Source organism: Methylopila henanensis, assembly GCF_042681025.1.
Lineage (GTDB): Bacteria > Pseudomonadota > Alphaproteobacteria > Rhizobiales > Methylopilaceae > Methylopila > Methylopila henanensis.
Map to the genome: position 1 here is coordinate 173,169 of NZ_JBHUER010000001.1, position 113,157 is coordinate 286,325.

98 protein-coding genes and 5 tRNA genes (1 of these 103 cut by a window edge) are annotated in these 113,157 nt (G+C 69.7%); 66 read left to right on the top strand and 37 right to left on the bottom strand.

Annotated features, from left to right (window positions below; genetic code table 11):
• The first annotated feature begins 195 nt into the window (after positions 1-195).
• Both ACFSCV_RS00880 and ACFSCV_RS00885 read left to right on the top strand, forming a co-directional pair.
• Positions 196-765 (top strand): hypothetical protein, encoded by a 570-nt coding sequence (locus ACFSCV_RS00880; RefSeq protein ID WP_378796087.1) that lies wholly within the window; start codon positions 196-198, stop codon positions 763-765.
• A gap of 277 nt (positions 766-1,042) precedes the next feature.
• Complete coding sequence (locus ACFSCV_RS00885; RefSeq protein ID WP_378796089.1) at positions 1,043-1,417, top strand: hypothetical protein; 375 nt, start codon at positions 1,043-1,045, stop codon at positions 1,415-1,417.
• A 52-nt stretch (positions 1,418-1,469) separates the two neighbouring features.
• Here the strand turns inward: ACFSCV_RS00885 and ruvX are convergent, their stop codons facing one another.
• Positions 1,470-1,964 carry a Holliday junction resolvase RuvX gene (gene ruvX / locus ACFSCV_RS00890; RefSeq protein ID WP_378796090.1) on the bottom strand — a complete coding sequence of 165 codons (495 nt, stop codon included), beginning with the start codon at positions 1,962-1,964 and terminating at the stop codon, positions 1,470-1,472.
• 112 nt (positions 1,965-2,076) lie between these two features.
• On the opposite strand from ruvX, the gene ACFSCV_RS00895 reads away from it, so the two are divergent.
• Entirely contained in the window at positions 2,077-2,790 is a 714-nt protein-coding gene (locus ACFSCV_RS00895; protein ID WP_378796092.1) for a metal-dependent hydrolase, read from the top strand.
• 3 nt (positions 2,791-2,793) lie between these two features.
• Here the strand turns inward: ACFSCV_RS00895 and recG are convergent, their stop codons facing one another.
• From recG to ACFSCV_RS00940, 9 genes are all read right to left on the bottom strand, one after another.
• Complete coding sequence (recG, locus tag ACFSCV_RS00900; protein WP_378796094.1) at positions 2,794-4,896, bottom strand: ATP-dependent DNA helicase RecG; 2,103 nt, start codon at positions 4,894-4,896, stop codon at positions 2,794-2,796.
• A 53-nt stretch (positions 4,897-4,949) separates the two neighbouring features.
• Complete coding sequence (locus tag ACFSCV_RS00905; protein ID WP_378796096.1) at positions 4,950-6,293, bottom strand: MFS transporter; 1,344 nt, start codon at positions 6,291-6,293, stop codon at positions 4,950-4,952.
• Positions 6,286-7,533: a class I SAM-dependent methyltransferase gene (locus ACFSCV_RS00910; protein ID WP_378796098.1), complete on the bottom strand. Its 1,248-nt coding sequence runs from the start codon at positions 7,531-7,533 to the stop codon at positions 6,286-6,288. Before ACFSCV_RS00910 ends, ACFSCV_RS00905 begins: the two co-directional genes overlap by 8 nt.
• The gene (locus ACFSCV_RS00915; protein WP_378796100.1) at positions 7,530-8,423 is read right to left on the bottom strand and encodes a DUF1365 domain-containing protein; all 894 of its coding nucleotides are present in this window, start codon (positions 8,421-8,423) and stop codon (positions 7,530-7,532) included. Before ACFSCV_RS00915 ends, ACFSCV_RS00910 begins: the two co-directional genes overlap by 4 nt.
• Entirely contained in the window at positions 8,420-9,712 is a 1,293-nt protein-coding gene (locus tag ACFSCV_RS00920; RefSeq protein WP_378796102.1) for an NAD(P)/FAD-dependent oxidoreductase, read from the bottom strand. Before ACFSCV_RS00920 ends, ACFSCV_RS00915 begins: the two co-directional genes overlap by 4 nt.
• A 47-nt stretch (positions 9,713-9,759) precedes the next feature.
• Positions 9,760-11,220 (bottom strand): cryptochrome/photolyase family protein, encoded by a 1,461-nt coding sequence (locus ACFSCV_RS00925; RefSeq protein WP_378796103.1) that lies wholly within the window; start codon positions 11,218-11,220, stop codon positions 9,760-9,762.
• A gap of 153 nt (positions 11,221-11,373) precedes the next feature.
• A tRNA-Asn gene (locus ACFSCV_RS00930) sits at positions 11,374-11,448 on the bottom strand.
• Between the two features lie 94 nt (positions 11,449-11,542).
• The gene (locus ACFSCV_RS00935; protein ID WP_378796105.1) at positions 11,543-11,731 is read right to left on the bottom strand and encodes a hypothetical protein; all 189 of its coding nucleotides are present in this window, start codon (positions 11,729-11,731) and stop codon (positions 11,543-11,545) included.
• A 113-nt stretch (positions 11,732-11,844) separates the two neighbouring features.
• Positions 11,845-11,918: transfer RNA gene (locus ACFSCV_RS00940), tRNA-Cys, on the bottom strand.
• Positions 11,919-12,098: 180 nt separating this feature from the next.
• On the opposite strand from ACFSCV_RS00940, the gene ACFSCV_RS00945 reads away from it, so the two are divergent.
• The 4 genes from ACFSCV_RS00945 to ACFSCV_RS00960 all read left to right on the top strand — a co-directional run bounded on the left by ACFSCV_RS00945 (position 12,099) and on the right by ACFSCV_RS00960 (position 17,105).
• Positions 12,099-12,746: a protein-L-isoaspartate O-methyltransferase family protein gene (locus ACFSCV_RS00945; protein WP_378796107.1), complete on the top strand. Its 648-nt coding sequence runs from the start codon at positions 12,099-12,101 to the stop codon at positions 12,744-12,746.
• 164 nt (positions 12,747-12,910) lie between these two features.
• On the top strand, positions 12,911-14,380 hold the full coding sequence (locus ACFSCV_RS00950; protein ID WP_378796109.1) for a TolC family outer membrane protein: 1,470 nt from the start codon (positions 12,911-12,913) through the stop codon (positions 14,378-14,380).
• A 157-nt stretch (positions 14,381-14,537) separates the two neighbouring features.
• On the top strand, positions 14,538-15,203 hold the full coding sequence (locus ACFSCV_RS19190; RefSeq protein WP_417568600.1) for a PopZ family protein: 666 nt from the start codon (positions 14,538-14,540) through the stop codon (positions 15,201-15,203).
• A gap of 273 nt (positions 15,204-15,476) precedes the next feature.
• A complete protein-coding gene (locus ACFSCV_RS00960; RefSeq protein WP_378796111.1) occupies positions 15,477-17,105 on the top strand; it encodes a CTP synthase in 1,629 nt (542 codons plus the stop codon).
• Between the two features lie 182 nt (positions 17,106-17,287).
• On the opposite strand, the gene sseA is transcribed toward ACFSCV_RS00960, so the two are convergent.
• A complete protein-coding gene (gene sseA / locus ACFSCV_RS00965) occupies positions 17,288-18,142 on the bottom strand; it encodes a 3-mercaptopyruvate sulfurtransferase (RefSeq protein ID WP_378796113.1) in 855 nt (284 codons plus the stop codon).
• Complete coding sequence (locus ACFSCV_RS00970) at positions 18,139-19,176, bottom strand: cysteine synthase A (RefSeq protein WP_378796115.1); 1,038 nt, start codon at positions 19,174-19,176, stop codon at positions 18,139-18,141. The genes sseA and ACFSCV_RS00970 overlap by 4 nt, the downstream gene beginning before the upstream one ends.
• A 210-nt stretch (positions 19,177-19,386) precedes the next feature.
• Here ACFSCV_RS00970 and ACFSCV_RS00975 point away from each other — a divergent pair, with 210 nt between their 5' ends.
• From ACFSCV_RS00975 to mfd, 4 genes are all read left to right on the top strand, one after another.
• A complete protein-coding gene (locus tag ACFSCV_RS00975; protein ID WP_378796116.1) occupies positions 19,387-20,052 on the top strand; it encodes a ChrR family anti-sigma-E factor in 666 nt (221 codons plus the stop codon).
• Positions 20,049-20,828 carry an SDR family NAD(P)-dependent oxidoreductase gene (locus ACFSCV_RS00980; RefSeq protein WP_378796118.1) on the top strand — a complete coding sequence of 260 codons (780 nt, stop codon included), beginning with the start codon at positions 20,049-20,051 and terminating at the stop codon, positions 20,826-20,828. The genes ACFSCV_RS00975 and ACFSCV_RS00980 overlap by 4 nt, the downstream gene beginning before the upstream one ends.
• 60 nt (positions 20,829-20,888) lie before the next feature.
• Complete coding sequence (locus tag ACFSCV_RS00985) at positions 20,889-21,191, top strand: FAD assembly factor SdhE (RefSeq protein WP_378796120.1); 303 nt, start codon at positions 20,889-20,891, stop codon at positions 21,189-21,191.
• A gap of 147 nt (positions 21,192-21,338) precedes the next feature.
• The gene (gene mfd, locus ACFSCV_RS00990; protein ID WP_378796122.1) at positions 21,339-24,851 is read left to right on the top strand and encodes a transcription-repair coupling factor; all 3,513 of its coding nucleotides are present in this window, start codon (positions 21,339-21,341) and stop codon (positions 24,849-24,851) included.
• Positions 24,852-24,900: 49 nt separating this feature from the next.
• Here mfd and ACFSCV_RS00995 read toward each other — a convergent pair whose 3' ends face one another.
• Positions 24,901-25,458, bottom strand: a complete 558-nt coding sequence (locus tag ACFSCV_RS00995) for a polysaccharide biosynthesis/export family protein (protein WP_378796124.1) — start codon at positions 25,456-25,458, stop codon at positions 24,901-24,903.
• Between the two features lie 169 nt (positions 25,459-25,627).
• Here ACFSCV_RS00995 and ACFSCV_RS01000 point away from each other — a divergent pair, with 169 nt between their 5' ends.
• The 3 genes from ACFSCV_RS01000 to ACFSCV_RS01010 all read left to right on the top strand — a co-directional run bounded on the left by ACFSCV_RS01000 (position 25,628) and on the right by ACFSCV_RS01010 (position 30,977).
• Positions 25,628-27,829, top strand: a complete 2,202-nt coding sequence (locus ACFSCV_RS01000) for a GumC family protein (RefSeq protein WP_378796126.1) — start codon at positions 25,628-25,630, stop codon at positions 27,827-27,829.
• Positions 27,830-27,947: 118 nt separating this feature from the next.
• Positions 27,948-28,811 carry an SMP-30/gluconolactonase/LRE family protein gene (locus ACFSCV_RS01005; protein ID WP_378796128.1) on the top strand — a complete coding sequence of 288 codons (864 nt, stop codon included), beginning with the start codon at positions 27,948-27,950 and terminating at the stop codon, positions 28,809-28,811.
• 480 nt (positions 28,812-29,291) lie between these two features.
• Positions 29,292-30,977 carry a methyl-accepting chemotaxis protein gene (locus ACFSCV_RS01010; protein WP_378796130.1) on the top strand — a complete coding sequence of 562 codons (1,686 nt, stop codon included), beginning with the start codon at positions 29,292-29,294 and terminating at the stop codon, positions 30,975-30,977.
• Positions 30,978-31,195: 218 nt separating this feature from the next.
• Here the strand turns inward: ACFSCV_RS01010 and ssb are convergent, their stop codons facing one another.
• Positions 31,196-31,693 (bottom strand): single-stranded DNA-binding protein, encoded by a 498-nt coding sequence (ssb, locus tag ACFSCV_RS01015; RefSeq protein ID WP_378796132.1) that lies wholly within the window; start codon positions 31,691-31,693, stop codon positions 31,196-31,198.
• 243 nt (positions 31,694-31,936) lie between these two features.
• Here ssb and uvrA point away from each other — a divergent pair, with 243 nt between their 5' ends.
• Positions 31,937-35,002, top strand: a complete 3,066-nt coding sequence (gene uvrA, locus ACFSCV_RS01020) for an excinuclease ABC subunit UvrA (RefSeq protein WP_378796134.1) — start codon at positions 31,937-31,939, stop codon at positions 35,000-35,002.
• Positions 35,003-35,327: 325 nt separating this feature from the next.
• A complete protein-coding gene (locus ACFSCV_RS01025) occupies positions 35,328-35,498 on the top strand; it encodes a DUF1127 domain-containing protein (RefSeq protein WP_271201329.1) in 171 nt (56 codons plus the stop codon).
• A 79-nt stretch (positions 35,499-35,577) separates the two neighbouring features.
• Here ACFSCV_RS01025 and phaC read toward each other — a convergent pair whose 3' ends face one another.
• The gene (gene phaC, locus ACFSCV_RS01030; RefSeq protein WP_378796137.1) at positions 35,578-37,650 is read right to left on the bottom strand and encodes a class I poly(R)-hydroxyalkanoic acid synthase; all 2,073 of its coding nucleotides are present in this window, start codon (positions 37,648-37,650) and stop codon (positions 35,578-35,580) included.
• A 267-nt stretch (positions 37,651-37,917) separates the two neighbouring features.
• On the opposite strand from phaC, the gene ACFSCV_RS01035 reads away from it, so the two are divergent.
• The 7 genes from ACFSCV_RS01035 (at position 37,918) to ACFSCV_RS01065 (ending at position 44,814) form a co-directional block, all read left to right on the top strand.
• Positions 37,918-38,148, top strand: a complete 231-nt coding sequence (locus tag ACFSCV_RS01035; protein WP_378796139.1) for a hypothetical protein — start codon at positions 37,918-37,920, stop codon at positions 38,146-38,148.
• A 149-nt stretch (positions 38,149-38,297) separates the two neighbouring features.
• Positions 38,298-39,515, top strand: a complete 1,218-nt coding sequence (locus ACFSCV_RS01040) for an LL-diaminopimelate aminotransferase (RefSeq protein WP_378796141.1) — start codon at positions 38,298-38,300, stop codon at positions 39,513-39,515.
• 67 nt (positions 39,516-39,582) lie between these two features.
• Positions 39,583-40,893, top strand: a complete 1,311-nt coding sequence (locus ACFSCV_RS01045) for a homoserine dehydrogenase (RefSeq protein ID WP_378796143.1) — start codon at positions 39,583-39,585, stop codon at positions 40,891-40,893.
• A 216-nt stretch (positions 40,894-41,109) separates the two neighbouring features.
• Complete coding sequence (gene glpX, locus ACFSCV_RS01050; RefSeq protein ID WP_378796732.1) at positions 41,110-42,111, top strand: class II fructose-bisphosphatase; 1,002 nt, start codon at positions 41,110-41,112, stop codon at positions 42,109-42,111.
• A 34-nt stretch (positions 42,112-42,145) separates the two neighbouring features.
• Positions 42,146-43,918: a single-stranded-DNA-specific exonuclease RecJ gene (gene recJ / locus ACFSCV_RS01055; protein ID WP_378796145.1), complete on the top strand. Its 1,773-nt coding sequence runs from the start codon at positions 42,146-42,148 to the stop codon at positions 43,916-43,918.
• Between the two features lie 102 nt (positions 43,919-44,020).
• Positions 44,021-44,689 carry an exopolysaccharide biosynthesis protein gene (locus tag ACFSCV_RS01060; protein WP_378796147.1) on the top strand — a complete coding sequence of 223 codons (669 nt, stop codon included), beginning with the start codon at positions 44,021-44,023 and terminating at the stop codon, positions 44,687-44,689.
• 50 nt (positions 44,690-44,739) lie between these two features.
• A tRNA-Glu gene (locus tag ACFSCV_RS01065) sits at positions 44,740-44,814 on the top strand.
• Here ACFSCV_RS01065 and ACFSCV_RS01070 read toward each other — a convergent pair.
• Positions 44,774-45,451, bottom strand: a complete 678-nt coding sequence (locus ACFSCV_RS01070) for a tyrosine-type recombinase/integrase (RefSeq protein WP_378796734.1) — start codon at positions 45,449-45,451, stop codon at positions 44,774-44,776. The genes ACFSCV_RS01065 and ACFSCV_RS01070 overlap by 41 nt on opposite strands.
• A 102-nt stretch (positions 45,452-45,553) precedes the next feature.
• Here ACFSCV_RS01070 and ACFSCV_RS01075 point away from each other — a divergent pair, with 102 nt between their 5' ends.
• The 6 genes from ACFSCV_RS01075 to ACFSCV_RS01100 all read left to right on the top strand — a co-directional run bounded on the left by ACFSCV_RS01075 (position 45,554) and on the right by ACFSCV_RS01100 (position 54,683).
• Positions 45,554-46,390 (top strand): ImuA family protein, encoded by an 837-nt coding sequence (locus ACFSCV_RS01075; protein ID WP_378796149.1) that lies wholly within the window; start codon positions 45,554-45,556, stop codon positions 46,388-46,390.
• A complete protein-coding gene (locus ACFSCV_RS01080) occupies positions 46,281-47,840 on the top strand; it encodes a Y-family DNA polymerase (protein ID WP_378796151.1) in 1,560 nt (519 codons plus the stop codon). Before ACFSCV_RS01075 ends, ACFSCV_RS01080 begins: the two co-directional genes overlap by 110 nt.
• Positions 47,837-51,205, top strand: a complete 3,369-nt coding sequence (locus ACFSCV_RS01085; protein ID WP_378796153.1) for an error-prone DNA polymerase — start codon at positions 47,837-47,839, stop codon at positions 51,203-51,205. The genes ACFSCV_RS01080 and ACFSCV_RS01085 overlap by 4 nt, the downstream gene beginning before the upstream one ends.
• 368 nt (positions 51,206-51,573) lie before the next feature.
• Entirely contained in the window at positions 51,574-52,842 is a 1,269-nt protein-coding gene (locus tag ACFSCV_RS01090; protein WP_378796155.1) for a L,D-transpeptidase family protein, read from the top strand.
• Between the two features lie 28 nt (positions 52,843-52,870).
• Positions 52,871-53,086: a DUF6898 family protein gene (locus ACFSCV_RS01095; RefSeq protein ID WP_378796157.1), complete on the top strand. Its 216-nt coding sequence runs from the start codon at positions 52,871-52,873 to the stop codon at positions 53,084-53,086.
• A 94-nt stretch (positions 53,087-53,180) separates the two neighbouring features.
• Positions 53,181-54,683 carry a Do family serine endopeptidase gene (locus ACFSCV_RS01100; protein WP_378796159.1) on the top strand — a complete coding sequence of 501 codons (1,503 nt, stop codon included), beginning with the start codon at positions 53,181-53,183 and terminating at the stop codon, positions 54,681-54,683.
• 26 nt (positions 54,684-54,709) lie between these two features.
• On the opposite strand, the gene ACFSCV_RS01105 is transcribed toward ACFSCV_RS01100, so the two are convergent.
• Together ACFSCV_RS01105 and serB are read right to left on the bottom strand one after the other, a co-directional pair.
• The gene (locus tag ACFSCV_RS01105) at positions 54,710-55,360 is read right to left on the bottom strand and encodes a PAS domain-containing protein (protein ID WP_378796161.1); all 651 of its coding nucleotides are present in this window, start codon (positions 55,358-55,360) and stop codon (positions 54,710-54,712) included.
• A gap of 178 nt (positions 55,361-55,538) precedes the next feature.
• Positions 55,539-56,438 (bottom strand): phosphoserine phosphatase SerB, encoded by a 900-nt coding sequence (gene serB / locus ACFSCV_RS01110; protein WP_378796163.1) that lies wholly within the window; start codon positions 56,436-56,438, stop codon positions 55,539-55,541.
• Positions 56,439-56,547: 109 nt separating this feature from the next.
• On the opposite strand from serB, the gene miaA reads away from it, so the two are divergent.
• Complete coding sequence (miaA, locus tag ACFSCV_RS01115) at positions 56,548-57,459, top strand: tRNA (adenosine(37)-N6)-dimethylallyltransferase MiaA (RefSeq protein ID WP_378796165.1); 912 nt, start codon at positions 56,548-56,550, stop codon at positions 57,457-57,459.
• Between the two features lie 3 nt (positions 57,460-57,462).
• On the opposite strand, the gene ACFSCV_RS01120 is transcribed toward miaA, so the two are convergent.
• A complete protein-coding gene (locus ACFSCV_RS01120) occupies positions 57,463-58,800 on the bottom strand; it encodes an aspartate aminotransferase type Ic (protein ID WP_378796167.1) in 1,338 nt (445 codons plus the stop codon).
• Positions 58,801-58,834: 34 nt separating this feature from the next.
• The gene (locus ACFSCV_RS01125; RefSeq protein WP_378796169.1) at positions 58,835-59,827 is read right to left on the bottom strand and encodes a protein-methionine-sulfoxide reductase heme-binding subunit MsrQ; all 993 of its coding nucleotides are present in this window, start codon (positions 59,825-59,827) and stop codon (positions 58,835-58,837) included.
• Positions 59,828-60,022: 195 nt separating this feature from the next.
• Here ACFSCV_RS01125 and ACFSCV_RS01130 point away from each other — a divergent pair, with 195 nt between their 5' ends.
• The 5 genes from ACFSCV_RS01130 to ilvC all read left to right on the top strand — a co-directional run bounded on the left by ACFSCV_RS01130 (position 60,023) and on the right by ilvC (position 66,089).
• The gene (locus ACFSCV_RS01130; protein WP_378796171.1) at positions 60,023-61,534 is read left to right on the top strand and encodes a diguanylate cyclase domain-containing protein; all 1,512 of its coding nucleotides are present in this window, start codon (positions 60,023-60,025) and stop codon (positions 61,532-61,534) included.
• A 279-nt stretch (positions 61,535-61,813) separates the two neighbouring features.
• Positions 61,814-63,577: an acetolactate synthase 3 large subunit gene (locus tag ACFSCV_RS01135; protein ID WP_378796173.1), complete on the top strand. Its 1,764-nt coding sequence runs from the start codon at positions 61,814-61,816 to the stop codon at positions 63,575-63,577.
• Positions 63,578-63,728: 151 nt separating this feature from the next.
• Entirely contained in the window at positions 63,729-64,283 is a 555-nt protein-coding gene (ilvN, locus tag ACFSCV_RS01140) for an acetolactate synthase small subunit (RefSeq protein WP_378796175.1), read from the top strand.
• A gap of 117 nt (positions 64,284-64,400) precedes the next feature.
• Complete coding sequence (locus tag ACFSCV_RS01145) at positions 64,401-65,036, top strand: TetR/AcrR family transcriptional regulator (RefSeq protein ID WP_378796177.1); 636 nt, start codon at positions 64,401-64,403, stop codon at positions 65,034-65,036.
• Between the two features lie 33 nt (positions 65,037-65,069).
• On the top strand, positions 65,070-66,089 hold the full coding sequence (gene ilvC / locus ACFSCV_RS01150; protein WP_378796179.1) for a ketol-acid reductoisomerase: 1,020 nt from the start codon (positions 65,070-65,072) through the stop codon (positions 66,087-66,089).
• Between the two features lie 59 nt (positions 66,090-66,148).
• Here the strand turns inward: ilvC and ACFSCV_RS01155 are convergent, their stop codons facing one another.
• Positions 66,149-67,051: an AraC family transcriptional regulator gene (locus ACFSCV_RS01155; protein WP_378796181.1), complete on the bottom strand. Its 903-nt coding sequence runs from the start codon at positions 67,049-67,051 to the stop codon at positions 66,149-66,151.
• Positions 67,052-67,289: 238 nt separating this feature from the next.
• Here ACFSCV_RS01155 and ACFSCV_RS01160 point away from each other — a divergent pair, with 238 nt between their 5' ends.
• From ACFSCV_RS01160 to ACFSCV_RS01185, 6 genes are all read left to right on the top strand, one after another.
• A complete protein-coding gene (locus ACFSCV_RS01160; protein ID WP_378796183.1) occupies positions 67,290-67,859 on the top strand; it encodes a hypothetical protein in 570 nt (189 codons plus the stop codon).
• 87 nt (positions 67,860-67,946) lie between these two features.
• A complete protein-coding gene (locus tag ACFSCV_RS01165; RefSeq protein ID WP_378796185.1) occupies positions 67,947-68,468 on the top strand; it encodes a DedA family protein in 522 nt (173 codons plus the stop codon).
• A gap of 103 nt (positions 68,469-68,571) precedes the next feature.
• The gene (gene pdxY, locus ACFSCV_RS01170; RefSeq protein WP_378796187.1) at positions 68,572-69,420 is read left to right on the top strand and encodes a pyridoxal kinase PdxY; all 849 of its coding nucleotides are present in this window, start codon (positions 68,572-68,574) and stop codon (positions 69,418-69,420) included.
• Between the two features lie 67 nt (positions 69,421-69,487).
• Complete coding sequence (locus ACFSCV_RS01175; RefSeq protein ID WP_378796189.1) at positions 69,488-70,672, top strand: glycosyltransferase family 87 protein; 1,185 nt, start codon at positions 69,488-69,490, stop codon at positions 70,670-70,672.
• Between the two features lie 68 nt (positions 70,673-70,740).
• Entirely contained in the window at positions 70,741-71,643 is a 903-nt protein-coding gene (locus tag ACFSCV_RS01180; RefSeq protein WP_378796191.1) for a PhzF family phenazine biosynthesis protein, read from the top strand.
• On the top strand, positions 71,640-72,338 hold the full coding sequence (locus ACFSCV_RS01185) for an NUDIX hydrolase (protein WP_378796193.1): 699 nt from the start codon (positions 71,640-71,642) through the stop codon (positions 72,336-72,338). The genes ACFSCV_RS01180 and ACFSCV_RS01185 overlap by 4 nt, the downstream gene beginning before the upstream one ends.
• Before the next feature lie 19 nt (positions 72,339-72,357).
• Here ACFSCV_RS01185 and ACFSCV_RS01190 read toward each other — a convergent pair whose 3' ends face one another.
• Positions 72,358-72,783, bottom strand: a complete 426-nt coding sequence (locus ACFSCV_RS01190) for a hypothetical protein (protein ID WP_378796195.1) — start codon at positions 72,781-72,783, stop codon at positions 72,358-72,360.
• A 375-nt stretch (positions 72,784-73,158) separates the two neighbouring features.
• Between ACFSCV_RS01190 and ACFSCV_RS01195 the strand changes: the two genes are divergently transcribed.
• The 6 genes from ACFSCV_RS01195 (at position 73,159) to cobF (ending at position 79,433) form a co-directional block, all read left to right on the top strand.
• Entirely contained in the window at positions 73,159-74,709 is a 1,551-nt protein-coding gene (locus ACFSCV_RS01195) for a 2-isopropylmalate synthase (protein ID WP_378796197.1), read from the top strand.
• Positions 74,710-75,136: 427 nt separating this feature from the next.
• Positions 75,137-76,108 (top strand): tripartite tricarboxylate transporter substrate binding protein BugD, encoded by a 972-nt coding sequence (locus ACFSCV_RS01200; RefSeq protein WP_378796199.1) that lies wholly within the window; start codon positions 75,137-75,139, stop codon positions 76,106-76,108.
• A 113-nt stretch (positions 76,109-76,221) separates the two neighbouring features.
• Positions 76,222-76,776: a tripartite tricarboxylate transporter TctB family protein gene (locus ACFSCV_RS01205; protein WP_378796201.1), complete on the top strand. Its 555-nt coding sequence runs from the start codon at positions 76,222-76,224 to the stop codon at positions 76,774-76,776.
• 18 nt (positions 76,777-76,794) lie between these two features.
• Positions 76,795-78,321 (top strand): tripartite tricarboxylate transporter permease, encoded by a 1,527-nt coding sequence (locus tag ACFSCV_RS01210; RefSeq protein ID WP_378796203.1) that lies wholly within the window; start codon positions 76,795-76,797, stop codon positions 78,319-78,321.
• Between the two features lie 82 nt (positions 78,322-78,403).
• A tRNA-Lys gene (locus tag ACFSCV_RS01215) sits at positions 78,404-78,479 on the top strand.
• Between the two features lie 183 nt (positions 78,480-78,662).
• The gene (cobF, locus tag ACFSCV_RS01220) at positions 78,663-79,433 is read left to right on the top strand and encodes a precorrin-6A synthase (deacetylating) (RefSeq protein WP_378796205.1); all 771 of its coding nucleotides are present in this window, start codon (positions 78,663-78,665) and stop codon (positions 79,431-79,433) included.
• On the opposite strand, the gene ACFSCV_RS01225 is transcribed toward cobF, so the two are convergent.
• The 3 genes from ACFSCV_RS01225 to ACFSCV_RS01235 form a co-directional block, all read right to left on the bottom strand.
• On the bottom strand, positions 79,400-80,095 hold the full coding sequence (locus ACFSCV_RS01225; RefSeq protein ID WP_378796207.1) for a DUF6064 family protein: 696 nt from the start codon (positions 80,093-80,095) through the stop codon (positions 79,400-79,402). The genes cobF and ACFSCV_RS01225 overlap by 34 nt on opposite strands.
• A complete protein-coding gene (locus tag ACFSCV_RS01230) occupies positions 80,095-81,021 on the bottom strand; it encodes an aldo/keto reductase (protein ID WP_378796209.1) in 927 nt (308 codons plus the stop codon). The genes ACFSCV_RS01225 and ACFSCV_RS01230 overlap by 1 nt, the downstream gene beginning before the upstream one ends.
• 115 nt (positions 81,022-81,136) lie before the next feature.
• Positions 81,137-81,940, bottom strand: a complete 804-nt coding sequence (locus ACFSCV_RS01235) for an ATP-binding cassette domain-containing protein (RefSeq protein WP_378796211.1) — start codon at positions 81,938-81,940, stop codon at positions 81,137-81,139.
• Positions 81,941-82,060: 120 nt separating this feature from the next.
• Here ACFSCV_RS01235 and ACFSCV_RS01240 point away from each other — a divergent pair, with 120 nt between their 5' ends.
• Positions 82,061-82,747: a DUF2161 domain-containing phosphodiesterase gene (locus ACFSCV_RS01240; protein WP_378796213.1), complete on the top strand. Its 687-nt coding sequence runs from the start codon at positions 82,061-82,063 to the stop codon at positions 82,745-82,747.
• On the opposite strand, the gene ACFSCV_RS01245 is transcribed toward ACFSCV_RS01240, so the two are convergent.
• Both ACFSCV_RS01245 and ACFSCV_RS01250 read right to left on the bottom strand, forming a co-directional pair.
• Positions 82,735-82,809, bottom strand: a tRNA-Thr gene (locus ACFSCV_RS01245). The two genes, ACFSCV_RS01240 and ACFSCV_RS01245, sit on opposite strands and share 13 nt — an antisense overlap.
• A gap of 242 nt (positions 82,810-83,051) precedes the next feature.
• Positions 83,052-85,577, bottom strand: a complete 2,526-nt coding sequence (locus ACFSCV_RS01250; protein ID WP_378796215.1) for a TonB-dependent receptor — start codon at positions 85,575-85,577, stop codon at positions 83,052-83,054.
• A 458-nt stretch (positions 85,578-86,035) separates the two neighbouring features.
• On the opposite strand from ACFSCV_RS01250, the gene fabG reads away from it, so the two are divergent.
• Complete coding sequence (gene fabG, locus ACFSCV_RS01255; protein WP_378796217.1) at positions 86,036-86,854, top strand: 3-oxoacyl-ACP reductase FabG; 819 nt, start codon at positions 86,036-86,038, stop codon at positions 86,852-86,854.
• A 91-nt stretch (positions 86,855-86,945) separates the two neighbouring features.
• On the opposite strand, the gene ACFSCV_RS01260 is transcribed toward fabG, so the two are convergent.
• The 6 genes from ACFSCV_RS01260 to ACFSCV_RS01285 form a co-directional block, all read right to left on the bottom strand.
• A complete protein-coding gene (locus ACFSCV_RS01260; protein ID WP_378796219.1) occupies positions 86,946-88,646 on the bottom strand; it encodes an alpha-2,3-sialyltransferase in 1,701 nt (566 codons plus the stop codon).
• A 223-nt stretch (positions 88,647-88,869) separates the two neighbouring features.
• The gene (locus tag ACFSCV_RS01265; protein ID WP_378796220.1) at positions 88,870-89,304 is read right to left on the bottom strand and encodes a phage holin family protein; all 435 of its coding nucleotides are present in this window, start codon (positions 89,302-89,304) and stop codon (positions 88,870-88,872) included.
• On the bottom strand, positions 89,304-89,579 hold the full coding sequence (locus ACFSCV_RS01270; protein WP_378796222.1) for a hypothetical protein: 276 nt from the start codon (positions 89,577-89,579) through the stop codon (positions 89,304-89,306). The genes ACFSCV_RS01265 and ACFSCV_RS01270 overlap by 1 nt, the downstream gene beginning before the upstream one ends.
• A gap of 152 nt (positions 89,580-89,731) precedes the next feature.
• Positions 89,732-90,445: a glutathione S-transferase N-terminal domain-containing protein gene (locus ACFSCV_RS01275; RefSeq protein ID WP_378796224.1), complete on the bottom strand. Its 714-nt coding sequence runs from the start codon at positions 90,443-90,445 to the stop codon at positions 89,732-89,734.
• A gap of 110 nt (positions 90,446-90,555) precedes the next feature.
• Positions 90,556-91,275, bottom strand: coding sequence for an anti-sigma factor (locus ACFSCV_RS01280; RefSeq protein ID WP_378796226.1), 720 nt, complete (start codon positions 91,273-91,275; stop codon positions 90,556-90,558).
• A complete protein-coding gene (locus tag ACFSCV_RS01285) occupies positions 91,272-91,826 on the bottom strand; it encodes a sigma-70 family RNA polymerase sigma factor (protein WP_378796228.1) in 555 nt (184 codons plus the stop codon). Before ACFSCV_RS01285 ends, ACFSCV_RS01280 begins: the two co-directional genes overlap by 4 nt.
• 225 nt (positions 91,827-92,051) lie before the next feature.
• Between ACFSCV_RS01285 and ACFSCV_RS01290 the strand changes: the two genes are divergently transcribed.
• Together ACFSCV_RS01290 and ACFSCV_RS01295 are read left to right on the top strand one after the other, a co-directional pair.
• On the top strand, positions 92,052-92,837 hold the full coding sequence (locus tag ACFSCV_RS01290) for a DUF4394 domain-containing protein (protein ID WP_378796230.1): 786 nt from the start codon (positions 92,052-92,054) through the stop codon (positions 92,835-92,837).
• 201 nt (positions 92,838-93,038) lie between these two features.
• A complete protein-coding gene (locus tag ACFSCV_RS01295) occupies positions 93,039-93,191 on the top strand; it encodes a hypothetical protein (protein ID WP_378796232.1) in 153 nt (50 codons plus the stop codon).
• Between the two features lie 134 nt (positions 93,192-93,325).
• Here ACFSCV_RS01295 and ACFSCV_RS01300 read toward each other — a convergent pair whose 3' ends face one another.
• Positions 93,326-95,029, bottom strand: a complete 1,704-nt coding sequence (locus tag ACFSCV_RS01300) for an MFS transporter (protein ID WP_378796234.1) — start codon at positions 95,027-95,029, stop codon at positions 93,326-93,328.
• Between the two features lie 333 nt (positions 95,030-95,362).
• On the opposite strand from ACFSCV_RS01300, the gene ACFSCV_RS01305 reads away from it, so the two are divergent.
• A complete protein-coding gene (locus ACFSCV_RS01305; protein WP_378796236.1) occupies positions 95,363-95,722 on the top strand; it encodes a hypothetical protein in 360 nt (119 codons plus the stop codon).
• On the opposite strand, the gene rlmB is transcribed toward ACFSCV_RS01305, so the two are convergent.
• Entirely contained in the window at positions 95,700-96,536 is an 837-nt protein-coding gene (gene rlmB / locus ACFSCV_RS01310; RefSeq protein WP_378796238.1) for a 23S rRNA (guanosine(2251)-2'-O)-methyltransferase RlmB, read from the bottom strand. The two genes, ACFSCV_RS01305 and rlmB, sit on opposite strands and share 23 nt — an antisense overlap.
• A 221-nt stretch (positions 96,537-96,757) precedes the next feature.
• On the opposite strand from rlmB, the gene ACFSCV_RS01315 reads away from it, so the two are divergent.
• From ACFSCV_RS01315 to lpxB, 14 genes are all read left to right on the top strand, one after another.
• On the top strand, positions 96,758-97,789 hold the full coding sequence (locus ACFSCV_RS01315) for a 30S ribosomal protein S2 (RefSeq protein WP_271201381.1): 1,032 nt from the start codon (positions 96,758-96,760) through the stop codon (positions 97,787-97,789).
• Positions 97,790-97,892: 103 nt separating this feature from the next.
• Positions 97,893-98,822, top strand: coding sequence for a translation elongation factor Ts (gene tsf, locus ACFSCV_RS01320; RefSeq protein ID WP_378796240.1), 930 nt, complete (start codon positions 97,893-97,895; stop codon positions 98,820-98,822).
• Positions 98,823-98,841: 19 nt separating this feature from the next.
• Entirely contained in the window at positions 98,842-99,567 is a 726-nt protein-coding gene (gene pyrH / locus ACFSCV_RS01325; RefSeq protein ID WP_378796242.1) for a UMP kinase, read from the top strand.
• Between the two features lie 41 nt (positions 99,568-99,608).
• Positions 99,609-100,169, top strand: coding sequence for a ribosome recycling factor (frr, locus tag ACFSCV_RS01330; protein ID WP_378796244.1), 561 nt, complete (start codon positions 99,609-99,611; stop codon positions 100,167-100,169).
• Between the two features lie 71 nt (positions 100,170-100,240).
• Entirely contained in the window at positions 100,241-101,005 is a 765-nt protein-coding gene (locus tag ACFSCV_RS01335; protein ID WP_378796246.1) for an isoprenyl transferase, read from the top strand.
• Positions 101,002-101,859, top strand: coding sequence for a phosphatidate cytidylyltransferase (locus tag ACFSCV_RS01340; RefSeq protein ID WP_378796248.1), 858 nt, complete (start codon positions 101,002-101,004; stop codon positions 101,857-101,859). Before ACFSCV_RS01335 ends, ACFSCV_RS01340 begins: the two co-directional genes overlap by 4 nt.
• Entirely contained in the window at positions 101,853-103,052 is a 1,200-nt protein-coding gene (gene dxr / locus ACFSCV_RS01345; RefSeq protein WP_378796250.1) for a 1-deoxy-D-xylulose-5-phosphate reductoisomerase, read from the top strand. The genes ACFSCV_RS01340 and dxr overlap by 7 nt, the downstream gene beginning before the upstream one ends.
• A gap of 48 nt (positions 103,053-103,100) precedes the next feature.
• A complete protein-coding gene (rseP, locus tag ACFSCV_RS01350; RefSeq protein ID WP_378796252.1) occupies positions 103,101-104,249 on the top strand; it encodes an RIP metalloprotease RseP in 1,149 nt (382 codons plus the stop codon).
• Between the two features lie 175 nt (positions 104,250-104,424).
• Positions 104,425-106,812: an outer membrane protein assembly factor BamA gene (gene bamA, locus ACFSCV_RS01355; protein ID WP_378796254.1), complete on the top strand. Its 2,388-nt coding sequence runs from the start codon at positions 104,425-104,427 to the stop codon at positions 106,810-106,812.
• 96 nt (positions 106,813-106,908) lie between these two features.
• Positions 106,909-107,982 carry a UDP-3-O-(3-hydroxymyristoyl)glucosamine N-acyltransferase gene (gene lpxD / locus ACFSCV_RS01360; RefSeq protein ID WP_378796256.1) on the top strand — a complete coding sequence of 358 codons (1,074 nt, stop codon included), beginning with the start codon at positions 106,909-106,911 and terminating at the stop codon, positions 107,980-107,982.
• Entirely contained in the window at positions 107,979-108,461 is a 483-nt protein-coding gene (gene fabZ, locus ACFSCV_RS01365; RefSeq protein ID WP_378796258.1) for a 3-hydroxyacyl-ACP dehydratase FabZ, read from the top strand. The genes lpxD and fabZ overlap by 4 nt, the downstream gene beginning before the upstream one ends.
• A gap of 23 nt (positions 108,462-108,484) precedes the next feature.
• Entirely contained in the window at positions 108,485-109,297 is an 813-nt protein-coding gene (gene lpxA, locus ACFSCV_RS01370) for an acyl-ACP--UDP-N-acetylglucosamine O-acyltransferase (RefSeq protein ID WP_271201392.1), read from the top strand.
• Entirely contained in the window at positions 109,294-110,148 is an 855-nt protein-coding gene (locus ACFSCV_RS01375) for an LpxI family protein (RefSeq protein ID WP_378796260.1), read from the top strand. The genes lpxA and ACFSCV_RS01375 overlap by 4 nt, the downstream gene beginning before the upstream one ends.
• Positions 110,145-111,323 (top strand): lipid-A-disaccharide synthase, encoded by a 1,179-nt coding sequence (gene lpxB / locus ACFSCV_RS01380; protein ID WP_378796262.1) that lies wholly within the window; start codon positions 110,145-110,147, stop codon positions 111,321-111,323. The genes ACFSCV_RS01375 and lpxB overlap by 4 nt, the downstream gene beginning before the upstream one ends.
• A gap of 69 nt (positions 111,324-111,392) precedes the next feature.
• Here the strand turns inward: lpxB and gltA are convergent, their stop codons facing one another.
• On the bottom strand, positions 111,393-112,685 hold the full coding sequence (gene gltA / locus ACFSCV_RS01385) for a citrate synthase (protein WP_378796264.1): 1,293 nt from the start codon (positions 112,683-112,685) through the stop codon (positions 111,393-111,395).
• Between the two features lie 183 nt (positions 112,686-112,868).
• Positions 112,869-113,157, bottom strand: partial view of a glutamate--tRNA ligase gene (gltX, locus tag ACFSCV_RS01390; protein WP_378796266.1) — the 3' end only. It continues 1,139 nt past the right edge of the window; only the last 289 of its 1,428 coding nucleotides appear in the window; the start codon falls outside the window, past its right edge; its stop codon occupies positions 112,869-112,871.

A 113,157-nucleotide genomic window follows, 5' to 3' on the forward strand; every position in this document is an offset into this window, starting at 1 on the left:
GCCACGCTCCGCCGGCCGTTTTGGTTCCAGCCTCACGAAGAAAAGATTCCGGAGCGGCGAACTCTCGCGCGTCTGTGAGCGTTAAAGGCGCGTCAAGGTCGAGACCGAAGCTTGGGGGCGGCGGTCATAATCCTCGGCCCGATCACGGCCTCCGCCGGACGTGTCTGACGGCGGAGCGCTTCAGGAGGCTACCCCATGACGTCCATTCGAAACGCATTTCTGGCCGGCGCCTGCGCGCTGGCCGTCGTCCTCGGCTCGATGCCCGCGGAGGCCGCGTCCTCTAACCGCGGCGATCGCGCCCCCGCCGCGAACACGATCGCAGGCGTGCCCTACGACCAGATCCAGACCGTCGGCCGACGCGACGGCGGCTGGCGAGGCGGCGGGTGGCGCGGCGGCGGCCATCGCGGCTGGCGCGGCGGAGGCTATCGCGGCGGTCGCTGGGGCGGAGGCCGTCACTGGGGCGGCGGACGCTATTACGGTCGCGGCTGGGGCGGACGCCGGTACTATTACGGCCACCGTCACCGCAACTACGGCGGCTACGCCGCCGCCGGCATCCTGGGCCTCGCGGCCGGAGCGGCGATCGCCGGCAACGGCTACGGCTATTACGACCGGCCCTATTACGACGGCGGGTACGGCTACTACGACCGCCCGTACCGTCGCGGCTACTACAGCCGGGCCTATTACGGCGGTCAGTGCAAGGTGCTGCAGACGCGCCGGGACTATTACGGCCGGCGCTACACCGTCGCGCGCTATCGCCCCTGCTGAAATCGCTTCGCAGGCCGAACGAAAGCCGCCATCGAGCGCGCCGCCTCCGGGCGGCGCGCTTTTTTCTGTCGGGCCGTCCGAGTTCGCCTGGCCGAACTGGACGTCCGGACAGCCGTATCCGGCGGCTTCTTCCGAAAACGCATGGCTGATCTGACGCCGTGAATCCGCCGGCGGGATCCGCGTTTATCGGGTGAGCCCACCGAAGAGGCTTCCCATATCGGGGCGGCGCAGTCCGTATGCTTTCGGCGGACTTTCCTTGGATGATGAGGACAGTTCGATGTCGTCTCTTCGCACCAAAATCGCAGCGGCGGTCTGCGCGCTCGGCGTCGCAGGTTTGGCCGCGGCTCCCGCCAGCGCGGAGCCGTTCCGCCATGGCCCCGGCGGCTACGGCCATTCGGGATGGGGCGGGTCGCACTGGGGCGGCGGCCCTCGCTGGGGCGGACCGCGCTATTACGGCTATCATCATCGCGGCCCCGGCTGGGGCGGCGCGGCGGCCTTCGGCGCTCTTGGCCTCGCCACCGGAGCCGTTCTCGCCAGCGAGGCGGGCCCCGCGCCGGGCTATTATGCCTATGGCGGCGAGTGCCGGGTGACCTCCTGGCGGCATGACGCCTACGGCTATCCGGTCAAGGTGATCAGCTACCGCCCGTGCTGACGGCGCGGCCCCGAATGCGAAGCGGCCCGGCTCGCCCCGGGCCGTTTTCGCGTCAGACGGCGTCTTCGGACGCGCGGCGCATCCCTGCGATCCGGTCGAGCGCGCCCTGCAGGATGTAGGCGGCGGCGAGCTTGTCCACGACCTCGTCGCGGCGCTTCCGGCTGGTGTCGAACGAGATCAGCATGCGCTCGACGGCGGCCGTCGACAGCCGCTCGTCCCAGAAGCCGATCGGCAGCGGCGTCCGGCCCGACAGGCTGCGGGCGAAGGCGCGCGTCGCCTGGCAGCGCGGCCCTTCGGTGCCGTCCATGTTGACCGGCAGGCCGAGCACGAAACCGACCGCCTTGCGGCTGTCCGCGATCGCGAGCAGCCTGTCGGCGTCGGGCGTGAACTTTTTCCGCGCGATGGTCTCGAGCGGCGAGGCGACCATCCGGTGGGGGTCGGAGGCCGCGACGCCGATCGTCTTGGTTCCGAGGTCGAGCCCGAGCAGCGTCCCCAGCGGCGGCAACGCCGCGACGAAGGCGCCGAGGTCTTGGAAGATCGTGGACATGTTCGTCGGCGTACCACGCCAGCGTGACCGGGGCGAACTTGTCCTGATGCGGAGCAGGGCTATTCTCCGCCTCCGACTCGACCAAGCAACAGCACAAGGACGTCGCCCGCCCATGCGCATCACCTGGTTCGGCCACTCCGCTTTCCGGCTCGATTTCGGATCGAAGGTGGTCCTGATCGACCCGTTCCTCGAGAACGGCGTGTTCAAGGGCGACAAGGCCGCCGCCGCGAAGGGAGCGACGCACATCCTGCTGACGCACGGCCATTTCGACCATGTGGGCTCCACCGTCGAGATCGCGCAGCAGACCGGCGCGACGGTGGTCGCCGACTACGACCTCGCCGTCTGGATCGGCTCGAAGGGCGTGAAGGCGCTGGAGCCGATGAACACCGGCGGGTCGATCGAGCTCGGCGGCTTCCGCGTGACCATGACCCAGGCGCTGCACTCCTCGGGCCATCTCGACGAGAACGGCGTCTCGCAATACCTCGGCGACCCGCACGGCCTGATCGTCGCGCCGGACGGCGAGGACGAGCCGGTGGTCTACGCCATGGGCGACACCGGCATCTTCGGCGACATGAAGCTGATCAACGAGCTCTACGCCCCGACCGTCGGCTTCGTGCCGATCGGCGACCGCTTCACCATGGGCGCGAAGACCGCGGCCTACGCCTGCCGGCACTTCTTCGACTTCGACCTCGTGGTGCCGTGCCACTACGCCACCATGCCGATCCTCGACCAGACGGCCGACCGCTTCGTCGAGCTGATGGAGAGCGTCCGCGGCACCACCGTGAAGGTTCCGAAGGTCGGGGAGCCTTTCGAGGTCGAAGGCTGAGCCTCAGCCGGCCCTCAGAAGTCTGACGGCGGCGTCGCGCTCGAACAGGTGCAGCAGCAGGCGCAGCGCCCCGCCGCGCTCGCCGGTCAGGCTCGGGTCCCTGGCGAGCACGAGCCCGACGTCGTCATGGGCGACGCGCACCAGCTCCGCGTGGCGCTCCATGCGGGCGAAGCGGAACACCGGCGCGCCGGACTGGCGCGCGCCCAGCACCTCGCCCTCGCCGCGGAGCTCCAGGTCCTTCTCGGCGATGACGAAGCCGTCGTCGGTCGCCTTCATGGTCTCCAGGCGCTGCTTCGCGGTCTCGCCCAGAGGCTCCTTCCACAGCAGCAGGCACATGGAGCGTTCCGCGCCGCGCCCGACGCGTCCGCGGAGCTGGTGGAGCTGCGCGAGGCCGAAGCGCTCGGCGTGCTCGATCACCATGACGGTCGCCTCCGGAACGTTGACGCCGACCTCGATCACGGTGGTCGCGACCAGGATCGACGTCCGGCCCTCCACGAAGGCGGCGACGGCGGCGTCCTTCTCCGCGCCCTTCATCTTGCCGTGCACGAGGCCGACGCGGCCTGGAAAGATCTCCGCGAGGCTCGCGAAACGGTCCTCGGCGGCGGCCACGTCCAGCGTCTCGGACTGCTCCACCAGCGGGCAGACCCAGTAGACCCGCGCGCCGGCGCCGATCGCCCGGCCGATCGCGGCGATGATCTCGTCGAGGCGGTCGAGGTTGAACAGCCGGGTCTCGATCGGCGTGCGGCCCGGCGGCTTCTCGTCAAGCGCCGAATGGTCCATGTCGCCGAAACTCGTCAGAACCAGCGTCCGCGGGATCGGCGTCGCCGTCATCACCAGCACGTCGACCGCCGCGCCCTTGGAGGCGAGCGCCAGCCGCTGGCGGACGCCGAACTTGTGCTGCTCGTCGACGATCGCGAGCGCGAGATCGCGGAACGCCACGTCGTCCTGGAACAGCGCGTGGGTGCCGACGAGAAGGTCGATCTCGCCGGCCGCGAGCCGCTCCAGCGTGCGCGTCCGTTCGCGGCCCTTTTCCCGGCCCGTCAGCAGCGCGACCGTGAGGCCGCCGGCGGCCGCGAGCGGCTCCAGCGTCGCGAGGTGCTGGCGGGCGAGGATTTCGGTCGGCGCCATGAGCGCGGCCTGCCGTCCGGCCTCGACGGCGGTCGCGGCCGCGAGCAGGGCGACGACCGTCTTGCCGGATCCGACGTCGCCTTGCAGCAGCCGGAGCATGCGGGTCGGCGCGGCGAGATCGGCGCGGATCGCCTCGAGCGCCCGGGCCTGCGCGCCGGTGAGGCGGAACGGCAGTGCGGCCGTGATCCGTTCCGCGATGCGCCCGTCGCCGGCGGTGGCGCGGCCGCTGCCCCGCTTCATGTGCGCGCGCACGAGCTGCAGCGCGAGCTGGTTCGCGAGCAGTTCGTCATAGGCGAGGCGCGTGAGCGCGGGACCGTCGGCGGAGACGTCGCCGGGCGTCGTCGGCCGGTGCAGCGCGTTGAGGCTCGCGGCGAAGCTCGCGAATCCGCGCCGGGCGAGAAATGCGCCGTCCTGCCATTCGGGCAGCCGCGGCAGCCGCTCGAATGCGGCGCGCGCGATGCGGGCGACGAGATTGTGGGTGAGGCCTTCGACCAGCGGATAGGTCGGCTCCACCGGAGGCAGCTTCGCGACCCCCTCCGCATCCAGCACATGCGCCGGATGCACCATCTGGAACATGCCGTCGAACAGCTCGGGCGCGCCCGAAACCCACCGCGTCTCGCCGAGCGGCAGCAGGCGCTCGATGTAGGGGCCTTGCGCCTTGAAGAACACCAGCGTCATCGCGCCGGTGCCGTCGGCGACCACGACGCGGTAGGGCGCGCGCGGACTGCGCGGCGGCTGATGCCGCTCCACCACGACCTCCACCGTCGCAATCTCGCCGGGAACGAGCTCCGCGATGGTCGGACGGGCGCGCCGGTCGATCGCTCCGGTCGGCGCATGGAACAGCGCGTCGATGACCCGCGGCGCTCCGCCCGCGGGCGACGCGCCGAGCAGGCGAGCCAGGGCCTTGGCGACCTTGGGCCCGACGCCGGGCAGGGCGGTCGCGTCGGCGAACAGGGGATCGAGCCGGGAATCGCGCATGGGCCGCTAAAGAAGTCCGTGGCCGCCGCGAAGGCAAGGCGTCGCGCGCCTGTTCAGGCCGCAGCCTCGATCCGGGCGCGGAGCGCGCGCTGAGACGCCTCGTCGAGCGGGAAGCGCCACACGAGCGCGACCGCGACGAGCTTCAGCGCCACCGGCAGCCCGCCATAGAGCCAGGCGAGCGCGGCGAGCCCGGCGTCCGTCTTCTCGCCCGCCGCCGGATCGAAGCCTGTGGCCGACAGCGCGGGAAAAGCCAGTCCGACCGCGAGCGCCAGCGCGAGCTTGGTCGCGAGGCCCCAGGCGGCGAGGTAGAACCCGCTGCGCTGCTCGCCGGAGGCCGCGGTGTCGACATCAATCACGTCCGCCTGGATCGAGGGCGGCAGCGCGAGATCGGCGCCGACGGTGAACCCTGTGACGGCGCAGATCACGCCGAAGGCCGTAAGGTCGCCGGGGCCGAGGAACGGCGCGAACACGAAGGTCCCGCAGGCGAGGAGCATGGCGTAGCTCCAGGCCGCGTGCTTCGACGTGCGCCGCGCGAGCCACAGCCAGAACGGCACGCCGATCAGGCCCGCCGCGAAGTAGCCCACCAGGAAGGGGCCGGCGTAATCCGGGGCCGCGAGCCGGTCTCCGACGTAAAACAGGAACAGCGTCGCCGGCAGACCGTTGGCGAAGCCGTTGAGCAGGAAGGCGGCGAGGAGGCGCAGGAAGGCGGTGTTGGCGCGCATTGCCCTGAGGGCTTCGCGCAGGCCAAGCCGCGTTCGCGAAGCGTCGATCGGCTCCGGGGTGAGCGACAGCGTCGCAAGCGCGAACAGCGGCAGGCCGATCCCGACCACCGCCGCGTAGGCGGCGAGCCCCGCCCGCGGGGCGTCGTTGGACAGCGCGGGCGCCGCCGCCTGAAGCGCGAGCGCCACGAGCGTGCCTACGAGCGCGGCGGTTTCCCGCCATGCCGCGATGCGGCTGCGCCCGGCATAGGAGGTGGATAGCTCGGCGCCCCAGGCGTTGTAGGGGACCAGCGCCGCGGTCCAAGCGATCGAGAGCAGCGAGCCCCACAGCAGCAGATAGCTGATCCCGGCGGACTCGTGCGGCCGGAACAGCATCCATGCGGACACCGCGGTCGGCAGCGTCGCGGCGGCGAACCAGACCCGGCGCCGCCCGAAGCGCGGTTGGAAGCGATCTGCCAGCAGGCCGACGGCCGGATCCGCGACGGCGTCGACCAGCCGCACAATTAGGAGCGCGCTGCCGACCGCCGCGATCGGCAGACCGAGCTCCGCCGCGTAGAAGTTCGGCAGCACCACGTAGAGCGGCAGGGTCAGAACCGCGAAGGGGATCGCGGGCAGCGCGTAGGCCGCGAGCGCGAGCAGGCTGGGCTCGCGCCTCCCGGCGGAGCGGCCGTCAGCCACGCGCGAACACGACCTGACGCACGTCGATGTTGCCGGAGCGGAAGCCGGCCTCGCAGTAGGACAGGTAGTACTCCCACAGCCGCCGGAAGCGCTCGTCGAAGCCGAGCGGCGCGATCGACGGCCACGCGGCGCGGAAGCGCGCGCGCCATTCGGCGAGCGTCTCGGCGTAGTCGAGCCCGAAGACGCGCTCGCCGGCGATCCGCAGGCCCGCCTTCACCGCGGCCCCGTTCAGGGCCGCAGGCGAGGGCAGCATCCCGCCGGGGAAGACGTAGCGCTGAATGAAGTCGACCTCGCGCCGGTAGGCGTCGAACAGCCGGTCCTGGATGGTGATGACCTGAACGCCCGCGGCGCCGCCCGGCTTCAGGCGGTCGCGCAGCTGCGCGAAATAGGTCGGCCACCAGCGCTCGCCGACCGCCTCGAACATTTCGATCGAGGCGATGCGGTCATAGCTTCCGCGCTCGTCGCGATAGTCCTGCAGCCTGAACTCGACCCGGTCGGCGAGCCCCGCCTCGAACAGGCGCCGACGGGCGTAGTCGAGCTGGGCGGGGCTGATGGTCAGGCCCGTGACCCGGCATCCGATCTCGCGCGCGGCGTATTCGGCGAAACCGCCCCAGCCGCTGCCGATCTCCAGCACATGCTCGCCGGGCTGGGCGCCGATCGCGCGGGCGAGGGTTTCGTATTTCCGCGTCTGGGCGGCCGCGAGGTCGCGGGACGAGCCTTCGAAGATCGCCGAGGAGTAGGTCATCGTCGGGTCGAGCCAGGCGGCGTAGAAGGCGTTGCCGAGGTCGTAATGCGCGAGGATGTTCCTGCGCGCGCCTCGCCTCGTGTTGCGGTTGAGGAAATGCCGGACGTTCTGGAACGCCCGGTAGAGCGGCTTCATCGCGAGATGGGCGTTGACGTGGTCGGCGTTGACGCAGAACAGCTCGAGGAACGCCGTGACGTCCGGGCTGTCCCATTCGCCGCGCATGAAGCCCTCGGCCACCCCCAGATCGCCGTTGCGCAGGATGCGTCCCGCGAAACGCAGGTCGTTGACGACGAGCGTCGCCGAGGGGCCGGGCTCTCCGCCCTGAAACACCAGCGTCCGCCCGTCGGGAAAACGGGCCGTGAGCCGACCGCGCGCAATCCGCGCCGCGATCTGGACGGCGAGCTGTACCTGAAGCGGCAGGCCGCGCACGGCCTCCCGCAGGGTCTCGGGGGTGACGGGAACGGCGACGTCATGACAGGGGGATGCGGTCGTCATGGCGCGATCGGGTCCGTGTGGGTGGCGGGGGGCGGAGAGGGAGGCGCGGCCGGCCGCGGCGCGTGGCGGCCATGGCGGAACGGGCCGGGCGCGTCGTAGCTCGCGGGCGAGGGTGGGCCGACATGGGCGACCAGCGGCAGCCCCTTAAGCCACAGCCGGAGCGCCTCCCAGTGGATGCCGGCGAACACCTTCAGCGTCATCAGCGGCATCGCCGCGCAGAGCCGCAGCAGCGCGCGGGAGGAGAGGGGGGAGCGCTCGCCGGCGAAGGCGGCGGACAGGATCGGCCCCTCCGCGTCGCGTTCGAGGATGCGCAGCCGCACCGAGCCGGTGGTCGGGGGGCGCAGCCGGAAGCCGTAGCGCATCGCCGTCTCGATGAAGGGCGAGACGTAGAACAGCTTGTCCCGCTCCTGACGGAGGCCTGCCGGCCCGAGCTCGCCCGGCGCGACCGGCGCGACATAGGCGTGGCGCTCGCCGAAGGTGTTGGTCACCTCGTAGATCACCGCGGCCAGCGCGCCGTCCGCCCGATAGCACCAGTAGACGCTGATCGGATTGAACACGTAGCCGAGGATGCGGGGGTAGCAGAGCAGCAGGATGCGCCCGTCCGTAAGGTCGACGCCGCCGCGCGCGAGCAGGGCGCGGGCGTGCTGAGAGAGCGAGCCGCCCGTCGCGCCATGGTCGCGTTCGTAAAAGCTCGCGAGGTTGAACCCGTTGACGGAAAACAGGCGGCACATGCGGTCCGCGTCCTCGAGCGCGTCGAGGTCGATCAGCAGCGAGAACACCTTGTAGGCGAAGCGGTGCGGCTTCGGCTTCAGCCGAGCGTGCATCACCTCGCCGACGTAAAGCGACGCCGCCGCCTCCGGTGGCGGAAAGTCCGCGTTCTGGGCCGTCATTCCGCTGCCGCCAGCACTCCCGGGTCGCGCCATGGCGCGCGGACGCCCAGAGCTTCGGCCACGGCGAGGCCGGAGGACAGGCCGTCCTCATGGAAGCCGTAGCCAGTCCAGGCGCCGCAGAACCATGTCCTGCGCACACCCTGAATATCGGGGAGTTCGCGCTGCGCGGCCAGCGCCGCGGCGTCATATTGGGGATGATCGTAAACATAGCGCCCGAAAACCTTGGCGGGATCGGGCTCGGACGGCGGGTTCAGCGTCACGAACAGCGGGCGCGCGGGATCGACGCCCTGCAGCGCGTTCATCCAGTATGTCACGGCCACGTCGCGGCTCGCGGCGTCCGGGTCCTTGCGGCTGCCGAGATAGTTCCAGGCCGACCAGACGCCCTCGCGTTTCGGCATCAGCGTGCGGTCGCGGTGCAGGACGACGTCGTTCGGCCGATAGCGGATCGCCGACAGCACACGCCGCTCCGCCGCGTCGGGCTCGGCCAGCATCGCCAGCGTCTCGTCGGTGTGCGCGGCCATGACGACGTGGTCGAACCGGTCCCGCCCGCCGCCCGAGTCGATCACGGTCACGCCGGTGTCGTCGCGCTCGACGGCGGCGACGGCGACGCCCGACCGGATGGCGCGCCTGAACGGCGCCGTCAGGCGCTCGACATAGCGCCGCGAGCCGCCCTCGACCGTGCGCCAGACCGGCCGGTCGTGGTTGATCAGGCGGTGGTTCGCGAAGAACGCCACGAAGCTCTCGGCGGGAAAATCGAGCACGTGCGCCGCCGGCGTCGACCAGATCGCCGCCGCCATCGGCAGCAGGTAGTCGTCCCGGAAGCGCCGCGCGAACCTGCGCCGCTCGAGCCAGGCCCCGAGACTGAGCCCCACCAGCACGCCGGCGGCGCGGTCCGCGAGGCAGAGCTTGTTGAAGCGCAGCACCTCGCGCAGCATCCAGAGGTAGGACGGCGCGAGGATGTTGCGGCGCTGGGCGAACAGCGCTCCGATCGTCTTGCCCGACCACTCGAAGGCGCCGCCGTCGAGCGACAGGCCGAAGCTCATCTCGCTCGGCTTCGTGGCCACGCCGAGGTGGGCGAACAGCGCGGTCAGGTTCGGGTAGTTCAGCTCGTTGTAGACGATGAAGCCGGTGTCGACCGCGACCGCCGCGCCGTCATAGTCGATCTCGACCGTGTGGCTGTGCCCGCCGAGGCGCGGCTCGCGCTCGTAGACGACGACGTCGTGCGCTCCGCACAGCGCCCAGGCGGCGGAAAGCCCGGAGACGCCCGAACCGACGACGGCGATGCGCATGGGGGCTCCTGTGACGCCGCGGCGTCGAAATGCGGTTCGCATCGGCCTCAGGCCTTGATGCGGTCGAAGGCCGCGAGCGCTTGATCGCGCGCGGCGCGGTGATCGACGATGGGCTTCGGGTAGTCCTGGCCGAGCGTGACGCCGGCGGCGCGCAGGGCGTCCTCCGGGGCCTCCCAAGGCTTGTGCAGCCACTTCAGTGGCACATCCTTCAGCTCGGGCACGAAGGTTTTGACGTAAGCGCCCTCAGGGTCGAATTTTTCGCCTTGCAGCGTCGGGTTGAAGACGCGGAAGTAGGGCGCCGCGTCCGCGCCGGATCCCGCGACCCACTGCCAGCTTGCGGCGTTGTTGGCGGGATCGGCGTCGACGAGCGTGTCCCAGAACCAGTCCTCGCCCACCCGCCAGTCGACCAGCAGGTCCTTGATCAGGAAAGAGGCGCAGATCATGCGCACGCGGTTGTGCATCCAACCGGTGGTCCAGAGCTGGCGCATGCCGGCGTCGACGATCGGATATCCGGTCCGCCCCTTCCGCCACGCGCGGAGATGGGCGGAATCGGGCTTCCTCCAGGGAAAGTCGTCGAACCGAGCGTTGAAGTTCCGGGACGCGAGGTCGGGATTGTTGTGGAGCAGATGGTAGGAGAACTCGCGCCACCCGAGCTCGGCGTGGAACTTCTCCACGTCCTTCGCCGAGGCCTCGCCGCCGTCCGCGGCCTGTTTCGCCGCATGCCAGAGCTGGCGCGGGCCGACCTCGCCGAAGCGGAGATAAGGCGACATCCGCGACGTCGCGGGCCGGTCCGGCCGGTCCCGGTCGGTCGCATAGCCCTTCAGGCCGCGCTTCAGGAACGCCGAGAGCGTCCTCCGCGCGCCGGCTTCCCCGACCGGCCAGGCCTCGCGCAGTCCGCCGGCCCAGTCGGGTTTCGTCGGCTCGAGCCCCAGTTCGTCGATCGCGATTCCCTCGAGCTTCGGACCGGCGGCGATTTTCGCCTTGGCAGGCTTCGGCAGCGGCTCCGGCGGTTCGCCTTTCGCGCGGCAGGCGCGCCAGAACGGCGAGTACACCTTGAGCGGGCCGCCCGACCTCGCCTCGATCTCCCAAGGCTCGTACAGCAGGCGGGCGTTGAAGCTTTCGACGTCGACTCCTTCGTCGCGCAGCCCGCTCTTGATGTCGGCGTCCGTGTCGCGCTCGGCCGCGACGTAGCGCCGGTTCCACCCGACCAGACCGGCCCCGGCCTCGGCGACGGCCTTTCGCACCGTCTCCTCCGTCGGCCCAACGCGGACGGCGAAGGGCAGGCCGATCGCGGCGCAGTCGTCGGCGAGCGCTCGCAGCGACTGCGCCAGCCACCAGCACGACGCGGCTCCAAGGCCGCGCGCGCCACGGAGGTCGGGGTCGAACACGTAGAGGGCGGTGACGGGCCTGCCCGACCGCGCCGCGGCCGTCAGCGCGGGATTGTCCGCAAGCCGCAGGTCCTCCCGGAACAAGAGCAGCGCGCAGGATCGGCCAGGATCGGACGTCATTCGGTTCCGCGGATCGACAGGAAGGCCACGGCGGAACTTACGGCTGCGAGCGGCCGCCGGATCATGGGGGCAAGGCGTCCATCATCGCCGGCGCCGGAGGCGGCCGAAACGGGCGAGGGGGCCGGTTCATCTGAACCGACCCCCTCGCGAAACTGGCTCCCCGGGCAGGATTCGAACCTGCGACCGATCGATTAACAGTCGATTGCTCTACCGCTGAGCTACCGAGGAACACGGGGCGCTGACGCGTCGTCCCGAGGGCCGGGCCTATAACAGATGCCCGGTCGGTCTGCCAAGCGGCATCGCGCCGAAAACCGCGTCTGTCTCATTTGTCGCTGGCGCCGTCTCCGAGCGCGTCGAGCCCCTGCGGCGTGACTTCCCAGCCTGTGACCTCGAACGCCACCAGTCCCTTCTCGTGCAACTCGCACAGTGTCGATCCGTCGAACACCTCGAACGGCGTCCGTTGCGCGAGCTGCATGAGGGTTTCCCGCTCGCAGTCGTCGACAGTCGTCATGGCGTTCCTCCCGAATCGACGGTTCGGGCTGGTAACGCGAACGTGGGCGAGGGGTTCCAGGCCGGAAGTCGCGCGCCGCAGGTGGAGCGTCGCCGCAGGGCGTTTCGGGAAAGTGGAGGCCACGCCCGGAATCGAACCGGGATACAAGGATTTGCAGTCCTCTGCGTAACCATTCCGCCACGTGGCCTCGGGAAGCGACGAGTTTGGCGTCGAAGCGACGCCGGCTCAGCTCCGCGGAACGGCGCACTCCCATAACGCGGCGCCTGCGAGGCCGCAACTCGCGAATGATGGAACTGTTGCAAGCGCGCCGCCGCTGGAGCAGAACGGGCTCAAGGCGGGTGTCCGCCGAAAGACGAAGGTGACGTCGATGACGGATTTCGCCCGCCTCCGGACCGGAATGGTCGACTGCCAGATCCGCGTCGCGGACGTGACCGACCACCGGGTGCTCGGCGCCTTTCTCACCGTCGAGCGCGAGCGTTTCGTGCCTGAGTCGCGCCGCGGGCTGGCCTATCTCGACACGCGCACGCCGCTCGCGCCCGGACGCGCGACGATGGAGCCGATGACGCTCGCGAAGCTCATTCAGCTCGCCGATCCGCAGCCGAACGAGCGTGCGCTCGTGGTCGGGGCGGGGCTCGGCTACACCGCGGCCCTGCTGGCGCACCTCGTCGCCGAGGTGGTCGCGCTCGAATCCGATCCGGAGCTCGCGGCGGGCGCCCGCGCGGCGCTGTCCTCGCTTCCGAACGTCGCGGTCGTCGAAGGGCCGCTGCCGGACGGCGCGCCGTCCGAGGGTCCGTTCGACCTGATCTTCTGCGACGGCGCGGTCTCGGACGGGCTCGACGGGCTCGCGCGGCAGCTCGCGCCGGGCGGCCGGATCGTGGCGCCCTGGGGCGGCGTCCGTCCCGGCAAGGCGGCCGTCTTCCGCCTCAATGGCGGCGAACTGTCCGCAGCTCCCGCCTTCGACGCGGCGGCGCCTGCGCTGCCCGGTTTCGAGCGGATTGAGGCCTTCGCACTCTGATCCCGCCGGAGTGGGGCGTTTGCGCCACACGCATACGGCTTTCTGACTATGGCGCCGCGGAGTCGTTTCGCCGCCGCGAAGGCGCCGGTAGGATGGCCGTGGGACGCGTCTTGCAGGCCGTACGGAAATATCCGGCGGTCCGAACTCGGAATCCGGTGAGTAACATGTCGACGAGCGAATCCCCTCGCCGCCGTAGCGGAACGCTGCGCGTTTCGCTTCTGGCTCTCGGCGCAGCGCTGGCGTTCCTGCCGGCGCCGGCCGTGGCGCAGACTCTGGAGAGCGCTCTGTCCCGGGCCTACGGCTCGAACCCGACGCTCAACGCCCAGCGCGCGCAGGTGCGCGCCACCGACGAGCAGGTGCCGCAGGCCCTGTCCGGTTACCGTCCCATCATCACGGCCACCGGCGACGTCGGCGCCCAGCGGACGCAGCAGAAGGGAACGTCGACGACCGTCGTGCCGACGGCGGTCGATCCTGTCACAGGCGCAGTCGTAGGGTTTGCGCCGCTGAGCCAGCGTTACAGACAGACCGCGACCGAGCACCCGCGCGGCGTCGGCGTGTCGGTTCAGCAGAACGTCTTCAACGGCTTTCAGACCCGCAACCAGGTCCGCTCCGCCGAATCGAACATCCTCGGCGCGCGCGAGACGCTGAGGAACAGCGAGCAGAACGTGCTGTTCGACGCGGCGCAGGCCTATATGGACGTGCTGCGGGACTACGCCATTCTCGACGTGCGCCGGAACAACGTGCAGGTGCTGGAGGAGGAGCTGCGCGCCGCGCGCGAGCGCTTCCAGGTCGGCGAGGTGACGCGCACCGACACGGCGCAGGCGGAGGCCGCGCTGCAGGGCGCACGCTCGCAGGTGAGCGCCGCCGAATCCCAGCTCAACACCAGCCGCGCCACCTACCGGCAGGTGGTCGGAGAGGACATTTCGCGCCCGCGCGCCGCGCGCTCGATCGACCGCCTGCTGCCGAAGTCGCTGCCGCAGGCGATCGGCCTCAGCCAGGCCCAGCACCCCGCGATTCTCGCCGCGTTCCACGGCGTCGACGCCGCGACGCTGCAGATCCGCGTGTTCGAGGGCCAGCTTCTGCCCTCGCTTAACCTCGAGGCGTCGTTCCAGCGCCGCTACGACGAGAGCTCGGTCGACCGGCTCACCTCCGGCGCGGTCGTCGGCCGGCTGACGATCCCGATCTACGAGGGCGGCTCGGTCTACAGCCAGGTGCGCCAGGCCAAGGAGACCGCCGGGCAGCGCAGGCTCGAAGCCGATATCGCCCGCGACCAGGTGCGGCAGGCCACCGTGTCCGCATGGGGGCAGGTCGAGGGCGCGACCGCGCAGATCGCCGCCGCGCAGGCCCAGATCGAGGCGTCGCAGACGGCGCTGAACGGCGTGCGCGAGGAGGCCAAGGTCGGCCAGCGCACCACGCTCGACGTGCTGAACGCGCAGCAGGACCTGCTGAACGCCCGCCAGTCCCTGATCACCGCCCAGCGCGACCGCGTCGTCGCGGCCTATGCGCTGCTGTCGGCGGTCGGCTGGCTGACCGCCGACAGGCTCGGCCTCAAGGTCGTCCGCTACGATCCCAACACGCATTACGATCAGGTGCGCGACAAGTGGATCGGCCTGCGCACGCCCGACGGCCGCTGAGCGGAGCCTGTGGGCGGCGCGGCCGGCGCGCTTGTTCCTCGTGTCGGCGGTGCAATACTGACCCGCGATCGGGATCGGCGTCCCGCGGTGATTCGGTCTGGTCGCGCGCGGTCGCGGCCGGCTCCCGCAGGCGGTCCCGGGCGCGAGCGGAGACATCATGAACACGACCGCGAAGGCTCACGAGCCGACGATGGAGGAGATTCTCGCCTCCATCCGTCGCATCATTTCCGATGACGAGCCCACCGCCGCCGCGAAGGAGCCCGTTTCCTTGAAGCCGCTGGAAAAACCCGCCGCCGAAGCGCCGGCCTCGCTCGGTCAGGACGACATCGACGCGATGCTCGCCTCGTTCGACGACGCCGAGCCCGCGCCCGTGTCCGCAAAGGAGCCGCTCGTCGCGCCGCCGCCCGCCGCCAAGGCGCGCGAGCCGGAAGCGCCGCTCGCGGCGCAGCGCGGCGCGAAGCTCGAGCTCGGGCATGACGTCGACGTGTTCGAACTGACGGACGAGATGGCCGCCGAACCCGCCGCGGCCGCCGAGCCCGAACCGGAGCCAGCGCCGCGGTTCGCCCCGCGCGCGCAGCCGCGGGAGCCGGAGCCGGCCGCGGCGTTCGCGGACCGGCTGGTCTCGCCTTCGACCGACGAGACCGTCGGCGCCGCCTTCGGCTCGCTCGCCAACACCATTCTCGCCACCAACGGCCGCACCATCGACGATCTGGTCAAGGAGATGCTGCGCCCGATGCTGCGCGCCTGGCTGGACGACAATCTGCCGCCGCTGGTCGAGCGTCTGGTGCGGCAGGAGATCGAGCGGGTCGCCCGGGGTCGCTGACGGGTTTTAGCCTGCGCGGCGCGCCCGTTCGGCGCACCGCGCAGCCATGTCCGTCGCGCGGCTTCCCCTCGCGGCGCGACCGATGTAGGAAGATCGCCCAGACACAACGTGCGACCGTTTTCGCTCCCGCCGGAGACCCGGCCGGGGGACGGACGCGCGTTTGATCTGTGTACAGGCACGACCGCCGCCTGCCCGAATCGGGCGCGGTCGGATAGGTCCGGACAGTCGTCGCCCGACGCGGTCCGGACGCGACGGATGAGCGGAAGAGAGCGGATGGCCCGATACGTCTTCATCACCGGCGGCGTGGTGTCCTCGCTCGGCAAGGGCCTCGCCTCGGCGGCGCTGGGCGCCCTGCTGCAGGCGCGCGGCTACACGGTGCGGCTGCGCAAGCTCGACCCCTACCTCAACGTCGATCCCGGGACCATGAGCCCGACCCAGCACGGCGAGGTGTTCGTCACCGACGACGGCGCCGAGACCGACCTCGACCTCGGCCATTACGAGCGCTTCACCGGCAAGGCGGCGTCCAAGCAGGACAACATCACCACCGGCCGCATCTACCAGGACATCATCGCGAAGGAGCGCCGCGGGGACTATCTCGGCGGCACCGTGCAGGTGATTCCGCACGTCACCGACGCGATCAAGACCTTCGTCCGCGAGGGCAACGAAGGCGTCGACTTCGTGCTGGTGGAGATCGGCGGCACGGTCGGCGACATCGAGGGCCTGCCGTTCTTCGAGGCCATCCGCCAGCTCGGCAACGACCTGCCGCGCGGCGACGCCATCTACATCCACCTCACCCTGCTGCCGTGGATCCCGAGCGCGGGCGAGCTCAAGACCAAGCCGACCCAGCATTCGGTGAAGGAGCTGCGCTCGATCGGCATCCAGCCGGACATCCTGCTCTGCCGCTGCGACCGGCCGATCCCGCCGGAGGAGCGCCGCAAGCTCGGCCTGTTCTGCAACGTGCGCGAAAGCGCCGTGATCGAGGCGCGCGACGTGGAGACCATCTACGACGTGCCGGAGGCGTATCACCGCGAGGGCCTCGACACAGAAGTGCTGCGCGCTTTCGGGATCGAGCCGGGCGACGCGCCGGACCTCGCGCGCTGGCGCAACGTCACCCATCGGGTCAAGAACCCCGAGGGCGAGGTGACGATCGCGATCGTCGGCAAGTACACGGGGCTGAAGGACGCCTACAAGTCGCTGTCCGAGGCGCTGGCGCACGGCGGCATCGCCAACACGGTGAAGGTCAACCTCGACTGGATCGAGAGCGAGATCTTCGAGAACGAGGATCCGGCGCCGTTCCTCGAGCATGTCCACGGCATTCTGGTGCCCGGCGGCTTCGGTCAGCGCGGCGCGGAAGGAAAGATCAGGGCCGCCACCTTCGCGCGTGAGCGCAAGGTGCCCTATCTCGGCATCTGCTTCGGCATGCAGATGGCGGTGATCGAGGCGGCGCGGAACCTCGCCGGCATCCCGGACGCCAACTCCACCGAGTTCGGCCCGACCGACGAGCCGCTCGTCGGCCTGATGACCGAATGGACGCGCGGCAACGCGCTGGAGGCCCGCCGCGCCGACGGCGATCTCGGCGGAACCATGCGCCTCGGCGCCTACGACGCGCGCCTGAAGCGCGGCTCAAAGGTGGCGGAGATCTACGGTTCGGAGGACATCTCCGAACGCCACCGCCACCGCTATGAGGTCAACACCGCCTACCGCGAGCGGCTGGAGGCGAACGGGCTGGTGTTCTCGGGTATGTCGCCGGACGGGCTGCTGCCGGAGATCGTGGAGTACGAGGACCACCCCTGGTTCGTGGGCGTCCAGTTCCACCCCGAGCTCAAGTCCCGCCCGTTCGAGCCGCACCCGCTGTTCGCGTCGTTCGTAACCGCCGCGCTGGCGCAGAGCCGGCTGGTGTGAGGCGGCGACTGAGGTATTGCGCGCGGGTTCGTATAGGGCTGCGTCGTCCTCCGGCTTAACCGGAAGGACCCAGGTTGGACGTCAGGGTCCACGCCGGACATGGATGGTCCGGTCAAGCCGGACCATGACGAGCTTCATTCTGCAGACGACCCCGATCGGCCCGTGGCCGTCCGGATGACGCCTCACGTGGCTGTCTTCGCCGGCCCCGTCTCGACCGGCCGTCCGCCGGCGCCCCATTCGGCCCAGGAGCCGTCGTAGAGCCCCTCCGCCTTAGACCCGGCGCCTTCGAGCGCGAGCGCGAGGATGGCGGCGGAGACGCCGGAGCCGCAGGTGGTGACGATGGGGGCGGAGACGTCCACGCCCGCCGCCTCGAACGCGGCGCGCAGCTCCGCTTCCTCGGCGAGCCGGCCGTCCTTCACCACCTGGTCGAACGGGACGTTGCGGGAGCCCGGGATGTGCCCGAGCGCGAGGCCGGGCCGCGGCTCCGGCGCTTCGCCGCGGAAGCGCGGGGCGGGGCGGGCGTCCACCACCTGGAACAGGCCGGCGTCGACGCCTTCGGCGATCTGGTCCGCGGTCCTGACGACAGTCGCGTCGAAGCGCGGCGTGAAGGTTTTCGCAGGACGGGCCGCGGCGCCGCTTTCGAGCGGGCGGCCTTCGGCCTTCCACTTCGGCAGGCCGCCGTCGAGCACATAGACCTGCTTCACGCCGAAAGCGCGGAAGGTCCACCACACGCGGGCGGCGGCGAACAGGCCGGCGCCGTCATAGGCGACCACGGTCGCGCCGTCGCCGATCCCGAGCTTGCCGACCGCGTCCGCGAAGGCCTCGGTCGAGGGCAGCATGTGCGGCAGGTCGGTCGAGAGGTCCGCCACCGCGTTGATGTCGAAATAGACCGCGCCGGGAATGTGGGCCTCGAGGAACTCCGCGGCGCCGTCGCGGTTCGCGGCCGGCAAGTACCAGGAGCCGTCGACAGGGATGACGTCGGGGTCGCCGAGGCGTTGGCTAAGCCATTCGGTGGAGACGAGGTTGGGGTTGCTCACTGCAGCACCTTCCTAAGATCGACCGTACCGGGCCGTTCGAGCCAGCCGGGAACCGGCAGCTCCTTCGAACGGAGGAAGTCGGGATTGAAGAGCTTCGACTGGTAACGCGTGCCGTAGTCGCAGAGAATCGTCACGATGGTTTGGCCGGGCCCGAGCTCCTTCGCGAGCCGGATCGCGCCGGCCACGTTCACGCCGGTGGAGCCGCCCAGGCACAGGCCCTCGTGCTCCAGCAGGTCGAACACGATCTGAACCGCCTCCGCGTCCGGGATCTGGTAGGCGAAATCGACCGGGGCGTCTTCGAGGTTGGCGGTGATGCGGCCCTGGCCGATGCCCTCGGTGATGGAGGAGCCTTCGGCCTTCAGCTCGCCGGTGGTGTAGTAGCTGTAGAGCGCCGCGCCGGGCGGGTCGGCGAGGGCGATCTTGACGTCCTTGGAGCGCTCCTTCAGCGCGATGCCCGTGCCGGCAAGCGTGCCGCCGGTGCCGACGGCCGAGACGAAGCCGTCCACCTTGCCGTCGAGGTCGTCCCAGATCTCCGGGCCGGTCGAGTCGATGTGCGCCTGGCGGTTCGCCACGTTGTCGAACTGGTTCGCCCAGATCGCGCCGTTCGGCTCGGTCTTCGCCAGCTCCTCGGCGAGCCGGCCGGACAGCTTCACGTAGTTGTTCGGGTCCTTGTAGGGGACGGCCGGCACCTCCACGAGCTCCGCGCCGGCGAGCCGCAGCATCTGCTTCTTCTCGTCGGACTGGGTGTCCGGAATGACGATCACGGTGCGGTAGCCGAGCGCGTTCGCCACCAGCGCGAGGCCGATGCCGGTGTTGCCGGCGGTGCCTTCCACGATCACGCCGCCGGGCTTGAGCGCGCCGCGCTTCTCGGCGTCGCGGATGATCCACAGCGCGGCGCGGTCCTTGACCGACTGGCCCGGATTCATGAACTCCGCCTTGCCCAGAATCTCGCAGCCCGTCGCCTCCGAAGCGCGGTTGAGCCGAATGAGAGGCGTGCGGCCGATGGCGTCGACGAGACCGCTGCGAATGGACATGGAATAACTCTCGATCGATGAACTGAAGTGTGGCCGAAGCGCCACGCGCACCCTAGTGGGCGAACCCCCGCTTGAAAAGACGACCTATGCCGATCGGCGCCGTCGAGCGCGGCCGATCCAGACTTCCCACCGCAACGTAAGGCCTTTATGCCCGGTACAGGGCGCGAAGGCCGGCGCGAGCGGCGGCTTTCCGGCGAGAGGACTTCGATCTTGAACCCCACAGTTCCGCCGGATGGTGGCGGCGGCAGGCCGATCGACGCCCTGCTGGCCGGTTTCGTGGCGGGAACGCTCGATCCCTACATGCACGCCCTGATCGGCTCGCACCTGACGCTCTCGGACGCCAACCGCGGCTTCGTGCGCGCGCTCGAGGCCGAGGCCGGCGCCGCGCTTGACGAGATCGACGCGCCCAAGCCTCTCCGCCCCGCCCGCGACCATGTGCTCGCCGCAATCTTCGCCGGCGGCTATTACGGCGCGCCGCGCCCGAAGCCGCGTGATCCGGAGATCCCCGAGCCCTTGTTCCGGCTGGTGGGGCGCGGCGTCGACGCGATGCCGTGGAAGATGAAGGCGCCGGGCATCAAGGCGCACGTGCTGCATGACGAAGACGGCGTCGAGGCGTCGTTCCTGTCCGTCCGGCCGGGCTGGGGCGCGCCCGCCCACACTCATGAGGGCGTCGAGGTCACGCTGGTGCTGCGGGGCGCGTTCTCCGACACGTCCGGCAGGTACGGTCGCGGCGACATCCTGATCGCCGACCAGACGGTGGATCACCACCCCATCGCGGATCCTAAGACCGGGTGCGTCTGTTTCGCGGTGACGGAAGGCTCCCTGAAGATGACCGGCCCGGTCCTCGGCCTGCTGCAGCGGATGTTCGGCAGGTGAAAGGCGTCCGCCTCGCCTGGGTCACCGGCGCGAGCTCGGGCATCGGCCGCGCGGTGGCGCTGGAGCTCGCCCGCGCCGGCGTGACGGTCGCCGCCACCGCGCGGCGAGGGGACGCGCTGGCGAGCCTCGCGGAGGAGGCCGCCGGGTTTGGCGGGCGCATCGCCGCCTATCCCGGCGACGTGACCGAGCGCGACGGAATCGCGGCCGTCGCCGGCCGCATCTCGGACGAACTCGGCCCCATCGATCTCGCCGTCCTGAACGTGGGAGCGTTCATCCCGGTCCGGGCGGCTCCGTTCGACGTCGACGCCTTCCACAGGACGTTCGACGTCAACCTGGGCGGAACGGTCAACTGCCTCGGCGCCGTCCTGCCGGCGATGACGTCCCGCCGCGCGGGCAAGGTGGTGCTCGTCGCGTCGGTGACGGGCTATGGCGGCCTGCCGACGTCGGCGGCCTATGGCGCCACCAAGGCGGCGCTGATCAATCTCGCCGAGAGCCTGAAGTTCGATCTCGACGCCCTCGGCGTCGAAATCCAGCTGGTCAATCCGGGCTTTGTCGATACGCCGGCGACGCGGAAGAACGCGTTCCGCATGCCGGCGCTTCTGCCAACCGCCGACGCCGCGCGCCGCATCGTCGAGGGGATCGGGCGCGGCGGGTTCGAGATCACCTTCCCGAAGCGCTTCACCTATGCGTTGAAGCTCCTTCGCCTGCTGCCCTATCCCGCCTATTTCAAGCTGGTGGCGAAGGCCACGGGCTGGGACGGCCGAACCGGCGGCTGACATGGCGCCGGGCGGCTGTTAGGCCACGGGCGCAGCCGCAGTCCGCCGTAGGAGTTCGCGATGACCGGAACCACACGCACGGGCGAGGGGCTCGATCCGCGCCGTCGCCGCGCGCTCTACCGCTCCTGGCGGCGGGGCACGCGCGAGATGGACCTGCTGATGGGCCGCTTCGCCGACGCCGAGATCGACCGGCTGGACGACGACGAGCTCGGCGTGTTCGAGGCGCTGATCGAGGTTCCCGACCGCGACCTGTTCGCGTGGATCGCGGAGAAGGAAGCTGTCCCCGACAATTACGACACGCCGGTCTATCGCCGTCTGCGCGCCTTTCACGAGGCCTATCCGACCACGGAGAACATCGGGTAGGGCGGCCTTCTTGTCCCGGCCTTGAGCCGGGACCCAGAAACGCAGGCTGTTCGAACAAATTACGCCTGCGTCGCTTTTTCTTCCCGACTGTCGCGGTTATGGGTCCCGGCTCAAGGCCGGGACAAGGCCGCTCATGTTTCCGGAACGATGACCCTCAAGCCCGACGCCCTTCTGACCCTCGCTCCCGTCACCGTCACCAACGTGCCGGACGGGTTCGACGCGCTGATCCTTGCCGACCTCGCGCGGGCGATGGCCGCGCGCGCGCATGACGCCGCCGGCGTCGTCTTCGTCGCGCGCGACAGTCAGCGGCTGGCGGCCATGGAGCGGGCGCTCGACTTCGTCGCGCCGGAGGTTGAGCGGCTGACGTTCCCGGCCTGGGACTGCCAGCCCTACGACCGGGTGTCGCCCAACGCCGCCGTGATCGCGCAGCGGACGACGACGCTGGCGCGCCTCGCCCGCACCCGCGGCGGCGACAAGCCGCGCATCGTGCTGACCAGCGTCAACGCCGCGCTCCAGCGCGTCGCCACGCCGGAAGCGGTCGCGCGGCAGAGCTTTTCCGCCGCGCCCGGCAACGTCGTCGACCTGAAGAAGCTCGCGGACTGGCTCGAGATCAACGGCTTCCTGCGCTCGTCGACGGTGCGCGACTATGGCGAGTACGCCATCCGCGGCGGCATCGTCGATCTGTTCCCCGCCGGGCACGCCGAACCGATCCGGCTCGATTTCTTCGGCGACGTGCTGGAGACGATCCGGCCGTTCGATCCCGAGACCCAGCGCTCCACCGGCCAGCTTCGCGCGCTCGATCTGGTGCCGATGTCGGAGGTGCAGCTCACCAGCGACACGATCCGCCGTTTCCGCCAGGCCTACGCCGCGACCTTCGGCGCGCCGACGCGCGACGACCAGCTCTACGCCGCGATCAGCGAGGGCCGCCGCTATCCGGGTCTCGAGCACTGGCTGCCGCTGTTCGCCGACCGGCTCTCCACGCTGTTCGACCATGTGGCGGACGCGCGCGTGGTGCTCGACCCGCTGGCGGACGACGCGGCCGGCGAGCGGCTCGCGCTGATCGCGGACTATTACGACGCCCGGGTCACGCAGCTTCGCCAGGACAGGGACGGCGGCGCCTACAAGCCGCTGCCGCCGGACGCGCTCTACCTCAAGCCCGAGGAATGGCGCGAGCGGCTGGAGCAGGTGGCGCCGGTTCGGCTGACGCCGTTCGCGCTGCCGCCCGGGCAGGGCGGCAGCGTGCTCGACGCCGGCGCCCGCGCCGGCCGCAGCTTCGCTGCGGAGCGGGCGGACGAGAACGCCAACGTCTTCGACGCGGTCGTCGCGCATATCCGCGAGCTGAAGCAGGACGGCAGACGGGTCGTCGTGGCGGCGTGGAGCGACGGCGCGCGCGACCGGCTGAAGACGGTGCTCGCCGACCATGGGCTCGCAAGCGGTCGGGAGGTCCGGAACTGGCGCGAGGCCGTCGGCCTGCCGAAGGACGCGGTGGCCTTCGGCGTGCTTGGAATCGAGCACGGCTTCGAGACCGGCGACGTGGCCGTCGTCGCCGAGCAGGACATTCTTGGCGACCGGCTGGTCCGCGCCAAGGCGAAGAGGCGGCGTCCGCAGGATTACCTCACCGAGGCGGCCGGCCTGGCGGCGGGCGATCTCGTGGTGCACGTGGATCACGGCATCGGCCGCTTCGTGGGCCTCAAGACCATCGAGGCAGCCGGCGCGCCGCACGACTGCGTCGAGCTGCATTACGCCGACAAGGCCAAGCTGTTCCTGCCGGTCGAGAACATCGAGCTGCTGACGCGCTACGGCTCGGAGGAGACCGAGGCGGTTCTCGACCGGCTCGGCGGCGCCGGCTGGCAGTCGCGCAAGGCGCGGATGAAGAACCGCATCCGCGAGATGGCGGGCGAGCTGATCAAGATCGCCGCCGCGCGCATGACCAAGGAGGCGCCGCGCGCCGTCCCGCCGGAAGGGCTCTACGACGAGTTCTGCGCGCGCTTCCCCTACGACGAAACCGAGGACCAACAGGCCGCGATCGACGCTGTGCTGGACGATCTCGCCGCCGGCCGCCCGATGGACCGGCTGATCTGCGGCGACGTCGGCTTCGGCAAGACCGAGGTCGCGCTGCGCGCCGCTTTCGTGGTCGCGATGAGCGGGCGGCAGGTGGCGGTCATCGTCCCCACCACGCTGCTCGCGCGCCAGCACTTCAAGACCTTCGCCGAACGCTTCCGGGGCCTGCCGCTGAAGGTGCGTCAGGCCTCGCGCTTCGTCTCGCAGAAGGAGCTCAACGAGACCAAGAGGGGTCTCGCGTCCGGCGACATCGACATCGTGGTCGGCACCCATGCGCTCTTGGGCAAGACCATCGGCTTCAAGGACCTCGGCCTCGTGATCGTCGACGAGGAGCAGCACTTCGGCGTCGGCCACAAGGAGAAGATGAAGCAGCTCCGCGCCGAGGTGCATGTGCTGACCCTCTCCGCGACGCCGATTCCGCGTACGCTTCAGCTCGCGCTCACCGGCGTGCGGGAGTTGTCGATGATCGCGACCCCGCCGGTCGATCGCCTCGCCGTGCGCAGCTTCGTCGCGCCGTTTGATCCGCTGATCGTGCGCGAGGCGCTGCTGCGCGAGCGCTATCGCGGCGGCCAGTCGTTCTTCGTCTGCCCGCACATCGAGGATCTCGCCACGGCCCGCGCCTTCCTTGAAAGCCAGGTGCCTGAGGTGAAGTTCGTGGTCGCGAACGGCCAAATGGCGGCCGGCGACCTCGAGCAGGCGATGACCGACTTCTACGAGGGGCGCTACGACGTGCTGCTCTCGACCGCGATCGTCGAATCGGGTCTCGACATCCCGAACGCCAACACGCTGGTGGTCTACCGCGCCGACATGTTCGGCCTCGCCGCGCTCTACCAGCTTCGCGGCCGCGTGGGTCGCGCCAAGACGCGCGCCTACGCGCTGTTCACGGTGCCGGCCAACAAGGCTCCGACCGTCAACGCCGAACGCCGGCTCAAGGTGCTGCAGTCCCTCGAGGGGCTCGGCGCCGGCTTCCAGCTCGCGAGCCACGACCTCGACATCCGGGGCGCCGGCAACCTGCTGGGCGAAGAGCAGTCCGGCCACATCCGGGAGGTCGGCTACGAGCTCTATCAGCAGATGCTAGAGGACGCCGTCGAAAGCCTGAAGGAGGGCGGGGCGGCCGTCGTCGCAGACCAGTGGTCGCCGCAGATCACCCTCGGCGCGCCGGTGATGATCCCCGAAGAGTTTGTCGGCGATCTCGCGGTTCGCCTGTCGCTCTACCGGCGCCTCGCCGAGATCGACACCGACGAGGGCCTCGATTCGTTCGCGGCCGAACTGGCGGATCGCTTCGGGCCGCTGCCGAGCGAGGTGAAGCAGCTGCTGGAGATCGCCGCGATCAAGGCGCTCTGCCGCCGCGCCAATGTGGAGAAGATCGACGCCGGCCCGAAGGGCGTGGTGCTGTCGTTCCGCGACAACTCCTTCGCCAATCCGGACGGCCTCGTCATGCACATCGCGCGCGAGGAAGGCCCGAACGCCAAGGTGCGGCCTGACATGAAGATCGTGTTCAAGCGCGAATGGCCGACGGTCGAGAAGCGGCTTAAAGGCGCCGCGAAGCTGCTCCGCGATCTCGTGAAGATCGCCGAGGTCGGCAAGAAGGCGGCGTGAACGTCCTAGCCGTTCCTCCTGCGCGCAGCAGGCGAGGGGCGAGGGTCGTTCAGAACCAGCGCTCGTTGACGGTGATGGTGTCGCCCGGCCGGACCGGATAGGTCAGCGGCACCTCGGCCTTGTACACCCTGTCGCCGTGGCGACGGGTGAGCTCGACCCGGTCCTTGACGGCGCGGGGGGAGAAGCCGCTCGCGATCGCGACCGCGTTCTGCGCGGTCATGCCCACGACGTAAGGGTATTGCCCGGCGTTGTTGACCTCGCCGAGAATGTAGAACGGGCGGTAGCCCTCGATCTCGACCGACACGTTCGGATCGCGCAGGAAGCCGGTCTTGAGCTTGGCCTCGAGGCCGGTGCGCACCTGGTCCGGCGTCTTGTTCACGACCTCATAGCGGCCCACCAGCGGCATGGCGATGCGGCCGTCGGCCTCGACGGTGTAGCTGTTCGAGAGGTTCGGCTGGCCGAACACGTTGATGCGCAGCCGGTCGCCTGTGGCGAGAACGTAGGGCTCGTCGAAGGCCGCCGCGAGAGGCGGGGGGACCGCCCGCGGTCCGGCGCAGCCCGCCAAAGCGAGGGCGAGCGCCAGAGAAGCCAAGCAAACACGCGGCATGTCGAACCCCATCGCCGGCCACCAAGGTTTACGGTTAGTTACCGGAACAGGGTTAACAATCGGTTGTCTCGCCTTAAGGGCCGATGTCGAATGATTAACGCGTCGGCAACCATGTTCGTGATGTTTTGGACTCACGAACGGTCAGCGGCATTAGGAATCGGGTCCAGCCATGTCGGAGCGCGGCAGCCATCGCGGAGAGGAGCTTCCCGAAGCCGGGGAGATCGATCTGCGCGTCCTCGGCGCCGGCATCTGGCGACGCCGGCTCTGGATCATCGGCCCGACCATCGTCGCGACGCTGCTCGCGATCGCCTTCGTGCAGCTGACGTCGCCTTACTTCCGTTCGTCCGCCCTGGTGCTGATCGAGAACAAGGCCTCGCTCGCGCCGGGCGGAGCGGGGGCTGAGCGCGAGACCTCGCTGCCGGACGAACAGGCGGTCGCGACGCAGGTGCAGTTCATCGAGTCCCGCGACCTCGTTCGCAAGGTCGCGCGCGACCTCGATCTCGGACGCGATCCCGAGTTCGCCGCCAAGGGCGACCGCTCGCTGGCCCGGCGCCTGCTGGGCTTCCTCGGCTTCGCTTCGCCCGACGACAACCAGCCGATCAGCGAGCAGGTGGTCGACAAGGTCGCCGAGAACCTGTCCGCCTATCCGGTCTCCGGCGCGCGCGTGATCGGCGTCGAGTTCGTCTCGACCAGTCCGGACACGGCCGCGCGGGTCGCGAACGGCTTCGTCGACGCCTTCTTCGACGTCCAGCGCGAAGCGAAGCGCGACGTGAACCGGCAGGCGACGACCTACTTCTCCGGCGAGATCGAGCAGCTTCGCCAGCGCGTCGCCGACGCCGAGGGCAAGGTCGAGGCGTTCCGCTCGCAGGCAGGCCTTCTCGTGGGGCAGAACAACACCACGCTCGCAGCCCAGCAGCTCGGCGAAAGCAGCACGCAGCTCGGCACCGCGCGGACCCAGCAGGCCGAGGCGCGCGCCAAGGCCGACGCGATCCGCGACTCTCTGCGCGCCGGCCGCGCGGCGGAAGCGCTCGACATCGCGAATTCCGACGTGGTCCGCGCGCTCGTGCAGCAGCGGTCGCAGCTTGCGGCGCAGATCGCGAGCGAGGGCCGCACCCTGCTCGGCCAGCATCCGCGCATGCGCGAGCTGGCCGCCCAGCTCGCGGGCCTCGACGGCCAGATCCGCAACGAAGCCGAGAAGCTCGCCCGCGCCTACGAGAACGAAGCCAAGACGGCCGGCGCCCGCGTCGCCGCGCTGTCCGCCGCGCTCGACGCCCAGAAGCAGAACGCGGCGACCGCGAACGAGCGCGACGTCGAGCTTCGCGCGCTCGAACGCGAGGCCCGCGCGGCCCGCGACCTGCTCGAGCAGATGCTGGCCCGCTACCGCGAAGCGGCCGCCCGCGACAACCCCGACGCGCTGATGGCGGACGCCCGCATCATCTCGCGCGCCGCCGCGCCGACGGAGGCCTACTTCCCCAAGAAGGCGCCGACGGTGGCGCTCGCGGCCATCGCCGCCTTCGTGCTGGCGCTGTTCGCCGCGGCCACCGCCGAAGTCTTCGGCGGCGGGGCGCGCCGGCGCGACGGCGTGGCCGCCGCTCCCCCGCCGCCGCCCGCGATCGGCGAGGTTCCCGTGTTCGGCCGGCTGCACGGACCGCAGCCGTCCGCGCAGGCCGAGACAAAGCCGTCGGCAGAGCCGACGCCGACCGAAGCGTCCGCGAAGCGCGCGGCGCCGGCGCTGTCGCCGCAGCGGATCGACGCGATCGAGGTCGCCGACGCCACGCTGGTGGCCGCGCTGGCGCGCCAGCTCGCCTCGATGCCGACCACGGACGGCGCGCTGCGCATCCTGGCGGCCGGGGCCCATCCCGGCGTGCGCGTCGACGAGGTGGTGACGGAGCTCGCCCGAACCATGTCGGAATCCGGCCGCCGCGTCGTGGCGGTGGACGCCGGCGGTGGCGCGCCGCGCCCCGCCGACGCCGACCGCGGGCCAGGCCTTGCGGAACTGCTGGCGGGCTCCGCCACCTTCGCGCAGGCGATCCACCGTGATCCCGGCTCCCGCGTCCATGTGGTGCCGCGCGGCGAGGCCTCGTTCGACGAGCTCGACCGGGCGTCGCAGGCCCGCGTCGGCGTGGTGCTCGACGCTCTGGCGCTGACCTATGACTTCGTGCTGCTCACGGCTGCGCCGGGCGCCGCGGTCTCCGACATCTTTTCGCAGCAGGCCTCCGCCGCGATCCTCGTCTCGAACGCCGGCGCCGGCGATCTCGCCACCGTCGAGGCCCACGACAAGCTGAAGTCCCACGGCATCGAGGACGTCGTCGTGCTGCTGGTGCGCGACGGCGACGGCGCGCCCGAAGGCGGCTCGCGGCTCGCGGCCTGACGCCGCCAGCCTCACGATCCCGAAGACCAACAGGACGAGCGCCGGCGCGGCGCTATATCCCGCTCGCCCGTTCGCCGCATCCGCGGCGGGCGGGAGGAAAGTGGGAGGAAGTCCGATCATGCGTCTGTCCGCGTCGCTCGCCGTCGCCGCAACCGTTGCGCTCGTCTGCCCGGCATGGGCCGCGGAGCCTGAGAAGCTCTGGGAGGTCGGCGGTCTGCAGGAGCCGGAATCCGTGCTCCCGGACGGCGACGTGCTCTACGTCAGCAACGTGGTCGGCGGCTTCCGGGACAAGGACGGCGTCGGCTTCATCTCGAAGGTCTCGCCCGACGGGCGGATGCTCGAGCTGGAGTGGGTGTCGGGCCTGAACGCGCCGAAAGGGTTGGGCAAGGTCGGCGGCACGCTCTACGTGGCCGACATCGACGAACTGGTGGCGATCGACGTCGCCGCGGGCAAGGTCGCGAAACGTTATCCGGCCAAGGGCGCCGTGTTTCTCAACGACGTCGCCGCCGCGCCGGACGGGCGCGTGTTCGTGTCGGACACCGGGACCAACACGATCTGGAAGCTTGAGGGCGGCGTCTTCGCCCCCTGGGTCGAGGGCGAGGCGCTCAAGGGTCCGAACGGCCTGCTGGTGGAGGTCGACCGGCTGCTGGTCGCCGGGATCGGCAGGACGCCGAAGGAGGGCGACGCCGGAACGCCGGCCAACCTGATCGCGGTTCCGTTCGCGACGAAGACGCCGAAAGACCTCGGGGACGGTTCGCCGGTCGGGTTCCTCGACGGCCTCGCCCGGACGGCCGACGGCGTCTATCTCGCGACCGACTACGTCCGCGGGCCGCTCTATGAGATCAAGTCCGACGGCTCGTTCCGGACCCTGATCGACGGTTTCGGCCCTGGCACGGCCGATCTCGCCTATGACGCGGGATCAAAGATCGCCTTCATCCCGTTGTCGCGCGACAAAAAACTGGTGGCGTACCGGCTCCCCTGAGCGTCCAAGCCGCGGCCGGATTAAGAACGGGGATGCCGTCGTTTCTCATGCGGCCGCCGCAGAGGTGGGGGCGAAAGCGCCACGCTGCGCTCGGCCTCGATGGCGGCTCCCGTCAGCCTGTCGCACGCCAAGCCGACCTGGTGCGCGGCCACTGCCTGCGGCGTCACGAGATCAGCGATGTGCCAGAAAGATTCCCGACCGGCTGGCGGATGAGACGGACGATCCGGAGCGGGCCGCCGCACGGATCGGCTTGGCGATCATCGAGGGCGGGCGGCTGACAGGCTGGGAACGCGAGGGACGAAGCTCGCCAGAGGTCGAAATGCGCGGGCAAGGTTATCGATCGATCTCGATGACCGGTTGCAATGAACGATCGCCCCTCTCGGATCAGAGTTTTGACTTAAACTTTAGTTTAATAATAAATTAGTTCGTCTGAGCGAGTGTCCGAAGGTGTCCGTTAACCGCCTCCGCGACGAGTTCTCCATGCTGAAGACCGCCACCATCCGACGTAAGCTGAACCTCGCGTTCGGCGGCCTCGTCGTTCTCGTCGCAGGTCTCGGCGGGTTCGCGCTCTATGAGCTTGGCCAAGTCAACAGCGCCGCCGAGGATCTTCGCGCAAGCCGGCTGCCGACCACGCAGATTCTGGGCAAGATGCAGGTCGCGACGCTGCGCCTGCGCATCAACGGCGGCCGCTTGATCTCCGCGGATACGCCCGCGCTCCGGGACGAGATCGCGGCGACGCTGGCGAAGCGGGAGAGCGAACTCGTCGAGCTTCAGTCGCAGTACGTGGGGCAGACCATCACGCCGGCCGAGAAGGAGGCCTACGTCGCCTTCGAGCAGGGCCGCGCGGCCTACGGCCGGCTCCAGAGCGAGATGAACGCGCTGGCCGCGGCCGGCGACGTCGTCGGCGCGCAGCGGATGTACAACACCACCATGTCGACCGCGAGCAACGCCGCGCTGTCCGAACTGCAGAAGCTGATCGACCTCAACGACGCCGCCGCCCAGCAGAGCGGCGCCGCGGCCCAGAAGGCCTACGCGGAGGCCACGATCGCGACTGTGATCTTCGTCGCGCTCGCCATCGTCTTCGCGATTGGCGCCGCGGCGCTGCTCACGCTCAACGTCGCGCGTCCGCTGCGGCGCATGACCGACGACATGAAGCGCCTCGCCGGCGGAGATCTCTCCGTGGACGTGGTGGGCCGCGACCGCGGCGACGAGGTCGGCGGGATGGCGCAGGCGGTCGACGTGTTCAAAGACGGCATGATCCGCGCCCGAGCGCTGGAGGAGGAGACGGCGCTCGCCCGCGCCGGCGCCGAGGCGCAGCGCAAGGCGACGATGCGCGAGATGGCCGACCGCTTCGAAGCGGCGGTGAGCGGCGTGGTCGGCACCGTGGCGGCCGCCTCCACACAGCTCCAAGGCACGGCGTCGGGCATGGACGAGGCCGCGAGCGACACCGCCCGCCGCTCCACCACAGTGGCTGCGGCCGCCGACCAGGCGGCCTCCAACGTGCAGATGGTCGCCGCCGCGGCGGAGGAGCTCGGCGCCTCCGTTCAGGAGATCGCGCGTCAGGTCCAGGGGTCGGCGGAGCTCGCCCGCGCCGCCGTCGCCGACGCCGGCGCGACCGCCGTGCTGGTGCGCGACCTCAGCGTCGCGGCGGACACGATCGGCGACGTCGTCGCGATGATCCAGGCGATCGCGAGCCAGACCAACCTGCTCGCGCTCAACGCCACCATCGAGGCCGCGCGGGCGGGCGAGGCCGGCCGCGGCTTCGCGGTGGTCGCTTCCGAAGTCAAGAACCTCGCCAGCCAGACGGCCCAGGCGACCGAGCAGATCTCGTCGCAGATCGCCCAGATCCAGCTCTCCACCACCGACGCGGTGGCCGCCATCAGCGGCATCACCAGCCGGATCGAGGAGATCTCGTCGGCGTCGAGCGCGATCGCGGCGGCCGTCGAGGAGCAGGGCGCGGCGACGCAGGAGATCGCCCGCAACGTCTCGCAGGCCGCCGTCGGCACCAACGAGGTGACCGAGAACATGGGCGCCGTGGCGAGCGCCGCGCAGGGCGCCGGGATCGCGGCGGGCGAGGTCCTCTCCTCGGCCTCGAACCTGTCCGAGCGCTCCGCCGAACTCCGGGTCGAGGTCGAGCGCTTTCTCGCCACAGTCCGGGCCGCCTGAAGCGGCCAGAGAGCGCCGACGCCGGACTTCTCCGGCGGCAGCGTCGCGGCGAGAAAGGCGCCGACGAACAGGCCGCCATAGGTCGCGGCGCCGCTCATCCGCATCCGCGATTCCGGAAGCGTCCGGAGGACGCGACGGGCGACGGCGAAGCATCCGGGCGGCCGCGCCGCGTGTCATCGACCGCGTGGGGAGTGAGAGCGCGCCCGATCGGTTCGGCGTCAGAACGGGATGTCGTCGTCCATCACGTCGCTCATGCGGCCGCCGCCTGAGGCGGGAGCCGGAGCGCGGCGCTGCTCCATCGGGCTCGACCGGCCGAAGCTGTCGTTGGAGGAGGCCTCGTAGCTGTCGTCCGATCCGCCGCCGCCGCGGCCGTCGAGCAGGGCGAGCTCGCCGCGGAAGCGCTGGATCACGATCTCGGTCGTGTACTTCTCGACTCCGGACTGGTCGGTCCACTTGCGGGTCTGGAGCTGGCCCTCGACATAGACCTTGGAGCCCTTGCGGAGGTAGTTCTCAGCGACCTTCGCGAGGTTCTCGTTGAAGATCACGACCGAGTGCCACTCGGTCTTCTCGCGCCGCTCGCCGGACTGCTTGTCGCGCCAGTTCTCGGAAGTCGCGATGCGCAGGTTCACCACCGGCTCGCCCGAGTTCAGGCGGCGCACTTCCGGATCGCGGCCGAGATTTCCGACCAGAATGACCTTGTTGACGCTGCCCGCCATGACGATCTCCTGAAAGCTTGATCGCGCACCCTAGTCGCCATGCCGCCTTGCGTCGCCCTTGGGCTCGGGCTTGTCCACAAGCCGCGGGAGAGGCACTGTCGGACTGGACAGCGATCTTTGTTCTATTTATGTTCCTTAACATGCCGATGGGAACGCGACAAGCGCCCGGCTTGACCCGAACGGCGTGCGGGACGACGTGACGAGCGGATGGCGGCGCGGGCCGCCGCGGGACGACGAGTGCCTATGACGAAGACCCCCTCGCAGGCCGGAAAGGCCCGCGCGCCGAAGCAGGCTGCGGCCTCCTCCAGGCCGGACGACGCGCCCGCGACGCCCAAGGCGGCGAACGCCAAAGCCTCTGCGCCCAAGGCGCCGAAGGCTGCGGCGCTGGAGGCCGCCTTCGACGCGGCCGCCGAGCGGCGGCTGGAGCGGCGCGACCAGCGGATGATCTCGATCCGCGGCGCGCGCGAGCACAACCTCAAGAACGTCGACCTCGACATTCCGCGCGACAGGCTCGTGGTGTTCACGGGGCTGTCGGGCAGCGGAAAATCGTCGCTCGCCTTCGACACCATCTACGCCGAAGGCCAGAGGCGCTATGTCGAGAGCCTCTCGGCCTACGCCCGCCAGTTCCTCGAGATGATGCAGAAGCCGGACGTCGACCAGATCGACGGCCTGTCGCCGGCGATCTCGATCGAGCAGAAGACGACCTCGAAGAACCCGCGCTCGACGGTGGGCACGGTCACCGAGATCTACGACTACATGCGCCTGCTGTGGGCGCGCGTCGGCATCCCGTATTCGCCGGCGACCGGCCTGCCGATCGAGAGCCAGACGGTCAGCCAGATGGTGGACCGGCTGATGGCGCTGCCCGAGGGGTCGCGGCTCTATCTGCTCGCGCCGGCGATCCGCGGCCGCAAGGGCGAGTACCGCAAGGAGATCGCCGAGTTCCAGAAGAAGGGGTTCCAGCGCCTCAAGATCGACGGGACCTTCTACGAGATCGCCGACGCGCCCGCGCTCGACAAGAAGCTGAAGCACGACATCGACGTTGTGGTGGACCGCGTCGTCATCCGCGGCGACATCGCGAGCCGGCTGGCGGACAGCCTGGAGCAGGCGCTCGGCCTCGCCGACGGCATCGCGATCGCCGAGTTCGCCGGCGAGACCGACGAGAACGGCGACCCGAAACGGCTGACCTTCTCGGAGAAGTTCGCCTGTCCGGTGTCGGGCTTCACCATCGCCGAGATCGAGCCCAGGCTGTTTTCCTTCAACAATCCCTTCGGCGCCTGCCCGGCCTGCGATGGCCTCGGCACCGAGATGAGCGTCGACCCCAACCTCGTCGTTCCCGACGGCGGGCTGACGCTGCGCAAGGGCGCGATCGCGCCCTGGGCGCGCTCGACCTCGCCCTATTACATCCAGACGCTCGACGCGCTCGCGAAGCATTACGGCTTCTCGCTGACCAAGCCCTGGGCGGACTTGGCCGAGAAGGCGCGCAACGTCATCCTCTATGGTTCGGGCGACGAGAAGGTGCGCTTCGTCTACGACGACGGGCTGCGCTCCTACGAGACCAACAAGACCTTCGAAGGCGTCGTCCGCAATCTGGAGCGGCGCTGGAAGGAGACCGAGAGCGACTGGTCCCGCGAGGAGATCGGCCGCTACATGTCGGACGTGCCGTGCCTCATCTGCGAGGGCTACCGGCTGAAGCCGGAGGCGCTCGCGGTGCGGGTCGCCGATCGCCACATCGGCCGCGCCTCCGCCCTGTCGGTGAAGGCGGCGCACGCCTGGTTCGAGGACCTGCCGAACCACCTCACGGACAAGCAGAACGAGATCGCCTACCGCATTCTCAAGGAGATCCGCGACCGGCTGCGCTTCCTCGTCGACGTCGGGCTCGACTACCTGACGCTTGCGCGCAACTCCGGCTCGCTCTCCGGCGGCGAGAGCCAGCGCATCCGGCTCGCGAGCCAGATCGGCTCGGGCCTCACGGGCGTGCTCTACGTGCTCGACGAGCCGTCGATCGGCCTGCACCAGCGTGACAACGAGCGCCTGCTCGGCACGCTGGAGCGCCTGCGCGACCTCGGCAACACCGTGATCGTGGTGGAGCACGACGAGGACGCCATCCGGCTCGCGGACTACGTGGTCGACGTCGGCCCGGGCGCCGGCGTCCACGGTGGACAGATCGTGGCCCAGGGCACGCCGGCCGAGGTGATGGCGAACCCGGCGAGCCTCACGGGCCAGTACCTCACGGGCGAGAAGATGGTGCGCACGCCGGCGCGTCGCCGGCCGTTCGACAAGAAGCGGGTGCTGAAGGTCGTCGGCGCCAAGGCCAACAACCTCAAGGACGTGACGGCCGAGATCCCGCTCGGCACCTTCACCTGCGTCACCGGCGTCTCCGGGGGCGGCAAGTCCACGCTGCTGATCGACACGGTGTTCAAGGCGGCGGCGCGCAAGCTGAACGGCGCCAACGAGAATCCCGGCGCGCATGAGCGCATCGAGGGCTTCGAGGCGCTCGACAAGGTCATCGACATCGACCAGTCGCCGATCGGCCGGACGCCGCGCTCCAATCCGGCGACCTATATCGGCGCCTTCACGCCGATCCGCGACTGGTTCGCGGGCCTGCCGGAGGCGAAGGCGCGCGGCTACATGCCGGGCCGCTTCTCGTTCAACGTGAAGGGCGGCCGCTGCGAGGCCTGCCAAGGCGACGGCGTCATCAAGATCGAGATGCACTTCCTGCCGGACGTCTACGTCACCTGCGACGTCTGCAAGGGCAAGCGCTACGACCGCGAGACGCTCGAGGTGCTCTACCGCGGCAAGTCGATCGCCGACGTGCTCGACATGACGGTCGACGAGGCCGCGGCCTTCTTCAAGGCGGTGCCGTCGATCCGCGAGAAGATGGACACGCTCGCGCGCGTCGGCCTCGGCTACGTCAAGGTCGGCCAGCCCGCGACCACGCTGTCCGGCGGCGAGGCGCAGCGCGTGAAGCTGTCCAAGGAGCTGTCGCGGCGCGCCACTGGCCGCACGCTCTACATTCTCGACGAGCCGACCACGGGCCTGCACTTCCACGACGTGGCGAAGCTGCTCGACGTGCTGCACGAACTCGTCGACCAAGGCAACACGGTCGCTGTGATCGAGCACAATCTCGAGGTCATCAAGACCGCGGACTGGATCATCGACATGGGTCCGGAAGGCGGCGACGGCGGCGGGACGGTTGTCGCGGCCGGAACGCCGGAGCAGATCGCCGGGAAACGAGCCAGCCACACCGGCCGCTTCCTCGCCGAGGTGCTGGAGCGGCGTCCGCTGAAGCGCGCCGACGCGGCGGAGTAAGGGGAGCCGCGCGAGCGACACGACGGCGCCCAACAGGCGTGCATGATCAAGTCGTGGCCGAAATTCGCCTGACCATGAAATGGGCGTGTCGCGGTTTGCGGCAGTAATCGGGCCGGTCGGAAGGTTTTATTAAGTCGTCATGACGCGCGCGCATCCCAGCAACGCGCGGACGAGCATTTGTCGACTGCGGAGCATCACGTATATCGAGGCCACGAAACGCAGGCGGCTACCAGCCATCGACCGCCGCGGCGGCCGGAACGCCTGAGCGACCGGCGGCCGCGCCGCGGGCGCGCTCCGACCGCCACAGGATTTGGGACTTGAGACAATGCTGTTCTGGGCTTTCCTTCTGAAGCGCTACCGGATGTGGCGCGTGTACCGCGAGACCTTCGTCGAGCTGACGAGCCTCGACGACCGCACCCTGGCCGACGTCAATCTCGGCCGCGGCGACATCGAACGGGTCGCGCGCCGCGCCGCCCGCGAGGCTGTCGCCGCCTGATCTTGCGATCGGCGGGATGACGACGAAAAGGCCCCGGCTTTCGCAGCCGGGGCCTTTTTCATGCGCGGATTTGAAGGAATCAGACCCGTACCTTCACATAGGTTCCCGGCGCGTCGTCGATCGCGGGGTAGGGGCCTTCGCCCGGAACGCGCGCCGGCACGGCGGTGGCGTCGGACGCGGCGAGCCAGGCGCGCCAGTCCGGCCACCACGAGCCGGGACGCTCCTCCGCCTTCGCGAACCAGTCCTCGAACGCGCCCGTAGGCGCCTCGCCGACCCAGTGCTGGTACTTCATCCTGGCCGGCGGGTTCACCACGCCCGCGATGTGGCCGGAGCCCGCGAGCACGAAGCGCACCGGGCCGCCGAACATGGTCGCGCCAAGGAAGGCGGAGCGGGCCGGGGCGATGTGGTCTTCCCGGGTCGCGAGCTCGTAGACCGGAACCTTCACCTTGCCGAGATCGAGGATCTCGCCGGCGATCTCCATGCGACCCTGCGCCAGGTCGTTGTTGAGGTAGCAGCCGCGCAGGTAGAATGAGTGGTTCGCCGCCGGCATCCGGGTGGTGTCCGAATTCCAGTACAGCAGGTCGAACGGGAAGGGCGCCTTGCCCTTCATGTAGTTGTTGACGACGTAAGGCCAGATCAGGTCGTTCGAGCGCAGCATGTTGAAGGCGTTCGCCATGCTGGAGCCTTCGAGGAAGCCGAAGGCGGCCATTCGCGCCTCCACCGCGGCCACTTGCGCCTCGTCCACGAACACCTTCAGGTCGCCGGCGTGGGTGAAGTCCACCTGCGTGGTGAAGAAGGTGGCGCTCGCGATTCGCTGGTCGTCGCGCGCCGCCATGTAGGCGAGCGTCACCGCGAGCAGCGTGCCGCCGACGCAGTAGCCGACGGCGTCGACCTGTTCGGTCCCGGTCGCCGCGCGCGCGATGTCGACCGCGGTCATCACGCCGTCGCGCATGTAGTCGTCGAAGCTCATGGCGGCGTGACGGGCGTCCGGGTTCACCCACGACACGCAGAACACCGTCAGGCCCTGGTCGACGCACCACTTGATGAAACTCTTCTCGGGCGTCAGGTCGAGAATGTAGAACTTGTTGATCCATGGCGGCACGATCAGCACCGGCCGCGTGCGCGTCATCGCCGTCGTCGGGGCGTACTGGATCAGCTCCATCAGCTCGTTGCGGAAGATCACCTTGCCGGGCGTGGTGGCGAGGTTGCGGCCGACCTCGAAATTGGCGTTGTCGGTCTGCCGGATGCGGAGGTCGCCGTTTCCGGCCGCGATGTCCTCGGCGAGCATCTGCATGCCGCGGACAAGGTTCTCGCCCTTCTGGGCGAAGGTCTCGCGCAGCAGCTCCGGGTTGGTCGGCACGAAGTTCGACGGCGACACCGCGTTGGCGATCTGCCGCACGTAGAAGGCCGCCTTGTGGCGGGTGTGGGGGTCGAGCTCGTGCGCCTCCTCCACCATGCGCTCGGCCCAGCGGGCGGCGTGGAGATAGGCCTGCTTCAGGAAGTCGAAGAACGGGTTGTCCGACCATTCCGGGTCCCTGAAGCGCGCGTCCTTGGGGTCGGGCGCCGCGGTCGGCGGCGCCTGTTCGCCCGAGAAGCGCCGCAGCGTTCCGGTCCACAGGTCGAGAAAGCCGGTGGTGAAGGCCTTCTGCGCCTCGACGGTGCGCGAGGGGTCGGCCATCCAGCGCTCGGCGACCTGGCCGATGGTCTTCACCACGTCGACGATCTCGTTGGTGGCCGCGAACGGGCGCTCGCCGTTCTCTCGCGGGCGCATGTAGGCGGAAATCGCCCGCCCGCCCTCCTCGTACAGCCGCGCCATGTTCGCCGCGAACGCCTCGACGTCGACCGTGAGGAACGGGTTCGCCTCGGGAGCTTCCGTTCCTGCGGCGGAGGATGAGGGACGCGGCGCCTCGGCTGGCCGCGGCTCCGCCGGCTGGGCGGTCTTCGGCGCGCGGCGTTTCGGTTTTGCGGCTTTCGCGGGATCCGATGTGGATTCGCGCGCGGCGGCGGCTTTCGCGGGTTTGGCGCTTTTCGTCTTCGGCTTTGCGGCGGCCGGCCGCCCGGTCCCAGAGGCCGCGGCGGGTTTCGGCGCCGCCTCGTCCGGCGCGCGGGGCTCGGTCGGAGCCGGACGCGTCTCGGCCTTGCTCGTCCTCATGGCCTGCGGTTGCCGTCCGGGCTTCGAGGCCTTCGCGCGCCCCGCCGGCGCAGCGGGAGCCGTCGAGCGCTCGACCGCGTTCCGAGCCATAGACCCATACCCTCCCAAGGACCCCGCGGTTGCGACGCGTCCTGCGCGCCGCTCCACGGGTTGCTTCGTAACCGCTTCCCATGACAATAGGCGCAACCCGCGCCGCGCGTCACGTGCGGCATGGGCGGTCGGCCCCCGAAATCGGGCCGGGATCGTTCCCGTTTCGAGACCCTGCCCATGAGCGTTTCACGGCCCGCTTTCGCCGTCGTCCTTCTCGCCGGCTGCGGCCTGCTGCTCGGGGGCTGCGATCTCGAGAAGTACCGCGGCACGCGGGGGCTGCCGCCGGCTCCCGACAATCTGGCCTATCCGGACGTCAACGTGACGCCGCCGCAGCGCCCCGGAACTCTCCGGACGCCTGAAGAGCAGAAGAAGCTTGAGGCGGACCTGCTGGCGCGCAAACGCCGCTGACGGGCCTCGGAAGTGGGTGGGCGGCAGGCGCGGCCCCCGACGAATTGCCGAGAGCAGGCCCGCGCCTGCGTTTGCCCGCAATCCGGCCATACGGTATCTCGGATGATCCCCGCGCGCTGGTGCGCGGGTAAGCCCCGAATCGTGCCGCCATGACCGAATTCCATTCCGTGCGCCGTCTGCCGCCCTACGTGTTCGAACAGGTGAACCGGGTGAAGGCCGCAGCCCGGAAGGCCGGCGCCGACATCATCGACCTCGGCATGGGCAACCCGGACCTGCCGACGCCCGACCACATCAACGAGAAGCTGGTCGAGGCCGTCACCAAGCCGCGGACCAACCGCTATTCGACGTCGAAGGGCATTCCGGGCCTGCGCAAGGCCCAGGCGGCCTATTACGCCCGCCGCTTCGGCGTGTCGCTGAACCCCGACACGCAGGTGGTCGCGACGCTTGGCTCCAAGGAGGGCTTCGCCAACATGGCGCAGGCCATCACCGCGCCGGGCGACGTGGTGCTGACGCCGAACCCGAGCTACCCGATTCACGCCTTCGGCTTCCTGATGGCCGGCGGCGTCATCCGCAACGTGCCGGCGACTCCGGGACCGGAGTATTTTCACGCGCTCGAACGCGCGGTGATCCATTCGGTGCCGAAGCCGATCGCGCTCATCACCTGCTTCCCGTCGAATCCGACGGCGGAAGTGGCCGACCTCGAATTCTATAAGGACGTCGTCCGCTTCGCGAAGCAGCACGACATCTTCGTGCTCTCGGATCTTGCCTATTCCGAGATCTACTTCGACGGGAACCCGCCGCCTTCGATCCTGCAGGTGCCGGGCGCGATGGACGTGGCGGTCGAGTTCACCTCGATGTCCAAGACATATTCGATGCCGGGCTGGCGCGTCGGCTTCGCGGTCGGCAACGAGCGGCTGCTCGCGGCGCTCGCCCGGGTGAAGTCCTATCTCGATTACGGTGCCTACACCCCGATCCAGGTCGCGGCCTCCGCCGCGCTCAATGGGCCGGACGACTGCATCGCGGAGATGCGTGAGATCTACAAGAAGCGCCGCGACATCATGGTCGACACGTTCGGCCGCGCCGGCTTCACGGTGCCGAGCCCGAAGGCCTCGATGTTCGCCTGGGCGCCGATTCCCGAGAAGTTCCGCCCGCTCGGCAGCCTGGAGTTCTCGAAGCTGCTGGTCGAGAAGGCCCATGTGGCGGTGGCGCCGGGCATCGGCTTCGGCGAGCACGGCGACGAGTTCGTGCGCATCGCGCTGGTCGAGAACGAGCACCGCATCCGGCAGGCGGCGCGATCGATCCGCCGCTTCCTTGAAACTGCGGACGAGACGTTGCACAACGTCGTCCCGCTCGCCGCGGCGCGCTGAGGGACCGAACGTCGCGACGGTCCTCCCGCCGCGGCGTTCCTTCTCCTGAACGCATTCGGATGTCCTCATGGCGGAACCTCTGAGGGTCGGCGTCGCCGGCCTTGGCACGGTCGGCTCGTCCGTCGTGCGCATTCTCGGCGCCAAGGCTGAGGAGCTCGCGGCGCGCGCCGGTCGCCCGATCGTCGTCACCGCGGTCTCGGCCCGCGAGAAGGGCCGCGACCGGAAACTCCATCTCGACGGCGTCGCCTGGCACATGGACGCGACCCAGCTCGCGCGCTCGAACGACGTCGATCTGGTCGTGGAGCTGATCGGCGGCGCCGAGGGCGCCGCGCGCGGCTGCGTCGAGACCGCGATCGAGTTCGGCCGCCCGGTCGTCACCGCCAACAAGGCGCTGCTCGCCCGGCACGGCCTCGCCATCGCGACGGCCGCCGAGCAGAAGGGCGTCGCGGTCGGCTTCGAGGCGGCGGTCGCCGGCGGCATCCCGATCGTGAAAGCCCTGCGCGAAGGTCTGTCGGCGAACAGCCTCAACCGCGTCTTCGGCATCCTGAACGGCACGTGTAACTACATCCTCACGCGGATGGAGCGCGAGAAGCTCGGTTTCGCCGAGTGCCTCGCTGACGCGCAGAAGCTCGGCTACGCCGAGGCGGACCCGACCTTCGACGTCGGCGGCTTCGACACCGCGCACAAGCTGGCGCTGCTTGCGTCGCTCGCCTTCGGCGTCGCGCCCGATCCGGACGGCATCTATGTCGAGGGCATCACCTCGATCACGCCGTTCGACCTCGCCATGGCCGAGGAGCTCGGCTACCGCGTGAAGCTCCTCGGCGTCGCGACCCGCACCGGTTCCGGCGTCGAGCAGCGCGTGCATCCCTCGATGCTGCCGAAGGACGCCGCGGTCGCCCGCGTCGACGGCGTGACCAACGCGGTCGAGATCGACGGCGACGTGGTCGGCGCGCTGGTGCTCGCCGGGCCCGGAGCCGGCGGCGACGCCACCGCCTCGGCCGTGATCGCCGACATCGTCGACATCGCACGCGGGCTGCGCATGCCGGCCTTCGGCGTGCCGGCCGCGAGCCTCGCCGCGCCGACGCGCGCGCCTATGGGCCGCCACGAGGGCGGCTACTACATCCGCCTGTCGGTCATCGACCGTCCGGGCGCAGCCGCGGCGATCGCCGCGCGCATGGCGGAGCAGGGCATCTCGCTCAAGAGCATCGTGCAGCGGGGCCGCGAGTCCGACAGCGATTCGCCGGGCGTGGAGCCGGTGGCGGTCGTGCTCATCACCTACGCCACCACCGAGGCCGCGCTGCGCGTCGCTCTGGACGCGATCGAGGCGGACGGCCACATCGACGGCGCGCCGCAGGTGATACGGATCGAGAAGCGCTGATCCGAAAGGCGCAGCCGCTTCCCGCCCGCCGCGCTTGATCGCGCGGCCGGCGGCATGTTCGAATCGACCGGGGAAGCCGCGACGGCTCCGGTCGTTCGCATCGCGTCGCGGGCGATCCCGGTCTGTTCGGACCGGGGTCCATGCGCGGCGCGGGCCGCGCGGTTCGGGGAGCGGGACGTGGCGAAGAAGCTGGCGGCGGAAGCCGCGCATCAGTCCATGGCGGACGACCGGGTCGTGATCGACGCGGTCGACGTGATCGACCGCGCCCTGACGATCGAACTCGTGCGGGTGACGGAGCGCGCCGCCGTGGCGGCCGCGCGGCTGCGCGGGCGGGGCGACGAGCGCGCGGCGGACGAGGCCGCGGTCTCCGCCATGCGCCGCGAGCTGGACCGGTTGCCGGTCAGCGGCACGGTGGTGATCGGGGAAGGCGAGAGCGACGAGGCGCCGCTGCTGTGGATCGGCGAGCAGGTCGGAACCAGGCAGGGGCCGCGGGTCGACATCGCGCTCGATCCGCTGGAGGGCGCGACGCTCTGCGCCAAGGCGCAGCCGAACGCGATCGCGGTGCTGGCGCTCGCCGAAGCCGGTTCGCTGCTGAAGGCGCCCAACGTCTACATGGACAAGATCGCGATCGGGCCGGGCTATCCGCCGGGCACGGTCCGGCTCGACCGCTCGCCGGCGGATAACCTCGCCTCGCTCGCAGCCGCGAAGGGCGTGGAGGTGTCGCAGCTCACCGCCTGCATCCTCGACCGGCCGCGGCATCTTCGGCTGATCGACGCGGTGCGCGCCGCAGGCGCCGCGATCCGGCTGATCACGGACGGCGACGTCGCGGGCGTCATCCATACGACCGACCCGGAAGAGACCGGCATCGACATCTATCTCGGCGTCGGGGGCGCGCCGGAGGGCGTGCTCGCGGCCGCCGCGCTGCGCTGCACGGGCGGGCAGATGCAGGCCCGCCTGCTGCTGGACCAGCCCGACAGCCGCCGCCTGGCCGCGGAGGTCGGGATCGCCGACTTCAGCAAGATTTACGATCTCAACGACATGGCGCGCGGCGACGTGCTGTTCGCGGCCACCGGCGTCACCGACGGCGGCCTGCTGTCCGGCGTGCGCTTCGGCCGGCGCGGCGTCACGACGGAGACGCTGGTGATGCGCTCCTCCACCGGCACCACGCGGCGCATCCGCGCCGAGCACGCGCAAACGGAGAAGTTCCATCTCGATTGAGGCCCGCCGCCCCCCGGCGGAGGCCTTCCTCGGCGTGGAGGCCTCGTTCGGCGGCCGCGTCTGGCGCGACAGGCTGGACGCGCGCGGCCGCGCCGTCGCCGCGGAGATCGCGCGCCACCACTCCGTGTCCGATCTGCTGGCGCGGGTGCTCGCGGGCCGTGGAGTGGCGACCGCGGACGTCGCGGAGCACCTCGACCCTTCGATCCGCCGGCAGATGCCGGATCCCGACACGCTGACCGACATGGCGGCGGCCGCCTCCCGTCTCGCGGACGCCGCCGAACGCGCCGAAAAGGTCGCCATCTTCGGCGACTACGACGTCGACGGCGCGACCTCGACCGCGCTGCTCGCCGAGGCGCTGGCCCGCGCCGGCTGCGACGTCCGCACCCACATCCCCGACCGCATTTTCGAGGGCTACGGCCCGAACGTGGCCGCGATCGACATGCTCGCAGACGCCGGCGCGACGCTGCTGATCACCGCGGACTGCGGCTCCACCAGCTTCGAGCCGCTGGCCCACGCGAAGGCGCGCGGCATGGACGTGGTGGTGGTCGACCATCACCAGGTCGGCGCGGCCCTTCCGGAGGTCGCCGCTCTGGTGAATCCGAACCGGCAGGACGACCTGTCCGGTCTCGGCCATCTCGCGGCCTGCGGCGTCGCCTTCATGACGCTGGTCGCGACCAGCCGCGAGCTGCGCCGCCGCGGCTTCTGGGCGGCGAGGGGCGGGGAGCCCGACCTGCTGGCCGGGCTCGACCTCGTGGCGCTCGGCACCGTCGCCGACGTGGTGCCGCTGAAGGGCCTCAACCGCGCCTTCGTCGCGAAGGGCCTGATCGCGCTGCGCGGCCGGGGACGCGTCGGCCTCCGGGCGCTGATGGACGTCGCCCGGCTCGACGGCCCGCCCACGCCCTACCATCTCGGCTTCCTGCTCGGCCCGCGCGTCAACGCCGGCGGACGGATCGGCGACGCCGGGCTCGGCTGCCGGTTGATGCTCTGCGATGACGAGCCGGCCGCGGCCGCGATCGCCGCCGAACTCGACCGTCTCAACGGCGAGCGTCAGGCGATCGAGCGCGTCACGCTCGCCGAGGCGATGGCCGAGGCCCAGGCCGCGCTCGGCCTCGACGAGGAGGGCGGCTCGACCGTCGTCGTCTCGGGCGAGGGCTGGCACGCCGGCGTGGTCGGGCTGGTGGCGGCGCGGCTGAAGGAGCGCTTCCGCCGGCCGGCCTTCGCGGTCGCCTTCGGCCCGGACGGCGTCGGAACCGGCTCTGGGCGTTCGCTGCCGGGGGTCGACCTCGGCGGCACGGTGCGCGCCGCGGTCGAGGAGGGCCTGCTGGTCAAGGGCGGAGGCCACGCCATGGCGGCCGGCGTCACGCTGAAGGCGGACCGGCTCGGCGCCTTCCGCGCTTTCCTCGAAGAGCGTCTCGCCGCCGCTGTGGCGCTTTCGCGCGCCGACCGCTCGCTCAGGATCGACGCCGCGCTCACGGCGACCGCCGCGACGCCGGAGCTGGTGCGCGATCTCGACCGCGCCGGGCCCTTCGGCTCGGGCGCGCCGGAGCCGGTGCTGGCGCTGCCCGCCCACATCGTCGCCTCCGCCGACGTGGTCGGGCAGGGGCATGTGCGGCTCAGGCTCCGCGCCGGCGACGGGGCCTCCGTCGGCGCGATCGCCTTCCGCGCGGCGGACGGCGATCTGGGCCGCGCGCTGCTGGACGCCCGCGGCGCGCGCGTCCATGTGGCCGGCAGTCTCGGCGTCGACCGCTGGGGCGGCTCCGAACGGGCGAGCCTCAGGGTTCTCGACGCGGCGCCCGCCGAGCGCTGACCGCGAGAAGGCTTGCGTCTCGCCACTCGATCTTCACGATTTGCGGCTCTATGTGCTTGGAGCGCGACGGCTTCCGCCGTCGTCCGAGCCCTCTGGAGCGACGTGACCGACATCGCCACGCCCCCCGATACAGCCGGCGAGCCGTCGCCGGAGCCCCAGCATCGCGGCTTCTCGCAGGTGCTGCGCGAACTCGCGGGCGGCGCCGAGCCGCGCATCAGTGTCGCCGCGATCCTCGACGCCTTCGGCGATCGCGCCTTCGGGGCGCTGCTGCTGATGTTCGCGCTGCCGAACGCGCTGCCGATGCCGCCGGGCACCTCGGCCGTGCTGGGCGCGCCGCTCGTCTTCATCGCGCTGCAGCTCATGATCGGCGCGCAGCGGCTTTGGCTGCCGCGCTTCATCACGCAGCGCTCGATGCGCCGCGAGGACTTTCGGGCGCTCACGAGTAAGGTGGTGCCCTGGGTGAACAAGCTGGAGCGCCTGCTGAAGCCGCGGGCCGAGGTGATGACGACTTATGTCGCGGACCGCCTGACGGGCCTCGCCTGCTTCGTGCTGTCGCTGATCCTCGTGCTGCCGATCCCCTTCGGCAACATGCCGCCCGCGATCGCGATCTCGGCCTTCGCGCTCGGGGTGATCGAACGCGACGGCGTCGCCATCGGCGTCGGCTGGGCGGCGACCGCCGCGAGCTTCGCGATCCTCGGGGCGCTGTCGACGGCGATCGTGAAGGGCGTGGAGTATTTCGCCGGTCCGCTGCTTCGCCTGTTCGGGGGCTGATCGGCGCACTTGCGGCGCCGTCCGAACCCCCCTATACGTCGCCGCCGCAAGCGCCCTTCGTCTATCGGTTAGGACGTCAGCCTTTCACGCTGAAAAGACGGGTTCGACTCCCGTAGGGCGCGCCATTTCTCTGAAAATCGCCTGCGATAACAATGGCTTAGGCTCCGAATGCGCGAACCTTTCCGGAAGGTTCGCGCTTTTGACGCTTTTGTCGACAGCGAGCGCGGCGATTCCCGCCCGCGCCCGACGCCGCCGATCTCGCGCCTCGATATACGGCATCACCTCGGCAAGATTTTTGTGGCCGGTGATCGACATGATCGTAAGCGCGTCGCAATCCGCGTCAGCAAGGCGTCGGCAGATCGCCTTGCGTAGGCCGTGGGGCGACGAGTTCGACGGCAGGCCCGCGTCGTGGGCGGCCTGGCAAATCCAGCTGGTGAAGCCTTTTGCGGTGCGAGCCTCGCCGGCGATCGTTGTGACGAAGGTCTCGGCGTCGCGGGGAATGCCCTTGAGCACCGCCCGCAGCTCCGCGTGGATCGGGATATGCAACTCGGTCGAGTGTCGGGACTGGGACGTCGTAATGACGATATCGTCGTCGACGATGTGGCACCAGCCGAGACGAACGGCATCGGCTCGTCGTAAGCCAGTGTAGAGCAGGATCTCGAACGCCAGCCGAACCGGCGCGCCCACGGGCCACTTTTTGCGGAACGCAGTGATGTCGGCCTCGGTCCACGTGCGATAGCCGCGCCGCTCATGAACTAACATTCCAACTGGAGCACTCGATGGGGCCGGCCTAAAGCCCTCGCGGCGCGAGTCCCGCCGGCGATCGGCGGGACTCCAGCCGAGACGAGCCTTCTTGACTCCTTTTTGAACCGGGATTGTTATAGGAACAAACGGGAAACAAAAATGCTCGCTGCGCACGAGAACGCCCTTGCACGATTGCGGAAAGACGTCGCGGCGCTGGAGCGCGGCGCTTGCCGGCGCGGCGGCGCGTCGTTCCGCCTGGGCTTGCCGCCGCTCGACGCGGCGCTCGGCGGCGGGCTGGCGCGCGGCGTCCTGCATGAGGTCTACGCCCGCGGGCAGCAGGACGCTGTGGCCGCCGCCGGGTTCGGGCTCGGCGTCGCTTTGAGGGCCGCGGACGGACGGGCGCTGGTCTGGGCGCGGCAGGATCTCTTGGACGTTGAAGCGGGCGCGCTCTACGGCGATGGGCTCGCCGCATTCGGCGCCGACCCGAAGCGTCTGCTCGTGGTTCGCGCGCGCGATCCGACCGGCGTTCTGCGCGCTGCGGCGGAGGCCGCGCGTTGCGCGGCGGTCGGGGCCGCGGTCATCGAAATCTGGGGCGAGCCGAAGACGCTCGACCTGAACGCCAGCCGGCGGCTGGCGCTTGCGGCCGGCGCTTCGGGCGTGACCGTCGTCATGATCCGGCTCGGCGCAAAGCAGCCCGCTCCGAGCGCTGCGACCAGCCGATGGAGCGTGGCCGCCGCGGCTTCCGCGCCGCTTGAGGCGAACGCTCCGGGCCGCCCGGCCTTCGAAGCCGCCCTGCTGCGTCATCGGGCCGGTGTCGGCCCACGAACCTGGCTTCTGGAGTGGGACCGTGACCGCGCATCTTTCGAGCCCGCGCCGCTATCTCGCTTTGTGGTTTCCGTTCCTGCCCGCGGACCGGGTGCTGCGGACGCCGGCGCGCCATGGCGACGCGCCGGGTGAGCCGCTCGTCCTCGTCCATTCCGTCAAGGGCGCGCTGCGGCTCGCCGCGGCGAGCCGGGAGGCTTCCGCGCTCGGCCTGACGCCGGGCCTGACGCTCGCCGACGCGCGCGCGCGCATTCCGGGCTTGGTCGCCGCCGACCACGATCCGGAGGCGGACGCCGCGCTGCTCGGCCGGATGGCGGAGGCGTGCGACCGCTGGACCCCGCTCGTCGCCCTCGACCCGCCGCACGGCCTGATCCTCGACGTGACCGGCTGCGCTCATCTCTTCGGCGGCGAGGCCCCCTTGAGACGGCGGATCGCCGGGCGCTTCCGGCAGAGCCGCCTCGCGACGCGCGCGGCGATCGCCGGAACGCCCGACGCCGCGCGCGCTCTCGCACGGTTCGGTCGCGTGCCGATCGCGCCGCCGGGCGGCGAGGACGAGGCGGTCCGGCCTCTTCCGGTCGCGGCGCTGGGGCTCGGGGAGGACGTGCGACGTGCGCTCTCGCTCGCCGGCCTGAGGCGGATCGCCGATCTCGCCGACCGGCCGAGCCGACCGCTCGCCGCCCGCTTCGGCGAAGACCTCCTCACGCGGCTGCGGCGGACGCTTGGGGAGGAGGACCGGCGCATCACGCCGCTGAGGCCGCAATCGGCCTGCCGCGTGGAGCAGATCTTCGCCGAACCGATCGCCCATATTGACGCGATCGAGGGCGCGATCCGGACCCTGCTCGGCCGCGTCGCGGAGCTGCTCGAAGCCGCCGGCCAGGGCGGGCGCGCCTTCGAGGCGAGTTTCTTTCGGACCGACGGCGCGGTGCGGCGCGTCGGCGTCGCGACGGGACGGCCGACGCGTGACGCCGCCGCCGTGCTCCGCCTTCTGCAGGAGCGGATCGACGCGCTCGCCGATCCGCTCGATCCGGGCTTCGGTTTCGACCTGATCCGGCTCGCGGTCCCCGTCGCCGAGCCGCTGGCGCAGCTTCAGCCGCGGTTCGACGGCGAAACGCCGGAGGATGACGCGGTCTCCGACCTTGTCGACCGGCTCGTGGCGCGCTTCGGCGCATCCCGCGTCCTCAGGTTCTCGGCCGCCGACACGCATGATCCGACGCGCGCCTCGCGGCTCGTTCCCGCGACGTCCCCTGTCGCGGCGACGTCGGCGGCGTCCTCTCCCGAAGAGCCGGGCGAGCCGCCCCTGCGCCCCCTGCGCATGTTCGATCCTCCGCAGCCGATCGAAACGCTCGCCGAGACGCCGGACGGGCCGCCGCTGCGGTTCCGCTGGCGGCGGGTGCTCCACAGGGTCGCGCGCGCCGAAGGGCCGGAACGGATCGCGCCGGAGTGGTGGCGGGAGCCGGATGCGCCGACGCGCGACTATTACCGCGTCGAGGACGCGGAAGGCCGCCGGTTCTGGGTGTTCCGCGCCGGCCTTTACGAGCGCGAGACCGACCGGCCGCGCTGGTACCTGCACGGACTGTTCGCATGACGGGCGCCGTCCCGCCTTACGCGGAGCTCGCGGCCGCGACGAACTTCTCCTTCCTGCGCGGCGCGGCGCCCCCGCAGCACATGGTGCTGACGGCGCTGCTGCTCGGCCAGGCCGGGATCGGGATCGCGGACCGCAACACGGTGGCGGGCGTCGTGCGCGCCCACCGCGCGCTGAAGGAGCTGCGCCTGGAAGGCGCGCCGCCGCCCGAAAAGGTCCGCGAAGGATCGGGCCCCGGCGAGTTCGTCTTCATCGAGAGCCCCTGGGCGCCCGACGCCCCGTTTTCGCGCGAAGAACTCAGGCGCCGCGCCGAGGCGTTCAGGCTCGTGGTCGGCGCGCGGCTCGTCTTCGCCGACGGCGCGCCGGACGTGATCGCCTATCCCGTGGACCGCGCAGCCTGGGGCCGGCTCTGCCGTCTCCTCACCCTCGGAAACCGCCGCGCCAAGAAAGGCGATTGTATCCTGCGTCTCGACGACCTGCTCGCCGACGCCGAGGGGCTTCTTCTGATCGTCATGCCCGACCGCCGCCTCAGCGGGCTTTCCGCCACGCTGTGCCGGATCGAGGAGGCCGCCCCCGGAGCCGTATGGCTGGGGACGGCGCTGCACCGGCGCGGCGACGACCTGAGGCGGCTCGCCCGCCTCAGGTCGGTCTCCGGGGACACAGGCGTCCCCCTGATCGCGGTCAACGACGCGCTCTATGACGAGCCCGGCGCGCGCGACCTGCAGGACGTCCTCACCTGCATCCGGGAGGGCCGGACGGTCGAAACGGCCGGGCGGCTGCTCAACGCGAACGCCGAGCGGCATCTCAAGCCGCCCGAGGAGATGGCGCGCCTGTTCCGCGACGCGCCCGAAGCGATCGCCGAAACGCAGAACCTGCTCGTGCGCATCGACTTCTCGCTCGCCGACCTGAAATACGACTACCCCGAGGAGCCGGTCCCGCCCGGCTGGGAGCCGCAGGACTGGCTGGAGGAGCAGACCTGGCGCCGCGCCGCGATCCGCTATCCCCAGGGCGTGCCCGCGAAGGTCGAGGCCCTGCTGCGCGACGAACTCGCCCTCATCAAGAAGCTCGACTACGCGCGCTATTTCCTGACGATCCTCGACATCGTGCGGGTCGCCGAGGACAAGGGCATCCTTTGCCAGGGGCGCGGGTCGGCGGCCAACTCCGCCGTCTGCTATGTGCTCGGCGTCACCGCCGTGGACCCCGCCGAGCACGATCTCCTGTTCGCCCGCTTCCTCTCGGAGGAGAGGCGCGAGCCGCCCGACATCGACGTCGATTTCGAGCACGAGCGGCGCGAGGAGATCATCCAGCACATCTACGCCCGCTATGGGAGGGAACGGGCCGGGATCGCCGCGACCGTCATCAGCTACCGGCCGCGCAGCGCCATGCGCGAGGTCGGCAAGGCGCTCGGCCTGACGGAGGACGTCACCGCCCGTCTCGCCTCGACCCAGTGGGGAAGCTGGGGAACGGACATCAAGGACGAGCACATCCGTCAGACCGGGCTCGACCCGCAAAACCCCGCCATCCGCCGCGCGCTCGATCTCGCCCGCCGCCTGCTCGGCTTTCCCCGTCACCTCTCGCAGCATGTCGGCGGCTTCGTCCTGACCCGCGGCCGGCTCGACGACACCGTGCCGATCGGCAACGCGGCGATGCCGGACCGCACCTTCATCGAGTGGGACAAGGACGACATCGACGAACTCGGCCTGATGAAGGTCGACGTGCTCGCGCTCGGCATGCTGACCTGCATCAAGAAGGCCTTCAAGCTCATCCACGCCCATGGCGGCCCAGATCTCGGCCTCGCCGACATCCCGCAGGACGACGAGCCCGTCTACGAGATGCTGCAAAGGGCGGATTCGCTCGGCGTGTTCCAGGTCGAAAGCCGCGCGCAGATGAACATGCTGCCGCGGCTGAAGCCGAAGAAGTTCTATGACCTCGTCATCCAGGTCGCGATCGTGCGTCCGGGGCCGATCCAGGGCGACATGGTGCATCCCTATCTCCGGCGCCGGTCGGGGCGGGAGGCGGTGGACTACCCGTCGCCCGGGCCGGAGCACGGACCAAAGGACGAGCTCGAGCAGGTGCTCGCCAAGACGCTCGGCGTGCCGCTGTTCCAGGAGCAGGCGATGCGGCTCGCCATGGTCGCCGCGCGCTTTAGCGACACCGAAGCGAACCAGTTGCGCCGCGCCATGGCGACGTTCCGCAACGTCGGCACGATCCAGACCTTCGAGGCCAAGATGGTCGAGCGAATGGTCGCGCGCGGCTACGAGCGGGACTTCGCGCAGCGCTGCTTCGACCAGATCAGGGGGTTCGGCTCCTACGGGTTTCCGGAGAGCCATGCGGCGTCCTTCGCCAAGCTCGTCTATGTCTCATCCTGGATCAAACGCCATCATCCCGCGGTCTTCGCCTGCGCCCTGCTCAACGCGCAGCCCATGGGCTTCTACGCGCCCGCGCAGATCGTGCGCGACGCCCGCGAGCACGACGTCGAGGTCCGCCCCGTCGACGTCAACCACAGCCTTTACGACAACGCGCTGGAGCGCGACGCGAAGGGGTCGCTCGCCCTGCGTCTCGGCTTCCGTCAGGTGGAAGGTCTCGGCGAAGCCGACGGTCGCCGGCTTGTCGAAACGCGTGGCGGCGGATTTGGCGGCGTCGAGGAGCTGGCGACGCGCGCGCGTCTTTCATCACGCGCTCTCCGCCAGCTCGCGGAGGCCGACGCGTTTCGCTCCCTGGGTCTCGACCGGCGAGAGGCTCTGTGGAACGTCCGCCGCCTGCCGGACGACGCGCCGCTGCCCCTGTTCGCGGCGGCCGACGCGCGCGAGCTCGGCGAAGAGCCGGCCGTCGACCTGCCCGCCATGCCGCTCGGCGCGCATGTGGCGGCCGACTACCTCTCCCTTCGCCTCTCGCTCAAGGCCCATCCGATGCAGATCCTGCGGCCGGTCTTCGCGGGAGAAGGCGTCGCGACATGCGCGGCGACCTCCGCCCGGCCGGACAAGGCCTTCTGCCGCACGGCGGGCGTGGTGCTGGTCCGCCAGCGTCCGGGCGCCGGCAACGCGATCTTCATCACGCTGGAGGACGAAACCGGCGTCACGAACGTCGTCCTGTGGGCGCGCACCTTCGAGCGGTTCCGCCGCGACGTGATGTCCGCGCGCCTGTTGCTCGTCGAGGGCCGCGTGCAGAAAAGCCCGGAAGGGGTGACGCACCTGATGGCCGAGCGCGTCGTCGACCGTTCGGACGAGCTCGGCCGGCTGTCGGAGGACCAGCCGCTCACGATCGAGCTCACCCGGGCCGACGAGTTCAAGCACCCTCAGCAGCCGCGCGGCGCCTCCGGCCACCCGCGCAACGTCCGCGTCATGCCGAAGTCGCGGGATTTCCATTGAAGCCACTTCACGGCGCGGACCCCGAGGACGACCGACGACGAGGCCATGGGGGAGGGCGTCCGGCGGCTGAGGCTTCGGCGCATCAACCTTCGCGTGATCGAGGGCGCGGGGCGCGCCCTGACATCGTTCCGCCTCAAACGGATGGCCAAAGGTCGGTATGGTGAAGGCGTGCGGCGGGTTTCGCGTTCGGGTTCAGGGCGCTAACGGGCTGCTGTTCCGAATGTGATCGCCTCGGCGCGACGTCCACCGGCCGCAGGAGCTCTGAGTCGGGGTTCCTTAACCATGGCCGCCGCATTTTGCTCGGAGGCGAGCCGCCGCGTCTGTGACGCGCAGAGCGCGCCTCCTCTACGGTGTGGGAGCTGACGATCGTGACGGAACGGTCCATGAACTTCGGCATGATGACGCGCCGCGGCGCGATGCGTCTTGGCTTCGGCGCCGCGGCGGGCGCGCTCGCCACCGCGGCTTCCGCGCAGGAGATGACGCTTTCCTTCGACAGCCAGGCCGAGTGGAAGGACCGTTTCGACGCCTCCTCGTCCCGCGTCACGCGCACCTCCGGCTCCCGTACGCCGACGCTCTCGCCGGAGACGGTGCAGCAGACCGAACTCGCGATCCAGGACTACGCGTCGCTGGTGTCGCGCGGCGGCTGGGGCCGCGTGCCGGGCGGCGAGCGGCTGAAGCTCGGCTCCCGCGGCGAGCGCGTGGTCGCCCTGCGCCAGCGCCTCGCGGCCACCAACGACCTCGATCCCAATCTCGGCATGTCGCCGGTGTTCGACTCCTATGTCGAGGGCTCGGTGAAGCGCTTTCAGGCCCGCCATGGCCTGATCCCGGTCGGCGTGGTCGGCGACGACACCCTGCAGTCGCTCAACATTCCAGCGGAGACCCGGCTGCGGCAGCTCGAGACCAATCTTGTGCGCATCCGCACCATGGCCGGCGGCAATCTCGGCGAGCGCTACGTGCTCTGCAACATCCCGGCGGCCGAGATCGAGGCGGTCGAGAACGGTCAGGTCGCGGCGCGCTACACCGCGGTCGTCGGCAAGGTCGACCGCGCCTCGCCGGTGCTCGACGCCAAGATCCAGCAGGTGAACTTCAACCCGTTCTGGACCGTGCCCGCCTCCATCATCCGGAAAGACCTCATTCCGATGATGCAGAAGGATCCGCAGTACCTGACGAAGAAGAAGATCCGCATCATCTCGCCCTCGGGCGAGGAGGTGCCGCCGACCGCCATCGACTGGAACACGATGGAGGCGACCAAGTACATGTACCGGCAGGATCCGGGCGACGACAACTCCATGGGCGTCGTCCGCATCAACATGCCGAACAAGGACGGCGTGTACATGCACGACACGCCGTCGAAGAACCTGTTCGGCGAGAACGCCCGGTTCCACTCCTCCGGCTGCGTGCGCATCCAGAACGTCAAGGAGCTGGTGGGCTGGCTCGCCAAGAATCAGGCCGGCTGGGACCGCCGCGCGATCGACGCGGCGATCAAGTCGGGCGAGCGCATCGACATCAACCTCACGCCCTATGTGCCGGTCTACTGGCGCTACATCTCGGGCTGGGGCGGCGCCGACGGCCTGGTGCAGTTCCGCGAAGACATCTACGGGCTCGACGGCACCGGCGAACTGGCGATGGCGCGCTGACGCGCCGTCCGCCCCGGAGCATCGAGCAGTGACAGACGGCCGCCCGCGCTCCCCGCAGGCGGCCGTCGCCGCATCCGGCGAGACCCTGTTCGAGATCACGATCATCGGCGCCGCGGCCCGCTGCGCGGCGATCGACGCCGCGACCGGCGTGGAAGTGGTGGTGACCGGCCCTGCGAACGCCGCCGAGACGCACCTGAAGACGCTCGCGCTCAGGAAGCTGCGCGCCCGGCTGGGGCGCCTGTGAGGCGTCCGGCCATCCTCTTTTCGCCGTATCGCTGTCGTGTAGATTGACGCGCCCGATTGGGGCCGCGTCGCCGCTTGATGACCGAGGAGCTTTCATGAGTCAGACCACCGCCCGTCCTGCGATCGCGAGCGGCGCGCGGCGCGCGCTGGCTCTGGCGCTTGCGGCGACCGTCGCGTTCTCGCCGCTCGCCGTCGCGCCGGCGGCGGCCCGCTCCGCGCCGGAGAGCTTCGCCGACCTCGCCGAGGGGTTGCTGGACGCGGTGGTCAACATCTCCACGTCCCAGAACGCGCCGGCCGCGCAGGAAAAGTCGGTGCCGAAGCCGGACCTGCCGGAAGGCTCGCCGTTCGAGGAGTTCTTCGACGAGTTCTTCAACAAGCGCGGCGGCGGCGGGGCTCCGCAGCAGCGCCAGCGCAAGCAGAGCTCGCTCGGCTCCGGCTTTGTGGTGGACCCGTCCGGGATCGTGATCACCAACAACCACGTCATCGACGGGGCGGACGAGATCACCGTCAACTTCAACGACGGCTCGAAGCTCGTCGCCGAACTCGTGGGCAAGGACACGAAGACCGACATCGCCGTGCTGCGGGTGAAACCGCCGAAGCCGCTCAAGGCGGTGAAGTTCGGCGACGCGGCCGCCTTGCGGGTCGGCGACTGGGTGCTCGCGATCGGCAACCCGTTCGGTCTCGGCGGTTCGGTCTCGGCGGGCATCGTCTCCGCCCGCAACCGCAACATCAACTCCGGCCCCTACGACAACTTCATCCAGACCGACGCCGCCATCAACCGCGGCAATTCGGGCGGCCCGCTGTTCAACATGGCCGGCGAGGTCGTGGGCATCAACACGGCGATCATCTCACCCTCGGGCGGCTCGATCGGCATCGGCTTCTCGGTTCCCTCCACCACCGCGCAGCCGGTCGTCGACCAGCTGCTCCAGTTCGGCGAGACGCGGCGGGGCTGGATCGGGGTGCGCATCCAGGAGGTCACCGACGAGATCGCCGAAAGCCTCGGCGTGAAGGGTCCGAACAAGGGCGCGCTCATCGCCGGCGTGAACGACGAAGGCCCGGCCGACAAGGGCGGAATCGAGGCCGGCGACGTGGTGCTGAAGTTCGACGGCAAGACCGTCAAGGACGTGCGCGACCTGCCGCGGATCGTGGCCGACACGCCGATCGACCGCGACGTCGACGTGGTGGTGCTGCGCAAGGGCAAGGAAGAGACCAAGAAGCTCAAGGTCGGCCGTCTTGAGGAGGCCGCCGACGCCAAGCCGGCGGCGCTGAAGCCCGGCGGGCCCGAGGAGGCGCCGAAGACCGTTCAGGCGCTCGGGTTGACCTTCTCGGCGGTGACCGACGACCTCAAGGGCCGCTTCGGCCTCAAGCCCGACGCCAAGGGCGTCGTGATCACGGATGTCGAGGACGGCTCGAAGGCGCAGGAGAAGCAGATCCAGCCGGGCGACATCCTGGTCGAGGTCGCACAGGAGGCGGTCGAGACGCCGGCCGACGTCTCGAAGCGCATCGAGGCGCTGAAGAAGGACGGCAAGAAGACCGCGCTGCTGCTGCTGTCCAACAAGGCCGGCGACGTGCGCTTCGTGGCGGTCTCGATCGACTGAGGTCGGCCTTCCGGAACGACGCCGTCCTAGAGCCGGACGGCGTCGTTGAGCCGGCTTAGTTCTTCCTCCACGCGTTTCATCAGCGTCTCGCCGGCGCTGGCGAGCGCGTTCATCTCCTGCGCCACCACGTTGAAGCCAAGGCCGTGCTCGGCGGCGCGCGCGGCCTCGATCCGCGCGTTGAGGGCCAGCAGCCGCAGCGTCTTCAGCGTGCTGAAAATTTGCGCGATGGATCCGTTCATCGCGGACACCGAAGCGCGCCCCATCTCCAGCCGTTCGGCGACATTGGTCAGGCGGCCGGAGTCCAGGATGATGCCGTCGAGGTAGAGAATCTCGCCCGTCTCGGGATCGCGCTCGCAGCCGCCGCCGGTCTCGTGCACGAATCGCCAGCCGCGGGGCGTCTTGAGGCGATAGGCCACCTGCCAGCGGCCGTCCGTCGCCAGCGCCGCGGCCACCGCGTCGTTCACGGCGGTCAGGTCCTCTGGATGGATCAGGTCGCTGAACGACATCCGGCGACGCACGAACTCGTCGCCGCTCAGGCCCGTCAGGGCCTCGAAACCGTTCGAAACCCAGATCATGGCGTAGTCGTCGCGGTTCAGGCCGCGGTAGAGGAAGCCGTCGATGCGGGCGCCGATGCTGTGGGTGTAGTCCGCGAGATCGATCGCGGCGCTTCCTGCCATGGCTGCCATCGGATGAGCCTCCAGCCGTCGTGACGGAGCGGCCGGCGGCCGTCTCCCGCCGCGCGGGCGCGCGGACAGAACCGAGGCTCGGTCGGCAGGCTTAACGACAGGTTGCGCCGGTTGATCGAATGTTAATCACGGACAGCGCCCGCATTTTGTTCGTGAGCCGCTTTAATGATCAGTCGGCTTCGATCTCGTGCGCCGAGTAACCCTGCAGGTAGAGCAGGGCGGACAGGTCGCCGTGATCGATCCGGACGTGGGCGGCTTCCGCCACGGCGGGCTTGGCGTGGTAGGCGACGCCGAGGCCGGCCGCCTGCAGCATGGCGAGGTCGTTGGCGCCGTCGCCGACAGCGAGCGTCTCGGCGCGGTCGAGGCCCTTCGCGGCGATCAGCTCTTCGAGCGCCGCAAGCTTCGCCTCGCGGCCGAGGATCGGCTCGGTCACGAGCCCGGTCAGGAGCCCCGCGCCGTCGATCTCGAGCACGTTGGCGCGGTTCTCGTCGAAGCCGAGCCGCGCGGCGACCTCCTCGGTGAAGGCGGTGAAGCCGCCGGAGACGAGGGCGGCGTAGGCGCCGTTCGCGCGCATGGTGGCGACGAGCGCGCGGGCCCCGGGCGTCAGCGTGATGCGCTCGTCTAGCACCGCCGCGATGGTGTCGGCGGCCGGAAGTCCCTTCAGCAGCGCGACCCGCTCGCGCAGGGCCGGCTCGAACGCGATCTCGCCGCGCATGGCGCGTTCGGTGACGCCGGCGACCTGGTCCTTGAGCCCGACCCTGTCCGCGAGCTCGTCGATGCATTCCTGGCCGATCATGGTGGAATCCATGTCGGCGATCAGCAGCTTCTTCCGGCGCCCCTCAGCCGGCACGACGCAGACGTCGACCGGCGCCGAGCCGATCGCCATCTGCAGGCGGCGGCGGAGCGTCGCGGGCGCGACGTCGCTGTCGAGGATGAACTCGGCCGCGACGCCGCCGTCAAGCATCCGCACCTCGGCGCCCTGCACGACCTGGGCGGCCTTCATCACCAGCGCGGCGTCGACCGCCGGCTCGTTCGGGTTCGCGATCAGGACGGCGGCGAGGGCGGGCATGGGCGCTCCGGCGGGGGCGAGCGGGGATGGCGTCGGCGAATGAGCTGTCTATAACGGCCCGCCGCGCGCGGGGAAATGCGCAGACGGCCAGGGACGGGGAACGAGTTCGATGACGCAGCCGGTCTCGGCCATCCTGATCGCAGGCCCCACCGCCTCCGGCAAATCAGGGCTGGCGCTCGCGCTCGCCGAGCGGCTCGGGGGCGTCGTGGTCAACGCCGACGCGCTGCAGGTCTACGCCGATCTCCGCACGCTCACCGCCCGCCCGCCGGACGCCGATCTCGCGCGCGCTCCCCACGCGCTCTACGGCCATGTGGACGGCGCGGCGCCTTACGCCGTCGGCCGCTGGCTCGACGAGGTCGCGGGCCTTCTGGGCGGGCCGCGCCTGCCGATCGTCGTGGGCGGCACGGGGCTCTATTTCGACGCGCTCACCCGCGGGCTGTCCGCGGTGCCCGAGATCGCGCCGGACGTGCGGGAGCGCTGGCGCGCGGCGGGGCCGGACGTCGACCTCCACGCCGAACTCGCCCGTCGCGATCCTCTAATGGCGGCGCGGCTGAGACCGTCCGACCCGCAGCGGCTGATGCGCGCGCTTGAGGTGATCGAGAGCACCGGCCGTTCGTTGAGGGATTGGCAGAACGACGCGGCGGCGCCCCTGCTTGTGTCCGACGCGGCGCTCCGGATCGTGCTCGCACCCGACCGCAAGGCGCTGGACGCGCGGATCGCGACGCGTCTCGGAGGCATGATCGAAGACGGCGCGGCGGAGGAGGCGGAGCGGCTCGTGGCGCGCGGCTTGCCGCGCGCGGCCCCGGTGATGAAGGCGCTGGGGGTCCAGCCGCTCGCCGCGTGGCGTCGCGGCGAGATCGCGCGCGACGACGCGGTGGAGCGGACCCGCGTCGACACCCGCCGCTACGCCAAGCGCCAGTCGACCTGGTTCCGCAACCGCATGCAGGACTGGCGGCATGCGGCGCCTGACGACGCGTTCGACCTCGCGACGGGCGAGATCGAACGGCGCGGCAGGGTTTGAGCTTTACGCCGCGGCGTCCTTGCGCTTCGCGCTCTCGGCTTCGGCGGCCGCGAGCAGGATGCAGATCGCGATGCCCTCGGAGGCCGCCTTCACGTCCGAAAGCGAGGGGAACGACGGCGCGAGCCGCAGGTTCTGGTCGCGCGGGTCCTTGCCCTTGGGCCAGGTCGCGCCGGCGCCGGTGAGCAGCAGCCCGGCGTCCTTCGCGAGTTGGACGACGCGCGCGGCGGTTCCTTCGACCACGTCGACGCTGATGAAGTAGCCGCCTTCGGGCTTCGTCCAACGCGCGGCGCCGGTTCCGGCGAGGCGCGCCTCCAGCGCCTCGTGCACCGCCGCGAATTTCGGCGCGAGCAGGGCCTTGTGCTTCGCCATATGGGCGACGAGGCCGTCATGGTCCTTGAGGAAGCGGACATGGCGGAGCTGGTTGAGCTTGTCCGGGCCGATCGTGCGCTTCGAGGCGCTCGCGAGCAGCCACGCCACATTGGCCGGCGACGACGCGAAGAAGGCGAGGCCCGCGCCGGCGAGCGTCATCTTGGAGGTCGAGGCGAAGACGAAGGCGCGGTCGGGGTTGCCGGCCTCGGCGCAGGCGTCGAGCACGTTCAGGATCTCGCGCCCGTCGTCGGTCAGGTGGTGCAGGACATAGGCGTTGTCCCAGAACAGCCGGAAGTCCGGCGCGGCCGTCGTCATGCGGGCGAGCCGGCGGATCGTCTCGTCGGAATACACGTCGCCCGAAGGGTTGGCGTATTTCGGGACGTTCCACATGCCCTTCACGGCCGGATCGCGGACGAGCTCCTCGACCTTGTCCATGTCCGGACCGTCGCCCGTCAGCGGCACGGGGATCATGCGCACGCCGTATTCTTCGCAGATCGCGAAGTGACGGTCGTAGCCGGGCGTCGGGCAGAGGAACGCGACGTCGGGCTCGCGGCCCCACGGCTTCGCGGAGCCCGGGACGCCCTTCAGCAGGGCATAGACGAGGCTGTCGTGCATCAGCGCCAAGCTGGAGTTGTCGCCGACGACGATCCGGTCGGGGCTCGCGCCGAGCGTGCGGGCGAACAGCGCCCGCGTCTCGGCGAGACCCTGCAGACCGCCATAGTTGCGGGCGTCCTCGCCGGCTTCCGACAGGTGGTCGCGATTGCCGGGCAGCGCGAGCATGCCCTCCGCGAGATCGAGCTGCTCGGGCGCGGGCTTGCCGCGGGTCATGTCGAGCTTGAGCCCTTTGGCGCGGAACGCGTCGTAGTCCGCGCGGGCGCGGGCGAGAAGGCTGTCGAGGTCGGCGGCGGAGAGATCGGCGATCACGGCGTCACGAAGTCCTGTGCGGCGGGCGGAGCGTTCGTGGGGCTTCATACGCCCGTCCCACGCGCGGCGCCAGACGAATGGACTATGCGCGCCCGCCCTTCGCGACCGGCGTCAGCGACGGCGCGCGCGGCCGGTCCGGGCCGCGGCGGCGGGCGCCGACGAGGCTCGACAACGTCGCTGCGAGCCCGAACAGCAAAACCCACCCGGCCGGGCGCACGCCATAGCCCGGCGTGAGGTTCGCCGCGAGCACGCGCCACGGGTTCACGCCCGTCGCGAGCCCGTACCACAGCGCCTCCGAGGCGGCGGTCGCGAGCGCCGCCATGAAGGCGAGGCTGAGCAGCCAGCGCCAGTCGACGGCCCGCTCGCCGGAGCGCGCCTGCAGCCCGCGCCACCCCATCGCCCAGACGAACAGACCCCACATCAGCATGGGCTCGCCGACGTCGAGCTTGGATTGCATCGCGAAATGCAGCACGCCGAGGCCCGCGATCGCATAGGCGAGCTTGTGCAGGCGGCCCCAGCGTTTCGCGCCCATGCGGCGCATGGCGGCGTCGGTCGAGGTGGCGCCGAGCGCGACAAGGCCGATCAGCGCGACGAAGCCGATCGCGAGATAGACGCGCAGCGCGATCTCGCCCGCGACGCGGAGCAGATCGAACTGCTGGTCGGCGACATAGAGGCCGAGATGAAGCGCGGCGTAGGCGAGCGCGGCGAGTCCGACCCTCCGGCGGACGAGGTGCAGCCGCGGCCAGTGCAGGAGCCGCCGGAACGGCGTGACCGCCAGCGACAGCAGCAGGAAGCGGACGGCCCAATCGCCGGTCAGGTGAATGGCGTCGTAGATCGGCCGGGCCGCCTCGCCCCCCGGGCCCGCGAAGGCCGAGGCGGCGCCGGCGGCCGGGCCGAACGGCGTCTCGCCCTGCGGCGCGAACCCCGGCGGCAGGCCGAAGGGCGCGGGCGCCGGGCCCGAAAAGTCGCCGTTCGCCGCCCGCGCCGCGAGCCACGCCGCCGGCAGCACGAGCCCGATGAGCGTCAGCGTGAGCAAGGGCGAGAAACGACCCGAGCGGTCGGTGAAAAGCGGCATGGCTCCGTCCGTAGTATCTAATGGCCTCAAGCCTTTACGCGCGTCGCTCCGGAAATCTTACGTCACGCGAGTCACAGGGCGGCGGGCCGGTCCGGCGGTCGCTCAAGAATTCGTTCAAATTTGTATGCCAGCGCAAACGGGGACTTAGAGGCGCCCTGCTACGAAAGGCGTGGGGTAACCGTTGAGTCCGCATGCATGTCCGCAGGAAACGCCGTCTACGAGTACGCCGCGGGGCGACTTCGAGCTTTCCGCAGCAACCGCAATCTCACCCTTACGCTGTGCTACGCGATCGCGCTCGTCGCCGGGCGCGCCCTGGGCGAGGGGGCTTCCGGCCAGCCGATGCTGGCGCTCGCGGCGCCCGTCGCGGTCGGCGTGCTGATCCGGATGGGGGGCTCGATCGAGTCCGCCGACTTCGTGCGTTTCGCCGCGGTCCACCTCGTCCTCGGGTTTCTCTTCGGCGATCCGCTGGAGACGGTGTTCTGGGACGGCGCGCGCAGCATCGCGCATGTGGCTTTCGCGCTGCTGCTGTTCCGCGCCGCCCGGACGCGCGGCCTCATCCGCTCGCCGATCTATCTCATGGCGACGCTGATGGCCGTCGCCGTCGTAAGCGCCGCGCCGGGCGTGGTCATCGACGTCGTGCGCCTCAGCCTTCAGGGCGCGCTCTCGCCATCCCCGCTCATGGTCGGTCCGCTGGTCGACATCCTGTCGATGGCGCTGATGCTCGCGATCGTCCTGACCCAGGGGCGCGGCTGCCTGCCGACGACTCCGGAAAGCGGCCACACAGAGGAGAAGCGTCCTGGCCCGATCGAACACCTGAGCGCCGCCGCGTTCGCCGGTGCGCTGCTCTGGTTCTCGCTCGACGGCGGCGCGCTGGAAGCGGTGCTCGCCGGCTCGATCGCGCTGCTCTGGTTCGCGCTGCGTCTCGGCCTGTTCGCAACCACGGTCGCCGCCTTCGCCTTCGCCGTCGTGGAGCTCAAATTCGGCACGGGACGGGACCTGTTGATCGACGCCGCCGATCCCGCGGTCGTGGAGGCGCTCCGCTACGTCAAGGTGGCTCTGCTCACCGCCCCCAGCATCGTCGTCGCCACGGTCGTCTATGAGCAGCAGCGGCTGCGCCGGCTGTTCGCCTACCGGGCGAACCACGACGGCCTTACGGGCCTGGTCAATCGCGTCGGCTTCGCGGAGCGCCTCGAGTTCCAGGCGCGCCGGGCCGGCTCCGGTCACACCCGGTTTCTCCTGATGCTGATCGACCTCGACCATTTCAAGTCGATCAACGACACCTTCGGACATGCGAGCGGCGACGAACTGCTGGTCACGGTGGCGGAACGGCTGCGCTCCTCGATGCGAGCGACCGACGTCGTCGCCCGTCTCGGCGGCGACGAGTTCGCGGCGCTCGCGCCTGTCCCGACCGTGGACGACGCCATGCGCCTCGCGAAACGTCTGGTGGAGACGGTGAACCAGACCTGCGAGATCGGCGGCGTCGCGCTGCGGCCGAGCGTGACGGTCGGAGGCGTGCTCGCGCCCGACAACGCGACCGACCCCCAGCGCCTCATGCAGCTCGCCGACGAGGCGCTCTACAAGGCCAAGGCCGCCGGCCGCAATGGCTGGCGCTTCGCCGCCATGGAGCTGAAGGACGATCGCCCCAGCGCCGCGACGTGGCGTCCGGAAGACGCGGAGGTGGCGATGGAGACGGTGTTTCTCGATTGATCGGGGCTCCCCGAAGGACGGCGTCGGTTGCTCCTGCTCGCCGCTTGACGCCGCCGCGGCTTGGGCGTAGCGTCCGCGCAACTTTTAAGACTGGAGCGGCCACGTGGCGCGCAATCTCATTCTCGTAAGCAGGGCGTCATCCCAGGAGCGGGCCGAGTAGGGCCGCTTCCGAGCGATGACGCCTAAGCCAAGGGCTCCCCAGCGGGCCCTTTTTTGTTGCCCGGCGTCCAACGAGGCGCCGAACGGGTTCAGGGTCGAGACGGCGAAAGGACAAACGCCATGACCGAGACGATGACCGGAGCGGAGATGGTCGTCCGCGCGCTGCAGGACCAGGGCGTCGAGCACATCTTCGGCTATCCCGGCGGCGCCGTGCTTCCGATCTACGACGCGCTGTTCCAGCAGGAGAAGGTGGAGCACGTGCTCGTCCGCCACGAGCAGGGCGCGGCGCATGCGGCGGAAGGCTACGCCCGCTCGACCGGCAAGCCCGGCCTCGTGCTCGTCACCTCCGGCCCCGGCGCGACCAACGCCGTGACCGGCCTGACCGACGCGCTGATGGATTCGATCCCGCTGGTCTGCATCACCGGCCAGGTCCCGACCCATCTGATCGGCTCGGACGCGTTCCAGGAGTGCGACACGGTCGGCATCACCCGGCCCTGCACCAAGCACAATTACCTCGTGAAGGACGTCAACGACCTCGCGCAGATCCTGCACGAGGCGTTCTATGTCGCCACCCACGGGCGGCCGGGGCCGGTGGTCGTCGACATTCCGAAGGACGTCCAGTTCGCGACCGGAACCTATGTCGGCCCGGAGAACGTGCACCATAAGAGCTACCAGCCGAAGCTCGACGGCGAGATCGACCGCATCAAGCAGGCGATCGAGCTGATCGCGTCGGCGAAGAAGCCGATCCTCTACACCGGCGGCGGCGTCATCAATTCCGGCCCGCGGGCGAGCGAGCTGCTGCGTGAGTTCGCGGCGCTCACCGGCGCGCCGGTGACGTCGACCCTGATGGGCCTCGGCGCCTATCCGGCGTCCGGCCCCGCCTGGCTCGGCATGCTCGGCATGCACGGCACCTTCGAGGCCAACCACGCCATGCACGACTGCGACGTCATGGTCTGCATCGGCGCGCGCTTCGACGACCGCATCACCGGCCGGCTCGACGCGTTCTCGCCGAACTCGAAGAAGATCCACATCGACATCGATCCGTCCCAGATCAACAAGAACGTCAAGGTCCAGGTCCCGATCATCGGCGACGTCGCCCACGTGCTCGAGGACATGGTGCGGATCTGGAAGGCGACGTCGTCGACGATCGACGCCGCGAGCCTGAAGACGTGGTGGGCGCAGATCGACCGCTGGCGCGCGCGCAGGAGCCTCGCCTACCGGCCGTCGACCACGACGATCAAGCCGCAGCATGCGATCGAGCGGCTCTACGAGCTGACCAAGGACCGCAAGACCTACATCACGACCGAGGTCGGCCAGCACCAGATGTGGGCCGCGCAGTACTACCACTTCGAGGAGCCGAACCGCTGGATGACCTCCGGCGGCCTCGGGACGATGGGCTACGGCCTGCCGGCTGCGGTCGGCGTGCAGAAGGCCCATCCGGACGCGCTCGTCATCGACATCGCGGGCGAGGCCTCGATCCAGATGATGCTGCAGGAGCTCTCGACCGCCCTGCAGTACAATCTGCCGGTCAAGGTGTTCATCCTCAACAACGAGTACATGGGCATGGTGCGCCAGTGGCAGCAGCTGCTGCACGGCGGGCGCTACTCGAACTCGTACTCGGAGGCGCTGCCGGACTTCGTGAAGCTCGCCGAGGCCTATGGCGGCACGGGTGTGCGCGTCGAGAATCCCGACGACCTCGACGAGGCGATCCGCACGATGATCGACACGCCGGGCTTCGTCGTCGTCGACTGCATCGTCGACAAGATGGAGAACTGCTTCCCGATGATCCCGTCGGGCCGCGCCCACAACGAGATGCTGCTCGGCGACGCGGCCGAGGCCGAGATCGACGAAGCGATCTCGGAAGAGGGCAAGATGCTGGTGTGAGCCGCTTCCGATCGGCGGGACGTCATCCGGGACGGCGGAAGGCCGGGCCGGGATGACGTCCCGCCGACGAGCGCCTTGTCCTGCGCACGATTTCGGCTCTCGCTCCGCCCGGCCGAGATGACCTCTTTCTCAAAAGATCAAGAAGAAACCCATGCCGCCTCTGCCCACCGGCTCCGCCTATTTCATGGACGACGCGCATCCGCCGCTCGCCCGCCACACGCTCGCGATCATCGTCGACAACGAGCCGGGCGTGCTCGCCCGCGTCATCGGCCTGTTCTCCGGCCGCGGCTACAACATCGACAGCCTGACCGTGTCCGAGGTCAGCCATGAGCGGCACCTCTCCCGCATCACGATTGTGACCACGGGTCCCGACGGCGTCGTCGAGCAGATCAAGAGCCAGCTCGACCGGCTGGTGCCGGTGCGCAGCGTCGTCGACCTCACGCTCACCGGCAAGGCGCTGGAGCGCGAGCTCATGCTGATCAAGGTGCGCGGCAAGGGCGACCTGCGCGCCGAGGCTTTGCGTCTGGCCGAGGCGTTCCGCGCGCGCGTGATCGACGCGACGACGGAGAGCTTCATCTTCGAGATCACCGGCAAGCCCGACAAGCTCGACCAGTTCATCGTGCTGATGGGGCCGCTCGGTCTCGTCGAGGTTTCGCGCACCGGCGTCGCCGCCATCGCCCGCGGTCCGGAGGGCATGGCGGCCTAAGGGCTCGCCCAGCGCTTCACGCGGGTTCCGAGACGCCGTCCTCTCTTCCGAAAACAGTCCTTGTCAGCGCGGGCGGGATCGTCCATACGACCGAACCGTAACGTACGGTACGGCGACATGAGCGAGATCGGTCTGGACAGCGCGGGCGAGGGGACGGCGGGGCGGCGGGAAGCCGTGCTCGACGCCGTGCTCGCGCTGCTGGTCGAGAAGGGCGCCGCGGCGCTGACCATGACGGCGGTCGCCCGCCGCGCGAGCTGCTCCAAGGAGACGCTCTACAAGTGGTTCGGCGACCGCGAGGGCCTACTGACCGAAACCGTCCGGTGGCAGGCCTCGAAGGTGCGCGCCGGCGCCTATGACCGGCAGCATCTCGACGCCGGCGCCCTGCGCGAGAGCCTCGAGGGCTTCGCCGCCAACTGGCTGACCGTGATCTCCTCTGAAACCTCGGTCGCGCTCAACCGGATCGCGATCGGGCAGGCCGAGACGCTGGGCGGCATCGTGCTGGCCAACGGGCGCTTCGCGATCGGCGAACGGCTGAAGCCGCTGCTTCTCGACGCGCGCGCCGCCGGCCTGGTGGCGTTCGACGACGCGGAGGAGGCGTTCCGCACCTTCTTCGGCCTCGCCGGGCGGGACGTCCAGATCCGGCGGCTGCTCGGCGACCGCTTCGCCATCGACGCCGCCGCGGACGCGCGGCGCGCCGTCGACCAGTTCCTTGCCCTTTATGGGGCGACGAAAACGCCGGCGATGGCCGGCTGAAACGCAACAGAAGCCATCGGGAAGGACCTCACAATGCGCGTCTATTACGATCGCGACGCCGATCTGAACCTCATCAAGGGCAAGCAGGTCGCCATCATCGGCTACGGCAGCCAGGGCCACGCTCACGCGCTGAACCTGCGCGACTCGGGCGTGCCGAACATCATCGTCGCCCTGCGTCCGGGCTCGGCGACCGCCAAGAAGGCCGAGGCCGAGGGCTTCAAGGTGATGTCGCCCGCGGAAGCCGCAAAGGTCGCCGACGTGGTGATGCTGCTGACCCCGGACGAGCTGCAGGCCGACATCTACAAGGAGAGCCTGGAGCCGAACCTCAAGGAAGGCGCGGCGCTGCTGTTCGCCCACGGCCTCTCGGTCCACTTCAACCTCATCGAGCCCCGCAAGGACCTCGACGTGCTGCTCGTCGCCCCGAAGGGCCCCGGCCACACCGTGCGCGGCGAGTACCTGAAGGGCGGCGGCGTGCCGTCTCTGATCGCGATCTATCAGGACGCCTCGGGCAACGCCCATGACATCGGCCTGTCCTACGCCTCCGCCAACGGCGGCGGCCGCGCCGGCATCATCGAGACCACCTTCAAGGAAGAGTGCGAGACCGACCTGTTCGGCGAGCAGGCCGTGCTCTGCGGCGGCCTCGTAGAGCTGATCCGCGCTGGCTTCGAGACGCTGGTGGAAGCCGGCTACGCGCCGGAGATGGCCTATTTCGAGTGCCTGCACGAAGTGAAGCTGATCGTCGACCTCATCTATGAGGGCGGCATCGCCAACATGAACTACTCGATCTCCAACACCGCGGAATACGGCGAATACGTCACCGGCCCGCGCATCATCACGCCCGAGACCAAGGCCGAGATGAAGCGGGTGCTGAACGACATCCAGAGCGGCGTCTTCACCCGCAACTGGATGCTGGAGAACAAGGTCAACCAGACCTCGTTCAAGGCGACCCGCGCCCGCAACGACGCCCACCAGATCGAGGAAGTCGGCGCGCGCCTGCGCGAGATGATGCCCTGGATCAAGGCCAAGGCCATGGTCGACAAGACCAAGAACTGATCCGGCTCGGATCGGGCAAGCAAACGGCCGGGCGGAAGCCCGGCCGTGTTGCGTTCAGCTTACCCCACCGACAACTCGGCCGCAGGCGTCTCGCGCAGGCGCGCCGCGTCGCGGATCGGCGGCGCGCCGAACAGGCGCCGATACTCGCGGCTGAACTGCGAAGGGCTTTCATAGCCGACCGCGTGGCCCGCGGTCGCGGCGTCGCGCGCGTTGCTGACGATCAGCCGCCGCGCCTCCTGCAGCCGCAGGTGCTTCTGGTACTGCAGCGGGCTCATGGACGTCACCGTCTTGAAGTGCGCGTGCAGCGCCGAGGGGCTCATGTTCGCCGCCGCGCACACCTGCTCCATCCGGAACGGCTGGTTGAAGTTGCGCTTGATCCAGTCGATCGCGCGGTTCACCTGGCTGATCTTGCTGTCGGCGGTCGCGATCTGGCGGACGCGGGCGGCGAGCGCGCCGGTCAGCAGGCGGTAGAGGATCTCCCGTTCGGCGAGCGGCGCCAGCGCGCCAATGTCATGCGGCGCGCCGAGCAGCCCGACGAGCCGCGTGAAGGCGTCGAGCATCTCGGACGTCGTGTCGGCGAGCGACACCGCGACGCCGGCGGAAGGCTCGCGCCGGTCGAGCCGGTGCTCGATCAGGAGGGCGTTCAGCGCCTGCGGATCGAGCGAGAGCTTGGCGCCGAGGTAGGGTTCTTTCTCCGTCGCCTCGATCACGCGGCCGACGACCGGCAGGTCGACGGAGACAATCAGAGAGCGCGCGCCGTCATAGATGTAGGTCTCGCCGGCGAGCTCGATCTGCTTGCGTCCCTGCGCGACGATGCAGAAAGCCGGCTCGTACATGCCGTGCGTCGGTTCGCTCGGCTGCGACGCGCGGTAGAGCGTCAGGTTCGGAACCGGCGTCTCATGCGTGCCGTCTGTGGGGGCATATCGCGCAATCAGCGCGGCGAGTGCGTTCAGATGCGGCAATGGATTCGCCCTTCCAAGCAAACGACGCACCCCGCTTGATTTGCAGGGTCGCGCCTCGTCTTGTCCCCGAGCGGCAAGTTAGGCTGTGGCGGTCGCTCGCGCGAGGGGCGCGGCGGCACATCTGGAGAATCGGGCAAGAGGTTCGGAGCATCTGTCTATCGACGCCGGCCGGGTCGGGCTCATGCTTTGGTCCATGGGTCGCCGGGCGGGCCGGCGGCGGGACGAGGAGGCGGAGACCATGGCGGCGTTGCGGGGACAGGCGATCGCGTTGCTCGGGCTCGAGCCGTCTCTTCTGGAGGCCACGGTCCGGCGTCTCGCCCGGGAGGGCGCGCGCCTCGCCCTCGGGGCGGCGGACGCGGGCCGGATCGCCGAACTTGTCGCGGAGCTGCGCTGGGAGGGCGCCGAGATCGCCGCGCTGGCGATCGCGGGCGATGGCGGCGGGCTGCTCGAGTCGGTCGTCGCGCTCTGCGCCGGCGCGTTCGGCGGCGTGGACGCCGTCGTGTCCGACCGGCGGTCGGCGGCCGATTCGATGAAGGTCCTCCGGCGTAATAGCGCCGGCGCGCTGGTGGTCGTCGCCCACGACGACGACCGTCACGTGGCGCTTCCGGCGGGCGTGGACGGATCGCGACGCGGCGGCGAAGGTCCGGCCGTCAGCGTCGTCGCGCTTCCGGATCGCCGCGCGGGCGCGGCGCTCCCCGAGGCCGTCGCGCGCGCCGTCGCCTTCGCGCTTGCGGCCCCGGTGGGGACGAGCGTCGCGACCATGGTGGTCCGCCCCGCGGCGGCGGCGGGCGCGTTGCGGGCGGCGTGAGGCGGGAGCGGTCCGGCTTCGCCGGTTGCGCGCGCCATCGAAGCAGGACACAACTGCTCGCCTTCCGCAGCCGGACGACCCAAGCCCATGAGTTTTCACGAGATCGTCAGCGCGGTGCTCGAGTTCGTGCGCGAGCACGAAGCCTGGGCGCCCGTCATCGTGTTCGTTCTGGCCTTTCTCGAATCGATCGTCGGGCTGTCGCTCGCCGTGCCGTCGACGCCGCTGTTCGTGGGCGTCGGCGCGCTGATCGGCGCCAGCAACATCGCGTTCTGGCCGATCTTCGCCGGCGTCGCCCTCGGCGGCTTCCTCGGCGACTGGGTGTCGTTCTGGCTTGGTTTCAAGCTCAAGGACAGGGTGCTGGGCTGGAAGGCCGTGCGGGAGCGGCCGCAGATCATCGAACGCTCGCAGGCCTTCGTGCAGAAGTGGGGCGCGGCCGGCGTGTTCATCGGACGCTTCATCAGCCCGATCCGCTCCTTCGTGCCTTTCGTCGCGGGCATGTTCCAGATGTCGTTCTGGCTGTTCCAGTTCGCGAACGCGACCTCGGCGATCGTGTGGGCCTATATCCTGCTCGCGCCCGGAGCGACTTTCCTGCGCGGCTATTTCGCCTGAACGTCACGGGATACGATCGCGCGCGTCACGGATCGGAATTCGACGCGCGCGCCGCGAAGGCCGTAGAGAAGGGCGACGCTTCTCCGCACCGGACGGGCCGCGCATGAACATCCTCTCGATCCAGAGCCACGTCGCCTACGGGCATGTCGGCAACGCCTCCGCCACCTTCCCGATGCAGCGCCTCGGCCATGAGGTCTGGGCGGTGAACACGGTCCAGTTCTCGAACCACACCGGCTACGGCGCCTGGCGCGGAACCGTGTTTCCCGCGGACGCCATCCGGGAGATCGTGACGGGCATCGACGAGCGCGGCGCGCTGCCGTCCTGCGACGGCGTGCTGTCCGGCTACATGGGCGACGCCGCGATCGGCGACGCCATCCTCGAGGCGGTCGCCCGCGTCAAGACGGCCAACCCCCGCGCGCTCTACTGCTGCGATCCGGTGATCGGCGACGTCGGGCGCGGCGTGTTCGTGCGTCCCGGCATTCCCGAATTCATGCGCGATCGCGCCGTGCCGGCGGCCGACGTGGTGACGCCCAACCAGTTCGAGCTCGAGCATCTCGCCGGCTTCTCCGTCGGCTCGCTCGGAGCGGCGGTCGCGGCCGCCCGGATGCTGCGGTCGCGGGGGCCGGAGACGGTGCTCGTGACCAGCCTGCAGACGCCCGAGACGCCGGACGACGCGATCGAGCTTCTGGCTGTGGACGGGCAGGGCGCGTTTCGCCTGCGCACCCCCCTGCTGCCGGTCTCCGTGAACGGCGCCGGCGACGCGATCGCGGCGCTGTTCTTCGTGCATCTGCTGACGACCGGCTCGGCCGCCGAGGCGCTGTCGCGGGCCGGCTCCTCGGTCTACGGCCTGCTCAAGGCGACCGCCGAGGCCGGCTCGCGGGAGATCCTCACCGTCGCCGCGCAGGACGAGTTCGTCCGTCCGAGCCGGATTTTCACGCCGGAGCCGGTGTAGAGCGCACGGCGTTGGCGTCTCCTTAAGCGGTCCTGAGGCAGACTCCCGCCATCAGGGAGTAAGCTTCATGTCGCCCTCGGCCCGCCGGCTGCTGATCGAAGTGACGCTCGCGGGGCTCCTCTTCGCGGCGGTGCTCGTCGTGCGGTTCTTCCTGCCCGCGGGGAACTGGGAGGACGTGACCGGGCATCCGCTCGGTCGCGACTTCATCAACGTCTGGGGCGCGCCGCGCGTCGCGGCCGAGCACGGCGCGGCCGCGCTTGGGGATCTCCTGCGCTATCCTAATCTGCTGCAGGACGTCTTCGGCCAGCCGCTGAAGATGTACTTCAACTGGTCCTATCCGCCGCACGCGCTGATCGTGCTGCAGCCCTTCTCCTGGCCGCCCTATGGCGGCGCGCTGGCGCTCTGGACCCTGGGCGGCCTCGCCGCGCTGGCGGCCGTCGTCGCCGCGGGCCTGCCCGCCGGCGCGCGCCGGATCGGGGCGCTTGCGGCGGCGCTGTCGCCGGCGGCGTTCTGGTGCGTCGTCACCGGACAGAACGGCCTGCTGCTCGGCGCGGCCCTGCTCGCGGCGGTCGCCTGCATCGACCGCCGGCCGATCGTCGCAGGGGTTCTGATCGGACTGCTCACGATCAAGCCGCAGCTCGGCCTCCTCATTCCGATCGCGCTGATCGCCGCCGGCGCGTGGCGGGTCATCGCCGCGGCCGCGGCGACGGCGCTCGCGCTCTCGGCGCTCGCCCTTCTGCTCTACGGCGTGGAGCCGTGGCGCCTCTGGCTGACGACGACCGCCGACTACCAGCTCGCCCTGCTCTCGGACATCTCCGCCTTTCATCGCTTCATGATGGTGTCCATCGCCCCCTCCGGCGCGATCGCGGACCTTCCGTCGTCGCCCACTTGGAGCCTGCAGGGGCTCGGCCTCGTCGTCGCGGCCGCCGCGGTCTGGACGACGTTCCGCCGGACCTCCGACGTCGCGACCCGCGCCCTCGTGCTGACCATCGCCGCCGCGCTCGCGACGCCCTACGCGTTCAACTACGACCTCTGCGCGCTGACCGGCGCCGTCATCTGGTGGATGGCCCGGCGCGAGGAGCTGGTCGGAGCCGAGCGTCGCGCCGCCGGCCTGCTTCTGCTGCTGCCGGTCGCGATCGTGCCGCTGCACATGATCGGCGCGCCGATCGCGCCGCTGGCGCTGGCGTACGGCCTGTTTCTCGCCATGCCCCGGCGACGCCGCCTGCCGTCTCTGACCCCCGCGCAGGCCTGACCCTGCTGCCGGCGTCGCTGGCCTGATCCCGCTGGCGACAGGGCGAAAGCTCGTGCTACGCCGTCGCCATGTCCCGCCTTTATGTGATCCTCGACGTCTTCGCCGACCTGCCGCTCGCCGGCAATCCGCTCGCCGTCGTGCTCGACGCCCAGGGGCTCGACGCGGCCGGCATGCAGGCGATCGCCCGCGAATTCAACCTGTCCGAGACGGTGTTCCTGCTGCCGGCCGAAGACGAGAGCCGCAAGGCGCGGCTTCGCATCTTCACGCCGGACCGCGAGCTGCCGTTCGCGGGCCACCCGACCGTCGGGACGGCGGTGCTGCTCGGGCTGATGGACGCCGTCGCCGGCAAGGGCCGCGACGCGGCGTTCGAACTGGAGGAGGCCGTCGGCGTCGTCCCGTGCCGCGCCACCGCCACGGGAAAACGGTCGGGGCGCGCCACCTTCGCCCTGCCGAAGCTGCCGGCGCCGGCAGGACCCATTTCTGACGCGGGAACGATTGCGGCGGCGCTCGGGCTGGACGAGGCCGACATCGGCTTCGAGGGCCACGCGCCGTCCTGTTTCGACGCCGGCAACCTCTTCGCCTTCGTGCCCGTGAGCGGCCTCGACGCGCTGGCGCGGCTGCGCCCGGACCTCGCGCGCTGGGACGCGGCCTTCGCCGGCGACGCGCGCCGGGCCGCTTTCGTCTACACGCGCGAGACCGGCGATCCGGGTCAGGCGTTCCGCGCCCGCATGGTGCGTGGGGCGTTCGAGGACCCGGCGACGGGATCGGCGGTCGCGGCCTTCGCTGGGGCGGTCATGGCGTTCGATCGGCCGGGGGACGGCGAGCACGCGCTGAAAATCGGTCAGGGCTACGAGATGGGCCGTCCGAGCGTGATCGAACTCGGGCTCAGGGTGTCGGAAGGCCGCCTGGCCTCGGCGACGATCGGTGGGTCGGCCGTGGTGGTGGCCGAAGGCTCGCTGTTCCTGCCGTGAGCGTACAGGTCGTCCGGGTCTCGCGCTTCGAAGGCCGGCTCGGCGGCGAGCCGCTGTGTTTCGACCTGACCGATTCCGAGGCGATCGCGGCGCACTGGGTGGAGGCCGTCGCCGCCAAGCCGAAGATGTATGACGGCCGCGTGCTGCTGTGCGACGGGCTCTCGATCGAGGACGGCCGGCTTTCGGCGCGCTACGCGGAGACCGGCTTCTCCACCTTCCTGTGGTGGCGCGCGAAGAACTTTCCCGAGCGGGGGGTGCGCAACGTGTTCGGCGCGGCCGCGGTCGTGTCGTCCGACGGCGCGGTCCTGCTCGGCCGCATGGCGCAGCACACGGCGAACGCGGGCCGCGTCTACTTTCCCGCCGGCACGCCCGACCTCGGCGACGTGTCGGGCGACGTGGTCGACCTCGAAGGCTCGATCGCGCGCGAGCTCGCGGAGGAGACCGGGCTGGCGGCTCCGCTGGTCACGCCCACGGACGAGCGGATCTGTGTGCTCGCGGGCCACCTCGTCGCCTGTGTCCGCCGCTTCGACAGCCCGCTTGACGCGCGGGAACTCGCCGCGCGGGTCGAGGCCCACATCCGCGCCGAGCGCGAGCCGGAGCTCGATGGCGTGACCCTCGTCCGCTCCGCGGCCGAACTCACGGAGGCCTCGCCGGACTACGTCCATGCGGCGGTGGAGCGGCTCCTGCTGCGGTGACGCCTGACCCCGGCCGCTCCTATCGGCCGCAGACGGCGATCAGGTAGAAGCGCGTGTCTGAGTATCCCGAGCCTTCCAGATGCCCGACGAAGACGCCTTCGAGCCACTCGGCTCCGTATTTCTGCACGAACGGCGGGTTGCCGCTGACGGACTGGTTCGTCGCGCTGAAGGCGCAGTTGCGGACGTCGCGGCCAAACCCGACCTGATACTGTCCGGCGCCGGTTCGGACCGACGAAACGGCGCCTTCGCCGATCAGCAGCGTTCCGCCGGCGTCGACTTCGGCGGACATGATCGCCGCGCCGAGATCGCTCGGGTTCGGAGTGGTGGAGGCCCTCGCCGCAGGCGGGGCCGGGCGAGGCGCCTTGAGCGCGTCGTCCTGACCGGCCGCTCCGGCTGGCGTCGAAAGCGTAACGAGCGCGATCATGCATGCGGCTGCGGTCTTCATGGCGTCACCCCTGGCTGCGCCGGAAGCTGAAGCATCAGCGGACGCGACCTCGGCGACAAGTCCGTAGTAGTTCGCTTGCGACCGCGGCTGGGGCGTTGATCGAAACGCGGGATCGCAGTACATCATCGCCGAGTTTTCGCTTCGGACCTGTCATGCGCGCCAGCGGCGACATCATCGCGACCGTCGTTCCGGCCTTCCCGGCCGTCGAACGCGCGCGTCCGCTTGCGCTTCGCCTGCTCCTTACACGCCCCTGAGGGCCGGCCGGGCGCGAGCGCCCTGGCGCTCAGGGGACCGGACGGCTGAACCGCAGGACAAAAGGCGTTTCGCATCGAGCCGCATGAGCCGACGACGCGCCCGACGAAGGACCAGACCGACATGACCGCAGCAAACGAACGCGTGGTGATCTTCGACACGACGCTGCGCGACGGCGAGCAGTGCCCCGGCGCCACCATGACCTTCGATGAGAAGCTCGAGGTCGCGCATCTGCTCGACCGCATGGGCGTCGACATCATCGAGGCGGGTTTCCCCATCGCCTCCAACGGCGACTTCGAGGCGGTGGCCGAGATCGCCCGCCGCACGGAGAACGCCGTCGTCGCGGGCCTCGCCCGCGCCATCCCGGGCGACATCGCCCGCTGCGGCGAGGCGGTGCGCTTCGCGAAGCGGCCGCGCATCCACACCTTCGTCTCCACCTCGCCGATCCATCTGAAGCATCAGATGCGCAAGACGGAGGAGGAGGTGCTGGAGATCATCGCGGCCACCGTCGCCCAGGCGCGCAATCTGGTGGACGACGTGGAATGGTCCGCCATGGACGCCACCCGCACCGGCCACGAGTATCTCGCCCGCGCGGTGGAGGCGGCGATCCGGGCCGGCGCCACCACCATCAACCTGCCGGACACGGTGGGCTACGCCACGTCGGACGAGTACCGCGCCATGTTCGTCGCCATGCGCGAGCGGGTGCCGGGCGCGGACAAGGTGATCTTCTCGACCCATTGCCATGACGATCTGGGCCTCGCGGTGGCGAACTCGCTGGCGGGCCTCGCCGGCGGCGCGCGGCAGATCGAATGCACGGTGAACGGCATCGGCGAGCGCGCCGGCAACGCGGCGCTGGAGGAGATCGTGATGGCGCTGCGGACGCGCCGGGACGCTCTTCCCTACGAGACCGGCGTGGAGTCGACCCTGCTCACCCGCGCTTCGCGGCTGGTGTCGGCCGCGACCTCGTTCCCGGTGCAGTACAACAAGGCGATCGTCGGCAAGAACGCCTTCGCCCATGAGAGCGGCATCCACCAGGATGGAATGCTAAAGAACAACGAGACCTACGAGATCATGACGCCGGCCTCCGTCGGCGTGACCAAGACCTCGCTGGTGATGGGCAAGCATTCGGGCCGCGCCGCCTTCAAGGACAAGCTGAAGGCGCTGGGCTACGAACTGGGCGAGAACGCGCTGCAGGACGCCTTCGCCCGGTTCAAGGAGCTCGCGGACCGCAAGAAGCACGTCTACGACGAGGACATCGAGGCGCTGGTGGACAACCAGATCGCCTCCGGCAACGACCGCATCAAGGTGCTGTCGCTCACCGTGATCGCCGGCACCATGGGCCCGCAGTCGGCCACGCTGACGCTCGACATCGAGGGCGTGCACACCACCGTCCAGTCGACCGGCAACGGTCCGGTGGACGCGATCTTCAACGCGATCCGCAGCGTCGCGCCGCATGAGGCCAGCCTCGCGCTCTATCAGGTGCACGCGGTCACCGAAGGCACGGACGCCCAGGCGGAAGTCTCGGTGCGGCTGGAGGAGGGCGAGAAGACGGTTTCCGCCAAGGTCGCCGATCCCGACACGCTGGTCGCTTCCGCCAAGGCCTATGTGGCTGCGCTCAACAAGCTGACGGTCAAGCGTCAGCAGGTGAACGCGCAGGCCGCCATCAGCGCCTGAGACAGGCGGACGTCTCCGGGCGGTTCGCCCGGAGACGTCCGCCGCGCCGCGATCGGTCCGGTTCGTCGGACCGCCGCCGTTCCTCGCGTCGCCCCAAGACCGGATCTGGTCGTTCGACAAGCGACGCCCTTGGGCCGGCCGTCGTCCAACCACGAATGCTCTTCGGCGCGGCTGCTCTGGCATGCCAGAGAAATCGGTTTTCCCAGTCTCCAGAACCCCTTCGGCGCCGCGATCGTGAGCGGGGCAGGGGTTTTACGTATGCCGTCATATGGCCTTAATCCGTTGTTGCGTCCGACTTAAGGATGACCCATAAGCGGGGCGGATCAGGGTTGCGCAAAACGCGCAGCCGGCGACCGACCGGTGAAAAGTCATACCGCGGCCAACGCGGATAAACCGCCTCGCCGGGGCGTATTCTGGGAGGAACTCCATGCTGAAGCATCTCGCCGCGGCCGCCGCCTTTGCGGCGCTCGCAGCCGCGCCCGCGCAGGCGCAGAACTACCCGAGCCGCACCATCACCATGGTCGTGCCGTTCTCGGCCGGCGGCCCGACCGACACCGTCAGCCGGCTCGTCGCGGAGTCGATGAGCAAGGATCTCGGGCAGCAGATCATCATCGAGAACGTCGGCGGCGCCGGCGGCACGCTGGGCGCGGGCCGCGTCGCGAAGGCCGACCCGGACGGCTACACGCTTCTGCTGCACCATATCGGCATGGCCACCAGCGCGGTGCTGTACCGCAAGCTGCCCTACGACACGCTCAACGCGTTCGATTATGTCGGCCTCGTCACCGAGGTGCCGATGACGCTCGTGGCGCGCGCGAATTTCGAGCCGACCGACCTCAAGGGCCTGATCGACTACGCCAAGGCCAACAAGGACCAGGTGACCTACGCCAACGCCGGCATCGGCGCGGCGTCGCATCTCTGCGGCATGCTCTTCATGTCGAAGATCGAGACCCCGCTGACCACCGTGCCCTACAAGGGCACCGGTCCTGCGATGACGGATCTCGTCGGCGGGCAGGTCGACGTCATGTGCGACCAGACCACCAACACCACGAACCAGATCAAGTCGGGCAAGATCAAGGCCTACGCGACCACGACCAAGGAGCGCCTCGCCTCGCTCCCCGACATTCCGACCGCCGCCGAGGCGGGCCTGCCGGGCTTCGAGGTCGGCATCTGGCACGGAATCTACGCGCCGAAGGGCACCCCGGCCGAGATCGTCCAGAAGCTCACCGCCTCGCTGCAGAAGGCGCTGAAGGACCCGAACGTGGCGAAGCGCTTCGCCGAGCTCGGCACCGCGCCGTCCTCGGAGGCCGAGGCGACGCCGGAAGGGCTGAAGACGAAGCTGACGTCGGAGATCGATCGCTGGTCCCCGGTCATCAAAGCCGCCGGCGTCTACGCCGACTGACCTGAAGTGACGGCCCTTCGCGCGCCAGCGGCGAGGGGCCGTCGGCGGGCGGGGGCCGCTGTCTTGAGCGCGCCTGTTTGCGACGCGGACCGTCAAAGGGCCTCATCATGCAAGTGAACACTCGTGACGCCGCGGCGGGCGGCATCTTCATCGCAATCGCCGCGGTCTTCGCGCTGGGCACGATGGATCTCACCATCGGCACGGCGCTCCGCATGGGGCCGGGATACTTCCCGCTTCTGCTCGCGGGCGTGCTCGGCTTGCTCGGCGTGATCATCGTGATCAAGTCGATCGGACGCCCGCCCGTCGACATCGGCGCCGTGCCGTGGCGCGGCGCCTTCATGATCCTGATCTCGCCGATCGTGTTCGGATTGACGATCCGCTGGCTGGGCCTCGCCCCGTCCGTCGCCCTCGTGGTCGCGATCTCCGCCTTTGCGAGCCGTCGCTCGACGGTCAAGCTCGCGGTCGCGCTGACGCTGACGCTGACGCTGTTCTGCGTGATCGTGTTCCAGCGCTGGCTCGGCCTTCCGGTCCCCGTGTTCAACGGCCCGTTCGCTCCGCTCAATCCCTATTTCGACGTGGCCTACGCCCCGATCGGAGCCGCGTTCTCCGCGATCGGCTCCATGATCGCCGGCGTCGTCGCCGCGATCCGCGGCCTCTTCGGCGCGTGAGCGGAGGAAACTGAGACCATGGATATCCTTTCGTCCGCCTCCGATCTCATCTCCAACCTCGCTCTCGGCTTCGGCACGGCCGCCTTGCCGGTCAATCTCGCCTTCTGCTTCGCTGGGGTGCTGCTCGGCACGCTGATCGGCGTTCTTCCGGGCATCGGCCCGACCGCGACCATCGCGATGCTGCTGCCGATCACCTTCAACTTCGAGCCGGCGACGTCGCTGATCATGCTCGCCGGCATCTACTACGGCGCGCAGTACGGCGGCTCGACCACCGCGATCCTGATCAACCTGCCCGGCGAGAGTTCGTCGGCGGTGACCGCGATCGACGGCTACCAGATGGCCAAACAGGGCAGGGCGGGCCCGGCGCTTGCGACGGCCGCGCTCGGATCGTTCTTCGCCGGCTCTGTGGCGACGGTCCTGATCGCCCTGTTCGCGCCGCCCCTCACCGAGGTCGCGCTGAAGTTCGGGCCGGCGGAGTACTTCTCGCTGATGATGCTCGGCCTCGTCGCCTCGGTGGCGCTGGCGAGCGGATCGGTGATCAAGGCGCTCGCCATGGTCGTCGTCGGCCTGCTCCTCGGCCTCGTCGGCTCCGACGTGAACACCGGCGCCCAGCGCTTCACGATGGGCTTCCTCGAACTGGCGGACGGCCTCAACTTCGTCGCGGTCGCGGTCGGCGTGTTCGGCATCGCCGAGATCCTCCGCAATCTCGAGAACGAGTCCGACCGCGAGGTGATGGTCAAGAAGGTCACGAACCTCTGGCCGTCGAAGGAGGACTTCAAGGCGATGGTCGCGCCGGTGCTGCGCGGCACGGCCCTCGGCTCGGTGCTGGGCATTCTTCCGGGCGGCGGCGCGGTGCTGTCGTCCTTCGCGGCCTACACCGTCGAGAAGCGGATCTCGAAGACGCCCGAACGCTTCGGCAAGGGCGCCATCGAAGGCGTCGCGGCGCCCGAATCGGCGAACAACGCCGGCGCCCAGACCTCGTTCATCCCGATGCTGACGCTTGGCATCCCGGCCAACCCGGTGATGGCGCTGATGATCGGCGCGATGATCATCCAGGGCATCCAGCCGGGGCCGAACGTCGCGAGCGAGAAGCCGGAGCTGTTCTGGGGCCTGATCGCCTCCATGTGGGTCGGCAACCTGATGCTGGTGCTGCTGAACCTGCCGCTGATCGGGCTGTGGGTCCGGCTGCTGACGGTGCCTTACACCATGCTGTTCCCGGCGATTCTCGCCTTCTGCGCCATCGGCGTCTACAGCGTGAACTCCAACGCCTTCGATCTCTATGCGGTCGCGGCGTTCGGCCTGCTCGGGTACGTGCTGGTGAAGCTCGAATGCGAGCCGGCGCCGCTTCTGCTCGGCTTCGTGCTCGGGCCGATGCTGGAGGAGAATCTGCGCCGCGCCATGACGATCTCGCGCGGCGATCCCTCGGTGTTCGTCACGCGCCCGCTCAGCGCCACGCTGCTGGTTCTCGCGGTGCTGGTGTTGGTTATCACCTTCCTCCCCTCGGTGCGCGCCAAGCGCGAAGAGGTTTTCCAGGAAGACGCATAAACGGGGCTGGACAGGCGCGGGGGCGTTTGGTACACCCCGCGCACTTCAGCGATGCGGCGTCCCGCCGGTCACTTTGACTTTCGGGCGCATAGCTCAGTTGGTAGAGCAGCTGACTCTTAATCAGCGGGTCCTAGGTTCGAGCCCTAGTGCGCCCACCAAGTCCTTCTTGGTGTTCCTGCCGCATCCTCAAGTCGCCCCCGCCAATGCGGGCCGGCTTTCCCGAAGACGAACGAAGACATGGCCGGCGACCGCAAGGTCGCCGTCATTGCTTTAAGGCGAGCCGTCGATTCGTGACGGCCGTCGCGCTCCAAGGCGCGCGCGAGCGGACGCGGGAGGGCGGCGTGACCAAGCGGATCAAGATCATCGGCATCGGAGCCGGCGATCCGAACTACCTGACCGTCCAGGCCATCGACGCCCTCAACGAGGTCGACGTCTTCTTCCTGATGGACAAGGGTCCATCCAAGGACAAGCTCATCTCCATCCGCCGCGAGATCTGCCGCCGGTTCATCCGGCCGGACCGCGCGCACCGATTCGTCGACGCCGCGAGCCCCGAGCGCGAGCGCGACGCCGCCGACTACGCCGCCAGCATCGACGACCTCAACGCCCGCAAACAGGCGGTGTTCGAGCGCCTGATCGGTGACGAGCTTCGCGACGGCGAGTGCGGCGGATTCCTGACCTGGGGCGACCCCGCGCTCTACGACAGCACGATCCGGATCGTCGGCGACATCGCGGACAGCGGCCGGCATGAAATCGACTGGGAGGTCATCCCAGGCGTCACCAGCCTGCAGGCGCTGGCGGCGAAGCACCGGACGACGCTGAACACGGTCGGCCGCGCCGTCGAGATCACCACCGGGCGCCGCCTGAAGGGCTTCTCCGAGGACGCGGACACGATCGCCGTCATGCTCGACGCCGAGCACGCCTACCGGCGGCTCCAAGGCGAGGACGTGGAGATCTTCTGGGGCGCCTATGTCGGGACGGAGGACGAGATTCTCGTCTCCGGCCGCCTGAGCGAGGTCGCGGACGAGATCGAGCGCGTCCGCACGGAGGCGCGCGCTCGCCACGGCTGGATCATGGACAGCTATCTGCTGCGCAAGCGCTCGCCCGAGGCCTGACGGGAGCGCCCGCCGAGCGCGAGGGCGGCGAGAAACAGCGCCGCGGTTCCGAGCGGCGCGGCGGCGGCGGCGTCGCCGAGCGTCCACAGCGTCATCCCGGCGTAGAGGCACCACGCCAGCGGGACGAGTCCGAGCGCCAGCGCGAGTCGGCGCCGCAGCGGCAGCAGCGCCCCGAGCGTCGCGATCGCTGTCGGCTCAGACATGACCGCGAAGGTCTCCGCGCTCGCGAGCGAGCGGCCGTCGAGCGGCGCGAGGAGCGGATAGGCGACGACCGCGACGGCGATCAGGAGGAGGGCGGTCGCGCGCCGAAGCGCGCTCGGCATCGACAGGGGCGCGCGGAGCGCGGCGCCTGCCGCGACCAGCGCCACGGCCTCGGCCGCGAAGCCGAGCGCCGCATAGGCGGCCGCCCAGTTGATCGCGGCGTAGCGCTGGCCGAGGAAGCTCCACCCGACCCAGCCGACGATGACGCCGAGCGCCGCGAGCGCAAGCCGCGCGTCGCCGTCCCGGCCCCGCCAGACGGCCGCGAGCAGGACGAGGCCGAGCAGGAGCCCGACGAGCTGCAAGGGCCACAGCGCCGCGTTGTGCGTCTCGATCAGCCGTTCATAGACGCGGGGCGAGAACAGCAGGAAGTCGGACGGCCGATAGGTCCACCACTCCGACATCAGAGATCGGCGATGTGCGCCGCGATCCGGGCGCGCATCGCCTCGTCCGGCAGCGGGCCGGAGGCGGCCGCGAGGTTCTCGCGCACATGCGCGACGCTGGTCGTCGCCGGGATGGCGCAGGTCACCGCGGGGTGGGCGACGATGAACTTGAGGATGAGCTGCGCCCAGGTCGTCGCGCCGAGCTCGGCGGCGAAGCCCGGCAGCGGTTCGCCCTCCAGCGCCTCCGTCAGACGGCCCTGCCGAAACGGACGGTTGACGATGACCGCGACGCCGCGCTCGCCTGCGAGCGGCAGCAGGCGTTTCTCGGCCTCGCGGTCGAGAGGATTGTAGGTGAGCTGGACGAAGTCGAGCGGCGTCGACGCGAGGATCGTCTCGAGCTCGCTGTGGCGCCGGCCTTCCGAGGTGGTGACGCCGACATAGCGCAGCGCGCCGCGCTCCTTCATGGCCCGAAGCGTCTCGAGATGCGCCTCCCACGCCAGCAGGTTGTGGACCTGCAGCAGGTCGAAGCGCGGCACATCCCAGAACCGCCGCGTGGCCTCGATCTGCGCCGCGCCGTCACGGCCCGAAGAGGTCCAGACCTTTTCCGCCGAGAACAGCATGTCCGGGCGCCCGAGCTTGCGCAGGCCATAGCCCACGACCGGCTGCGCCGAACCATACATCGGCGAGGAATCGATCATGCGGCCGCCGCCGGCGAAGAACGCCTCCATGACCGCCGCGCATTCGTCACGCAGCGTCCGGTCCTCTCCGACGTTGAACGTGATCCACGTGCCGAGGCCGACGGCGGGAATCCGCTCGCCGCTGGACGGGATGGGTTTCGCGAGAGGCGCGGCCGCCGCGGCGAGGCGAGGCCGCAGCGCCGACGTGGCGGCGAGCGCGCCTGCGCCGACAAGCGCGGCGCGGCGGCTGACATGACGGGGCGACGTCATCGGCGGCTCCCTGGCGATGTCCGCCGCGTCCGGAGCGCGGCGTCTCAGGACATGGGACGTTTCGGCCGCGCGTCCCGTCCCGCCGGCGCACGATCGCGCGAGCTTAGGCGGCCGTTCAGGCCGCGAAGCAGACCGGGACGCCGGTCGTCGGGTGCGGGATCACCTCCATCTCGACCTCGTAGATCGCGGCGAGGCGGGCCTTCGTCATGATCTCGTCCGGTCCCCCGCGCGCGATCAGGGCTCCGCGGCGCAGCGCCGTGAGCTCGTCGCAGAAGCGCGCGGCCATGTTGACCTCGTGGAGCACCACGATGACGCCGAGGCCGTGCTCGACGCTGAGCTTGCGCACCAGCGAGAGCACCTCGATCTGGTGGGCGATGTCGAGCGCCGAGGTGGGCTCGTCGAGCAGCAGCCAGCGCGCTTCCTGCGCGACCAGCATCGCAAGCCAGACCCGCTGGCGTTCGCCGCCCGACAGTTCGTCGACCATGCGGTCCGCGAATCCCACGGTGTCGGTCAGCTCGAGCGCGCGGGCGATGGCCGCGCGATCCGCCGCCGTCACCCGGCCGAGCGCGCCGTGCCAGGGATAGCGGCCGAGCGCCACCAGCTCCCGCGCGGTCAGGCCTGCCGCGGTCGGCGGCTGCTGCGGCAGATAGGCGATCTGGCGCGCGAAAGCGCGCGCGCCCCAGACGTCGATCGGCTGGCCGCCGAAGCGGATCGAGCCGCCGGAAGGCGTGTTCTGCCGCGCCAGCAGCTTCAGCAGCGTCGACTTTCCGGAGCCGTTGTGGCCGATAAGCCCCGTGACGCGGCCGGGCGCGAACGCCGCGGTGAGCGGCGCGAGCAGCGTCCGGCCCTCGATCGCGAAGGTGACGCCGTCGAGTTCGAAAGCCGCGCTCCCCGTTGGGTCGCCCTGCAGCCGCGCCATGTGGTCGTCTCCGCTTCTCGGCCAATCGCCTCAGTCTTCGAAGCCACAACCCACGCCGCGCCGCAAGGTCGAAGTGACGCGGCGGAAGCGCCGGGGGACCCGCGCCGGTAGAATGGCGCGATGGAAACGAGTCTCTACGCGCCGGTGAAGGCCTTCCTCGAAGACCTCGGCTTCGCGGCCAAGGGCGAGGTCGGCGGCTGCGACGTGCTGGCGGTCAAGGCCGGCGATCCGCCGGTCGTGGTGGTGTGCGAACTGAAGCGGCGGTTCAATCTCGAACTGCTGCTGCAGGGCGTGGACCGGGCGGGCGCCTGCGACGAGGTCTGGCTCGCGGCCGAGATCGGCGAGCGAGGAGGGCGCGAGCGCGACCGGCGCTTCCGCGACCTGTGCCGTCGGCTCGGTTTCGGCCTGCTCGGCGTCGACCGGAGCGGCGCGGTTCATCCGTTGCTCAGCCCCGCCGCGCCGCATCCCCGGCGCGAGCCGAAACGGCGCGCGCGTCTGCTCGACGAGTATGAGCGCCGCCGCGGCGACCCGACGCTCGGCGGCGGCTCGCGCGCGCCGATCATGACCGCCTACCGGCAGCAAGCGCTGCTCTGCGCCGCCGCGCTGTCCCGCGGAGCGGCCCGACCACGCGATCTGCGGGCCGCGGCGCCGCAGGCGGCGTCGATCCTGCTGCGCAACGTCTATGGCTGGTTCATCCGCACCGAGCGCGGCGTCTACGCGCTCACCGACGCCGGCCGTGAAGCGCTGGTCCGATGGCCGCAACAAGCTCCCGACGATGCGGGCGCCGATGGCGCTGGTGCCGGTTGAGGGGATCGAACCCCCGACCTTCGGTTTACAAAACCGCTGCTCTACCGCTGAGCTAAACCGGCGAAGTTACCTTTTTACTCGTCTTCTCAAAGGCTTGGTCTGATCTGGCACGGTGCAGGTCGATTGTCCTGCGCCGTATTTTGCGACCAGCCGTTCGCCGACGAGGACGCACGGATTTCGCCCGAACGCCAACGTGGGTCAAGTGCCGTCCTGCCGCTAGGCCCGTGCGCCCCCGAACAAAAAAGCCCGCGGCGAGGAGGCTCGCCGCGGGCTGGTGCGTCACGCGGGGGGCGCCCGCGCCGCGTCAGTTCTTGGTGACGAGCACCGGAGCCGCCTCGGCGCCGAACTTCATGTTCACGCCGGCGTAGATCGACAGCGGACGCGCCGGGGTCTGCGAGCGGGGGTCCTCAAGACCGAGGAAGCCGATGTCATCGGTCTCGAAGAAAGTGCCGTAGGTGGAGTACTTCTTGTCGAACAGGTTCCTCACGCCGCCGAACAAACGGAGCTGCTCGGTGACCTGATACGACGTGTTGACGTTGAATACGGCGTATCCCGGGAGCTTCTTGTTCTGGTTCGACTCGTCGCCGAGATAATACTGGCCGCTCATGATGACGGCGTCGGCGCCGACGGTCCATTTCGGGGTGACGCGGAAGGCGCCGCCGAACTTGAGCTGGTGATCCGGGATGCCGGTCAGACGGTCGCCTTTCCGGACCTGGATTTCGCCGTCTTCCGGATCCGCGATCCGCGCGGCGACGCGATCATCGTCATCGTCATCGTCGTCTTCGCCATATCCGGCGGATGCCGGGTTGTTCGGCGAGGCCAGGTTGATCGCCTTGCGGAACGTGGCGTCGACATAGGAGTAGTTGGCGTAGAGCGCCCAGCGTTCGGCCATGAACTGCGCGGACACCTCGATGCCCTGACGACGGGTGCGGCCGGCGTTGAGGAAGTAGCCGCGCCCGGTGATCTCGCTCGGGACGTTGAGGATGTCGTCCTTGTTGTTCGAGCGGTAAAGCGAGGCCGACCAGTTCAGCGCGCCGCCGGCGAAGTCCTGACGGCCGCGGAAGCCCACCTCGCCTGTGCGCGTGATCACCTGATCCAGCGGGGGATCGGACACCAGCGTCGACTCAAGCGGGCAGGGGATCGCCGGATTGGAGCAGCCGAGCTCGAGCGCGGTCGGCGCGCGGTTCGATTCCGAATAGGAGGCGAAACCGGTGATCGCGGGTGTGATCTTGTAGGTCAGGCCGCCCATCGGGTTGAAGCGGTGGAACGTGTGGTTGCCGTCGAGATTGGGGCCGAACACCTCGCCGTCCTCGTCGAGCGGCGAGAAGCGGCTCTTGTCGTTGAGGATGAGCTTGGCATGGTTCCAGCGGCCGCCTACCGTCGCAGAGAGCTTGTCGGTGACGTCGAAGGTGTTGATCGCGTAGAGGCCGATGTAGTGGTTCTTGGCGGTGAGGTCGACCGGGAGAATGCCGCCAGGAATAGTCGTGTAGTAGAACTGGCCGGTCTCGATGCACTGCAGGTTCTGCGGAATGATGCAGAGTTCGCTCCAGCCCCTGAAATCGGTCTTGCCGAAGTCATAGGCCGCGCCGATCACGAAATGGTTCTTGTGTCCGAACAACTCGGACTGGTTGGTGGCCTGCAGCGTGCCGCCCGCCGAATGCGTGCTGATGCGCGAGCGCTCGATCGAGCCGGGCGTGGAGCCCGGGCCGAAGTCGTCCTCGTCGCCGAAGATGTTGTCGATCGGACGGCCGGTCACCGGATCGCGAACGACCAGACGGTCGGCGTTCTCAGGCTCGTTCGCCTCATCGCCGTCGAAACCGTAGTCGTCGCCCTCAAGGCAGAGCTTTCCGGCGTAGGGGCCGTCTTCCGGGCAGGGCCGGATGTCGGTGTCGTTGCCGTCGACGCGCTTCGACTTGTAACGCCGGTAGTAGGCGTTGGCCTGCAGGGACCAAGCGTCGGTCACCTCGAACTTGCCCTGCAAGTTCAGCATTCCCATCGTGTTGTCGTTGATCTGGTCGCCGGTATAGACGTTGCGGCGACGCTGCTCGAGCAGTTCGAACGGCGTCGGGCCCACAACGCCGAGGCTGGAGTCCGCGTAGGTGAAATTGAGGTGGATCTCGGCGCGGTCGGTCCTGTAGCCGATATCGCCGAACACCCGCTTCACATTCGAATCGGAATAGTCGCGCCAGCCGCCGTCACGGCCGCCTTCGAGCGCGATGTAGCCGGCCCAATTCCCGTACTGAGCGCCCCACTGCGCGGAACCGCGCCGCTCGCCGAACGAACCAATCTGCGCCTCAAGCTCGACGCCCTGGAAGGTGAAGCCGCTCTTGGTCTGGAAGCTGAGGGCGCCGCCGAGCGCGTTCAGGCCGAACACCGGGTTGTTCGTCCAGATGTCGACGCTGTCGATCGCGACCGAGGGAATGAACTCGAAGTTGACCGTGTCGCCGAACGCCTCGTTGACGCGCACGCCATTCTGGTAGACGGCGAGGCCCTGCGGCGCGCCGTTCTGCTGCGATGCCTGGAAGCCGCGGAAGAACAGCTCCTTGTTGAACGGATTGCCGGTGACGTCGGAGAGGTTGACGCTCGGCGAAACGCGGGAGATGCCATCCTGAACCGTGAGGCTGTTCGCCCCACGGAGCTGATCCGAGGAGATGGACTGGACGTTGCCCGGCACCTTGTCACGGTCGAGGCCGTCGCCGCCGAGCGGCGTGGTGCCGATGACGTCGATCTCCGGCAGGGCGATGGTGTCCTGCGCCGCCACGGGCGCCGCCATGGCCAGCGCCAGCCCGGACGCGCCGAACGCCATGGCGCGTACAAATTTCAGTCGCATAAATGTTCCCCCGACTCACCGGATCGTGACGAGAATGTCCAGCTTTCGCCGGTTTAAGGCCACTTTCTGAAGGCGCGCAATTATTTCCCGGGGGCTCGGGTAGGTTTGGAAATATATGATGCGCCTAAGCAACAAAAGATAATAAGCATAACATAATAATTTGAGACTTCTTTTGCCGCCTTAGTCGGGCGGTCGGCGGCGCGCAGGCGCTGTTGCGAACCCTCGACGCTCGATCGCATGGCTCTACGAGACCGGTCCGGTCGGGCCGGTCTCTAGAGGACATGCGGGAGAGCCCGTCCGGGGTTATCTCCTGACCGCCGCCGGCGGCGGAAGCCTCCGGCATGCTGAGAGGGTCGACGGACCGGTTCCGTCAGAGATCGCGCGCTCCTGAAAGTAGTTTTCTGCGCGTTCCAAGTGAACCGCGCGAAGCCCGCACGTTTACAACGCGTTGCGGATCGATGAATCTCGGGCCGCGGAACAAGTTTCACGAGGGGCAGGGCGGCTTCATGGCGGCGACAGGCGGGGTGGCGATCGTCACCGGCGGATCGAAGGGCATCGGGAAGGGCGTCGCGCGCGGCTTCGCCGAGGCCGGCTACCGCGTTCTGGTGGTGGCGCGGGACGTTGCGCAGGCCGACGCGACGGCGCGCGAGATCGGGAACGGGGCGAGCGGATTTTCGGCCGACGTGGCCGATCCGGCCGCGACGGAGGCCATGGCGGCCGCGGCGCTCGATCGCTACGGCGCGATCGACGTGCTCTGCGCCAACGCCGGGATCTTTCCGGCGGCCAAGCTCGGAGAGATGACGGCCGCGGACTTCGACCACGTCATGAACGTCAACCTCAAGGGCACGTTCCTGACCGTCACCGCCTGCCTGCCGGCCATGAAGGCGGCCCGGCGCGGCCGGATCGTTCTGACGTCGTCGATCACGGGACCCATCACCGGCTACCCCGGCTGGGCGCACTACGGCGCGAGCAAGGCGGGACAGCTCGGCTTCATGCGCACCGCAGCGATCGAGCTCGCGCCATGGAACATCACGGTCAACGCCGTGATGCCGGGAAACATCCTGACCGAGGGCCTCGACGGGCTCGGGCAGGACTACCTCGACAAGATGGCGGCCTCGATCCCGATGCGCAGGCTCGGCGGGGTGGAGGACATCGCCGCGGCGGCGCTGTTCTTCGCGAGCGATGGCGCGGCCTACGTCACCGGCCAGACGCTGGTGGTCGACGGCGGCCAAGTGCTGCCGGAAAGCATCGGCGCGCTGGAGGCGATGGACGGCTGAAGACGAAAGAGACCCGGAGCGCGGGAGCGCGTCCGGGTCTCTGGATCGGCGTCTGAGGCGTCGCGCGCGACGCCTCCTCGATCGCGTCAGGTCAGGCGGAGGCCACCAGGGTGACCGGGCTCGCCGCGGCCAGCGCCTTCTGCGCCTGCGTCTTCTTCAGGTGCTTCTCCAGCACGGAGATGGCGTCCTCGCCATAGAGCTCCTTGATCAGCGTGAAGGCCTCGATCGACTGCGACCGCAGGAACGAGATCACCATCACCTTCTGGTCTTCGGTCAGGAACTTGAACCACAGCTTCTCGAGCAGGACGTATTCGGAGTTCGGCTCCTTGAACCGGCCCCACGGCTTGACGCCGACGAAGTGCAGCACCGCGATCTCGTCGAGATCGAACAGGATCGGCAGTTCGCGGTGGAGCCGCTTCAGGGTGTTGTATTTGCGGTCGAGAACCGTGAAGTCGTCGAAGAAGCGGTTGAGGAAGCCCTGGTCGCCGCCGTCGGAGGACGCGATGTCGCGCAGGGTGCCGAGCATGGCGCTGAAAAGCTCGGGGCTCGGCTGACACACGAACACGCCGCTGTTGAAGCCGCCGTCGGACATGTTGATGCCGGTGTCCGGCGCCGCCGCGAAGCGGTCGTGATCGAACAGGTTGTCGATGTTCTTTAGCACCACGACGTCGGCGTCGAGGAACACCGCCTTGTCGAGATAGCTCAGCCCGAACACGTTCAGCTTGGTGTAGGTCGTCGCGAAGCGGCGCTTGTTGCGCGCCAGCTTGTTCGGGTTGTCGATGTTTTTGACCACGCAGGCGTGGGCGTTCTTCAGCCCGTCGCAGAGGTCGGCGTCTTCCGGCGCCACCATGGCGATGAGCGGAATGTCCGTCTGCTCCGCCAGCGAATTGGCGAGCGCCCACAGGCCGAACTGGAACGAGCGGTTCACGTAGGTGACGTAGGCGACCTTCTCTTCCTTGCCGGTCACCGAGTTGGTGCGCAGGGCGAAGGTCGGCTCACGCTCGGCGCCTTCGGCAAGCTTGGCCGGCTCGATGATGCGGCGGAAGCCGCCCTGCGGGCAGGGCTCCGGCTTGCGCAGGATCTCGGCGAGATCGACCGGGCATTTCTGGCTCCAGATCTTCGCGTCGGGGAACATCCGCGCGCAGAGCTCGAGGTAGCGGATGTCCATGGAGAGCGAATGCTTCTCCTCGTAGCCGCCGCGGTAGTCCTTCTCCTTCAGGTGGACGCGGACGTCGTCCGGAATGTTGAAGAAGTAGCGGTTGTTGGCATCCATATAGAAGTCGATGCCAACGAGATGGATGTCGCGGTAGCCGAGCGCGAGCGCGGTCGCGAGCATCTGCATGCCCTGCGTGGGGAGCGGGCGCGACATCAGCGGACGCCCGAGCTCCGAGACCGTACACATCATCGCCCAGTGGTCGAGCTGGGGCGTCAGCACGTCGTTGTACGAGCCGCCGAACTCGTTGTTGTCCTCGGGGATCACGAACGGGCAGCAGAATGCGCCGAACGTGTACTCGCCCGACATCTTGATCTTGCGCAGCCGCTCGTGCAGGTGCTTGTTGTAGACGGACCAGAAGTACAGATCGACGTGCCGGTTAAATCTGTATTCCGCCTCGAGGAAAAACCAGTTGCACCGGAAGACGTAAGCGTCTTTGGGCAACTTTGAGTAGTCGACTTCCGAAACGCTCGGCCCGTTGCCGACGATGATGACGGACTCGCTGCGGCCGCCAAGTATCTGGCGAGCCTTTTCCAATTCGCTGCTGTGCGACAACATCGAATATCGCGGCGTGACCATTACGACCCTCGGTTCATGGAAGCGGAGGCCGAGGCATAGCACGAGGTCGCAGGGGTGTGAACTAGGGGGAAGCCTGATGCGCAGGCATGCGCAACGAACGTTCACAAGCGTTGCGCGCGTTTTTTTGTGCAGTGCGGCAGAGCGCCTCACCCGGCGCGAATCTCCGCGCGCCGTGATCAGCGGGCGGAGATTCGCGCCGGCGCCGGGCCTTCGATGCGGCCGTTCAGAGCTTGCGGCCGAGCACGATTCCGGCGAGCGCGGCCAGCAGGACGATGTTGAGGCTTTTCGCCCGGCCTCCGCCCGTCGTCGCGGTGTTGGGAGCGACGGCTTGGGAGACGGAAGCGCCGGCGGCCTGCAGTTCGGCCCGCACCCGGTCGACAACGGGAGCCCGGGCCTTGCGCCGGGGACGCCATGTGGCCGCCCATGCGCAGAGCGCCGCTATGACCACCAGCACGCCCCCGATGACGCCGGCGGCGCCCGCCGCCCCGAAGCGCGGCTCGATCAGCACCCCGATCGCGACCAGCAGCGCGCCGACGCCGAACAGCGCGAGCACGGCCGCGACCGCGAACAGCACAGCCATGCGCTTGAGGCGGCGGATGCGCAGCCCGATGTCGAGTGTGGCGAAGCCCAGGCCTGCGTTGAGCAGGACCTTCCACATCAGCGACGTCCGATCACGCCGACGACATAGCCGACGCCGAGGGCGATCAGCACGGCGGTCAGGGGATTCTGCTCGATCGACGCGCTGAGCTCGTCGGCGGCCGAGACCGCGGTGTCGCGCGCGGAGGTGGCGGCGTTCTCGGCCGCGGTCTTCGCCGTGGCGGCGCCGTCCGATACGAGGGTCGACAACGTGTCGGCGAGGCGGGCGACGTCCTCCTTCAGCGCGGCGATGTCCCGCTCGAGCGCGGCGGGGCCGGTTCCGGTGGTCTCGGACATGTTGCGTTCTCCAGATTGTGCGCCTGAGCGCAGGTTCCGCCGCGCTCAGGTCGTTACATGGCTCAGGCGAGCCGTATTGCGAGACGCCGGCGTTCCGCGACGTCTGGACGCGGACGCAGAACGCCGGCGCGCGGGGGTGGTTCCGGGCCGTCTCAGCCGGCGCGGGCGCGCTGGCCGAACAGCACCTTCTGGGCGTCCTTGTCGGCGGCGAGATCCATTGGCGGCTCATCCACCTTGACCGCCAGCCCGCGCGCGACGGCGGGGCGCACGAACATCAGGTCGAGCCAGCGCTTCACATGGGGAAACTCGGCGATGTCCTGGCCCTGCCGCTCCCAGAGCTTGGCCCAGCCGACGACGGCCATGTCCGCGATCGAGTAGTCGCCGCAGATGAACTCGCGGTCCTTCAGGCGCCCGTTCAGCACGCCGTAGAGACGGTTGGTCTCGTTGGTGTAGCGCTCGATCGCGTAAGGCACCTTCTCGGGCGCGTAGGCCCGGAAATGGTGGGTCTGGCCGAGCATCGGACCGAACCCGCCCATCTGCCAGAACAGCCACTCGTCCACCTCGACCCGGCGGCGCTCGTCGGAGGGATAGAACTGTCCGGTCTTGCGGCCGAGATACTGCAGGATGGCGCCGGACTCGAACACCGAGATCGGCGCGCCGTCCGGTCCGGCCGGATCGACGATCGCCGGCATCTTGTTGTTCGGCGAGATCGCGAGGAACTCGGGCTTGAACTGGTCGCCCTTGCCGATGTTGATCGGCCGGACGACGTAGGGCAGCCCGCATTCTTCGAGCATGATCGTGACTTTCCAGCCGTTCGGGGTCGGCCAGTAGAACAGCTCGATCGGCGCGGCGGCGGCTTCGGCCATGGCGGCTTCCTTTCGATGGGCGGTCCCGCGGGAGCGCGGGGCGTGTCGCGGCCAAAGCTATCCGCTCCCGCGCTTCGGGCAAGCCGCGCCGGCGCACGGTCCGCCCGGCGTCAGCGCGGCGGCTCGGCGTAGCCCTTGAAGAGGATCGGGCCGGTCGGCCGCCCCGTCGGCGAACCCGAGGCCGGTTCAAGGGTGATCTCGTAGAGCTGCCGGGGCTTGGGAGCGGGCAGGCGGACCGGCTGCAGCCGCGCCTGACGGTTGTCCTGCATCAGGCCGATCGAGACCGGGCCCGTCTGCGGGTCGGGAAGCGTCCACACCTGAAGGGCGCGGCCCGAGGGAATCCGCACGTCGGCGATCGGCGCCACATGGGCCGAGTTGTCGGCGAACACCTCCACGACGGCGCCCGGCGTCGAGTCGGCGCTGAGCAGGACCGCGATCACGACCGGCGTGCGGGGCGCGTCCACCCACGCCGGGCCGAGCGCGACCGCCAGAGCGACGCTGGCGGCCGCCCCGGCGAAGCCGACGCCACGCCAGAGCGTCAGGCTGTTCCATATGCGGGCCGCGAGCCCGGACGCCGCGACGGGACGGGCAGGGGACCTGCGCGGAGCGTCGTCGAGCCGGGCCTCGATCCGGCGCCATAGGTCCAGCGACGGCTCGATCGGCTCCGCGGCGCGGTCGAGATCATGCAGGCGCTCGCGCCATCTGCCGACCGCGGCGGCGAAGGCGGGGTCGTCCAGAAGGCGGCGCTCGAGCGCGTCCGCCTCCTCCGGCGCGAACAGGCCGAGCGCGTACTCGCCGGCCTGGAGGTCGAGGTCCTCGCGCGCGCTCACGTCATGCACTCCTTCAGCGCGATCAGCGAGCGGCGGATCCACGTTTTGACGGTCCCGAGCGGCGCGCCGAGCCGCTCCGCGATCTCGCCGTGGCTTAACCCTGCCACATGCGCCAGCAGCACGCTCGTGCGCGGCTTGGCGTCGAGCCGCGCCAAGCAGCGGCGCAGCGCGCTCTCGGCGGAAAGCCGCGCGAAGGCGTCGTCCACGTCCGTCTGCGCGTCGGCGTAGGACTGCAGCTCCAGGTCCTCGACCGGCACATGGCGCTCGTCGCGAAGGTGGCTCAGCGCGCGGTTGCGGACGACGGCGTAGACCCAGCCGCGCCCCGTTCCCCGCGCCGGATCGAAACTCGAGGCCCGCCGCCAGATCTGAACGAAGGCGTCCTGAACAACCTCCTCCGCCACGTCGGCCCGCCGCACGATGCGCCGCGCCAGCGCGAGCAGCGACGGTCCCTCCATCTCGAACAGCCGGCGCAGCGCCGCGCGGTCGCGCTCGGCGCAGGCGGCGAGCAGTTCGGCGACGGAATCGCGGTCGGGCGAATGCGGGGCGGTCATCGGTCTCACAGGCGCGGCGGGGATGCGGAACCGGCCCCCGATCGCCGATGCGGGCGCCACGCCCTGTGTACTCGCGAGGCTCGTCTCCGGATGTGCGATCGACCGCTGGATACCGCTCACGAAAACGAGACCTCTTCCGCTGCATCCGGACATGCGCCGCCGAGGGTAGGGCGAGTATCCGCGCGGCGACGAAGCCGGCGGGGCAAACGAAACAGGAGACGCTCCATGACGCTTCGCGCCCTCGGCATCGCGGCCGCCCTCGGAACCGCGGCCTTCGCCACCCCCGCCGCGGCCGACACGCTGATCGCCCTGGTCGGCGGCTCCTCGCTCGCGATGGTAGATCCGAAGGCGGGCAAGATCACCGGCGCGGTCGCCGTGTCCGGCGCGGCCGATCTCGTCGGCATCGACGTGCGGCCCGCGGACGGCCTGCTCTACGGCGTCACCGCCGGCGGCGACATCGTGACGATCGACCCGAAGACCGGCGCGGCCATGAAGAAAAGCGCCCTGAGCGAGAAGCTTCCCGCCGGGGCCAAGGTGACCGTCGATTTCAATCCGGCCGCCGACCGCCTGCGCATCCTCACCGACGGCGGCGTCAGCCTTCGCGTCAACGTCGACGACGGCAAGGCGATCGTCGACGGCTCGCTGAAGTTCGCCGAGACCGACATGCACAAGGGCGAGACGCCGAACGTGGTCGCCGGCGCCTACACCAATTCGATCAACGGCAAGAAGGCGGAGAAGACCGGGCTGTTCAACATCGACGCCACCATTCCGGCGCTCGTGAAACAGGCTCCGCCCAACGACGGCGTCCTTTCCGCCATCGGCAAGATCAAGGCGAAGCTGGCGGAGCCCATCGCCTTCAACATCGTGGCCGGCGAGACCGGCAACGTCGGCTGGCTGATGACGGGCGACACGCTCTACTCCGTCGACCTGTCCTCGGGCGCCACGACCGAGGCCGGGCGGATCGAAGGCGCGAAGGACGTGATCGACATCGCCTGGTGGCCGGCGAGCTGACCCCGCGGCCGGATCGCTCGGCGCTTCGGCGTCCGGGCGATCCGGGTATCGCGCCATGCGGAACTGGAGGCGACCGCCTTCAGCCATGCAGACGGGAGATGTCAGACCTTCGTCTAAATCGCTTCCGCATTGGCATCTGGCATGCCAAATGTCCGGTCAAGAAAGCGCTGACCGCGCAGACCTTTGATCAGGACGACACCCATGACCACCGCTTCGCTCGCCGCCGCCGCAACCCGCTCGACCGGCCTGGTCGGCGCCATCTTCGCCCGCGCCTGGCTCGAGATCGTCGCCTTCTTCGAGGAGGCCCACGCCGCGAACGTCCGGACCGGCAAGACCGAGCCGTTCGGGCTCTGACGAGCCGGGGCCATCCGGGCCCCTTTGCGGACGAAACAGGAAAGGCCCCGCCGGCGACCGGCGGGGCCTTTCTTGTCCTGCGCAGAGCGGACCGGAGGAAGGGCGGCCGCGACCGGCCGGCCCCTTCCGGGCGCTCAGTTGTAGTTCTGGATGTCGACGTCCTTGGTCTCGCGGACGAACAGAACGCCGATCACCACCGTCATCAGCGCGAAGCCGATCGGGTACCAGAGGCCGGCGTAGATGTCGCCGGTCGAGGCGACGATCGCGAACGAGGTCGCCGGCAGCAGGCCGCCGAACCAGCCGTTGCCGATGTGGTAGGGCAGCGACATGGCGGTGTAGCGGATGCGTGTCGGGAAGAACTCGACGAGCGCGGCCGCGATCGGGCCGTAGACCATGGTCACATAGAGCACCATGACGGTCAGGATCGCGATGATCTTCAGCGCCTGCGGATTGCCGAGGGCGGAGAAGAAGCCGGTGATCTTGACCTTCTCGGCGTCGTTCGCGGCGGGGTAGCCGGCGGCGACGGCCGCTTCGGAGACGGTCTTGGGGAAGGCCGCGGCGTCGGTGAACGGCACCTCGGTCCCGTTGACCGTCACCTTGAACGGCGCGCCGGCCGGAGCGTCCACCTTGGTGTAGCGCAGCGCCTGTTGCGACAGCGTGCGGCGTGCGACGTCGCAAGGCGCCGTGAACTTGCGGATGCCGACGGGGTCGAACAGGTTGCCGCAGGTCGCGGGGTCGGCCGAGACCTCGATCTTAACGTTCTCGAGCGCCCGCTCGTATTTGGGATTGGCGACCGATGTCAGGGCGCTGAACAGCGGGAAATAGGTCAGCGCGGCGATGAGGCAGCCGGCGAGGATCACGGGCTTGCGGCCGATCCGGTCGGACAGCGCGCCGAAGAACAGGAACGCCGGCGTGCCGATGATCAGCGACCAGGCGATCAGCACGTTGGCCGTCAGCAGGTCGATCTTGAGAATGTTCTGGATGAAGAACAGCGCGTAGAACTGGCCCGTGTACCAGACCACCGCCTGGCCCACGACGAGGCCGAACAGGGCGATCAGCACGATCTTCGAGTTCTTCCACTGACCGAAGGCCTCGGACAGCGGCGCCTTCGAACGGGTGCCTTCCTCCTTCATCTTCAGGAAGGCGGGCGACTCGTTCATCTGCATGCGGATGTAGATCGAGATCGCCAGCAGGATGATCGAGCCGAGGAACGGGATGCGCCACCCGCCCTGCAGGCCGAAGAACAGCGGGAAGCTGGTCTGGAACGCCTCCTCGCCCATGCCGAGGCGCAAGCTGACGATCACCGCGAGCGAGAGCAGCAGACCGAGCGTCGCCGTGGTCTGGATCCAGGCGGTGTAGAAGCCGCGGCGCCCGACCGGCGCGTGCTCGGCCACATAGACCGCCGCGCCGCCGTACTCGCCGCCCAGCGCGAGGCCCTGAAGCATGCGGAGCGCGATCAGGATCACCGGGGCGAGCCAGCCGATCGCCGCGTAGCTCGGCAGCAGGCCGACGAGGAACGTCGAGGCGCCCATGATCACGATGGTGACCAGGAAGGTGTACTTGCGGCCGACGAGGTCGCCGAGCCGGCCGAACACCAGGGCGCCGAACGGGCGCACCAGGAAGCCCGCGGCGAAGGCCAGCAGCGCGAAGATCGCCTGCGTCGCCGGTTCGAAGGCGGAGAAGAACTGCTTGCCGATGATCACGGCGAGCGTGCCGTACAGGTAAAAGTCGTACCATTCGAAGATGGTGCCGAGCGAGGAGGCCAGAATGACCTTCTTTTCTTCTCGCGTCATCGGCCGCGGCGGCGCGGCGGCGGCGGTCGTGCTGGCGACGGACATGGGCGTTCACCTCGGTTGAATGCGCGCGTCGGCGCGCGCTCGAACGGACGCCGCTCTGGGGCGGCTTGGAAAGCTTGGACTTTCGGAGCCGGCGGCCTGGCAGACCGGACCCGCCGACACTTGCGGCGCGACGCCCGTCGCGCCCTTCCCCCCTGAAGCGCCCCTTTGGCAGAGGCTTGTCCTGTTGCGGCGACCACGGCGTCGCGGGCCTGCGGCCCTTGGCGCACAATATTGCAGACCATAGATACGTGAGACCGGATAGAGGCGTCGATCAGACAAAAGATGAAAGACCGTTTCAGAAATCCTTTGTGCACAGCATTGTTATCGGCGGCGATGGCGCTCGCCGGCGTTTCGGCCGCCGGCGCCATCGAACGGCCGAAGTCGATCATCGCCGAGCCCTATGAGCGGAGCCCGCGCGCGATCACGCGGCCGGCCGGACGCGCGGACCGGGACTGGCGGCGCGGCCGCCGCACGCCGGAGATCCGGATGACGCCGCAGCCGCGGGCGGCCGCGCCGCTGGAGGCGCCGCGCTACGACGGCCAGGGGCGCCGGCTGAACGTGCCGGGACGGCCGGACACCTACGATCAGATCGGCCGCGCGAACCAGGGCCTGCGGCGGACCCCGCCGGTCTATTCGAGCCCGACCGTGCGCACCGACGCCGGCAGCCGGATCAACCAGCTCGCTCCGCGCTGAACGGCTTCTCCCGCCGGACGCTGTGCAGCGCGATCGCGGCGGCGTTCGAGACGTTGAGGCTCTTGATCGCGCCCGGCATGTCGAGGCGCGCGAGGGCGTCGCAGGTCTGACGGGTCAGCTGCCGCAATCCCTTGCCTTCGGCGCCGAGCACCAGCGCGACGCCGCCGTCGCCGAGCGGCGTGGCGTCCAGCGTCTCGGGTCCTTCCGAATCGAGCCCGACGCGGCGGAAGCCGCGCTCACCCAGCGTTTCGAGCGCGCGCGCCAGATTCTGGACCAGCACCAGCGGGACGTGCTCGAGCCCGCCGCTCGCGCTCTTCGCCAGCACGCCGGTCGCCTCCGGGCTGTGGCGCGCGGTGGTGACGATGGCGTCGACGGCGAAGGCGGCGGCCGTGCGCACGATCGCGCCCACATTGTGCGGGTCGGTGATCTGGTCCAGCACCAGAACGAGCCCGTCTTCGGGAATCGTCTTCAGCGTCGGGATCTTCAGCGCTTCCGCTTCGAGATAGAGCCCCTGATGGACGGCGTCGGGCGTCAGCAGCCGGTCGATCGCCCCGGGTCGCACGATCTCGGGCTCCACGCGCGTCGCGACGCCGGCCTCGGCGAGGCGGGCGAGGGCGTTTTCGGTCGCCATCAGCCGGATGATCCGGCGCTTCGGATTCGAGAGCGCCTCCACGACGCTGTGAAAGCCATAGAGCGTCACCGGGCCGTCGTGGTCGCGCGGGAAGTCCCGCTGCGGACGGTCCGGTCCGCGCCGGGGCCCGCGGTTCGCCCACGGCCTGGAGTCGGAGCGGTCGGGACGGCGGGGAGGGCGCATGGGAAGGGCCGGGCGTTTGGGGGAGGTCGGCCTTACTTCTCACGGGGAGGGCGCAACGGCAAACGCGGCCTCCGACGCCTTGCCTTGGGCCGGCCTTTGCGCCTATAAGCCGCGCCATCCCACACGCGGGTTAAGCGGCGACAACCAAGCCGCTCCGGCGCCGGGCTCGAAGGTCGAGCTCCGGTGAGCTCCCGCGGAGGCAACCGGAAAGATTGACGACGATGGCTCTTCCTGACTTCACCATGCGCCAGCTGCTCGAGGCCGGCGTGCACTTCGGCCACCAGGCCCACCGCTGGAACCCGAAGATGGCACCCTACATCTTCGGCGCCCGCAACAACATCCACATCATCGACCTCGCCCAGACCGTGCCGCTGCTGCATCGCGCGCTGCAGGCCGTCTCGGACGTCGTCGCCGGCGGCGGCCGCGTGCTCATCGTGGGCACCAAGCGCCAGGCCGCCGACGTGGTGGCCGACTCGGCCCGCCGCTCGGCGCAGTACTTCGTCAACGCCCGCTGGCTCGGCGGCATGCTGACGAACTGGAAGACCATCTCCGGTTCGATCCAGCGCCTGCGCAAGCTCGAGGAGATGCTCTCCGGCGAGGCCCACGGCTTCACCAAGAAGGAGCGCCTGACGCTGTCGCGCGAGCGCGACAAGCTCGAGAAGACGCTCGGCGGCATCAAGGACATGGGCGGCCTGCCCAACCTGATCTTCGTGATCGACACCAACAAGGAGCAGATCGCGGTGCAGGAGGCTCGTCGCCTCGGCATTCCGGTCGCGGCCATCCTCGACACCAACTCTGACCCCGAAGGCATCACCTATCCGGTGCCGGGCAATGACGACGCTGGCCGCGCGCTCGCGCTCTACGGCGACCTGATCGCCCGCGCCGCGATCGACGGCATCGGCCGCAGCCAGGGCGACCTCGGCGTCGACCTTGGCGCTCAGGACGAGCCGCTGATCGAGGAGCTCCCGGCGGAAGGCCCGGAGGTCGCGGAAGTCGCCGACGCTCCGGTCGAGGCGTTCGAGCTGCTCGCCGCCCCGCGCGGCGCGCCGGACGATCTCGCCAAGCTCTCGGGCGTCGGCCCGCAGCTCGAGCAGAAGCTCAACGAGTACGGCGTCTACCACTACTGGCAGATCGCCGCGATGACCCCGGCCGACGTCGCCAAGGCGGACGCGGACCTGAAGCTGAACGGCCGCTTCGATCGCGAGGGCTGGGTCGCGCAGGCGCGCGAGCTGCTCGCCGGCCTGGCCGCCTGACGAACGCCTCCCTCCGGCGCGCCCCCGATCGCGGCGGGCGCGCCGAACGAGCCGCTCATTCCGCCGCCCGTCGTTCGGGCGGCGCACGATTTTAGAGGACGATATGGCCAACATCACCGCAGCCATGGTGAAGGAGCTTCGCGAGAAGACCGGCGCCGGCATGATGGACTGCAAGAACGCGCTGGGAGAGGTCGACGGCGACATCGAGGCCGCCGTCGACTGGCTGCGCAAGAAGGGTCTCGCCAAGGCCGCGAAGAAGGCCGGCCGCGTCGCCGCCGAGGGCCTCGTCGCGCTCGCCGTCGAGGGCCCGAAGGGCGTGGCGGTCGAGGTTAATTCCGAGACCGATTTCGTCGCCCGTAACCCGGAATTTCAGGACATGGTCGCGACCATCGCGACTGTCGCGCTCTCGACCGGCGGCTCCGACGTCGCGGCGATCGAGGCCGCGGCCTATCCGGGCGGCGGGACCGTGTCGGAGAAGATCCAGGCGACGATCGGCAAGATCGGCGAGAACATGACGCTGCGCCGCGCCGCCGGCCTGTCCGTTTCCGCCGGCGTCATCGGGACCTACGTCCACGGCCAGGTCGCGCCGAACCTCGGCAAGATCGCCGTGCTCGTCGCGCTCGAGTCCGAGGGCAAGGCCGAGCCGCTGACGGCTCTCGGCAAGCAGATCGCGATGCACGTCGCCGCGACCAATCCGCAGGGCCTCGACGCGGCCTCGATCGATCCCGCGATCGTCGAGCGCGAGAAGGGCGTTCTGGCCGAGAAGGCGCGCGAAGGCGGCAAGCCCGAGAACGTGATCGCCAAGATCGTCGAGAGCGGCATCAAGACCTTCTACAAGGAGGCTACCCTGCTCGAGCAGCCGTTCATCCATGACGGCTCGAAGACCGTCGCCCAGGCCGTCAAGGCGGCCGAGGCGGAGGTCGGCGCGCCGATCAAGCTGACCGGCTTCGTGCGCCTGGCGCTCGGCGAGGGCGTCGAAAAGGAAGAGAGCGACTTCGCCGCCGAAGTCGCCGCGGCGGCCGGCGCGAACTGAGCCGGCCGGGGCCGCGGCCATGACCGCTCCGTCGGAGCCCGCCTACAAACGGGTGCTCGTCAAGGTCTCGGGCGAGGCCTTGATGGGCCCCCAGGGCTTCGGCCTCCATCAGCCGACCGTCGACGCCATCGCGGCCGACATCGCCGCGACCCACGCCCTCGGGGTGGAGGTCGCGGTGGTCGTCGGCGGCGGCAACATCTTCCGCGGCGTGCAGGTCTCGTCGCAGGGCGTCGACCGGGCGACCGGCGACTACATGGGCATGCTGGCGACGGTCATGAACGCGCTGGCGCTGTCCGCGGCCATCATGCGCACCGGCACCCAGTCGCGCGTGCTTTCGGCGCTCGACATGCCGGCGGTGTGCGAGACCTACACGAGGCCGAGGGCGCTCGCCCATCTCGACCGCGGCCGCGTGGTGCTGTTCGCGGCCGGGACGGGCAACCCCTTCTTCACGACCGACACGGCGGCCGCGCTGCGCGCGATCGAAACCGGGTGCGACGCGCTGCTCAAGGCGACGCAGGTGGACGGCATCTATTCGGCCGACCCCAAGAAGGACCCGACCGCCACCCGTTTCGACCGGCTGACCCATGACGAGGTGCTGCATCGCGACCTCAAGGTCATGGACGCGGCGGCCTTCGCGCTTGCGCGTGAGAACGCGCTTCCGGTAATCGTCTTCTCCATCCACGAGCCGGGATCGATCCCCGCCGTGGTCAGCGGCCGCGGACGCGCAACGATCGTCGCGAGCTGAGAGGCGGACGAACCGCCCGAACCTCAAGGACCTTGAAGCCCATGTCCGGATCCTTCGACCTCGACGACATCAAGCGCCGCATGAACGGCGCGGTGACCTCGCTCAAGGGCGACCTCGCCGGCCTGCGCACCGGCCGCGCCTCCGCGAACCTTCTCGACCCGGTGGTCGTCTCCGCCTACGGCGCCGAGATGCCGCTCAACCAGGTGGCCACCGTCAGCGTTCCCGAGTCGCGGATGCTGAACGTGCAGGTGTGGGACCGCTCCATGGTGGGCGCCGTCGAGAAGGCGATCCGGGAGGCCAATCTCGGCCTGAACCCGATCACGGAAGGCCAGCTCCTTCGCATTCCGCTGCCCGAGCTGAACGCCGAGCGCCGTAAGGAACTGGTCAAGGTCGCTCACAAGTACGCCGAGAGCGCCCGCGTGGCGGTGCGCCACGTTCGGCGCGACGGTCTGGACACGCTGAAGAAGTCGGAGAAGGACGGCGACATCAGCGAGGACGATCAGGTCCGCTTTGCCGATCAGGTCCAGAAGGCGACCGACGCCGCGATCGTCGAAGTCGACCAGGCGCTCGTGGCGAAGGAAAAGGACATCCTTCAGGTGTGACGTCCGCGGTCCCGCGCCGACGGCTGAGCGCGGGCTGTGATGGCTTGACCCTTCAAACGGCTCCGGGCGCGATGCTTCCTACCGATCCGCCACGCTGGACCCTCGAGGCCGCCGGAACGACGTCCGAGCCTTCCCACGTCGCGATCATCATGGACGGCAACGGGCGCTGGGCCGCATCGCGCGGCCTGCCGCGCGTCGAGGGCCATCGGCGCGGCGTCGAGGCGCTCCGCAGGGCGGTCGAAGCCGCGGGCAAGGCCGGCGTCCGGTATCTCACGGTCTACAGCTTCTCGTCCGAAAACTGGTCCCGCCCGCAGGACGAGGTCATGGACCTCATGAACCTCCTGCGCATCTTCGTCCGGCGCGACCTCGCCGAACTGCATCGGTCGAACGTGCGGGTCCGGATCATCGGCGAGCGTTCCGGCCTTCCCGCCGACATCGAGGCGCTGCTCGAAGAGGCCGAGACGCTCACCCGGCGCAACGACGGCCTGACGCTGGTCGTCGCCTTCAACTATGGCGGCCGGCAGGAGATCGCTTCGGCGGCCCGCCGCATCGCTGAGGACGTGGCCTCCGGCGCGCTGAGGCCGGAGCAGGTGGACGTCGCCGCCGTGGCCGCGAGGCTGCACACCACGAGCATTCCCGATCCGGACCTTGTGATCCGCACGAGCGGCGAGCGGCGGATCTCGAACTTCCTGCTCTGGCAGTCGGCCTACGCCGAATACGTGTTCCTGCCGATCCACTGGCCCGATTTCGACGGCGCCGCGTTCGACGCCGCGATCGCAGAGTTCCGCGCGCGCGACCGGCGCTACGGCGGTCGTACGGCGCAGGTTCCGGCGTGACCGGGCCGGCGGCGCAGCGCCGCCCCTCCGAACTCGCGCTCAGGACCGTGTCGGGAGTGATCCTCTCGCTCGTCGCGATCGGAATCGCCTGGCTCGGCGGACCGGCGTTCGGCCTGTTCTGGACGCTCGCCGGCTGCGTGGTCGGGGTGGAGTGGGCTTGGCTCGCGACGCCCGACCCCGCCGCCCGCCGGCGTGCGGCGCGCGTGGTGGCGGTCACGCTCGGCGGAGCCGGGGCGCTGTTCACGCTCGGCCGCGAGTTCGGACTGGATGTTGGAGTGACGGCGCCGCTGGCGATGCTTCTCACCGGCGCGGTCGTCGCGGCTGCGATCGCCCGACCCGCGACGGTCGCCGGGCTTGGCGTTCTTTACGGCGCGGCGGTGTTCCTCGGCGCGATCCTGCTGCGCTCCGATCCGGCTGACGGCCTGCTGGCGATCCTCTGGCTGTTCGCGGTCGTCTGGGGCGCGGACGTCGCGGCCTATGCGGCCGGCCGCACGCTGGGCGGACCCAAGCTCGCGCCGGCGCTGTCGCCGAAGAAGACCTGGTCCGGGGCCATCGGCGGCGCCGTGGCGGGCCCGGCGCTCGGAGTCGGCGTCGCGGCGTGGTGGGGCGTCGAAAACCTCTGGCCGCTCGCTGTGGTAGGATTCGCTGTAGCCGTCGCGACCGAGGTCGGCGACCTGTTCGAATCCGGCGCCAAGCGCCGGTTCGGCGCGAAGGACTCCGGCCAGATCATTCCTGGACATGGCGGCGCCATGGACCGGCTCGACGGGTTTCTGGTCGCGGCGACGCTCGCCGCGATCATCGGCCTCTCGCGCGGCGGGCTGGACGCCGCCGCGCAGGGGCTGATGCGGTGGTGAGCGCCGGCGGGGCTGCGCGCAGCGTCACCGTTCTCGGCGCGACCGGATCAGTCGGGCTCGCCACGGTCGATCTGCTGGAGAGGCATTCGGCCCTGTTCGAGGTCGAGGCGGTCGCGGCCCACTCCGACGCCGTGGGGCTCGCGGCGGTGGCCCGGCGCCTTGGCGCGCGCAGGGCGGTGGTCGCGAATCCCGCGGCCAAGCCCGCGCTCGACGCCGCGCTCGAAGGCTCCGGCGTCGCGACCGCGGCGGGGCCCGCCGCGGTGATCGACGCCGCGGCGATTCCCGTCGACTGGACCATGGCCGCGATCTCGGGCGCCGTGGGGCTTGAAGCGACGATCGCGGCCGTGCGCCGCGGCGGCGCGGTCGCGCTCGCCAACAAGGAGTGCCTCGTGTGCGCCGGCGCCGCCTTCATGCGGGAGGTTGGCGCGGCGGGGGCGACGCTGCTGCCCGTCGACAGCGAGCACAACGCGCTGCTTCAGGCGCTTGGCGGCCAGAGCGTCGACGCCGTCGAGGCGATGACCCTGACCGCGTCCGGCGGGCCGTTCCGCACCTGGGAGGCGGCGCGCATCGCGCAGGCTGGCCCTGAGGACGCGTTGCGCCATCCCACATGGTCCATGGGCGCGAAGATCACGATCGATTCTGCGTCGCTCATGAACAAGGGCCTCGAAGTGATCGAGGCGTTTCATCTTTTCGGAGTCGAGGCGGCGCGGCTTCGCGTCGTCGTCCATCCGCAGTCGGTGATCCACGGACTGGTCGCGTTCCGCGATGGAGCGGTGACGGCGGGTCTGGCCTCGCCCGACATGCGGGTGCCGATCGCCCATGCGCTCGGGTATCCGGGCCGGCTCGACACGCCGGCGGCGCGGGTCGATCTCGCACGTCTCGGCGCGATGACGTTCGAGGAGCCGGACCTCGCGCGCTTCCCCGCGCTGCGGCTGGCGCTGGAGGCGCTGGCGGCGGGCGGCGGGGCGCCGGCCGTGCTGAACGCGGCGAACGAGATCGCCGTCGCGGCCTTCCTGGCTCGCCGCATTTCGTTCGGCGGAATAGCCGCTCTCGTCGAGCAGACGCTGTCCGACGCGGCCGGCCGCGGACTGACCGGGGAGCCCGCCACCGTCGACGAAGCGCTCGCCCTCGACGCGGAAGCGCGCGAACTGGCGACGGCGCGCTTGCCAGGGCATGCGCTTCCGGCGCACTAAAGTGCGGGACGGGGCGCGGTCGCGCGCCTTCGCCGATCGAGGCTGTGGATGTCTTTCCTCAATGAAATGCTCGGCGCCGGCGGCGCGACGCTCGGTTACGTGATCCCGTTTCTGTTCGTGCTGACGCTGGTGATCTTCGTCCACGAACTTGGCCACTTCCTGGTGGCGCGCTGGACCGGCGTGAAGGTCATGGCGTTCTCGATCGGTTTCGGGCCGGAGCTGTTCGGTTTCGACGACCGCCACGGCACCCGCTGGCGGCTCGCGGCGATTCCTCTCGGCGGCTACGTCCGTTTCAAGGGCGACGACGACGCGGCGAGCACGCCCGACGTCGACGCGCTCGAGCGCATGACGCCGGAACAGCGTAAGGGTAGCTTCTTCTACGCGCCGCTCGCGAGCCGCGCCGCGATCGTCGCGGCCGGGCCGATCGCGAACTTCCTGCTGGCGATTGCGATCTTCGCCGTTGTGTTCATGGCGGTCGGCCGCCCATCGACCGACGCGGTGGTCGATCAGGTCGAGCCGGGCAGCGCCGCCGCCGAGGCGGGGCTGACGCCGGGCGACCGCGTGCTCGCGATCGACGGCAAGGAGATTCGCTCCTTCAGCGACATGCAGCGCATCGTGACCATGAGCGCCGGCCAGACTTTGCGGCTCACCGTCGAGCGCGGCTCGACCGAGCTCACGCTCGCGGCGACGCCGCGCCAGCGGGAAATGACCGACGGCTTCGGCAACAAGCAGCGCATCGGCGTTCTCGGCGTGACGCGTTCCACGAGCGCAGCGAACGTGCGCCACGAGACCTTCGGGCCGATCGACGCGACGGTCGAGGGCGCCAAGGAGACCTGGTTCGTCGTGGCGAGCACGGCGCGGTATCTCGGTCGCCTGGTGATCGGCCGGGAATCGGCGGACCAGATCGGCGGCCCGATCCGGATCGCGAAGACCTCCGGCGACGTCGCGACCCTGGGATTCGTGGCGCTCATCAACCTCGCCGCGATTCTGTCGGTCTCCATCGGCCTGCTGAATCTGATGCCGATTCCCATGCTCGATGGCGGCCATCTGCTGTTTTATGGGGTGGAGGCGCTGCGTGGCCGGCCGCTCGGAGCGCGCGCGCAGGAGTTCGGGATGCGCATCGGGCTGGCGCTGGTGCTCATGCTGATGATCTTCGCGACGTGGAACGACATCGTTCACCTTTCGTCGCTAGGATAATAATTTGAGGGCGTGGCTGCGCAGCAACGGCCGCGATGAAACGTCGGGATCGTGTCGAGTAGCGAGTTTGCACGTGCGTAAAAGTTCGATAGAAGCGATCGGCGTCCAGCGTCGAAGTCCTTCGGATTTCAGCGTTTGCGCGAGTCCGCAGGAAGGCACGGGGGTCCGTCAACCCATGAAGCGTATCGTACGAGTTGTCGGGCGCGTCGCCGTCGCGTCGTCAGTCGCGGTCGGGGCCGTGGTTGCCGGGACGGGCTTCTGGGTCGCGGGCGTCTCCGAGGCGCACGCCCAGCGCGCCAGCAGCATCGTCGTGCGCGGCAACCAGCGCGTCGATGCCGAGACCGTGCGCTCCTATTTCACCGGCGGACCGCTCGATCAGGCCCGCATCGACGAGGGCATCCGCGGGCTGTACGCCAGCGGCCTGTTCTCCGACGTCCGCGTCTCGCGCTCCGGCGGCGGGATCGTCGTGTCGGTGAGCGAGAACCAGGTCATCAACCGCGTGGCGTTCGAGGGCAACTCGAAGGTCAAGGACGCGGTGCTGGCGGCCGAGGTGCAGTCCAAGCCGCGCGGGCCGTTCAACCCGGCGATCGTGCAGGCGGACACCCAGCGCATCAGCGAGATCTACCGCCGCTCCGGCCGCTACGAGGCGAGCGTCGAGCCGAAGACGATCGCCCAGCCGAACGGCCGCGTCGACCTCGTCTTCGAGATCAAGGAAGGCGGCAAGACCAACATCGGCTCGATCAATTTCGAGGGCAATCAGGCCTATTCTGACGGCACCCTGCGCGACCAGATGACGACCACCGAGTCGAACTGGCTGAGCTGGCTGAAGACGTCGGACGTCTATGATCCGGACCGCATCAACGCGGACCTCGAGCTGATCCGCCGGTTCTATCTGAACCACGGCTACGCCGACTTCCGCGTCGTCTCCGCCAACGCCGATCTGAACCGCGAGACCAACGCCTTCACGATCAACATCGTGGTGGACGAAGGCCAGCAGTACCGCTTCGGCGCGGTGAACGTCGAATCGAGCGTGCCCGAGATCGACGCCTCGACGCTGCAGCGCCGCGTCGTTTCGAGCTCCGGCTCGGTCTACAGCGCGCAGGACGTCGACAAGTCGGTTGAGGCGATCTCGCTTGAGCTCGCCTCGCGCGGCTACGCCTTCGCGCAGGTCCGCCCGCGCGGCGACCGCAACCTCGAAGGCCGTTCGATCAACCTCACCTACGTGGTCGAGGAGGGCGCGCGGGTCTATGTCGAGCGCATCAACGTGCGCGGTAACACCCGGACGCGCGACTACGTCGTGCGCCGCGAGTTCGACCTCGGCGAGGGCGACGCCTACAACCAGATATTCATCGATCGCGCCGAGCGTCGTCTCAAGGCGCTGGGCTTCTTCAAAAACGTCCGCATTTCGACCGAGCCCGGCTCGTCTCCCGACCGCGTCATCGTCAATGTGGACGTCGAGGATCAGCCGACCGGCGAGTTCTCGATCGCCGGCGGCTACTCCACCTCGGACGGCATCATCGGCGAGGTCGCGCTCGGCGAGCGCAACTTCCTCGGCCGCGGCCAGTACGCCCGCATCGCGGCGCAGCTCGGCCAGAACGTGCAGGGCTTCGACTTCTCGTTCACCGAGCCGTATTTCCTCGGATCGCGCGTCTCCGCCGGCATCGATCTCTATGCCAAGGAGCGCGACGAGACCGACTACTCGTCCTATCGGATCAACACTTACGGCGGCGGGCTGCGCTTCGGCTTCCCCGTCACCGAGGAGATCACGATCGGCACGCGCTACCAGATCTACCAGCAGGATCTGCGCGTCCCAGGTCGTTACGACATCCGGAACTCGGACGGCACTCTGAACGATGATCGCGCGTCGGTCGCTCTGCTCGAGGCAGAGGGCAAGACGCTCACCTCGCTCGCCGGTCTTTCGCTGATCTACAACACGCTCGATAACCCGCGGGATCCCCGCTCCGGCATCTACGCGGAGCTGAAGGGCGATCTCGCCGGTATCGGCGGCGACGTGAAGTTCGCGCGCGCCACTTTCGACACGCGGTACTACCAGTCGCTGTACTGGGACGACCTTGTGGGTATCGCGCGCGTCCAGGGCGGCCATATCGCCGCCTGGGGCAAGGATGACCTGCGCGTTCTCGACCATTTCTCGGGCGGTCCGGACCTCGTTCGCGGCTTCGAGCCGCAGGGCTTCGGCCCGCGCGACGTTGGGACGGGCAATCCGGCCATCGGCAGCCCGAACGACGATCCGCTTGGCGGCACCACTTACTTCGGCGGCTCGCTCGAGGCGCAGTTCCCGATCTACGGCCTGCCGAAGGAACTGGGCCTGAAGGGCGCGGTGTTCGCGGACGCCGGCACGGTGTTCGGCTACGAAGGCATCACGGATTATCGCGGTATCGAAGTGAACGACCGGGACAGCAAGAAGATCCGATCTTCGATCGGCGCCTCGCTGCTCTGGACCTCGCCGCTCGGCCCGATCCGCTTCGATTTCGCCAAGGTGCTGTCGAAGGAGAAGTACGACGAGACGCAGGTGTTCCGCTTCTCGGGCGGCACGCGCTTCTAACAGACGGCTTTCGGCCGGACCAAAAATCTTCTAAACGGGCGGCGAGCCATGCTTCGCCGCCCGTTTTTCGTCGGCGGCCTCCGCCGATCGAGCGACATGATCGAACCGCGTTTCTTCCCCAAGCCCGAACCGCTCGACGTTGGCCGGCTGCTGTCCATCACCGGGGCTACGCTCGCCGCCGGCGCTGCGGACGGGCTCGCGATCTCCGGGATCGGTCCGATCGATCGAGCCGGGCCGGCCGACCTCACCTTTCTCGACAATCCCGCCTATGCGGCCGAACTCGCCGAAAGTCGGGCGGGAGCCTGCCTGCTCGCCCCAAAGTTCCTGGACCGCGCGCCGGCCGGACTTGTCGCCCTTGTCTCACCGGAGCCCTATCGCGCTTTCGCGCGCGTGGCCGCGGCGCTCTATCCTGCAGCCTCCCGGCCGCAGCCGGTGTTCGGAGCAGGCGTCGCGCCCGGCGCGATCGTGCATCCCGACGCGCGGCTCGAGCCTGATGTCACGATCGATCCCGGCGCCGTCGTCGGCCCGCGCGCCGAGATCGGCCGCGGCGCGGTGATCTGCGCCAACGCCGTCGTCGGGCCCGACGTTCGCATCGGGCGCGACAGCGTTCTCGGTCCCGGCGCGACCGTCGTCCACGCCCTGATTGGGGACCGCGTGATCCTGCATCAGGGCGCGCGTGTGGGGCAGGACGGATTCGGTTTCGCCATGGGCCCCGGCGGCCATCTGAAAGTGCCCCAGATCGGGCGGGTGGTGATTCAGGACGACGTTGAGATCGGCGCCAACACCACCATCGACAGGGGAGCCAACCGCGACACCGTCATCGGCGAAGGCTCCAAGATCGACAACCTCGTGCAGATCGCCCACAACGTCGTCGTGGGGCGCCACTGCGTGATCGTCTCGCAGGTCGGCATCTCCGGCAGCGTCACGCTCGAGGATTTCGTCGTGCTCGGCGGCCATGTCGGCGTGGTCGGCCATGTCCGCATCGGCATGGGCGCGCAGATCGCAGGCTCCAGCAATGTCCGCGAGGACGTTCCGCCCGGCGCGCGCTGGGGCGGGACGCCCGCCAAACCCGTCCGCGACTGGTTTCGCGAGATGACGACATTGAAGCGCATCGCCTCGGAAGGCCGGTCCCGGCCGCAGTCCGAGGCGCCTGAAGGTTCCCCATCATGACCGATTTGGAAGCCAAGGCCGACGAGACGCCCAGGACGCTGAGCGCCATCGACATCCAGACCATCATGGCCTACCTGCCGCACCGCTATCCGTTTTTGCTCGTCGACAGGATCGAGGAGATCGACGGCGACCGCTCGGGCGTCGGGATCAAGAACGTCACCTTCAACGAGCCGCACTTCCAAGGCCATTTTCCGCAGTCGCCGGTGATGCCGGGCGTGCTGCTGATCGAGGGCATGGCGCAGACGGCCGGGGCCATGTGCGTTTCGGCGCGCGTCGCGCCCGGCTCGCCGCGGATCGTCTATTTCATGACGATCGACAAGGCCAAGTTCCGCAAGCCGGTCGTGCCGGGCGACGTGGTCCGCTACCACATGACCCAGATCAAGAAGCGCGCGAACATGTGGTGGTTCCGCGGAGAAGCGAAGGTCGAGGGCAAGATCGTCTGCGAGGCGGAGGTCTCCGCCATGCTCGTCCACGATTGATCCCCTCCGGTTCGGGAGACCTGATGCCTGAAATTCATCCGACCGCCTTCGTCGCGGAAGGCGCGCGGCTGGCCGACGACGTGGTCGTCGGCCCGTTCTGCGCCATCGGCCCCGAGGTCGAGATCGGCGCGGGTTCCGTGCTCCGCAGCCACGTCGCCGTCGACGGCCGCACCGTCATCGGGGAGGGCGCGCAGATCTTCCCGTTCGCGTCGGTCGGGCACCAGCCGCAGGACCTGAAGTACCGGGGCGAGCCCAGCCGGCTCGTGATCGGCCGCGACGCCTTGATCCGCGAGAACGTGACGATCAATCCGGGGACCGAGGGCGGCGGCATGCTGACGGAGATCGGCGACCGCTGCGCTCTGCTCGCGGGATCGCACGTCGCCCACGACTGCCGGATCGGGAACGACGTCATCCTCGTCAACAACGTCATGGTGGCGGGCCACGTGACGATCGGAGACTTCGCGATTCTTGGCGGCGGGTCGGCCGCGCATCAGAACGTCCGCATCGGAGCGCATGCTTTCGTCGGAGGGCTGACGGGGCTTGAGAACGATCTCATCCCCTTCGGCATGGCGACGGGCAACCGTGCGACGCTCGCCGGCCTCAACATCGTCGGCCTCAGGCGGCGCGGTTTCGAGCGTGACGCCATCCACGCGCTGCGCCGCGCTTTCCGCAGCGTGTTCGAATCGTCCGAAGGCACGCTCGCGGAACGAACGGCAGCGGTCGCCGCCGAGCATGCCGGGTCTCCGCTGGTCGAGCGCATGGTCGCCTTTCTCCAGACCGGCGGCGAGCGCGCGATCTGCACGCCGCAGTCCGGCGACGCCGCGGCGCGGGCGTGACGCTCGCTCCGCTCGGCCTGATCTGCGGATCGGGCTCGCTGCCGCTCGAGGTCGCGGAAGGCGCGCGCGCCGCAGGCCGCGACGTCTTCCTCCTCGCGCTCCGCGGCTCCGCCGACAAGGGAATCGAGCGCTATCCCCACGCCTGGCTCGGCCTCGGCGAGATCGGCAAGCTGCTCAAGCTGCTCGAGAAGGTGGGCGCGAAGCAGCTCGTGCTCGTTGGCGGGGTGCAGAGGCCGGCGTTGCGCGACATCCGGCTGGACATGACCGGGCTGATCAGCATGCCCGAGATCCGGCGGCTGATGTCGGCCGGCGACGATCACCTGCTGAGCGGCGTGATCGGTTTTCTGGCGGCGCGGGGCTACGAGGTGATCGGCGCCCATGAGGCTGCGCCCGGGCTGACGGCTTCGGAAGGCCTGCTCGGGGCGCGCGACGCCACCGCGGCCGACGCGACCTCTGTGGCCGCGGGCCTCGCGGTGCTCGCGGCGCTCGGGCCCTACGACGTCGGCCAGGCCGCGGTCGCCATCGGCCGCCGCATCGTCGCGGTCGAGGCTGCGGAGGGCACCGACATGATGCTGCGGCGCGTCGCCCGGCTGGCGGAGAAAGGCCGGATCAAGCGCGAGGGGCGGGGCGGGGTGCTGGTGAAGGCGCCGAAGCCCGGCCAGAACCTGCGCGTGGACCTGCCCGCGATCGGTCCGCGGACGATCGAACTGGCGGCCGCGGCCGGGCTTACCGGCGTCGCCGTGGCGGCGGGCGGCGTGCTTCTCGCCGAACGCGCCCGGATCGTCGAGTTGGCGGACAGCTCCGGCCTGTTCCTCGCGGGCGTGCCGCAGGCGGCGTTCGGCGCGCCATGACGCCGCGGTCCGTCGCGGTCGTCGCAGGGGAGCGGTCCGGCGACGCGTTGGGCGCCGACCTCGTCCGCGCGCTCAAGGCGAGGCTGCCCTCGGACGCCGCGTTCTTCGGCGTCGCCGGTCCGCGCATGCTCTTGGAAGGCGTCGAAACCCTTTTTGCGATGGACGACATCGCGGTGATGGGGATCGGGCCCGTCATCGCCCGGCTTCCGACGCTGCTCCGGCGCATCCGGCAGACCGCCGACGCCGTCATCGCCCGGCGGCCCGATCTGCTCGTCATCGTCGACAGTCCGGATTTCACGCACCGTGTGGCGCGGCTCGTCCGCGCGGCGCTGCCGGACCTCGCAATCGTCGACTACGTGTCGCCGAGCGTGTGGGCCTGGCGGCCGGGGCGCGCGGCGGCCATGCGGCCGTACGTCGATCACGTCCTCGCGCTGCTGCCGTTCGAGCCGGAGGCGCACCGGCGCCTGGGTGGCCCGGCCTGCACATATGTCGGCCATCCACTGATCGAGCGGCTGGCCGACCTGCGTCCGAGCCCGGGCGAGCGCGCCGACATGGGAGCGGAGGGAGTGGCGCGCCTCGTCGTGTTGCCCGGCAGCCGGGCAGGCGTCGCGCATCGGCACATGCCGCTGTTCGGCGAGACCCTGAGTCGTCTTGGCGTCGACGCGAAAACAGCCGCCGTCACCATACCGACCACGCCCGGCCTTGCGCCGGAGATCGTCCGCATGTCGGAAAGCTGGCCGCTGAGGCCGACCATCGTGACGGGCGAGGCGGAGAAGCTCGCGGCCTTCCGGCAGGCGCAGGCGGCGCTCGCGGCGTCTGGCACCGTGACGCTCGAACTGGCGCTTTCCGGCGTACCTATGGCAGCGGCCTACAAGCTCGAATGGTTCGCGCCGCTGCTGAAACCGTTCATCCGCATCGAGGCGCCCTTCATCCTGCTGCCGAACCTGATCCTCGGCGAGCGGGCGATACCGGAGCTTGTCCATCGTGACGCCACGCCAGAGAAGCTGGCATCCGCCCTTGCGCCGCTTCTGCGCGACGGGCCGGAGCGGCGCGCCCAACGCGACGCGCTCGGCAGGCTCGACGAAGCCATGAGGCTGCCAGGCGGCGTCGCGCCGTCCGAACGGGCCGCGGAGGCCACTCTGGTCGCCTGGGCCGCCAAGCGACGTGGACCCTGAATGAAAAAAACGCCCGCGGGACCCGCGGGCGTTTGGACTTCACATACGTGAGGGCGCGCGGCCCACCGATCAGCGGCGCTGGTCGATCGGGACGTAATCGCGCAACGCGGCGCCGGTGTAGAGCTGGCGCGGGCGACCGATCTTCTGGCTCGGATCCTCGACCATCTCCTTCCACTGGGCGATCCAGCCGATGGTGCGCGCCACCGCGAACAGCACGGTGAACATGTCCGTCGGGAAGCCCATCGCCTTCAGCGTGATGCCCGAATAGAAATCGATGTTCGGATAGAGCTTCTTCTCGACGAAGTAGTCGTCCTTGAGCGCGATCTGCTCGAGCTGGATCGCGACCTCGAGCAGCGGATCGTCCTTGATGCCGAGCTCACCGAGCACCTCGTGGCAGGTCTTCTGCATGATCTTGGCGCGCGGATCGTAGTTCTTGTAGACGCGATGCCCGAAGCCCATCAGGCGGAACGGGTCGTTCTTGTCCTTGGCCTTCTTGACGTATTTCTCGACGTTGTCGGGCGTGCCGATCTCCGACAGCATCTTCAGGGCCGCCTCGTTCGCGCCGCCATGCGCCGGCCCCCACAGGCAGGCGATGCCGGCGGCGATACAGGCGAAGGGATTGGCGCCCGAGGAGCCGGCGAGGCGCACCGTCGAGGTCGAGGCGTTCTGCTCGTGGTCGGCGTGCAGCACGAAGATGCGGTCCATGGCGCGCGCCAGGACCGGGTTCACCTTGTACTCTTCGCACGGCACCGCGAAGCACATGTTCAGGAAGTTCGCCGAGAAATCGAGCGCGTTCTGCGGGTACACGAACGGCTGGCCGATCGAATACTTGTAGGCCATGGCGGCAAGCGTCGGGATTTTGGCGACCATGCGGATGGCCGCGATCTCGCGCTGGTCCGGATCGGTGATGTCGGTCGAGTCGTGATAGAACGCCGACAGCGCGCCGACCACGCCGCAGAGCACCGCCATCGGGTGCGCGTCGCGGCGGAAGCCGGAGTAGAACCGCGACATCTGCTCGTGGACCATGGTGTGGCGCGTCACCAGCCGGTCGAACTCGGCCTTCTGGGCCGAGGTCGGCAGTTCGCCGTGCAGCAGCAGGTAGCAGGTCTCGAGGAAGTCGCCGTTCTCGGCCAGCTCGTCGATGGGGTAGCCGCGGTACAGCAGCACGCCCTCGTCGCCGTCGATGAAGGTGATCTTCGACTCGCAACTCGCGGTCGAAGTGAAGCCGGGATCGTAGGTGAACAGCCCCGTGTGCTTGTAAAGCGTCTGGATGTCGAGGACGTCCGGGCCGACCGTTCCGTGTCGTACGGGGAGATCCAGCTCGGCGGACCCAACCTTCAGCGTTCCGTTCGCGTCGCTCATGCGCCATGCCCTTCGTCGTTGGGATGCCGATGGAAGTCCTCGGGCGGGCGACGTCCGGCCCCGGGAGGGAAGCGCCGTGGGCAGGGACGACTTTAGGAGGACTTCGATTGGCGTAGCCCAAGTTTTGTTGCGGCGCAAATAGGGCGTGGCGCGCAAGCGGGCAGGCCGATCCTCAATGTTTGATCACGATAGCGCCTGATCCCGGATGCGTCCGAGGCTCTCCTCGCGGCCGAGCGCGACCAGCACGTCGAAGATGCCGGGCGAGGTCTTGCGGCCGGTCAAAGCCGCCCTGAGCGGCTGCGCCAGAGCGCCGAGCTTGACGCCGGCCTCCTCCGCCAGAGCGCGCACGGCGTCCTCCGCCGCGGAGGCGCTCCAGTCCGTGATTTCCTCGAGCCGGTCGGCGAGTTTCGCCAGCAGCGCGCGGGCGTCGTCGGTCAGCAGCGCCTCGGCGGCGGGCTCCAGCGCCAGCGGG

What these genes read in the sequence shown, in the direction of transcription:
- bamA (WP_378796254.1), top strand. Translation starts at nt 104,425, where the DNA reads ATGAAGCGTATCGTACGAGTTGTCGGGCGCGTCGCCGTCGCGTCGTCA.
- ruvX (WP_378796090.1), bottom strand. Translation starts at nt 1,964, where the DNA reads ATGTCCACGATCTTCCAAGACCTCGGCGCCTTCGTCGCGGCGTTGCCG.
- ACFSCV_RS01145 (WP_378796177.1), top strand. Translation starts at nt 64,401, where the DNA reads ATGAGCGAGATCGGTCTGGACAGCGCGGGCGAGGGGACGGCGGGGCGG.
- lpxD (WP_378796256.1), top strand. Translation starts at nt 106,909, where the DNA reads ATGATCGAACCGCGTTTCTTCCCCAAGCCCGAACCGCTCGACGTTGGC.
- pdxY (WP_378796187.1), top strand. Translation starts at nt 68,572, where the DNA reads ATGAACATCCTCTCGATCCAGAGCCACGTCGCCTACGGGCATGTCGGC.
- ssb (WP_378796132.1), bottom strand. Translation starts at nt 31,693, where the DNA reads ATGGCGGGCAGCGTCAACAAGGTCATTCTGGTCGGAAATCTCGGCCGC.
- gltA (WP_378796264.1), bottom strand. Translation starts at nt 112,685, where the DNA reads ATGAGCGACGCGAACGGAACGCTGAAGGTTGGGTCCGCCGAGCTGGAT.
- ACFSCV_RS01045 (WP_378796143.1), top strand. Translation starts at nt 39,583, where the DNA reads ATGGCGGAACCTCTGAGGGTCGGCGTCGCCGGCCTTGGCACGGTCGGC.
- tsf (WP_378796240.1), top strand. Translation starts at nt 97,893, where the DNA reads ATGGCCAACATCACCGCAGCCATGGTGAAGGAGCTTCGCGAGAAGACC.
- ACFSCV_RS01085 (WP_378796153.1), top strand. Translation starts at nt 47,837, where the DNA reads ATGACGGGCGCCGTCCCGCCTTACGCGGAGCTCGCGGCCGCGACGAAC.
- ACFSCV_RS00985 (WP_378796120.1), top strand. Translation starts at nt 20,889, where the DNA reads ATGACCGGAACCACACGCACGGGCGAGGGGCTCGATCCGCGCCGTCGC.
- ACFSCV_RS01290 (WP_378796230.1), top strand. Translation starts at nt 92,052, where the DNA reads ATGACGCTTCGCGCCCTCGGCATCGCGGCCGCCCTCGGAACCGCGGCC.
- ACFSCV_RS01190 (WP_378796195.1), bottom strand. Translation starts at nt 72,783, where the DNA reads ATGAAGACCGCAGCCGCATGCATGATCGCGCTCGTTACGCTTTCGACG.
- ACFSCV_RS01035 (WP_378796139.1), top strand. Translation starts at nt 37,918, where the DNA reads ATGAGCGTTTCACGGCCCGCTTTCGCCGTCGTCCTTCTCGCCGGCTGC.
- ACFSCV_RS01040 (WP_378796141.1), top strand. Translation starts at nt 38,298, where the DNA reads ATGACCGAATTCCATTCCGTGCGCCGTCTGCCGCCCTACGTGTTCGAA.
- ACFSCV_RS00880 (WP_378796087.1), top strand. Translation starts at nt 196, where the DNA reads ATGACGTCCATTCGAAACGCATTTCTGGCCGGCGCCTGCGCGCTGGCC.
- ACFSCV_RS01335 (WP_378796246.1), top strand. Translation starts at nt 100,241, where the DNA reads ATGCTTCCTACCGATCCGCCACGCTGGACCCTCGAGGCCGCCGGAACG.
- ACFSCV_RS01300 (WP_378796234.1), bottom strand. Translation starts at nt 95,029, where the DNA reads ATGTCCGTCGCCAGCACGACCGCCGCCGCCGCGCCGCCGCGGCCGATG.
- ACFSCV_RS00945 (WP_378796107.1), top strand. Translation starts at nt 12,099, where the DNA reads ATGACGGATTTCGCCCGCCTCCGGACCGGAATGGTCGACTGCCAGATC.
- ACFSCV_RS01125 (WP_378796169.1), bottom strand. Translation starts at nt 59,827, where the DNA reads ATGCCGCTTTTCACCGACCGCTCGGGTCGTTTCTCGCCCTTGCTCACG.
- ACFSCV_RS01105 (WP_378796161.1), bottom strand. Translation starts at nt 55,360, where the DNA reads ATGGCAGGAAGCGCCGCGATCGATCTCGCGGACTACACCCACAGCATC.
- fabZ (WP_378796258.1), top strand. Translation starts at nt 107,979, where the DNA reads ATGACCGATTTGGAAGCCAAGGCCGACGAGACGCCCAGGACGCTGAGC.
- ACFSCV_RS01175 (WP_378796189.1), top strand. Translation starts at nt 69,488, where the DNA reads ATGTCGCCCTCGGCCCGCCGGCTGCTGATCGAAGTGACGCTCGCGGGG.
- ACFSCV_RS01235 (WP_378796211.1), bottom strand. Translation starts at nt 81,940, where the DNA reads ATGGCGCGGCTGCAGGGCGACCCAACGGGGAGCGCGGCTTTCGAACTC.
- rlmB (WP_378796238.1), bottom strand. Translation starts at nt 96,536, where the DNA reads ATGCGCCCTCCCCGCCGTCCCGACCGCTCCGACTCCAGGCCGTGGGCG.
- ACFSCV_RS00910 (WP_378796098.1), bottom strand. Translation starts at nt 7,533, where the DNA reads ATGACGACCGCATCCCCCTGTCATGACGTCGCCGTTCCCGTCACCCCC.
- ilvN (WP_378796175.1), top strand. Translation starts at nt 63,729, where the DNA reads ATGCCGCCTCTGCCCACCGGCTCCGCCTATTTCATGGACGACGCGCAT.
- ACFSCV_RS00925 (WP_378796103.1), bottom strand. Translation starts at nt 11,220, where the DNA reads ATGACGTCCGATCCTGGCCGATCCTGCGCGCTGCTCTTGTTCCGGGAG.
- lpxA (WP_271201392.1), top strand. Translation starts at nt 108,485, where the DNA reads ATGCCTGAAATTCATCCGACCGCCTTCGTCGCGGAAGGCGCGCGGCTG.
- rseP (WP_378796252.1), top strand. Translation starts at nt 103,101, where the DNA reads ATGTCTTTCCTCAATGAAATGCTCGGCGCCGGCGGCGCGACGCTCGGT.
- ACFSCV_RS00915 (WP_378796100.1), bottom strand. Translation starts at nt 8,423, where the DNA reads ATGACGGCCCAGAACGCGGACTTTCCGCCACCGGAGGCGGCGGCGTCG.
- ACFSCV_RS01260 (WP_378796219.1), bottom strand. Translation starts at nt 88,646, where the DNA reads ATGGTCACGCCGCGATATTCGATGTTGTCGCACAGCAGCGAATTGGAA.
- ACFSCV_RS01100 (WP_378796159.1), top strand. Translation starts at nt 53,181, where the DNA reads ATGAGTCAGACCACCGCCCGTCCTGCGATCGCGAGCGGCGCGCGGCGC.
- phaC (WP_378796137.1), bottom strand. Translation starts at nt 37,650, where the DNA reads ATGAGGACGAGCAAGGCCGAGACGCGTCCGGCTCCGACCGAGCCCCGC.
- mfd (WP_378796122.1), top strand. Translation starts at nt 21,339, where the DNA reads ATGACCCTCAAGCCCGACGCCCTTCTGACCCTCGCTCCCGTCACCGTC.
- ACFSCV_RS01210 (WP_378796203.1), top strand. Translation starts at nt 76,795, where the DNA reads ATGGATATCCTTTCGTCCGCCTCCGATCTCATCTCCAACCTCGCTCTC.
- ACFSCV_RS01275 (WP_378796224.1), bottom strand. Translation starts at nt 90,445, where the DNA reads ATGGCCGAAGCCGCCGCCGCGCCGATCGAGCTGTTCTACTGGCCGACC.
- ACFSCV_RS00960 (WP_378796111.1), top strand. Translation starts at nt 15,477, where the DNA reads ATGGCCCGATACGTCTTCATCACCGGCGGCGTGGTGTCCTCGCTCGGC.
- fabG (WP_378796217.1), top strand. Translation starts at nt 86,036, where the DNA reads ATGAATCTCGGGCCGCGGAACAAGTTTCACGAGGGGCAGGGCGGCTTC.
- ACFSCV_RS01010 (WP_378796130.1), top strand. Translation starts at nt 29,292, where the DNA reads ATGCTGAAGACCGCCACCATCCGACGTAAGCTGAACCTCGCGTTCGGC.
- ACFSCV_RS19190 (WP_417568600.1), top strand. Translation starts at nt 14,538, where the DNA reads ATGAACACGACCGCGAAGGCTCACGAGCCGACGATGGAGGAGATTCTC.
- ACFSCV_RS01130 (WP_378796171.1), top strand. Translation starts at nt 60,023, where the DNA reads ATGTCCGCAGGAAACGCCGTCTACGAGTACGCCGCGGGGCGACTTCGA.
- ACFSCV_RS01240 (WP_378796213.1), top strand. Translation starts at nt 82,061, where the DNA reads ATGGAAACGAGTCTCTACGCGCCGGTGAAGGCCTTCCTCGAAGACCTC.
- ACFSCV_RS00970 (WP_378796115.1), bottom strand. Translation starts at nt 19,176, where the DNA reads ATGTCCATTCGCAGCGGTCTCGTCGACGCCATCGGCCGCACGCCTCTC.
- ACFSCV_RS01005 (WP_378796128.1), top strand. Translation starts at nt 27,948, where the DNA reads ATGCGTCTGTCCGCGTCGCTCGCCGTCGCCGCAACCGTTGCGCTCGTC.
- ACFSCV_RS01305 (WP_378796236.1), top strand. Translation starts at nt 95,363, where the DNA reads ATGGCGCTCGCCGGCGTTTCGGCCGCCGGCGCCATCGAACGGCCGAAG.
- ACFSCV_RS01165 (WP_378796185.1), top strand. Translation starts at nt 67,947, where the DNA reads ATGAGTTTTCACGAGATCGTCAGCGCGGTGCTCGAGTTCGTGCGCGAG.
- ACFSCV_RS01120 (WP_378796167.1), bottom strand. Translation starts at nt 58,800, where the DNA reads ATGAAGCCCCACGAACGCTCCGCCCGCCGCACAGGACTTCGTGACGCC.
- ilvC (WP_378796179.1), top strand. Translation starts at nt 65,070, where the DNA reads ATGCGCGTCTATTACGATCGCGACGCCGATCTGAACCTCATCAAGGGC.
- ACFSCV_RS01225 (WP_378796207.1), bottom strand. Translation starts at nt 80,095, where the DNA reads ATGTCGGAGTGGTGGACCTATCGGCCGTCCGACTTCCTGCTGTTCTCG.
- glpX (WP_378796732.1), top strand. Translation starts at nt 41,110, where the DNA reads ATGGCGGACGACCGGGTCGTGATCGACGCGGTCGACGTGATCGACCGC.
- uvrA (WP_378796134.1), top strand. Translation starts at nt 31,937, where the DNA reads ATGACGAAGACCCCCTCGCAGGCCGGAAAGGCCCGCGCGCCGAAGCAG.
- ACFSCV_RS01295 (WP_378796232.1), top strand. Translation starts at nt 93,039, where the DNA reads ATGACCACCGCTTCGCTCGCCGCCGCCGCAACCCGCTCGACCGGCCTG.
- ACFSCV_RS01025 (WP_271201329.1), top strand. Translation starts at nt 35,328, where the DNA reads ATGCTGTTCTGGGCTTTCCTTCTGAAGCGCTACCGGATGTGGCGCGTG.
- pyrH (WP_378796242.1), top strand. Translation starts at nt 98,842, where the DNA reads ATGACCGCTCCGTCGGAGCCCGCCTACAAACGGGTGCTCGTCAAGGTC.
- ACFSCV_RS01285 (WP_378796228.1), bottom strand. Translation starts at nt 91,826, where the DNA reads ATGACCGCCCCGCATTCGCCCGACCGCGATTCCGTCGCCGAACTGCTC.
- serB (WP_378796163.1), bottom strand. Translation starts at nt 56,438, where the DNA reads ATGCCCGCCCTCGCCGCCGTCCTGATCGCGAACCCGAACGAGCCGGCG.
- recG (WP_378796094.1), bottom strand. Translation starts at nt 4,896, where the DNA reads ATGCGCGATTCCCGGCTCGATCCCCTGTTCGCCGACGCGACCGCCCTG.
- ACFSCV_RS01000 (WP_378796126.1), top strand. Translation starts at nt 25,628, where the DNA reads ATGTCGGAGCGCGGCAGCCATCGCGGAGAGGAGCTTCCCGAAGCCGGG.
- ACFSCV_RS01180 (WP_378796191.1), top strand. Translation starts at nt 70,741, where the DNA reads ATGTCCCGCCTTTATGTGATCCTCGACGTCTTCGCCGACCTGCCGCTC.
- frr (WP_378796244.1), top strand. Translation starts at nt 99,609, where the DNA reads ATGTCCGGATCCTTCGACCTCGACGACATCAAGCGCCGCATGAACGGC.
- ACFSCV_RS00895 (WP_378796092.1), top strand. Translation starts at nt 2,077, where the DNA reads ATGCGCATCACCTGGTTCGGCCACTCCGCTTTCCGGCTCGATTTCGGA.
- ACFSCV_RS01270 (WP_378796222.1), bottom strand. Translation starts at nt 89,579, where the DNA reads ATGTCCGAGACCACCGGAACCGGCCCCGCCGCGCTCGAGCGGGACATC.
- ACFSCV_RS01195 (WP_378796197.1), top strand. Translation starts at nt 73,159, where the DNA reads ATGACCGCAGCAAACGAACGCGTGGTGATCTTCGACACGACGCTGCGC.
- ACFSCV_RS01070 (WP_378796734.1), bottom strand. Translation starts at nt 45,451, where the DNA reads ATGTTAGTTCATGAGCGGCGCGGCTATCGCACGTGGACCGAGGCCGAC.
- ACFSCV_RS00935 (WP_378796105.1), bottom strand. Translation starts at nt 11,731, where the DNA reads ATGACGACTGTCGACGACTGCGAGCGGGAAACCCTCATGCAGCTCGCG.
- ACFSCV_RS01315 (WP_271201381.1), top strand. Translation starts at nt 96,758, where the DNA reads ATGGCTCTTCCTGACTTCACCATGCGCCAGCTGCTCGAGGCCGGCGTG.
- miaA (WP_378796165.1), top strand. Translation starts at nt 56,548, where the DNA reads ATGACGCAGCCGGTCTCGGCCATCCTGATCGCAGGCCCCACCGCCTCC.
- ACFSCV_RS01265 (WP_378796220.1), bottom strand. Translation starts at nt 89,304, where the DNA reads ATGTGGAAGGTCCTGCTCAACGCAGGCCTGGGCTTCGCCACACTCGAC.
- ACFSCV_RS01250 (WP_378796215.1), bottom strand. Translation starts at nt 85,577, where the DNA reads ATGCGACTGAAATTTGTACGCGCCATGGCGTTCGGCGCGTCCGGGCTG.
- ACFSCV_RS00950 (WP_378796109.1), top strand. Translation starts at nt 12,911, where the DNA reads ATGTCGACGAGCGAATCCCCTCGCCGCCGTAGCGGAACGCTGCGCGTT.
- ACFSCV_RS00995 (WP_378796124.1), bottom strand. Translation starts at nt 25,458, where the DNA reads ATGCCGCGTGTTTGCTTGGCTTCTCTGGCGCTCGCCCTCGCTTTGGCG.
- ACFSCV_RS00885 (WP_378796089.1), top strand. Translation starts at nt 1,043, where the DNA reads ATGTCGTCTCTTCGCACCAAAATCGCAGCGGCGGTCTGCGCGCTCGGC.
- ACFSCV_RS00920 (WP_378796102.1), bottom strand. Translation starts at nt 9,712, where the DNA reads ATGCGCATCGCCGTCGTCGGTTCGGGCGTCTCCGGGCTTTCCGCCGCC.
- lpxB (WP_378796262.1), top strand. Translation starts at nt 110,145, where the DNA reads ATGACGCCGCGGTCCGTCGCGGTCGTCGCAGGGGAGCGGTCCGGCGAC.
- ACFSCV_RS01230 (WP_378796209.1), bottom strand. Translation starts at nt 81,021, where the DNA reads ATGACGTCGCCCCGTCATGTCAGCCGCCGCGCCGCGCTTGTCGGCGCA.
- ACFSCV_RS01200 (WP_378796199.1), top strand. Translation starts at nt 75,137, where the DNA reads ATGCTGAAGCATCTCGCCGCGGCCGCCGCCTTTGCGGCGCTCGCAGCC.
- ACFSCV_RS01135 (WP_378796173.1), top strand. Translation starts at nt 61,814, where the DNA reads ATGACCGAGACGATGACCGGAGCGGAGATGGTCGTCCGCGCGCTGCAG.
- ACFSCV_RS01160 (WP_378796183.1), top strand. Translation starts at nt 67,290, where the DNA reads ATGGCGGCGTTGCGGGGACAGGCGATCGCGTTGCTCGGGCTCGAGCCG.